Genomic DNA, 110,871 nt, shown 5'->3' with positions numbered 1-110,871 from the left:
TCGTCTGTAAAAAAGGCGGCATGGTCGTGATCTGTGCCGGCACGTCTGGCTTTAACTGCACGTTTGACGTCCGCTACATGTGGATGCACCAAAAGCGCCTGCAAGGCTCGCACTTTGCGCATCTGCAGCAGGCATCGGCCGCCAACAAGCTCATGATCGAGCGCCGGATCGACCCGTACATGTCCGAAGTGTTCCCATGGGATCAGATCCCGCAAGCGCACACCAAGATGTGGAAGAACCAACACGCACCCGGAAACATGTCCGTCCTTGTCTGTGCACCGGCCACAGGTTTGCGGACCCTTGAAGACGTGATTGAAGCGGGAAAGCGCTAGATCAACCTTTCTCCCCGAAGGCTTAGAGCCTGATGCAGCCTGCCAGCCCTACATTCGGGCTGGCTTTTTTATTTGGCCGGCACCGTCAGACTTCCCCCATCTGTGGGCAGCAATCTCAGCATTCATCACATGGCTTGTGGAACCAGTCCCAATTCTGCTGCTATTCGCCGACACAGTTCCTGCATCGAATCACGATGCACTCCAGATACAGGCGCTTATTGAACATGCGTGCGACAGCCCGGCGATCCCTTTCCAGATTTTTGTTGATCCCCATTGGGCTCGCCGCCTTGGGACTGTCCGCCTGCATGGGCGATCGCCTGCAAACGCCACCGTTCTATCAGGATCTGGCAAAAACGGACGGTCAGGTCGATCAGGCGACAGCGGCGCAAATGATCTCGCAATACCGGATCAACAATGGCTTGGCGGCCGTCACACCCGACCCGCGATTGACCTCCATCGCACAGACCCAAGCCAACGCCATGGCATCCGCCGGAACAGTTCAGGCATCGCTTGCGTCCAATCTGCAACTGGAAACCCGCATGGCAGCAATCGGCGAGCCCAAAACCGCCGCTTCTGAAAATGTCAGTGCCGGTTATCGCACCTTTGCAGAAGCCTTTTCCGGATGGCGGGAGTCTGCCAAACACAACGAAGTTCTTCTTGCAAAGTCCGCCACCCGGCTTGGCATCGCAACAGCCTATTCTGCCAATGCCAAGCACAAGGTGTTCTGGTCGCTGGTTCTGGCGGCTCCGGCTCCAACTCAGTAGGGCCTTGTCAGGAACGCCTCGGACCACGTGGCGGCTGTACGGGATGCTGCGGCCGCGGCGGTCTGACCTGGGCCCGCGGCGGGCGATCCGGCAGTATAGGCGCAACAGCACGCGGCGGTCTCGGCTGATAATACGGACCACGCGGGCCGCGGGGCGGCGGCGCATAAACACGCGGGCGCACCGGCCGATTGTAAATGGTCACGTTCCGATTGATGATCGGCACGCCGATATAAACGCCCGCGCTTGGGATAGGCTGGCGGTAATAGCTGCCCCGCGTTCCGTAAACCAGATAGCTGCCGGAAACCCATCCGGACACGTTCCCGTAGCTGGCATCACACCAGCCATAGCCGGCGGTACATCCTGAAATCTGGACTGCCGCGCCTTGCGGCAAGGTTGTAATGACCGGATAGCTGGTTCCGGGCCCAGCCCGCATATTCAGCCCACTTGTAGTGTAGGCGACTGATGCATTTGCCTGGGACATTGCAGGCTGTGCAAGAAATCCTGCGGTCATCATCACCAATGCTGCTTGTTTCAACATGATATTTTCTCCAAAAACTACCAATGACACAGCAGTGATGTGGAGATTCAAAATGGCCCAATTGCAACGGAACCATTCATCTACAGTTCATATTGCAAGTCCAGCACAGTTTTCTAAAGAGCACATAAGTACTTAACGAAAGAATTAAATATAATACAGACAGCAACGAAACGATAGCTTCCGATATACGTTGAAACTGCTCAAAAGAACGGCTTGGTTCGAGAGGATGGCGGCCGCTACAAAACGAAAGCGCCCGCCAAAACACGGGCGCACCTCCCATTGCCGTATCGATCTTTGGATTAGTACCGGCGGTAGCCGGGCAGGGGCTGAACCCTTACCGGACCACGCCCATAGACCGGGTAGTTCTGCTGATAACGCGGCACGCCCACGTAAATCCCGGACCGCGGGATCGGCTGGCCGTAATACCGGCCCTGAACGCCATAGCTGAGATATTTCCCCGAGACCCAGCCTTTGACAGTGGTGAAAGCCGCATCGCACCACTGAAAATCGGCCGTACAGCCGAACACGGTGACCCCGGCGCCTTGAGGCAAGGTTGTCAGCACCGGATAGTTGGTTCCGGGCCCAGCGCGCATGTTCAAATTGGCTGTGGTGTAGGCGATTGCCGGGCCGCCGGACTGGGCGAGAGCCGGTGTTATCGTCAGGACCGCAGCGGCCAGAGCCATCGCAAAGCGGTTCAACATCCTCAAAAACTCCTGTTTATCTGCCCAGACATCGGCCATGTGAGCCGATAACGTGGCGAAAGTATAGCACCCTCAAGCGTTTCCGCCTTCATTCGGCATCATGTTCGCCCTTGATTTCGGTCAGAAGTCCAGACTTCATAGAGCCTTATCATTTGGGGGGCTCAAAACGTGATCCATCTTATTCTAAAGGCCTGCACGCGCAGAGCATTTAAAGCTGTATGTGTGGCAACGGTTCTGGCGGCCAGCACGCTGCCATCCAGCGCTTTTGATTCGCATGCGGACTATTACTATCCAGCTCCTCAGACAAGTGAGCCCTACATTTCAAACGTCGAACCGGCCCTTGATGCAAACAAGCGTTCAAGAGCGGCATTTGTCATCGGTCTTGCCGCGCAGCAATCGAAGCAAGCTTATGCCCCTGGTTACCACCTGTTCGCCAAGGGCGCGGAGCTGGAAAAACTGATCATCGTCGCCACGGGCGACGGTCAGTACGACACGCTCTACCGGATGCGCGCCCTTTTGGCGTCGCTGACCTCCATGGCCCGGGGCACCGAGCTCTTCGCCCGCACCGACCAGCCACAAGAGTTGAACTTCCTCGATTTCTGCAAACTGATCGGCTTCAAGCAAGTCACAGTCAGTAACGGCAAGGATGTCACCCACCAGATCAAGGTAAACTGATCCAGCCGCCGCGGGCCGGACCAGAGTCAGGACCTAGCGCTTCAGCTCACCGTTCAGCCAGTCCCGGAACTGCGACTTCGTGCCGAAGAAGGCATTGCGGTCGACATCACCCTTGATGCCCGGGATCCGGCCTTCTGCGGTGTATTGCCAGAACACCCAGTCGTCCCGTTGTTCGTAGATGTTGTTCGGATAGGTCGCCACTGAGCGCAGCCAGAAGTGTTCCTCCGGGAAAGTCCCTACAAGACGGTCCCGGTGAAAGTCTACGGACGAATAGATCACCGGCCGCTTGCCGTAGTGACGCTCCATCTCGTCCAGAAAGCGCTTCATGTCCGGAAGGATCCGTTCCCGTGGCGGACGCGTGGTGCATGTTTTGGAATGCGCGTTCCACTCCATATCCAGCACCAGAGGCAAGGCCTGCGGATCGACCGGAACAATTTCCTTGACCCAGGAGATCTGCTCCTCGACCGGCCGGCAGAAATAGTAGAAGTGATAAGCTCCGCGCCGCACGCCGGCTTTCCGGGCACCAATCCAGTTGTCGACAAACCGGGGATCGACGTGATCCCCGCCTTCGGTGGCCTTGATCCAGGCAAAGGCGACGCCGGACTGCCGGACTCGATCCCAGTCGATATCGCCCTGCCATCTTGAGATATCAATCCCGTGAACCGCGAAGTCCTCTGGTGTCGGATCTGGAAAATCATAGGCAGAACACGCGCTCAAAAACGCGAAACCGACCAAAGAACAAAACGTTTTGATCATTGCGAGCACAGCAACCTCGGTAGGGTTAAGAAAAGGTTTTTTCCGACCGCTAAAATGCAATGGAGTTCCTAACGGAACGTGGACGAAACTCGAAAATCCAAGCAAAATTACGTAGCAATGATCACGATCACCTGACTGCGGCCGAAATGCGACAGATCAAAGACGAGGAGAGGTAATACGCGCAACGCTTAACGCATGGAAACAGCGGTCACCTTCATCGCGCTTGGCGCGCTTCTTCTCATTGGCATGCTGGCCGATGAAGTCGGCCACCGAACGCGTTTGCCTAGGGTTACATTGTTGATCCTCTGCGGTCTGGCCGTTGGACCGGCCACCCTTGATCTTCTGCCGCATGTGCTAACGCAGCTGTACGAGCCGTTGTCGATACTTGCACTGTCCATGGTGGCGTTCCTGCTCGGCGGCAAATTGTCGAAACTTCATTTTGAGAACAGCGGCGGTACCGTCGCGACGGTCTCAATCACGGCTGTTGCGGCAACGGCTGTGCTGGTCGGAGGTGGGCTGGTGTTGTTTGGCTTTCCCCCAGCCCTGGCATTGATCCTCGCCGCCCTTGCCACTGCGACTGATCCGGCTGCAACCAACGACGTCGTCCGCCAGTACAATGCAAAAGGCCCATTTTCAGATACGCTGGCAGGCATCGTTGCCCTGGATGACGTATGGGGGATCGTTGCCTTTGCCCTTTGTTTGATGGCGGCGCAGGCATTGGTCGGCACTGGCAATCTGGATGCACTTTATCACGCGGCGTGGGATATCGGCGGCGCGATTGCTCTGGGAATTACGATCGGAATACCGGCGGGCTACTTGTCAGGGCGGCTGCGCTCCGGAGACCCGACACTTTCAGAAGCACTCGGAATTGTTTTTCTAACGGCAGGTTCCGCACTGTGGCTCGATGTGTCTTTCTTGCTGGCAGGCGTTGCCTGCGGAGCGACTGTGATCAATTCCGGACGTCACCATTCAAAGCCATTTCATGAAATCGAGCACATCGAATGGCCCTTCATGATATTCTTCTTCGTCCTTGCAGGTGCGTCGCTGGAACCCGCAAATCTGTTGAAGCTAGGCGGACTGGGCCTCGCCTATGTTGCCCTTCGAACACTGGGACGGCTGGCGGGCGGATGGCTCGGCGGAAAATTGCATCCGGATCCGGCTTTCCCCAAGAGCTACCTGTTTGGCCTTGCGCTTCTGCCCCAGGCCGGGATCGCGGTCGGCATGGCATTGGTCGCCGCGGAAGCCTTGCCCCATCTGCGCTTGGAGATTCTGACGATTGCAATTGGCTCCACCATTGTATTTGAGCTGATCGGTCCAATGCTGACGGCCCACGCTCTGCGAAAGGCGAACGAGATCGGGCACTGATCACCAAACAAGCCTGCCTCGCCTTTCGGATTGCACCAAATCCAAAAACACTTAAGAAGGAGGTCCCGCCACACCGTATCAGACAAGGCTCTCATGACAAACCGGCTTAAACTCGTCACCTGGAACATCAATTCCGTGCGTCTGCGCATGCCGATTGTCGAGCAATTGATCGAGGAAGTGGCGCCGGATGTCATTTGCCTGCAGGAAACCAAATGCCCGGACGCAAATTTTCCGGAAAAAGCTTTCCGGACAGCCGGCTATGAGCACATGGCGATCAATGGCCAGAAGGGCTATCACGGGGTCGCGACAGTCTCCAAGCTGCCGTTGACCAACGTTGAAAAGCGGGATTTCTGCAATGTTGGCGACAGCCGGCATGTGGCCGTCGATGTGCCGTTCAACGGGTCAGCCTTGAGGGTCCACAACTTCTATGTGCCGGCGGGCGGCGATGAACCCGACCGGGACAAGAACGACAAATTCGGCCATAAGCTCGATTTCCTCGGCGAGATGCAAGAGTGGCTGCAAGGCGCTGAAACCGCCAAACCCGCCGTTCTGGTCGGTGACTTGAACGTCGCCCCTTATGAACACGATGTCTGGTCTCACAAGAAACTGTTGAAGGTCGTCTCACACACACCGATCGAGACCGAGCTTTTCGAAACCGTCCGGGAAACCGGCGGCTGGCTGGACGCCATGCGCCAGTTCACACCGATGGAAGAGAAGCTCTACACATGGTGGAGCTACCGGGCAAAAGACTGGTCGGCAGCCGACAAGGGCCGCCGTCTGGACCATGTCTGGGTGTCTGAACCGGCATCAAACCACATCAAAAGCACGGAAGTGCTGCGTGATGCCCGCGGCTGGGAAAAACCATCCGACCACGCGCCTGTTGTTGCGGTGTTTGAGGCCTAATCCCGATAAGAAATCTCCGTCCGGTTATCCGGACGGGCGGCCCATTCAAAATAGGCCTTGTGAAGTGCTGTCGTAATCGGACCCGGCGCATCATTTGAAAAGATCCGGTCATCCACCCGGGTGACCGGTGCAACGCCGCCACCGGACGTGGTGATGAAAACTTCGTCGCTCTCAAAGAACTCACTAAGCGCCAAGGCCCGTATCTCGATCTCAAGCCCCTGTTCTGCCGCGATATCCAGCACCGTCTGACGGCTGATGCCTTCCAAAACACCGCTTTCAGCCGTCACCAGCGTTCGGCCCTTTACAGCAAACACATTGAAGCCCGGCCCTTCGGTCACGTTGCCATCATCATCGAGCAAGATGACAGTCTCCGCGCCGTGGTCCTTGGCCTCAAACAGACCCTTGGTGAAATCACCCCAGTGGTAGTTTTTGACCTTCGGATTGACACTGCCGGGCGAAATCCGGTGCACGGTCTTGGCGATATGAACATGGGCGCCTCTTTCCGCGATCTCCGGCCGGATGACGTGAACATAGGGCACGCACCATGCAAAGAATTGGTTCTTGCAGTCCCGGGGATCGCGCGAACCCGGCACCTGGTTCACACCCCGGGAAGTGACCATTGCCACGTAGGCCTTTCGCAGCCCCGTCGCCGCCACGAGCGATTGAAGGGCGTCTTCCATCTCCTCATCGCTCAACCCAGGGTCCAACCGCAGTTCGTCCATCGAGCGGCGGAAACGGGCCAGATAATGGGGCAAACGAAAGAATGCACCATCCAAGACCGGGACCACATCATAGGTAATGTCCGAATGGATCAGCCCCCAATCTGTAACAGGCAATGCGGCCTCGGAAATCGGCATGAGCCTGCCGCCCATCCACGCGGCACCGTTGGACAAATCTGAGATGGTAACGCGAACATCGACGGTGGAGGACATGGAGGGCAGCTTTCGGTGTGATGGATGGCAATTCCGCCAGACTACGGCACGAGAATGACCTTGCCAAACACCTTCCGCGCTGCAATTTCATCCAGAGCCGTCCCAATCTTCTCAAACGGATAAACGGCGTGAATATGAGGCTTGAGCTTGCCCTCACTCACCCAGGTCAGAAGCTGGCTCATATTGGCCTTGTGACCGTCCGGGTCTTTCTTGATCGCCGCACCCCAGAACACGCCCCGGATGTCGCAGCCCTTTAGCAGGGTCAGATTCAATGGGATTTTCGGAATATCCCCCGAGGCAAATCCAATCACCAGGAAGCGTCCCTCCCAGGCGGTCGCCCGAAGCGCTTGTTCGGCGAGGTCTCCACCGACTGGATCATAGACAACATCGACACCGGCGCCGCCAGTGAGCTCCTTCAATGTATCCTTGAGTGAGACCTTGGAGTAATCGACCAGCTCGTCAGCGCCGAGTGATTTTGCAAAGGCGAGTTTTTCTTCCGAGGATGCGCAGGCGATCACCTTCGCGCCAATGATCGATGCGATCTCGACGGCCGCCTGACCAACGCCACCGGATGCCCCAAGGACCGCGACAATTTCCCCAGCCTTGAGGTCGGCCCGGTCGCGGAACGCGTGAAGCGTCGTGCCATAAGTAACCGTAAGACCGGCAGCGGTCTCGAACGAAATGTCGTCAGGCATTTTGACCAGCGCATCCGGCGTGATGACCACTTTTTCCCGCGCTGCCCCAAAGACCATGTAGCCCATCACCCGGTCCCCGACGGCAAATTCGGTGACCCCGTCGCCGACCTGATCGACAATTCCAGCGAATTCCGCGCTCGGAGAAAACGGCGGCTCGGCCTTGAACTGGTATTTACCCTGAATGATCAGGGTATCGAAGAAGTTGAGCGCACAGGCCTTTACGGCGACGACGACTTCACCAGCTGCGGCAACCGGATCTGCGAGTTCCTCGATGACGAGATTTGAAGGCGGGCCGTAGGACGGGCAAATACAGGCTTTCACGGGGCACTCTCTCAATCTGGAACTCTGAAAAGTTGTCTATGCTTAGCAAGCCGAGGGAGACAGGGAAACTGGCTCAAAAGTCGTAACGACTGACAAGGTTGGCATTTGATGCAGCCGGCAAAGGTTCAAACCACGCCAACTTTCGGGTATGAGACCGGAAACCCATCACAAAAAACAACGAACGGAAGCAAAATGCGCGGATATTTCGCGGTCGGTGCCGAAGGCCTGTCGAAACGGATGAACCTTGGAACGCTGATGCGGTCCGCCCACGCCTTTGGAGCGAGCTTCTTCTTCACCGTAGACGCCGAACAAAAGATCCGCAGGGCTCCAAAATCGGATACCTCCAAAAGCCCGGGGCATTTGCCGACGTTTGACTGGGACAGCGTGGACACCATGGATCTTCCGCGCGGCTGCCAGCTGGTCGGGATCGAACTGACGGACGAGTCCATCGACCTGCCAAGCTTTGGCCATCCCTTGCAGGCCGCCTATGTGCTCGGCCCGGAACGCGGGTCATTGTCGCCGCAAATGCTTGAACGCTGCGATCACGTGGTGAAAATTCCAACGAAGTTCTGCATCAATGTCGCCATGGCAGGCGCTATCGTGATGTATGACCGGCACAGGGCAATGGGCCGTTATGCAGACAGGGCCGTATCGTCTGGTGCACCAACCGTTGAACGCTCAAAGCATGTCAGCGGCGGCCCGATCAGCCGGACCGGGCGGATTGTTCCTGGGAACTGATCAGTTCACGTCGACAGCTTCGTCAGTCTCAATCAGCTGACGGAGCCGGCCAAAGGCGAGACGAATACGGGATTTGACCGTTCCAAGCGGCAGGCCTGTCTGGTCGGAAATCTCGCTGTGCGACAGCCCGATGAAAAACGCCAGGCGCACGACTTCTTTTTGCTCTTCAGGAAGTGAGGCCATGGCGGCTCTGACGCGCTCTTCGCGGAGCCGTGCATCCATCTCGTCGGCAACATCTGGCAGCGGCGTCGGCTGCAACGCGGGCTCTTCCGGATCCAGCTCTGCGGTTTTTTGCCGCCGCAACCGGTCAATCCGGCGGTTCCGGGCAATACGAAACAACCAGGTGCTTGCAGACGACTTGCGTGGGTCAAACAGGTCAGCCTTGCGCCACAGGGTCACCATGACGTCTTGCGCGACTTCTTCGGCCACGGCGTCATCGGCGCCCTGTTTCATCAGGTAGCCTTTCAGACGCGGTGCGAAATGATCGAACAGCTCGACAAAAGCCGCTTTATCCCGGCTTGTCGCGACCTTAACAATCAGATCGGAAAAATATTGCGTTTGTGCCAAAGGCCAATCAACTCCACTTCAGTCCCCTCTGTTTAGCAGGTTCGGCGCAATTCGGAAGAGGGAACAGCAACATCGCCACACTGTCGCCCTGTTTTCTCGCGAGAGGCAATACGGAACAATCGCGAGGGCGCGCCTTTGCATTTTAAAGAAAGGAATTGTCGGCTTTGGGGCTTCAACCCTTTCGTAACCCGCTTTAAGTTATCATTAAAGCAACGTTTATATGTGTGTCGGCAATTGAATTAAATTTGACCGGAACCCCAAACCAAACGGTGTGGAGATCATGAAAGCAAAAACGCTGGTACTGGCCCTGGCAGGTTTCGCCGCCTCAACTGCGGTAGCGTTCGCGCAGACCCCGACGCTTTTGAAACAGCACAGAGATTGGGCGGCCTACGCGCTGACAAGTGGCAGCGGTAAAGTCTGCTACGCTTTGACCAAACCAACGACGATGCTTCCCGGCGACAGAAACCACGGCGATGTCTTCTTCTTTGTGACGTCCCGTCCCGCCGAAGGTGTCAGTTCTGAACCAAGCCTGCTGGTTGGCTATCCTTTCAAGGACAAGTCTTCTGTGAGTGTGGATGTGGACGGCAAGGCGTTCACCTTGTTCACGAACAACGACGGAGCCTGGGTCGAAAACGCGGCCACGGAGGCTCAGTTGGTTGCAGCGATGAAGGCCGGCCGTGAGATGTCCGTAAATGGTGAATCCAGCCGGGGGACACGGACAACCTACAAGTTTTCGCTGTCCGGTGTGACGGCTGCGATCGACACTGCCGCACAAGCCTGCCGCTAACGGCTGCCGTCACCTTCAAAGGCGGCTCCACGCATAGCTCCGTTGCGCTCGGAAAACTTGATTTTCCGGGCGCTTTGTGGTTTTGAGACGGTCAATATCTCCCTGAGAAAAACAGGTGAACCGGCATCGACGCTGCTTCGGCAAGCGGACTGACTTCGTGGCCGGACAAAAAACGGATCACAAAATGGCGGTTACGCTCGACATCGCGCGGGAGAATCCCAACGCGCAGACAGTTACAGGCATCGCACCGAATTCCGGGCCGGACGAAGACAAACCGACGCTGATCGGCCTGTCACGCGAGGAACTTGGCGAAGCTCTGGGAACGATCGGCGTGCCGCAAAAGCAATGGCGCATGCGGTCGTCGCAGCTGTGGCATTGGCTCTATGTGCGCGGCGTTTCCGACTTCGCGGAAATGTCGAACATCGCCAAGGATCTGCGCTCCAAGCTGGATGAGGCGTTTACCATCGCCCGCCCGAAGATTGTGTCGGAACAGATCTCCGTCGATGGCACCCGCAAGTGGCTGTTCCAGTTTCCGCCGCGCGGGGCCGGGAACCCTGTCGAAGTCGAAACCGTCTACATCCCGGAAGAAGGCCGTGGCACACTTTGCGTGTCGTCACAGGTCGGCTGCACCCTCACCTGCACTTTCTGCCATACAGGCACGCAGAAGCTGGTCCGCAATCTGACATCTGAAGAGATCCTGTCCCAGATCCTGATTGCCCGTGACCGGCTTGGCGATTTTCCGGATGCGCACACGCCGCAAGGTGCGATCGTTCCGTCCGAAGGCCGTCTGGTCACCAACATCGTCATGATGGGCATGGGTGAGCCGCTCTACAATTTCGAGAACGTGAAAAAGGCCCTGCTCATCGCCTCGGACGGCGACGGACTGTCGCTCTCCAAACGGCGCATCACCCTGTCGACATCCGGCGTGGTTCCGGAAATCTTCCGGACAGGTGACGAGATCGGCTGCATGCTGGCAATCTCCCTCCATGCTGTTCGCGACGAGGATCGCGACATCCTGGTGCCGATCAACAAGAAGTGGAACATCAAGGAACTGCTTGACGCTTGCCGCAACTATCCAGGCCTGTCGAACGCCAAGCGCATCACCTTTGAATACGTCATGCTGAAAGACATCAACGACAGCAACGAAGACGCGCTGGAGCTTGTCCGGCTGCTCAAGGGTATTCCGGCGAAAATCAATCTCATCCCGTTCAACCCCTGGCCGGGCTCTCAATATGCCTGTTCGGATTGGGAACGGATCGAGGAATTTGCCGACATCGTCAACCGGGCCGGTTACGCCTCTCCGATCCGCACCCCGCGCGGACGCGATATTTTCGCCGCCTGCGGACAGCTGAAGTCAACCTCTGAACGCATGCGCAAAAAAGACCGGGATGCATTGGCGGCAAAAAAGGCTGCGGTTTATTGATTTGAAGCGTTGACCTCAACGCCCAGCAACTTCGGTCAGCGCCAAGCGGATCAGATTTGAGAACATAGCAACTCCAGGCTCGATCAAGTCATCCGGGAAATTATAGTCCGGGTTGTGAAGGTCCGGCTGGTTTTCGCCTGCACCGAGCCCGAACATGCCGCCCTCGTACCGCTGAGTGATTTCGCCGAAATCCTCTCCCCAACGGAAGGGACGGTCGATCAAGACAAACTCTGCATTCGCGCCCGTAGCCGCCCGCTTGATCATATCGAACGCCAGCTGACTGTTGGAATTGGCTGCAAATTCTTCCCTGGTTTCAAACTCGAGTGTGAGACCATAGGTCTCAGCAAGTGCCTCCGCAGCCGCTGACAGTTCTTGCCACATACGTTCGACCACATCGCCCCCCGCGGCCCTCAAAGTATAGTGCACCTCGCCACTCCCAGGGCAAACTCCCGAGGATTGCACACCCATTTCAGTGTAGATCGGCACAATCAGCGCATAGGTATCAGCGTTGTCGTAGCGTGCTTCAATCTCGCGGGCCTTGAGAGTCAGTTCCGCCATTGCAAAAGACGGACTTGCTCCTGTTTCTGGCTGCGCGCTATGCGCCTCCTTGCCGGCGTATTTTATGGCAACATACTTGACTGCAGAGGCAAACGTCCCTGACTTGCAGACAACCGCCCCTTTCGCGAACCCCGGAAGATTGTGCAAGGCAAACGCAAAGTCTGGCCGGATGGATTCAAAATTCGGATGCACACAACAGGTCCGGGCACCGGTTCCAGTCTCTTCGTCTGGCTGAAACAGCAGAACAACACGGCCACTGTCCGGCCGCTTCGCCAGCGTTTGGGCAACACCGGCCATGATCGTCATATGTCCATCATGTCCACACTTGTGCCCCACACCGTCGTAAACAGATCTGTAGGGCAGATCCTGATTCACTTCATGAATTGGCAAAGCATCCAGCTCGGTCCGGAGCATCACCGTTTTGCCGGGTTTTGCGCCATCATAGATCGCTGCAAATCCGGCCCCTGAAAGCGGAACAAAAGCGTCAGGCGCTGCATAGTCGGTAAGAAACCGGCGCATGTACTTGGCTGTCTCGGCCTCCTGCCGGGAGACTTCCGGGTGCGCATGCAGCCAATGCCGCAATTCGATTAACTGATTGAGATGAAATTTCAATTCCGGACCTATTTGCAATTCCTGAAGTGTTTGAATCATTCAAACATACTGAAAAGTGGACCAGGACCAAGCCCCGCGGAACAAACAACTGCCAGACCGAATGAGATTGACCCAAAAAAAGCGGGGCCACATCGGGCCCCGCTTTTTTTCAGCTTTCGATGAAAGCCAACAGATCGGCATTCACCTCATCCGGATGGGTTGCAAAGAACCCGTGGGAGAGACCGGCATAGGTTTTCTGAGTACCATTTTTCAGAAGCTTGATCGCCTTGTCCGCTGAATTGGCGATCGGGACAACTTGGTCGTCATCGCCGTGCAGCACCAAGACCGGGACATCAATCGCTTTCAGATCCTCGGTTTGATCGGTTTCCGAGAACACGGCAATGCACTGATAATGCGCAGACGCGCTGCCCATCATGCCCTGGCGCCACCAGTTCTGGATGAGGCCCTCGCTCACCTGCGCACCGTCCCGGTTGAAGCCATAGAATGGGCCGGAAGGCACATCCAGAAAGAACTGTGCACGGTTGCTCGCCAATGCAGCCCGCAGCCCATCGAACACCTCCAATGGAATGCCGTCCGGATTAGTTTCGGTTTTCAACATCAATGGCGTAATGGCGCCGAGGAGAGCAGCCTTGGCAACCCGGCCCGGTTCAGCCCGCGCAACATAACGTGCGGCTTCCCCGCCGCCGGTGGAATGACCGATATGAACTGCGTTTTTCAGATCCAAGTGGCGGACAAGCTCTGCAACATCCGCGGCGTAGGTGTCCATGTTATGGCCCCGGTCCGTCTGTTCTGAACGGCCATGGCCACGCCTGTCATGCGCAATGACACGATAGCCCTTGGACAGGAAAAAGAGCATCTGATTGTCCCAATCATCGCCACTCAACGGCCATCCATGGTGAAAGACGATGGGCTGAGCATCGGTCGAACCCCAGTCTTTATAAAAGATTTCAGTTCCGTCCGTAGTTTTGAAAGTCGCCATTCTCAAGTCTCCTTCGTTTCTGGATGTTGCTGCGGCAAAGCCAGGTACAGCGACAACCGCGAGCAGCGCTCCGCTGCCTTGCAACACTTGCCGCCGGTTAGGGATGAGCGTTTTAAGATCAGTCATTGGTCTTGGGTCTCTGTCGTTGTTTCGACATGGACACAGATAGATGTTTGGACGTACGCTCGGAATTGGCGTAAATGACTTTCATCGAGGCATAAGTGACAAATCGTCTAAGTAACTGTATCGCAGAAATTGCCCTGCTGAATTATCCGGAATGCCAACTTGCTGCCGTGCACGGGCTTACGGACCTTTTTCGCATCGCCAGCGAGTGGTCCGATGCGGGTTCAGACCGGTGGATCAGGGTCACACACTGGGCACCCCATGCAGGCAACAACAGCCCTGAGATTACCTGCACCTTCGATACACATCCCGGTGCCAATCATCGGGCAGACTACGTGATCGTTCCGCCGAGCATCGCCATGCCGGAAAAGATGCAATCTGTTCCAGAGGCGGCCAAATGGCTCACTCACCAGCACGGGCGGGGCAGCCGGATCTGTTCGGTATGTGCAGGTGCATTCGTTTTGGCAGAGAGTGGGCTGATCGATGGCCGGCAAGTGACGACCCATTGGGCCTTCGCTCAAGAACTCGCCTCAAAGTACCCAGAGGTGAGCGTTGCAGATCAACATATGGTTTTAGACGATGGCGACATCATTACTGCTGGTGGAATTCTCGCATGGACCGATCTTGGATTAACACTGGTGGACCGTCTCATGGGACCCAGCACGATGCTCGCAACTGCCCGCTTTCTGCTAATTGATCCCCCGCGCCAACTACAGCGACCTTTCAGCCAATTCATTCCAAGGTTTGACCACGGCGACGATTCAATCCTATCCGTCCAGCATCACATTCACGCACACGTTGCCGACCCACATAGTCTTGAAGAACTATCAAGTGTTGCCAACCTCGGTAGCCGCACATTCCTGCGGCGTTTTGCAAAGGCAACCGGCCTGAAGCCAACGGAATATGTCCAAAATGTCAGGATCAGCAAAGCACGCGAGCACTTGGAACTAACTGTAAAGACGGTTGATCAGATCACTTGGGACGTTGGTTATTCCGATCCGGCAGCTTTCAGGAAAGTCTTCCATCGCCTGACCGGCCTCACCCCGAACAGCTACCGGCAGCGGTTTGGATTGGTCTTTGTGCATAAACATCAAGAAAAAGAAGTCAAACCGATCAGTTCCTAACTCAGCTGTGAATTGAACGTGACGCTTTCAATCCCCATTTCTCGGGTTGCCGGGGGTGATCCCGGCTTTTCTGCCGAACAGAAACTCCCGGAGATCGTCATGACAAGTATTGATTACAGCGGCTCCCGCCGCCGCGAGCCAAGTACGCCGCACCTCCTGCCTCCGCTTACCCCAGCCACAGCCATCACTCTGCTCCTCGCCGGTTTGGTTGCGACCGGTGTCTGGGAAATTTGGGCGCGGGGTGTAACACCTCTTCTGATCGGAGGCCCCTTGGAGCCTGCCGGTCTTATAAAATCCAGCTTCGGAATATCTTCCAGTTTTCTGGCGGAGACGATCCACATAGCAACCGGGCTCATCATCTATCCGCTCGTATACCTTTTTGTCGCGCAACCCATCGCCCGGCTTCTGCCGGTCGAGTTTCCCTGGCCTCTCACCGGGGCCGGTTTCGGCATCGGTCTCTGGATCTTTGCCATGTATGTGATGGCACATCTGGTGGCCGGTTTCCCAGCGTTCCTGGGTTTTGGGGATCTGGCACTTGCCTCGTTCTTTGGGCACCTGCTTTACGGTCTCACCGTTGCCGGGATCGTTGCCCTGCGCAAAGCTTGACGGTGCTTTGAGCCCATAACAGCAAAAAGGCCGCCTCAAGGGCGGCCTTTCGCGTTCTATATTGGATCCGGCTCTAAACCAGACCGGCTTTCGTGAACGGCAGGCTTGTAATCCACTCGTCCTTCGCAGCCGCAATTGCATTGGCCACAGCCGGACCGATTGGCGGTGTTCCCGGCTCACCGATCCCGGTCGGAGAATCGGTCGAAGGAACGATGTGCACCGCAATTTCCGGCATGTCGGAAATGCGAAGTGACTCGTAGGTGTCGAAGTTTGTCTCTTCGACATACCCATCCGAGAGTGTCACCTGGTTACGCAGGATGGCGCCGAGACCATAGCCAATGCCGCCTTCAACCTGGGCACGGATGTTGTCCGGGTTGACCGGAACACCGCAGTCGACTGCTGCCGTGACCTTTTCCACCTTGACCGTTCCATCCTCGCGGAAGGAAATCTCAACGACTTCCGCCACATAAGACCCGAAGGACTTGTGAACGGCGACACCGCGATGGCGGCCCTCCGGCAGCGGCGTGTCCCAACCAGCCTTCTCGGCAGCCAGCTTCAACACATTCGTCTTGCGCGGATCGTCCTTGAGAAGCTCAAGCCGCAGAGCCACCGGGTCTTTGCCGGTTTCCTTGGCGATCCGGTCGATCATCGTTTCCATGACATAGGCCGTGTGGGTGTGCCCCACGGACCGCCACCACAGAACCGGCACCGGCGTTTCCTGGAAAGCCTGGTCCATGTTCATCATCGGGAACGAATAAGTGGTGTCGGACGCCCCCTCGGTCATGTTGTGGTCCACACCGTTGGGCATCAGCATCGGCTCAAAGGCCGTGCCCTTGATGATGGACTTCGCCGCGATGTTGTATTTCACCGCCGTGACGTTGCCGTCGCCGTCGAGACCAACCTTGATCTTGTGCGCAGACATCGGACGGTAGTACCCACCGGCCATATCGTCTTCGCGGGTCCACACGATCTTCACCGGGCGCGGCTCCATGCCGGCTTCCCGCATCGCCTTCAACAGGAAGGAAATTTCCGAGACGGGATGCGCATCCCCTTGCGCCCGGCGTCCAAAGGATCCACCGGCCCACAATGTGTTGATGCTGACCTTCTCGAACGGAATGCCGAGGATGGTGGAGGCAACGTTATGGTCGATGGTCGGGATTTGCGAGCCAAACCAGAACTGTGCCGTTTCGCCGTCAAATTCACCGACAATATCCAGCGGCTCCATGGCACCATGGGCAAGGAACGGGAAATCGTAGTCGATCTCCATGACCTTTGCGGATGCTTCCAAAGCTGCATCGACATCGCCGTCTTCGCGCACCTTGAGGCCCGGCTTGGTGGTCATGTCCTTCAGTTCGGTCATCATTGCATCAGTGGAGCGGGTTTCAGCCGCACTGTCGTCCCACTCGATCTCCAGAAGATCGCGTGCCTTGATGGCCGGCCAGGTGCTTTCAGCGACCACGGCAACACCATTCGGGATCTGGAAGATGTCGACGACACCTGCGACCGTCTTGGCTTCAGCCGCATCGAAGGACTTGACCGTACCGCCAAACCGCGGTGAACGTGCAACCGTTGCGGTCAGCATACCCTCGCGATTGAAGTCGATGGTGTAGGTGTTTGGCGCACCAACCGTCTTGTTCTTGACGTCCTTCCGCGGGAACGACTTACCGATATAGACCCACTGGTCCGGTGTTTTCAGGGCCGGTTCCGCCGGAACATCTTCGTTCGCTGCCAAACCTGCCAGCTCACCGAGCGTTGCCGATTTACCGGAAGAGTGGGAAACAACACCGCCGGAAACGGTGATTTCACCTGCCGGGACGTCCCATTCCTTGGCAGCCGCGGAGACAACCATCGCTTTTGCAGCAGCACCCGCCTGGCGGTACTGCATGAAAGCATTAGGCATGGCTGTAGACCCGCCCGTGCCCTGAACGCCGAACAGACTGTTGGCATAAAGCTGCGGATTGGACGGTGCCAACTCAAGCACGATTTGCTCGTGAGATGCGTCGAGTTCATCTGCAACCAATGTTGCCAGACCGTTTGCCGTGCCCTGACCCTTATCGAGGTGCTTGGACAAAACGACGACCGTGTTGTCCGGCCGGATATGCACAAACGGCTGTACAAATTCACCCGCATCGGCAGCCGCTTTCGCCGCGTTTGGCATCTTGGCTGCGATAATCAGGCCACCAACAGCACCGGCTGACATTTTCAGGAATGTGCGGCGGCTCGGCTTTGGAGCTTCAAGAGGTTTTTGAAGGAGATGCAACATGACTTAGGCCTCCATCTTGTCGGCTGCGGCATGGATCGCCTTGCGGATCCGGGCGTAGGTCGCGCAGCGGCAGACGTTTCCGTCCATGGCGGCGTCGATGTCTTCGTCGGTCGGTTTTGGAGTGTCGGTCAGAAGCGCCGTGGCCGCCATGATCTGACCAGACTGGCAGTACCCGCATTGCGGCACGTCCAGCTCGTTCCAAGCTTCCTGAACGGCTTTGGCGGCTTTTCCGTTCACGCCTTCGATTGTGGTGATTTCGGCGCCCTCAAGGTCACCGACCATGGTTTGGCAAGAGCGAATCGGCATTCCGTCCCAGTGAACCGTGCATGCTCCGCAAGATGCGATGCCGCACCCGAATTTGGTGCCGGTCATTCCGAGCTCGTCGCGCAGTGCCCAAAGCAGCGGGCTTTCGGGATCCGCATCAAGCGTGCGCGTTTCCCCGTTAATTTTCAAAGTTACAGACATGAGGAGGCGTCTCCCTTGGCTGGCCTAGACTGGCTGAAGGATGTAAACTACACTGTGCAGTGTAAACAGTAGATCTGCATCTGTAAACGCACTAGTTTACATAGGGCTCAAATTTTGGGATTAAAGAGCGATAAGAAGCGCTGGGTTTACAATGTCGGTATCCGACCAGAAAAAGAAACAAATCGTCGAAGCGGCCATCGCCGAGTTCCAGGAAAAAGGTTTTGCCGGTGCAAGCATGGACCGGATTTCGGAACGGGCGCAGGTTTCCAAACGGACCGTCTACAATCACTTTGAAAGCAAGGAAACGCTTTTCAAAGCGATCAACCAGTGCCTGGCGGACCAGGTCAACTCGGCGCTTGAAGTTCCTTATGACCGGGACAAACCGATCCGTGATGCCTTGATCGAACTCGGCTGGGCCGAGGGCGAGCTGATGGTTTCGCCGTGCTTCATGAACCTTGCCCGCATGGTCATGAGTGAAACGATCCGGGACCCGGAACTTGCAGCGGACATGAACGCCCGCATGACAAAGCTCAGCATTTTCGCAGATTTCATGGAGCGGGCAACATCCGATGGGCGCCTTTCGGTTCAAGATCCGGCTGTCGCGGCAGAACAGTTCCTCGGCCTCATCAAGTCGCGCAGCTTTTTTCCGAACATCTATGCCAATCGGGTCGCCGAACGGGATGAGATGGACAAGATCATCAAAGAGAGCGTGGATCTGTTCCTGGCGCAATATGCTGCGCCTGAAACTGAAGCGGCAAAAAAGTCTGCTTGATCAGCCTCTAGGGTCCTCACCCTAGCTTTTCCCCGAGGGTCCCACAGGGTTATCCAGAAGCTGCCCCCAGCGTGTGCGGTCCGCCATTTGGGCCCGGGTTTCATCGGATATGAGACCGCGGACGTTCTCCGGCGCCCAGCCGCCGCCGAGCCCTTTATAAACCGCAACGAGGTTGGTGAGCACGTTCGCTTCAGCAGCAATCAGCCGTTCCTCGGCCACAAGCAGGCTCTTTTGCGCATCGACCACGCGATTGTAGGACGCCGTGCCGTCTTCATATTGAGCTTCAACTTCGCCCACAGAACTGCGGGCCGCCCTCAGACTCCGCCGAAGATAAAGCGCCTGCTGCTTGGATCGTAAAAACCCGGTCAGCGCGTTTTCCACTTCCGCATAAGCGGACAGCACGGTGTTTTCGTAGGTCAGCAAGGCTTCCTGAAACTTGGCGTCTTGCACCCGGACATTGTTCCGGATCCGGCCATAGTTCAGGAAATTCCAGGAAAAACCGGGATTGAAAAGAGCCGTTGTTGCCCCACCAGTAAAGAGATTTGAAAAATCATCTGCCCGCACACCGATCGCCCCGGAAATGGTGAATGCCGGGAAGAGATCTGCCTTGGCCACGCCAATTTGTGCAGATTGGGCACCGGCAATGTATTCGGCCTGACGAATGTCGGGCCTGCGGCGCAGCATGTCCGCCGGAACGCCAATCGCGACTTCCGCCGGCACCCGAGGGAAGCCTGAACGGCCGGAAAAACGGGCTTTCATTTTGCCCGGCGGCTCGCTCAACAGCACGCTCATGGCGTTGTAGGCCTGCGCAAGTTCGGCCTCATAGCCCGGAATGGCCGCCAGGGTGTTGTTGTAAAGGACGGTCGCTTCATGAACATCCAATTGGGATGCAACGCCATTCTCCAGCCGGAGCTGGGTGAGGTTCAGAGACTTTTTCTGAAGCGCGGCATTTTTCCGGCTCGAGGCAGCAAGTTGTTGCAGCTCCCGGATGGTAACGTATGTCGCCGCAATATCGCCAGTGAGCGTCACCAACGCGTCGTCATAGGACGCCAGGTTGGCGTTCAAGTTGGCCTTGGCGGATTGAACGTCCCGGCGGATCTTGCCCCAGATGTCAATTTCCCATGCCGCGTCAAACCCTGCAGAAACACGCGAGATGTGACTGTCCACCAGACCGGCCCGCTCAAGATCACGGATTATCGGATCCTGCGTGCTGAACCGGATGTTCTCCGAGTTCCCTTTCAACTGCTGGACCTGTGGAAACAGCTCGCCGCGCGCGATGCCGAGCTGAGCACGCGCCTGGTACACCCGGACACCCGCCGCCTGCAGCTCAACGTTCTGGCGGTACGCCTCAGCGATCAGGCCATTCAGCGCTTCATCCTTGAAAACATGCCACCACGGCACGGAGGCAGCGCTGCGGGTCGTAAAGCCGGTGCGGTGATCAACGGAGAGGTTTGCGCCCTTGCCCCAACTGTCGAGCACCGGCGCCTCGGGACGCTCAAAATCCGGACCGACCATACATCCGGAAAGGAGAGCGGCGCCTGCAAGGCTTACAACCAATCCCAAATGTCGAAACACGCTCACCGGCATCACCTACACATCAAACGGGATGATGAAGTTCACCCAGGCGTACAACCGCATATTGACCCGGCGCAGCACGGACACCCATTCTCCGCCACCGCCCGTATAGATCGCTGCAGCACCATGAGCGCCACCCGGGAACCTCTTGAGTGCCGGATCTTCATCCAAGACGATCTCAACTGCAAACCGCCCCTGCGGATGCATGAACAGGAAGTTGGGCACATTTCCGCTCGGTTTGATCTGACCTTGGCCGGTTCCTTCCCAAATCGCCTTCACTTTTCCGGTAAACACCTGACCGGGATAGATGTCCAGCGCAACTTCAACCGGCTGGCCGGGCTCTACAAATTTCAGGTGCTCCTGATAGAAGGTTGCAAGAAAATAGGGATTTGCATCCGCAACAAAGGCTGCGATTGACGCGATCCGGAAGCCGCCAACAACAAGTCCAGGCCGCGCTTGCTGGCTGATGATCCGGCCGTCCTCCGGCGCAAAGATCGTCGTCTGATCGACATAATATTGCGCCTGTTCCACCTGGGCTTGAGCTGCGGCCACCTGGGCATTCACACCATCGATTTGCGCCGCGACCGCGAGCTGCGCTTTCGTCACATTCGCTTCGGCCTCGGCGACTTGCGCTTTCGCCCCGGCCAATTGCGCCGTCCATTGATCTAGCGTTTCCTGGCGGGCGCCGCCTTTCGGAACAAGATCCGTGTAGCGCTTCACCTGCTCAGCGGCAAAGGTTTCATTGGCTTCAGCCTGGGCCAGCTGATCCTGCGCAAGAACGACATCTTCTTGGAGGATCAGTGCATTCTGCTGCGCCTCGACCAGGTTGGCCTGCGCCTCTGCAAGCTGGGCGTCATACAGCGTTGATTCAAACTGATAGAGCTTGTCGCCCTTCTTCACCGGTTGATTCTGGGTGACAAAAACGTCTTGCAACAAGGTCGGATGCGGCAGTCTGGGCGCGATCTGGATTGTCTGGCGGATCACATGTCCGTCAATTGTGTAAGGCGCGAAGAAGCGCAGTAAAACAACCAACAGGAACAGGACGTGAAAGCCAACCCAGAAGGTCACCATCCCCCATGCAACATTGAACTTCAGAAGCTTGAACTTGTAAAAAACCAGCCATGCAAAGATGCCATAGGCCCCAAGGATCAGAAGGGCGATCGTCATGCCGCGCCTCCGGGCTTGGGCTGCTCTTCAGGTTGCTTGCCGACCTGAGCCTCGGTTTCATCGGAGGCACCGGACAGCGCCGGCGTCGCTGACAGTATATCGCCTCCTCCATCCTCGGCGTCCGCGTTTGTTTTGATTTGACCGCCCTTCGGCAGCTTGCGAATGTCGATCGTCAAGGAGTCGTGGTAGGACCACATCAATGCGTGGATCCAGGGAAAGACCGTAAACAGGCCGATCCAACCACCCAATTTCACAGATTCAGCATGCGGGTGCTTGCGCTTTTCCGCGAGTTTGCCCGGAAGACCGCCCAGCGTGATCATGACATAGAAGAAAGCAATAACCGCCAGAACACCGATCAAGAAGGTCAGGTAATCATAGCCGTCGAGCTTGAAATCAATCAGGTTCATGGGTCCTCCGCGCCAGCCCCCACATGGTTAAGCTTCGCCCTTCCGACACCCTCAAACGCTCGGCTGGCAATTGCAACCCTCTTTGCAGCCCGCTCCAAGCGTGTTTGAAGCACAGGATGATTGAAACGGCGGTCCTTTGCACACTTCTGGGGCTTGCGCGGCGAATAGAACCGGCTAAATTGCCGCAAAATTTCAACGAAGCGGACCTTTCCGCACAACTCACGAACTGGATCCTCCCTCAATGGCGTATGGTGACATCAAGAAAGTCGTGCTGGCCTACTCCGGCGGCCTCGACACGTCTATCATTCTGAAATGGCTGCAAACCGAACTCGGCTGCGAAGTAGTGACCTTCACGGCAGATCTCGGTCAGGGAGAAGAGCTGGAGCCGGCGCGCAAAAAAGCCGAGATGATGGGCATCAAGGAAATCTATGTTGATGACCTGCGCGAAGAATTCATTCGTGACTTCGTCTTTCCGATGTTCCGGGCCAATGCCGTTTATGAAGGCGTCTACCTGCTCGGCACCTCGATTGCCCGTCCGCTGATTTCCAAGCGCTTGATCGAGATCGCCGAAGAAACCGGCGCCGATGCGGTTGCCCATGGCGCGACCGGCAAGGGCAATGACCAGGTTCGCTTCGAGCTCTCCGCCTATGCGCTCAATCCGGACATCAAGGTAATCGCACCGTGGCGGGACTGGACCTTCAAATCTCGGACAGATCTTCTCGATTTCGCCGAGAAGAACCAGATCCCGGTGCCGAAAGATAAGCGCGGCGAAGCCCCGTTCTCAGTGGACGCCAACATGCTGCACTCGTCTTCCGAAGGAAAGGTTCTGGAAGACCCGAACGAGGAAGCGCCGAACTATGTATTCCAGCGCACCGTTGACCCGACTGAAGCCCCGGACGTTGTCACAGAAATCGAGATCGGCTTCGAAAAAGGTGACGCGGTTTCTTTGAACGGCGAAAAAATGTCCCCGGCCACATTGTTCGCAAAGCTCAACGACTATGGCCGCGACAACGGCATTGGCCGCCTGGACATGGTTGAAAACCGGTTTGTCGGTATGAAGAGCCGTGGCATCTATGAGACCCCGGGCGGTACGATCCTGTTGCAGGCGCACCGGGCCATGGAATCGATTACGCTCGATCGCGGCGCAGGCCACCTCAAAGACGAGTTGATGCCGCGCTACGCCGAATTGATTTACAACGGCTTCTGGTTCTCTCCGGAGCGCGAAATGCTGCAGGCCCTGATCGACAAAAGCCAGGAGCATGTCACCGGCACCGTTCGCCTGAAACTCTACAAGGGCAACGTCATCGTCGTCGGCCGTGCATCACCCTATTCGCTCTATGCAGAAGAGCTGGTGACCTTTGAAGACGACCACGGTGCTTACGATCAAAAAGACGCTGCAGGCTTCATCAAGCTGAACGCTCTGCGCCTGCGCACGCTTGCCAAGCGCAACCAGCTCGGCTGAGCCATGAACACACCCGCCGCAACCCGCTTTTCCGAAAAGCTTGTTGCGGCCGGTTTTCTTTTGTTCGGGGGTTTTAAACCGGAGCACACAGACCTGGTGCCGGAGACCGGCACCGGTTCTACGTCCAAAACCCTACTGATCATTGGCAGCACCGGCCCCGGCCTCTGGCCAGCCTTCAAGTCGGCACCGGAAGCAGAAGACGGCCAACCGGATCCAATGGACCGGTATACACGGCGGGTCTTGAGTAAAATTGCGGACGGCTTTGGGTTCCAGCCACTCTTTCCTTTTGACGGCACGCCCTATCATCCGTTTCAGAAATGGGCTTTGAAGTGTGGAGGGTTCTCCCAGAGCCCGTTTGGACTTCTGACGCAAACAAGATATGGGCCTTGGGCCGGGCTCCGCGCCGCCTTTCTGTCCGCCGACGATCTGGACATCCCCACCCCCAGAGAAACACTTGGTCCATGCGTCACATGCCAGGAAAAGCCCTGTCTGACGGCATGCCCGGTCGGCGCCATTCAATTAGACACCGGCTACGATGTCCCGCTTTGCCTTGAGTATCTCGGCAGAACACCAGATACCGGATGCTGGAGCGGGTGCCAGGCCCGCAAAGCCTGTCCGGTTGGCCAGCACCACTTGCCTGACGAGGCTAATGGCCGGTTTCACATGAAAAGTTTTGTGGGACTAGCCTGAGATCAGCAACGCACAGTGACTGCGTTTTGGTCAACAGCTGGCGCCAGAACGAAAGACCAATGCGCGCGCCTGCATCGGTCGGCCTGACACTAATGTGCTCGGTTCTAAGCGACTCTGTCGCAATGGCAACGAGCATACACGCTCTGAGCTATTCGGCCTTTAAACGTGAGCGGCGAACCAATTGCCCGCCAAGGTTCATTGGGTGAAGAAAGTTGCATTAATTGTCGCAAGGTCAAAGTTATTTTCGCTCGGATTCCTCGGCCTAAGGTGCAACCAAGCGACGCGTTCATCTTGAAATTGGCGCCTGCCATGACGCGTAAACAACGGCGGCTGGTGATCTCCAACCAGCAGAATTTCTGTGTCACGCAATAAAGGGTTCATCGCAATATCAGAAACGAGATGGGATATGTTCAACCAGTGCTCCGCCATCCGGCACAGCTCTTGATCGTCAAATACACCGCCATTCCAGCAATTCAGGCGATCTGGCACTTCATGATGGCCAACAGGTTTATGAGAATTCAAAGTCAACCAATAGGCGAACTTGGCATCGGAACTGTCAGATAACAGAAAAGCTTCTACCGAACGTGCGACATCGGCATCACACATGCCACGAAATGTGGTGCCGCAATGGGAGATCGGCACGTGCGGATTCAAACCAGCACGGTTTTCCAAAAAGAAGATGTTTTCAAAACCAATTTTTGGATACCAATGGACACGCTCGAAGAATTCGCCCGTAAACGCATGAAATGCGGCTGTTTTGTAGCCTACTTCTTTGGCCCGGTTAGGTAAACAATCAAGATGCTCGATATCACGCAGATCCCGATAGTCTGCAAACAAGTTGCAAAGCTCTCGTATTTCGGCCGTTGACGTTGATCCGGAATACAGAACATTGCCGGTATTTACATCATACCTATCCGAGACCTTTTTTCCCAACAAGGGACCCCAGACCAATTCCTGGCTCTCACTGTTAGAAAAGGCCCCCAAACCTTCCACTATGACAACTAACAGATTGGGTTGTTCCGAAGACGTTACGACAACTTGCAGATCAGCATAAGTTGTTGCGGTGTCGTCGACAGCGGAAAACGGCTCGACAGCAACACTTATGACTTCCTGCATCTTCTGGGGCGTAGTGTTCGCTAGTGCATCAGCGAAGACCATGAGCATTACACAAAAGGCAAAAGGATAAAGGCTCATTTCACTACGGCGTCGCTTTGCTCTCTGAACAACGATATTTGTCGCAAAGAAGCACATGATGACTGCGCCAAATACTATGACGTACATCGCTGAGTGCTGCACTTGCAGCATCGACACAAATTTGGTTGCGTCGAAAAACATGGCTACGGGCATCTGAAAGTAAGATGATGCGACTAATAACGCATCCAATGACATCGCAAAAACCATGACAAGATAGAATGACCATCTGCCTAGAATAGTTCCGAGAAGAACCGACATTGCAAGCAGGCCGATTTGAAAATCCCTTATCGGGCAAAAGTAAATCATCATTACAAGATAAAGGGCGTTTGGAATAAGGACCGAAAGAATCGCGAACTCCCAGGAAGCGGCACTCCAATGGCGATTTTCTGGAAAAAAGGCACGAACTCTAAATCTCATAAAACAACCTATAGATGCAAACGCAATACCACCGGCATAAGGAGTGGATCTTAAAAACTCCTTACCAATGGTTGTGTATTTTCAATCTACAGTATGGTTTTAATTACAGTGTGAAATTTATCACTACGTCCTAGCGCCACTTCGAGACAGGAAATCTGTGGACCAAAATTCTGTGTTCTCCGTGTAAGATTCGGACGCTGGCGACAAACGCGCATCGGCACAGGAACACCCGGTCTCACGGCAGCGGCGTATGACCAATTAACCTAAAACAAAAAATAAGGCAGACCGGGGCGGCGCCACTCACGCCGCGGGCACTGGTTTACTCGCTAAGCTTCACCACGCCGTCCTGATCGGGGCAGGTTTTCAAGGCTTCTGCGGCTGTCTGACCGTCCGCCAGCGGCGCATCCGGCCAGATTTCGGCGAGCGGGATCAGAACAAAAGCACGGTCTCCCATGCGCGGGTGTGGCAATTCCAGATCGGACTCGTTCACGCTTCTGGTCCCGTAAATCAGGACATCAATATCAATGATCCGTGGCCCCCAGCGAATGTCCCGGACGCGGCCCAGCTCGGTTTCAATTGCCAGACACCGCGCCAACAGGTCCTGAGGCGACAAGATAGTGTCGACGACAGCACAAATGTTCCGATAGTCGTCCTGTGGAACCGGGCCCCAAGGCGGTGTGCTGTAGTCAGATGACCTGGCGACAACCGTAATCCCCTCACTGGCGTCCAGTTGGTCCAGCGCTTTTTTCAAATGCGCGGCCGTGTCGCCTATGTTCGACCCGAGCCCAAGGGCACATCGTGTCGGTGCAGCCGATTCCGCTGCGGCAAGGTTCGTTTGATGGAGGGTCATTTATACAGGGTTCCGTTCCAATCGCGTTGCCTGCGATATACGCACACAATCTGCATGTGGACGTACGTCATGAACTCTTAATATAGCAGCCCCCTTGATAACGGCTGTCATATGCACCGCGATGGAGCCAAAAAGCCGCTCATCGGTCTCAACGCCCAAAACCGCACCGATCATACGTTTCCGCGATGCGCCAGCCAGAATGGGCAGACCGTGCTTCTGCAAGGTTTCAAGCCGGTTCAGGATGAGAAAATTCTGATCAATGGTTTTTCCAAAGCCAAATCCCGGGTCGAGGATCTGCTTTTCTTTCGCGATGCCGGCCCGCTCGGCCAACGCCATGGATGTTTCAAAAAACCGGTCCATGTCTGCGAGGATGTCAATGTCGGCATCGGCGTGATCGCGGTTGTGCATCATTACAACCGGCACACCGAGTTCGGCAACCGTATCAGCCATCGCCGGATCTTTTTGCAGGCCCCAGACATCGTTGACGATCGCGGCACCAGCAGCACCAGCCCGGCGCACGATCTCCGCCTTGTAGGTGTCGATCGAGACCGGACAGCCAAGCTCACAAACAGGTTCGAGAACAGGCGCCAGACGTGACCACTCATCCTCCAGCCCAACGGGTTCAGATCCGGGCCGCGTGCTTTCCGCACCAATGTCCAGAATGTCGGCCCCATCGGCTATCATCGACCGGGCATGATCCAAGGCTGCGTCCGCCGCATCGAACCGGCCGCCATCGGAAAAGGAATCCGGGGTCACGTTCAAAATGCCCATCACATGGGCGCGTCTCTCCGGCAAGGTGTAGGCAGCAGCTTTGGCCATCAGTCGTCCTTCATCGTCCAACAATTGGACCAGAAGCCTCGTCTGATGCCCCGCTCTTGACGGCAGGTCAAGCAAATGAACCCCACGGACACGGGATAATCATGACGTGGTTATTCGGCTGCGGCGTGCTGGGTATCCTGGCCGCGCAGCAGCAGGTAACAGACAACACCCGCCACTGGCATTGCCGGAAGCACAAAAGCAAGCCCGAGAACAGGATCACCGACCATGGCAACGATCAGGCTGGCAGCCACACCGCCGCCAAACTGCAGGAAGCCAAGCATGGACGACGCCGCCCCTGCAATGTGCGGGAACGGGGCCATGGAGTCAGTAAAGCTCGCCGGAAGAACAAACGCCAGGGCGAAAACAAACAAGCCAACGGGCGCCATGACGGACGCTACGGAGGGCTCTTGTGTCAGGGTCATGGCGCACATCAAAACAGAGGCAACAACCAGCATGGCCAATCCGAAAGGCACGAGCTTGTGCGCGTCGGTTACCTTCAAGAGCTGCCCAGTTATCACAGTGCCAAGAATAAACGACCCGGACTGCAGGATCATGGTAAGGCCGAAGACAGAGGGCGACAGGCCGACTTCGTAGATCAGCACGAACGGCAGCACAGTTGCGAGGGCATAGATGTTGCCGAGGCCACAGCCGATTAGGATTGCCGGCGCAAGAAACCGTGGATCTTTCAAAAGCGTGGTGTAATTGATGGCGAGCTGACGCGGGTTCAGGTGATGTTTGCCCGGAGACGGGTTCGTTTCCACCTGAAAAACGGTCACGGCCACCATCAGCGCAACGCCGTAAATGACCATGCACCAGAAGACTTCCCGCCAGCCGAAGAGCTCAAGCACAAACCCGCCGATCGTCGGCGAGATTGCCGGTCCGAGAGCAAGCATCATGGCGATGGTGTTCATGATCCGGGCCGACGCCTGACCGGTAAACTGATCCCGCACAATTGCCCGCGACACGGAAATCCCGATCGCCGCTCCAACCCCTTGAAGGGCGCGGGCGGCCACCATGAACTCCACCGTCGGGCTGAATGTCGCAAGCACGCTGGAGATCAGATAGATGCCGAGAAACAGGATTGTGACCGGCTTGCGGCCGAAAGCGTCGGTCAACGGTCCGCACACCAGTTGTGTGGCGGCAAATCCTGCGAAATAAGATGTCAGGGTCAGCTTCACCGCACCGTCGGTTGTGCCGAAAAACTCAACCAGCGCCGGCATGGCAGGCGTATAAAGCGCCATGGAAATGGGCCCAACGGCCACAAGACCGGCGCCGAGCAGTGCCGTTCTGCGGGCACTCATCAAAGTCGCGGGTGCTGCTGTCATTTGCCCTTCCCATTCGGCGAAAGCAGCAAAAGGCTATCCTTCATATTTTGAAGAAGGGTTTCCAGCACCTTGCGGTCGTCCCCCATCACACCTTCAAGCGCCCGCGCCCGAACGCCCTCCAGTGCAACACTTATGCGCTCCAGCAGCGGGTCAGCGTCTTCCGTCAGCTGCACCAGTTTGGCGCGTTTGTCGGACGGATCGGGCTGGCGCCTTATGAGTCCGGACTTTTCCAGCGAGTCCAGATACCCCACCAGGGTCATCGGCTCTACATACATGGCATCAGCCAAGACCGCCTGCCGATTGCCCGGCATCCGCCAGACATAAAACAACGTCCGGGCTTCGCCAACGGTCAGTCCTGTTTCGACATCGGCAAGGGCTGCCTCGAACTGACGGCGAAGCATGCGCGCCAGGTCGACAATCAGCATGGTCACACCGATATTGGGTGGTGGTAGTGTCATAAACCGCTCAAATTAATAAGGTTACCTTACTAATTAGGACGGAGGTTCATTTCTGTCAATGCGCAGAACTACCACTGCATTGCACAATTGCCGGACTGCGCGTATAAAGGCGCCAAATTCGGCCCGGCAGAAACGGACTGCAGCCGATCACGGAAATTCAAATCCAGACATGCTGCGGGCTCCAATTTGGGCCCGCTATGTCTTTTGGAGCCCAACTCATGAAACTGCGTAACATTGCCATCATCGCGCACGTCGACCATGGCAAAACCACTTTGATCGACGTCCTTCTGAAGCAATCCGGCGCGTTCCGCGACAACCAGCGCACCGAAGAACGCATGATGGATAGCAACGACATCGAGCGCGAGCGCGGCATCACCATCCTGGCGAAAGTCACCTCGCTGGTCTGGAAAGACACCCGCATCAACATCGTTGACACACCAGGCCACGCCGACTTCGGCGGCGAGGTGGAGCGCATCTTGCACATGGTCGACGGCGTAATCCTTCTGGTGGACGCTGCAGAAGGCCCGATGCCGCAGACCAAGTTCGTGCTCGGCAAAGCATTGAAACTCGGACTTAAGCCGATCGTTGCCATCAACAAGATCGACAAACCGGAACAGCGCGCCGACGAAGTTCTTGACGAAGTGTTCGACCTGTTTGCCTCCCTTGATGCCAACGAAGACCAGCTCGACTTCCCGGTCCTTTACGGCTCTGCCAAGCAGGAGTGGATGGCGCTGGAGCCGGACGGGCCGCAGGACAACATGGATCCGCTGTTCGACATGGTTCTGGACAAGGTCGCGCCACCGCAGTCGGAAGACGGCTCATTCAAGCTTTTGGCGACCACCATCCAGTCCGATCCGTTCCTCGGCCGCATCCTGACCGGACGCATCGTCTCCGGCACTGCCACGCCCAATATGCCGATCAAGGCCCTCAGCCGCGACGGCAAACAGGTCGAGACCGGACGCGTGTCCAAGGTGCTTGCTTTCCGTGGTCTGGAGCGTCAGCCGATCGAGCAAGGCGAAGCAGGTGACATCGTCTCTATCGCCGGCCTGACCAAGGCGACCGTGGCCGATACCATTTGTGCACCAGACGTCAGCGACGCGTTGCAGGCTCAGCCGATCGATCCGCCAACGCTCTCCATGACCTTCCGCGTCAATGACAGCCCGCTTGCCGGCACCGAAGGTTCCAAGGTTCAGTCCCGCGTTATCCGCGAACGCCTGATGAAGGAAGCTGAGGGCAACGTCGCCCTGAAAGTCGAGGAAACTGACGAGCCGGACGCGTTCACCGTTTCCGGACGCGGTGAACTTCTGCTTGCCATCCTGATCGAAAACATGCGCCGCGAAGGCTTTGAACTTGGCGTTGGCCGGCCGCAGGTTGTGTTCCAGCATGACAGCGAAGGCAAACGCCTTGAGCCAATCGAAGAAGTCATCATCGATGTTGATGAAGAATTCTCCGGGACGGTTGTCCAGAAGCTGCAGGAACGCAAGGCCGACCTCCTGGAAATGAAGCCGTCCGGCGGTGGCCGCACCCGTCTAGTGTTCAACGCCCCGACCCGCGGTCTCATCGGCTACCAGGCCGAACTGATGTCGGATACCCGCGGCTCCGCGATCTTCAACCGCCTGTTCCACGGCTACGAGCCATACAAGGGCCCGATCCAGGGGCGCCATACCGGCGTTCTGCTGTCCAACGGCACTGGTGAAGCTGTTGCCTACGCTCTGTTCAACCTGGAAGACCGCGGCCCGATGATGATCGATCCGGGCACCAAGGTTTATCCGGGCATGATCATCGGCGAACACACCCGCGGCAACGATCTGGAAGTCAACGTCCTGAAAGGCAAGCAGCTGACCAACATCCGCTCTGCCGGCAAGGACGACGCGGTGAAGCTCACCACCCCGATCCGCCTGACGCTGGAAGCCGCGCTCTCCTACATCGCGGACGACGAGCTGGTGGAAGTGACCCCGGATTCAATCCGCCTGCGCAAGGCCGAACTCGACCCGCACGAGCGCAAGCGCGCCGAACGCGCCATGAAAAAAGAAAGCGCCTAAGTTTTCTGATTTACTAAGTGGTATGAGTTTGAAAAGCCCGGGTCGCAAGATCCGGGTTTTTTTTTGTTTTTAGCGTCTCGGTATGGATCCCCGCACGAGGCGGGGATGACGCCAGTGGGTTTTTGCTGAGACTATTCTTTGTCCGCGATGTCCCGGCCTCTGAGCCGGGACAGGCTACTCACGTCCGGGACGGCCAAGCGCACATGCGATGCCGGCGAGTCCAAAAATCTTATCCACGCCCCTCACCCCTGCCCGTATACTTCTCCCGTGCCTGTTCAACAGGCTTTCCGGGGGACCGTCCCTTGGAAGGGAACAGGCCGGGCGGGGCTGGGGGAAAGAGGTAACGGTTCTTTCCTGGCAGGTCCGGTGGTCAATGATCCCGGGGACCGTAGACCCGGGTGGAGCGGTGCGGCTGCGGAGGGCGCGGTGCGGGGGTGGCAACACTCAAGCGTCTGTTCGCAAGTCGGATCCACCATTGCCATGAGAAACAGCCCGGGCGGGGCGTGACAGCTTTTGCCGAAGAAACATTTTGAACAAGTAGCGCAAGGCAAAGCCTGGCGCGCCCCGCCACTCCTGTGCTGGACAGGAGGCGATACAGCAAAAACGCCGGAGGAGGTCCTCGCGGCGCTTTTGGTTCTGGCGCAGTCTGTTTGCGCCGTGTCTGTTTGTGCCGTCCCGGCCTTTGAGCCGGAACCAAGGCCCCGGGAGAAGTAGCCGGTCAGGCGGCCCTTTGCTTGAGTGGAGAAAAACGCACTGCATTGGTCTGCCGGACCACACTCAAGAGGCACAGCCCGCCAATCACCAGCTCAACCACCAGCGCCGTCACCAGCCCGCTGTGCGGCGCGCCGTCCAACCCCATGCTGACAAAGCGGCCAAACGCATAGGCAAGAAACACGGTGGCACCAAGCGCTGCGGAAAACCGGCTCACACCGGACAGGAAGGCTCCGGCCAGAATGAGAGCCCCAAGCGCTGTCAGGCTGGCGCCCGGTGCGCGCAGCTCATTCAAAAGGCTCGGATTGCTGCCGAGCGCAATGTCATAGGCGGCGTAAAAACCTGCCGGCACGACGGTGATCGCAAAGCCGACGCCGAGCGCCGTCACACCGGCAACGCCAAGGATTGCTCTGTCAAACCATTGAGTGGTCATGGTCTATCTCCTTTTGTCTTCAGATTCAGGCAGCTGCTGACCAGGCGCCGGAGCGCGCGGCATCCCGGGCGTAGTCTTTAAAATCGCGCGGCGGGCGGCCAATGGCGCGCTGAACCCCATCGGTAAGGTGGGCGTTGCGGCCATCCAGCGTTTCGCGGGCGATCTCGGTGATGACACCGGCGATCATCTCGCCACTGGAGCGGGCAACTTCTGCATGGAATTCTTCGAAAGAGATCGGCAGATGCTGAACCGGCCGCCCGATTGCTGTGGAGAGCTCTTGCGCCATGTCGGCAAAGCTCATCAGGCGCGGGCCGGTCACTTCATAGAGTTCGCCGTCATGTCCGTCCTCGGTCAGAGCTGCGACAGCGACCGCTGCAATATCGTCGACATCGACGATCGGTTCGCGGACTTCGCCACCCGGCATCGGCAAAACACCGGCCATGACGGGACCAAAAAGCGCGCCTTCCGAGTAATTCTGCGCAAACCAGGCTGCGCGCACGATGGTGAACGCGACACCTGACTTGCGGACAATGTTTTCAGCGCGCTCGGCATGATGTTCGCCGCGCCCGGTCAAAAGCACCAGTTTTTCGACACCGGCGTCTTTCGCCATTTTGGTGAACGCCTCGACATGCTCCACAGCACCAGGGAACGCGATGTCGGGAAAGTAAGAAACATATGCGGCAGAGACGCCGTCGAGCGCCGGACCCCAGGTTTGCGGCTGGTCCCAATCAAACGGCACCGGCGCGCTGCGCGATCCGCGGCGGATGGAAATGCCTTTGTCTTCCAGCGATTTGGCGATGCGGGAGCCGGTCTTGCCGGTCGCGCCGATTACGAGAATGGTCTTGTTTTGCATGGGTCGTCTCCGGATCAACTGTTTCGATAACCCGAAGATATGGATTTCAGGCAGACGAACAATTCTTGAACGTCTAAACTTCTTATCCGATCGTCCAGATAATATGGACGGACAGAAAATTTTATGTCACAGTCTTGCTCATGATGATGACTGCCAACCAGCATGTGCCGGACCCGAACGCGATCGCACAACCGCTCGGTGATCCCCTCGGAGAAATCCTGCACCTTCTCAAACTCACCGGCACGTTTTATTGCCAGTCCCGGCTCACCGCGCCCTGGGGAGTCGCGATCCCGGGCTTTGACAATGTGATGAGTTTCGCCGTGATCATAGGCGGGCGCTGCTGGATGACGGTCGGTGGCGGCGAGCCGTTTCAGGTGGAAAAGGGCAACCTGGTGCTGATGACCAAGGGGCAGGAACTCAACTTCAGAAGCGATCTGAAAGCCCCACTTTTGACACTTGATGAGTTGCCGATCCGGAAGGTCACGGAGCTCTATGAAACGCTGGAATTTGGCGGCGGCGGTGAGGAAACCAGCATCATGTACGGCATCGTCCGCCTAGATCATGCTGCCAGCGGGCTGTTGATGCAGCTCCTGCCTGAAGTCTTAAAGATCGACACCTGGACTGAAGATGCCGGTAGCTGGTTGCAGGGCACACTGCAATTCATCGCGAGGGAAGCGCGGGAACTGCGGCCGGGTGGTGAGACCGTAATCACCCGGCTTGCCGATGTTGTGGTGATCGAGGCGATCCGCCGCTGGATCAATACGGCACCAGAGGCCAACAGGGGTTGGCTGAAAGCCGCCCGCGATCCGCAAATCGGCCGGGCCGTGCTGGCAATCCACAGGGCTCCGGCCGACAGCTGGACGCTGGAAACCCTGGCCGACGTCGCCGGCATGTCGCGCTCGGCCTTCTCAGCCCGTTTCACAGAACTCGTCGGGATGCCGGCAATTGAATACCTGACCTTCTGGCGGATGCATCTTGCCCGTGCACGGCTCCTGGAGACGAGTCAGCCCATCGCCGCCATCTCAGCAAGTCTCGGCTATCAGTCCGAACCGGCCTTTAACCGGGCCTTCAAACGGGTGTTTCACATTCCGCCCGGACAGGTTCGCAAAGCCCGAGCTGCCAACATCTGATGCCGAGTTCCTGACACCCGGCGCCCTTTCGCCTTTTGGGGGCCTTTTCTTGTGCGGCGCAAACAGGTTTAATCCGGCCAACGCAAATTTCACGGGAGGCACGGGTGAGCAAGACGAACGCGGGTAATTTTTTCGAGGACTTTCAAATCGGTCAGGTGATCAAACACGCCACGCCGCGGACAATCACCTCCGGCGACCAGGCGCTGTACACCGCGCTTTACGGCTCCCGTTTCGCGGTCCAGTCCTCCGACGCTTTCGCCCGTGCGCTCGGTTATGCCCACGCTCCGGTGGACGACCTCCTGACGTTTCACATGGTCTTCGGCAAGACCGTGCCGGACATCTCTCTGAATGCCGTTGCCAATCTCGGCTATGCCGGTGGCCGGTTTCTTGCGCCGGTTTATCCAGGCGACACGCTGTCGACCGTCTCGGAAGTGATCGGCAAGAAGGAAAACTCCAACGGCAAAACCGGCGTCGTTTACGTGCGCTCCACCGGCTATTCGGACGACGGCACGGAAGTGCTGGATTATGTGCGTTGGGTCATGGTGAAGAAGCGCGATGTGACCAGCCCGCCGCCCGATGCTGTTGTGCCGGATCTGCCCGCTGCCATCGACCCGCAGGCGCTCGGCAACGCCGTCCCGCTGCTTGATACCGTACACTGGGAAAATGACCTTTCCGGCTCGCCTTTCCGCTGGGCCGACTACGAAACCGGCGAAAAAATCGACCACGTCGACGGAATGACTGTGGAAGAGGCCGAGCACCAGATGGCGACCCGGCTCTACCAGAATACTGCCAAGGTGCATTTTAACCTGCATACGGAATCCGAAAGCCGGTTTGGCAAACGCCTGATCTATGGTGGGCACGTGATTTCGCTCGCAAGAGCCTTGTCCTTCAACGGTCTTGCCAATGCCTTCCATGTCGCCGGGATCAACGGCGGCCGCCATGTGGCCCCGCTCTTTGCCGGCGACACTGTCTATGCCTGGTCGGAAGTTCTGGAAAAGGCAGAGATCGATGGCCGGTCGGACGTTGCGGCCCTGCGGCTGCGGCTCGTCGCCACGAAAAACCGCGCCTGTGCCGATTTCCCACTGAAGGATGCCGACGGCAAGTACGAAGATGGCGTCATTCTCGACTTCGACTACTGGGCATTAATGCCGAAATAACGGGATAGACTTTCCAAGCCAAATCGGCGAGCGTTCCGGTTCAAATACCAACCGGAGGCAAGCTGATGAAAACGGTCTCTTTCACACAGATGAAGGACGGCACCAAGGAGGATTACGATCTTCTGGCAGAGGCCGAAAAGCCGTTTCATGTTGCAACCGCAGACAGGATACTCGCCGAGCTGAAACGGCAGGGCGAGGACACCATGACCGGTTACAAGATCACCCGGATGGAGCACGGCCTTCAGTCGGCAACCCGTGCGCTCCGGGAAGGTGCCGACATCGACTGGGTAGTCGGCGCGCTCTTGCATGATATCGGTGATGGCTTGGCACCGCAGAACCACGACCGGTTTTCCGCCGAAGTCATCCGCCCGTTCGTGCGCGACGAGGTTGCCTGGGTGGTTGAACATCACGGCATCTTCCAGATGCTTTACTACGCAAAGCACTACAACTGGGATGAAAACGCCCGCGACCGGTTCAAGGACCATCCGCACTTTCAAGCGTGCGCGGATTTCTGCGAGCGTTGGGATCAGGCGTCCTTCGATCCGGACTACAAAAGCGAAACGCTGGAAACCTTCGAGCCGATGGTGCGCGAGGTCTTTGACCGCAAGGCCTATGATCCGGCCGTCATCCAGGAGAGTGTTTCTACCGGGCTACCAAAGCTCGCTAAATAGAAGCGGATTTTAAGGTTTTTGAGCCGGCACCACGTCGGTTGCGATTGGACCGACCCCAGCTTCTGCAGCCTTCGGTCCGAACGGCACCCAGCGCTTGAAGAAATTGGCTGTGGAGCTCGACCGGCTTTCATTGTTCGCCGCAAAGGCGGCTTCCACCGGTTGATTTTCTGCCGGAGATTCGGCATTTGAGACGGCCGTTGGCGGTGTCTCTGCCGCTGCAGCTTCTGATGCGGCTGCGACGGGGTCTTCCGTACCCTCGTCGCCGAAGCTCAGGACCTCGGCAATCTGGCTTTGCCGGTCCTCCCACCGCTGCTTGCGCTCTTCGCGGGCATCAAGCCGGGCCACGATGGTTTCAAATTTCTCGCTGTCACGGTTCTGCTTGGCCGCAACCGCCATGGCAATGCGCGGGCTGACTTCATAAGCCGGACATTTCGCACTGGCACGGAACGGCACCCCATCGACCAAGGGCGTCGCGTCAAAGACGTATTTCTTTTCGCAGACTGAAATCGCCGGAGGCGTATTGGTCACCTCGAAATGATCATATCCGGTCTTGAGCATCTTCCAGAATGCCAGGTGCTGACTGTCGTAATGCTTTGCCAGATTTTCGGGCGTCATCCGGAACGGGAAGGCCTGCACCTGGAAAGACCGTGCCCCGCCCTTGAAGCTGTCGCGAGCCAGCGCGTAGATATCCTGCACCTGTTCATCGGTCATGGCATAACAGCCGCGCGAAGAACATGCACCGTGAACCATCAGATGCGAGCCAGTGCGCCCATGGGCCTGGTCATAGCGATTGGGGAACCCGAGATTGAACGCCAGATGGTAACTGGAGTTAGGATTCATCAAGGCCGGCGTCACCTCATAAAAACCTTCCGGAGCCTGACGGTCGCCTTCCTTGAATTTTGGTCCAAGTTTACCAGACCATTTGCAGATCTCGAACTCTTCCAGGAGCTTGAATTTGCCCGTCCGCGTCTGCTTCCAGACCTCCAGTTCGGATTCTTCCTTGAAAATCCGGATCATGATCGGTGATGTGGAAGGCATGTTGAGATCGGCCATCTTGCGCTTGATGGACGCGCTCACAGGAGCTTTGTGCTTGTTGGGACCAGAGGCGAAGTCATCGGCCTGGCATCCGACCAACACGCCGGCCAAAAGAACGGCTGCAACACGGGTGCACGCACGTTTATACATGCGTTGATGGTCCGCCTGCCGGTTTTCCGCTGAAGACGAGAAACGCCCGAAGATCATGTACCTGTCCCAAACTGATCGGATCTTGTTCAGCCGTTTGTGTATCGGCTGGCCAAAACTCCCATCTCGCCCCCAAAGACCAAGCTAGGCAAGGATGGTTGATGATACGTTACTGTATCTGCAGAAAGGCAGCGAACCACAATCCGGTGATAAACACAGCTATCCCGCTGGCTCTTTTCGCAGTTCTGCCTCAGTGACGGCAGAATCTGGCCACACAATGGCGAAAAGCCGCCAAGCAGCGGCCTTTCATCAAAATCTCGTCAGAAAAGACGGATCAGGAGAGCGTCCGGCCAATAGCGATGAACTTCTCGCGCCGCTGCTTGCGCAGCTGATCGGCGCTCAGCCCCGCCAGTTGCTTCAACTCTTCCTCGATCGCCGATCCGGCGGTGTCGATGACAATCTCGCGGGCACGGTGCGCGCCGCCAACCGGTTCATCGACAATGCTGTCGATGACACCCAGCTGTTTCAAATCCTGAGCTGTGATCTTGAGAGCTGTTGCTGCGTCCTGAGCCTTGGCGCTGTCGCGCCACAAGATGGATGCGGCTCCTTCCGGTGAAATCACCGAATAGATGGCATGCTCCATCATCAAGACCTTGTTGGCCGTGGCAACTGCGATCGCGCCACCTGAGCCGCCCTCACCGATCACCACCGCAACAGACGGCGTACCAAGGCCAAGGCCAGCATCCGTCGACCGGGCGATTGCCTCGGATTGACCACGCTCTTCGGCACCGCGGCCTGGATAGGCACCGGATGTGTCCACAAACGAAATCAGCGGCAAGCCGAAACGCTCAGCCATTTCCATGACGCGCACGGCCTTGCGGTATCCTTCCGGGCGCACCATGCCGAAATTGTGTTTCAGCCGGGTTTCGGTGTCGTGGCCCTTTTCCTGGCCAAGCACGGCAACGGACTGACCGCGGAACCGGCCAATGCCAGCCACAAGTGCATGGTCTTCAGCGAAGTTCCGATCACCTGCGAGTGGGATGAAATCCTCGATCAAGCCGGTGATGTATTCAATCGCATGCGGCCGGTCCGGATGACGTGCCACGAGTGTTTTCTGCCACGGTGTCAGCTTCGCGTAGATGTCTTTCAGCGTCTGCGCGGACTTCGTTTTCAGCCGGTCGATTTCGCTTTCAACATGAACAGCTTCACCATCTTCTGCGGCCAAAGCCCGCAATTCCTGGATCTTGCCTTCAATGTCGGCGACGGGCTTTTCGAATTCCAAATAGCTGTGCATGTACTCGCTAACCTGAAACATGTCGGACCCGCAGCTTTCTGCGGAGCCGAAAATCAAGAACCGGGAACACAGATGTCCCATCGGCATGGTGATGAGGGCTGTATCAAGAGACGGGAAGTGGTGCAAGCCTTCCCGGCAACTCAGATCCCGCCAGCCTGATCAACTTCTGCAACAGACTGGCTTGGCATTCAATAGAAGACCATCGGACAGCGGGGTTTGGATCCCGAAAATGTTGCTAACGTGCAGCCTGATCGCTGCCATTGCCACCAATGTTGAGTTTCGAGGCTTCAACGAGTAACCGGCCGTTTTTCGTTGCAATCGAGATCCGGTAGGGCACCAGAACATTGTCCCGGCCCATCGGCGCCAGCCAGATTTCCATCGGCGCCTTCGCCATGTATTTCACCGACGCCTTGGACGGACGGTGGCCTGCAACCGGAACCCATTTGGCTTTACACACCACGACCGGGCCGTCATAACCGCGACCGGAAACCTCCTTGGTGCCCTGGTAGGACAGTTTGATGTCGAACCGGGTCCAACCGTCAAAAATCGGCAATTTGCGCGAACAGGCTTTCGGACCAAGGCTGTCTTTTGCCCGCCGGACCGGCATCAACGCAGCGCTTAGTGGATCCATCGCGTTGCGGCGATGGCGGTTTGTCACCTTGATGCGCTCCGCATTCGGCTTGAATTGCGGCGTCACTTCCATGGACCGGATGTTACCCGAGCCCTGGTTCAGGTTGACGTAGAAATCCAGATTGGCCGCATGTGAGGCCATCCGGTACTTGGACGGCACCACCTTGGAACCGACAAGCCAGCCGGATGCTTCCGCACCGCCCTTTCCGGTCGAAAACAACGTTCCGATCCCGGCCGGTTCCATATTGACCTTGGCCGAATAGGCATTTCCCTGCATCACCAGAGAGAGCGTCCCTCGAGCAACCTTGAACCCGGCAATCGATATGGAATAGACGCCCCCGACGGTGCTCTTCTTAGCGTGCGCCGGAGTAACCAGGAGAGCGGCGGCCAAAAAAGGCAGAACTGCAATCCGTCCAATTGACTTTATACCAATCACTTCAAAACCTCCGCGCCGCACTGCCGGCGGCGTTCGCGCCCCCGCGCCAAGGATGTTCCGCAAGGTCAACAATAACATGAAATCACCCTTGCGAACCGTGTCAATTCTTCTCAATCTTGGTAACTCACTGGTTAACGCATTGCCGAATGCGGAATAAAAGTAAGGAATCGCATCAAAGGCGCGCAGATGTCTTGACGTTCGCGCGCACTCCCTTTATAGCGGGGCAACTTTTTTCCGAGAATTGCCGGAGACGATGTCGCCGGACCTCAGGTCCGCGCCGCTTCCGGTTGGTCTTGCTGGGTTCCTGTAACGGCCCAGCCACAAAAACAAAAGGTGATATGATGGCTCGCCGTTGCGAACTCTCTGGCAAAGACGTGATGACAGGCAACAACGTCTCTCACGCAAACAACAAATCCCGCCGCCGGTTCCTGCCGAACCTGTGCAACGTGTCCCTGATGAGCGACACGCTCGGCGAGACATTTAAGCTGAAAGTCAGCGCCCATGCTCTGCGTTCTGTTGAGCACCGCGGTGGCCTTGATGCGTACCTGATGAAAGCTTCCGACGCTGAGCTTTCCGACAACGCACGCAAGATCAAAGTCAGCATCAAGCGCAAGCAGGAAGAAGCTGCTGCTGCTGCTTAACCCTTAAGGGGTCAAAAATGGAAAAAACCCGGAGTTTCTCCGTGGCCGATCTCGCCATCGCGGTGTTCGCGATGGCGATTGTCGTTGTGGCCTCGAATTTTCTGGTCCAATTCCCGGTCGAGCACACGCTGGCCGGAGTTAACCTGGCGGACCTCCTTACCTGGGGCGCCTTCACCTATCCGATCGCGTTTCTGGTCACGGACCTGACGAACCGGCGCTTTGGCCCGTCCGCGGCCCGGAAAGTCGTTCTAACCGGCTTTGTGATCGCGATTGTTGTCCCGATGGTGTTCTGGACGTTCAACGAAGCCTTCACGACCCCCCGGATCCTCGTCGCCTCAGGAACAGCGTTTCTTGTTGCCCAACTGCTCGACGTGACGATATTCGACCGTCTCCGCCGCTTGACCTGGTGGAAAGCGCCGATCGCCTCATCACTGATCGGCTCCATGATCGACACCCTCCTGTTCTTCGGGATTGCCTTTGCCGCGGCCTTCGCCTTCATTGACGTCATTTTTGGCATGGAAGACGGCTCGCTTGCGTTCCCGGTTCCCTTCCTCGGGATTGCCGATGCCTTCCAGGTCCCGCTGTGGGCTTCGCTGGCCGTTGGCGACTTCATGGTCAAGATGCTGGTTGCTGTTGCTTTGCTCGCTCCCTACCGGTTTGTGCTGAACATGTTCCAGCCGCAACCAAACGGATCAGCCGCCTAAGGTAAGGCTCAATAAATCTTTCAAAAGGCGCCCATTGCGGCGCCTTTTTCATTGTTCATTCAAACGGAAGCGCAGAAGCAGGGTGCGTTGCAACAGCGAACGGTTGTTGTCGGACAAGAGCGTCAGGATAGTGTCACCGGCCGCATTCTGGTGGACGGCCAGGGCTTCCATATTGTCGATTTGGTAATTGAAGTCCGCCTCCAAAAGGATTTCTCCATCCAAAGCCGCTCCAGCCTTGAGATCGCTGCCCGGAAGCCGCCGCAAGCGCAGACCAATGAGATCCTTCATGTTAAAGCGCCGCTCCATGAGGAGCAGGTCGCCATCCGGCAAGAAAGCCGCATCGGTTACATCAAAGCGGTCATGGCGTTTGATAGAGAACTCTTCAGCGCCGTCCGAACCAAGAATAAACCCGAGGAAATCATGTTCATCGCTAGGTGTTGTTTCGCTGATCGCAATCAACTTGCCATCAAGCAGGCCGCCTGCCGGTCCTGCGGCCAGGGCTTCTATGCCCGTGTTGCGCGGTAACCTGTCCAGCGCCTTCGGCAAGGATAGCTGACCAAGCATTCTTTCATCCCCGGTCAGGAGCGGCCACTCATAATGATACACTGCGTGATTGCGCTCTGCAGACACATAGAGACCGGTGGCATTGAGGGTCAGCGCCTCGGTGTCATGTCCCCAGCGGGCTCTGAGTGACTTTCCATCCGCACCTAACAGGACCGCGTAACGCAGATCCGACAGCCCAGTTGGAGCACCTTCGTCCGTTTGCTCGACCGTGGCGGCAACCCAGTGGCCATTGTCGGTCACAGCAAGCAAGCGATTGCCGTCATCAAGACTGATCACCCCAGATAATCCGCCGGTCTTGCGATCAGAAGCCAGGATCTCGAAACCGCCCAGAAACGTCAGCTTCCCGAACTCAGTGTTCGAATGGCCGATATGGAAGGTCTCAATCGGCCGTGTCTTCACCCGGACCTGTTTAGCTTCATCCAGGAGACTTTCGGCAGACACTGGCGCGGAAAACGAGAGAACCGCTGCAGCCAGTCCGGCTGCAGCGGTCCTTATAAACTTAGAGAAGAAAGCGCTCATGCCCTCATAACCTGCTCACCTGCGTCCAGCCCGGCGCTGACGGCCTCTGCCGAATTGCGCGGCCATCTGGACCTCGTCGTCAAAGAGGTCCGCAAGCTGGTCGGTCATCGCGCCTGCAAGCTCTTCGGCGTCGACGATGGTGACGGCCCGGCGATAGTAACGTGTCACGTCGTGGCCAATGCCGATCGCAATGAGCTCCACCGGCGACCGCGTTTCAATGTCCTCGATCACATAGCGCAGGTGACGCTCCAGATAGTTGCCCGGATTGACCGACAAGGTCGTGTCATCAACCGGTGCGCCGTCTGAAATCATCATCAGGATGCGCCGTTGTTCCGGCCGTGCCATCAACCGGTCATGCGCCCAGAGCAGGGCCTCACCGTCAATGTTCTCTTTCAAGAGGCCTTCGCGCATCATCAAACCAAGATTGCGGCGGGCGCGCCGCCAGGGCGCATCTGCTGACTTGTAGATGATATGCCTTAGATCATTCAGCCGGCCCGGTGTAGGCGGTTTGCCAGCACCAATCCAGCTTTCGCGCGACTGACCACCCTTCCAGGCTTTCGTTGTGAAACCAAGGATTTCAACTTTCACGCCGCACCGTTCCAGCGTCCGCGCAAGAATGTCGGCACAGGTGGCTGCCACCGTAATCGGACGGCCGCGCATGGAACCGGAGTTGTCCAGAAGAAGTGTGACGACGGTATCCCGGAAGTTGGTGTCCCGCTCTTGCTTGAAAGCCAGAGGCGCCATCGGATCGGTCACAGCCCGGGTCAGGCGTGCGGTATCGAGAAGACCTTCTTCGAGGTCGAAATCCCAGGCCCGGTTCTGCTGGGCCATCAATTTGCGCTGCAACCGGTTGGCAAGACGGGCAACAGCCCCTTGCAGATGGGTCAACTGCTTGTCGAGGAACCCGCGCAAGCGATCCAGCTCGGCGGTGTCACACAGCTCTTCAGCCGTGATTGTTTCATCGAACTGGGTCGTAAACACCCGATAATCGGATTCCGGCGGCTTGTTGGAGAAGGGATGATCCTGACGGTCACTCTCGCCAGCTTCTTCAGAATCGTCAGCCATGTCCTGGTCGACCATCTGGTCGAAGTCCGCTTCTGAGGCTTCCGTGTCACCGGCGTCCTGCTCCTCCCCGGAAAGTTCCATTTCCTGGGGTGCAGCTTCCTGCTCACCGCTGTCCTCTTCGGTATCGTCCCCGGTTTCGGCTTCGTCGTTGTTGCCGGCGTCGTCGTTTTGCTCCGGATCGAGGTCCTCGTCCTGCTCACCCAGCTCATCCGCCATATCGAGAGATTTCAGAACGTCACGCAGACGCGAGGCAAACCCGTTCTGGTCCTCAACCTCGGCTTCGAGACTGTCAAGCTCCGCGCCCGCCTTGTTCTCCACCCAGTCGCGCCACATGTCGACCAGCTTGGCCGCACTTTCCGGCGGCTTGGCACCGGTCAAGCGTTCGCGCACGATCAGCGACAGGGCATCCTGAAGGGGTGCTTCTTCCCGGCTCGCGATATCCGGCGCACCGGACTTGCGGAACTTGTCGTTGAGCATGACGGCCAGGTTGTCGGCAACACCCTGCATCCGGCGCGCGCCGACCGCTTCACAGCGCGCTTGTTCAACAGATTCGAAGATCGCCCGCGCATCCATGCCTTGCGGCATGTTCTTGGCGTGCACTGCCTTGTCGTGACAGGCAATCTTGAGCGCCATGGAATCCGAGAGCCCGCGCGTGACCGCGACCTCGTGCGCATTCAGCTTACGGGACGGTTCAGGCAAGCGGGCAGACAGGCCCGACAAGCCCGGCCGGTCGCCGGAGAATGTAACTTCCAGCTCCGCCTCGCCCGAAATCGCCCGCATGGTGCCGGCAACGGACTGTTTCAGCGGTTCCGTCGTCGGGGCGGGCTTGTTGCCCGGAAGAGAGTTGCTACCTGGCCGCGGCGCCATAGGGACCTCAGCTCATTACAACGTTGACAGCGGATTCCGGCAGATCTTCACCGAAGCAGCGTTGATAAAACTCTGCCACAAGCGACTGCTCCATGTCGTCGCACTTGTTCAGGAAGGTCAGGCGGAAGGAAAAACCGACATCACCAAAAATTTCCGCGTTCTCCGCCCAGGTGATCACCGTCCGCGGGCTCATAACCGTGGAGAGATCTCCATTGATGAACGCATTCCGGGTCATGTCGGCCAGCCGGACCATCTTGGAAACCGTGTTCCGGCCTTCATCGTTCTGGAAGTGCTTGGCCTTCGACAGAACAATGTCGACTTCATTGTCGTGCGGCAGGTAATTCAGCGTGGTGACAATCGACCAGCGGTCCATCTGCGCCTGGTTGATCTGCTGCGTGCCGTGGTAAAGACCGGACGTATCGCCGAGCCCGACCGTGTTGGCAGTTGCGAACAACCGGAAGGCCGCGTGCGGGCGGATGACCCGGCTCTGGTCGAGAAGCGTCAAACGGCCCGAAGACTCCAGGATCCGTTGGATTACGAACATCACGTCCGGACGGCCTGCATCGTATTCGTCGAACACCAGCGCAACATTGTGCTGATACGCCCACGGCAGAATGCCGTCCTTGAATTCGGTCACTTGCTGACCGTCCTTCAGAACAATTGCGTCTTTACCGACCAGATCGATACGCGAGATATGACTGTCGAGGTTAACCCGGATACACGGCCAGTTCAGACGCGAGGCAACCTGCTCGATATGCGTCGATTTGCCCGTCCCGTGGTAGCCGGTCACCATCACGCGGCGGTTGTGCGCAAAACCCGCCAGGATCGCTAGGGTCGTTGCCCGGTCGAAAAGATAATCGGGATCGGGTTCCGGCACATGCTCTGACGGCGTGGAAAAGGCCGGGACCTTCAGGTCCGACTTGAAGCCAAACACCTCTTCGACAGAAATTTCAGTGTCCGGCATCGCCATGGCCGCAGTCGTCGTCTCAGTCATCAGTCCTCCGCAGTCCCGGAGCGCCGGGATGGGTCGTTTGGGAAAAGCAAGCAGGGCCCTGCAAGCTTAGAGGAAACCGGCCTTTTTCAGAACGTTATACGCCTGAATGATTTCCCGCAGGCGGTCTTCCGAAGAGCGATCCCCGCCATTGGCATCCGGATGGTTTAATTTCACAAGTTCTTTATAGCGCGCTTTGATTTCGCTTCCACGTGCTGTGTACGGCAGATTGAGCACATCAAGCGACCGTTTTTCAAGCGTCAAAAGCTTTCTTTCGCGCGGGCGGCGCACTTGTTCGGCCCGGCGCTGCGCGTTGCCGCGCATCGATGACCTTGCGTCAAACCCGTCAGGTCCGTCAGCCGCTTGCCGGTTGACACCCATCTTCCAGGTCGGCCTATGACCGGTTAGGCTGTCTTTCTGGTAAGTGCGGACATCATCGTCACCCATACCGTTGAAGTAGTTATACGTCTTATTGTATTCGCGAACGTGGTCGACGCAGAAGTGAAAGTACTGGCCTTCGCGGTCCCGCCCTTTTGGCGCCTTGTGTGTACCAGGGCGTTTGCACCCCGGGTGTTCACAAACGGGATGCCGGTCTTCGGTCATCCGCTCCTTGCGATCTTTGTCCGGCTTCACCCGGATGCTGTCGAATATTTTTGAATCGAGTTTCATTGGGTCGATTATGGGATCTTGTATCCACCGGGCAAGCCGGTGACGTTGGTAGTTGGCCGTCTTCCAGAGTCTTTTCGACGATGGAACCGGCGCGGGAAATCAAACAGCCTGAGACAATATCAGGCTGTTCAGCACACGCCTAGACTTGAACTTTTTATCCGTGCTCCCCAAAGTCCGGAAATGAGCATGAAACAGACTATTACCGACAAGCTGACGGCCGCTTTTGCACCGTCCCACCTCAACGTCATCGACGAATCAGAAAACCATCGCGGACATGGTGGCTGGCGCGAGGGCGGCGAAACCCATTTCCGGGTTCAGATTGCCGCTGACGCCTTTCAGTCGATGTCCCGCGTCGGACAGCACCGCGCGATCAATGAAGTTCTGGCCGACGAACTTGCCAGCAGCGTCCACGCCTTGGCCATCGAAGTCAAAAAAGCGTAGAACGAAAAGCACCGAAAACCCGCTCCGAAGCTGACTTTATACCTTTACCGCAAGCGTTCTTTCACCCTTCACTGACAGGATTAGACCATTCTGTCAGCAGCGGTGATGCTCATGCGGATATTTAGTCGACTTGTGGCAGTTCTGGCCGTTGCCGTTTTCGCGCAAACTGCGTCAGCACGCGCGGATTCGTGGCTCATCTCCTCTGAGACCGACTTTCCTCCCTACAATTATTACCAAGGCGCTCAGTTCAAAGGGATCGACACTGAAATCGTGCGGTTGATTGTCACTGAACTCGGCTACAAGCCCGTTTTCGTCCAATTGCCTTGGAAGCGGGTCGTTCAAAGTGTCGAAAGCAATGAAGTCGACCTAGGCTACCAGTTTGTCGGTACCAAAGAGCGTTTTGAGAAATTTCGAATGGTCGGCCCTTTCCGAAACGGCGTGACGACGCTCATGTTTCCTGCGGACAGAAATATTGAATTTCAAAGCGTCGACGATCTGACGGGGCTCGTCATTGGCACAGTTCGCGGCTACGCCTATGCGCCAGAGTTCGACAAAGCCGACCATGTGTCCAAGGAGGAGGCAACCGACAACGAAACGAACGTCCGCAAGCTTGCTGCTGGACGGCTTCACGCCATCGTTGGAGATCGCGATACCTTAGCGTTTCTCGCGGCAAGACTCGGCTACAGCGGCAAGTTCAAATTTGCAGAAGAACCATTAGCGGTTGTTCCCCGGTACGTCGCGTTTCCAAAGGAAAGAGCAGAGGCTGCAAAAGCCTTTCAGGCGATGCTGGACCAAAAAATATCGGTCGGAGCAGTGGATGCTATCATCAACAAGTACACAACCATCCAGGTGAGCCAGCTTCCCCAACAAGCGGACGAAGCTATAGTCCAGACATCGCGCTGACGCAGCTGGCACTGCCGGGCATGGTTCAGTCGGATCAAGCGGAAGCCGCCGCCCGGATTTTGCTGAGCGACATGATCCGAAGCCGTGTGATCCGGTTTTTCTCCCGCCGCAGAACCGTGAAGCGGAACCCGTGGAACGTGAAGATCTGACGCTCTTCCGGGATCATCCGCGCCTCATGAATAACCAGGCCGGCAATGGTCGTTGCCTCGTCATCCGGCAAGTTCCAATCCGCTGCACGATTGAGATCCCGGATCGGCACGGAGCCATCGACAATGACGGAACCGTCCGCTTGCGGACGCAAACCTTCCAGTTCCAGATCATGTTCGTCCGCAATCTCGCCGACGATCTCTTCAAGAATGTCTTCCAAGGTTACGAGACCCATGACCTCGCCATACTCATCCACGACCAATGCAAAATGGGTTTTCTTCCGCAGGAACGCATTCAGCTGATCCTGCAGACTGGTGGTGTCCGGAATGAACCAGGCAGGCCCAGCAATTTCGAGGATGTTGATTTTCGCGGCGTCGCCGTTCGCCTGGTTAAGAGCACGCAGCAGATCCTTGGCGTGGAGAACCCCTACAAAATTGTCGCTTTCTCCGCGCCAGAGCGGCAAACGCGTGTGAGGTGAGGCAAGCGCTGCCTCAACCAGATTGGCTGGATCATCGTCTGCGTTGAGCGCCACCATGTTCGTGCGGTGGACCATCACATCAGAAACTTCCAGCTCAGCCAAATCCAACAAACCGCCGATACGATCCCGCTCGCCTTTTTCCAGGCCGCCTTCCATGTGTTGCAGATCAACTGCACCGCGCAGTTCCTCATGTGCGGAGAGGATCGATGCATCATCTCCGATGTTGACGCCGAGCATCTTCAAAAGCATGCGTACGATCCATTCGACCCCAATAACAACGGGGCCGAACACCGCAACAACAACGCGCACGATAGGCGACACGGTCAATGCGAAACGCTCAGGATTGGAAATCGCCCAGGTTTTCGGAAGAACTTCGGCAAAAACCAGAACAAGCGCGGTCATGACCAGGGTCGCAATCGCCACGCCGGCTTCGCCGAACAGCGCCAGAAAGACAGTCGTCGCCAGGGCCGATGCAAGAATGTTGACCAGATTGTTGCCCAGCAACAGCGCACCGATCAGGCGTTCCCTCGACGCAATCAACCGCCCCGCAACCCGTGCCCGCCAGTCTCCGGTTTTCTCAAGCTGATGCACCCTTGCGCGGGACGCAGCAGTCAACGCTGTTTCGGAGCCGGAAAAGAAGCCGGACAAAAACAGAAGAAAAAAGATGGCGGCAATGGAGAGCCAAAGTGCTGTCTCGGTCATGGGTTCAGTTTTTCCTTCAAGAACTCTGACACCAGATAGGGATCGACACCCTTTTCGACAAAGGCGTCCCCGATTCCCCTCGTCAAAACGAAGGTCAGCGCACCCCGGCTGACCTTTTTGTCTTGTGCAATCAGATCCATGAACACGTCGACACCGGGCAATTGTCCCGGAATATCGGTGATTCGGATTGGCAGTCCGACATCTGTAAGGTGCCTCTCAACCCGACCAACGGTGTCTGCTCCAATCAGGCCGAGTTTTTCTGAGAACTCATGCGCCAGCATCATGCCGATTGAAACGCCTTCACCATGCACCAGACGCTCGGTCTCATAGGACACCGCCCCCTCCAGCGCATGACCGAATGTATGGCCAAGATTCAGAAGCGCCCTACGGCCGGATTCCAGCTCATCGGCAGCAACAACATCGGCCTTTGCCTGGCAGGACCGGGCAACAGCCTCGTCCCGTTCTTGTCCACCTGCAAAGATGCCCTGCCAGTTGGTTTCCAGCCACGCAAAGAAATCGGCATCACCGAGAAGGCCATACTTCGCAACTTCAGCGTAACCGGCACGGAAATCGCGCGGGGTGAGCGTGTCGAGAATCGCGGTGTCGGCCAATACGAGCGCCGGCTGATGAAACGCGCCAATAAGGTTCTTGCCATGGCGCGAATTGATCCCGGTTTTTCCGCCAACGGAACTATCAACTTGCGCCAACAAAGACGTTGGCACCTGGATGAAGGCCATGCCCCGGCGCACGGCAGATGCCACAAACCCGGTCAAATCGCCAACCACGCCGCCGCCCAGCGCCACGATGGCATCGTTGCGTTCAAGCCGTGCGTTCAGAACTTCGTCGCACAAGCGCTCAAACTGTGAAAAGCACTTGGTGCTCTCGCCTGCCGGTACCGTGATCGGCGTGAAGTCAATCCCGGCCTTCTCCAGGCTGGCACCAAAAGCTTCAAGGTGAAGTCTTGCGACATTTTCATCCACAATCACCGCCAGCCGGGCGCCCGGCAGAACCACGGCAATTTCCGCTCCCGCAGTTTCCAGAACATTCCGTCCAATACGAATGTCGTAACTGCGCGCACCGAGGTCCACGCGAACGGTTTGCACTGCTTGCGGCGTGATGGCGTCAGCGGCATCCAAATTAGCCATTTGCTTGGTTTCCAAACTGCAATGGTTGTCAGGAAAGGCTGCGTCAGCCTTGTCCATAAAGGTGGTCTGCGAGGGTCAGGACGATCTGATCAACGACGGCCTCGTGAGGCACGTCTTTCGAGGTCACTGTCAGCTGAGCCTGCGCATAGACCGGTTCGCGTTCGGCCATCAGCTTGCGCATGGTGCCTTCCGGGTCTGGATTGCGCAGAAGCGGACGCGTTGAGCGGCGGCGCACCCGCGCCATGACAGTCTCAAAATCCACCTTCAGCCAGATCGACAGGCCGTTTGTTTCAATTTCCGACCGGGTCGCATCGCTGATGAAAGCACCGCCCCCGGTGGCCAGCACCTGTGGCCCTTCCTGGAGAAGCCGGGCAATCACACGCTCTTCACCGCTGCGAAAATAAGGTTCACCGTGTTCTGAAAAGATTTCCGAAACGGTCATGTTCGCAGCGCGTTCGATCTCGCTGTCAGCGTCCACAAATTCCAGGCCGAGCCTTTGAGCAAGGCGCTTGCCCACCGTTGATTTGCCGCATCCCATGATACCGACCAATACAATTGACCGTTTGCCAAGTGCAGCAACAAGGTGCTTCAGATCAACCGTGTCTGCCCCCCTGCCATCGGCAGGGTTCGGCGACATCTGGGTGTTTTCGTGTTTCTTCATGGCGGCGTTTTACCATATTCGCGGCAAAACGCACGAGGGCACAGCGGGAAACATCAGCGCTTGCGCTGCGCAGCGAACTTGCAACAGACAACAGCTTGGGGAACCATTCAAACAAATCTGATTCGACACCAACGGAGACCACCGTGCCAACGCTCACACGCCTCTTGATCGTGCTTCTCATCTTGGGCGCACTCGGCTACGGCGCGGTCTATTCTCTCGCGACATTCGTGGAACCACGCGAACGCGAGATTACCGTGCGGGTCAAGAAGGATGGGTTTGGCCGCTGATGGCAACCGGGTTCGATCTGGAAAACTTCCTGGAAATGCTCGCTGCAGAACGGGGCGCGGCGGAAAACACGCTGGCAGGCTATCGGCGGGACCTGGAGGACTTTTCCGATTTTTTAGGCCGGACAAAACTGGCTGAGGCAAACTCGGACCACATCTCGGGCTATATGAGCGACCTAACCCGCCGCGGGTTCGCAGAAACGTCTCAAGCACGGCGGCTCTCGGCCCTCAAGCAGTTCTACAAGTTTCTTTATTCGGAGGGCAGCCGCCAGGACGACCCCACCAGGACGCTGTCGGCACCTAAGAAACGCGGCAGCCTGCCAAAAGTCCTTTCAATGGACGAAGTTGATCGCTTGATCGAGACGGCACGTCAGCAAACAAAAGTATCTCACAAATCAGCCGCAGCCGCCTTGCGCGCGCAGCGCATGTACACCCTGATCGAGGTGCTTTATGCGACCGGGCTCCGGGTCTCCGAGCTGGTGGCTTTGCCGGTCACCGCCGCCTTGAGGGACGCACGGCTGATTGAGATCAAGGGCAAGGGCGGCAAGGAGCGCCTCGTTCCTTTATCTCATGCTGCTCAATCTGCCATGAAGATGTATGTCGGGCTGCGTTCGGCGGAAGGCGCTTACGAAAACAGTCCGTGGCTGTTCCCCTCCCATGGCGGAAGCGGGCATTTGACCCGTCAACACTTCGGCCGGGACCTCAAAGACCTCGCGATTGCAGCAGGCCTGGATGCGTCGAAAGTCTCCCCGCACGTCTTGAGACATGCCTTTGCATCGCATCTCTTGCAAAACGGCGCGGACCTGCGCGTCGTTCAGCAACTGCTTGGCCACGCGGACATTTCCACCACGCAAATCTATACTCACGTTCTGGATGAGCGGTTGCGCGAACTCGTGGAAACGGCTCATCCACTGGCCCGGAAATAGACCGCAAATCCTCTGTTGCGCCGCAGCAAAGCAACACCTACACTCCGCTGCCTAAAAATTTAGCACCGGACTTGGAAACATGCTGCAGCCCGCCAGCACCTACGACAAACTCACTAGAAATTTCATGTGGCCTCAGCCGGCGGCGTTCAACATGGCGTCCGTTGTCAGCGATCAATGGGCAGCTGCAACACCGGATCGGCTGGCGATCCGGCGTGTTTTTGATGACGGGCGGACCGAGGACTGGAGCCACCTGGAACTGAACCGGGCGGCGAACCGGTTTGCGAACGCCCTACAGGCACTCGGAGTAAAGCCCGGTGACCGGGTTGCGCTGCTCCTGCCGCAAATCCCGCAAACCGCTATCGCGCATCTTGCGACTTATAAGATCGGTGCGATCGCGGTTCCATTGGCCGCCCTGTTCGGCTTGGAAGCTCTCAGCTACCGGCTGTCTGATTCCGGCGCAAATGCTTTGGTGACGGATACCGCAGGCCTCGCCAAGCTGAGCGAAGTTCGGGACCAACTCCCCGGTTTGGACTTGGTTATCTCCGTTGATGGACCAGAGCAAGGTGTTGCCGCTTTTTCTGATTTGCAGGAGCTTTCTTCAGACACATTTCAAACAGTTCGGACCCGGCCGAATGACCCCGCCTTGATGATCTATACCTCCGGCACCACGGGCCAGCCCAAGGGCGTACTTCATGGTCACCGTGTGCTTATGGGGCACATGCCGGGGATCGAACTCTCACAGAACTTCCTTGGGCAACCGGACGACCTCTTCTGGACGCCGGCCGATTGGGCTTGGGCGGGCGGTCTGCTGAACGCCCTTTTTCCAGCACTGTCGCTCGGGGTTCCCGTTGTCTGCCACGCTTCACGGAAGTTCGATCCGGAATTCGCATTCCGGCTCTTGGAGCAACAGAAGATTCGCAACGCTTTCATTCCACCAACCGCATTGCGCATGCTGCGGGCCGTCGAGAACCCGGCCAGCCGTTTTGCGTTAAACTGGCGCAGCGTGGGTTCAGCCGGAGAATCCCTCGGCAAGGAGACCTACGACTGGTTCGCCGATGAATTTGGCTTCAAGGTCAACGAGTTCTATGGCCAAACCGAGTGCAATGCCGTTCTCGGCTCCAGCGCGGCCTTGGGTGTCACCCGCTCTGGTGCAATCGGCAGGGCAACGCCCGGCCATGACGTGGCGATCATTGACGAAGCTGGAAACCCTGTACCATCGGAAACGCTCGGCCAGATCGCTGTGAAGCGTCCGGATCCCGTGATGTTCCTTGAATACTGGAACAAGCCGGAGGCGACGAAAGAAAAGTTTATCGGCAACTGGATGATCACCGGGGATCAAGGAGTGATGGATGAGGATGGATATGTTCATTTTGTCGGCCGCGACGATGACCTCATCACCTCTGCCAGTTACCGCATCGGTCCGGGGGAAATCGAAGACTGCCTGATCAAACACCCGGCCGTTGCGCTTGCTGCAGCAGTTGGAAAACCGGACCCGCTGCGCACCGAAATCGTCAAAGCCTATGTGGTTCTGAAGACCGGGGAGCAACCGACACCCGCCCTGGAAGACAGTATTCGCTCGTTCGTTCGAGACCGCTTATCCGCGCATGAATATCCGCGTGAAATTGGCTTTGTCGACAACCTGCCCATGACCACTACGGGAAAGGTTATTCGCAGAATACTGCGCAATCAGGCCCGCGAAGAAGTCGCGTAAAACAAGCACCGCCTCAATTGGGGAAATCAGGCTGCCAACAGGGCGGAGAGATCCGCATGGCTGTCCACCACCTTGTGCGCGCCCGCACTTTTGAGCTGCTCCGCGTGACCATCATGACTGTGCCCGCCGCCGACAAATCCCCAAACGGTCATCCCGGCAGCAAGGCCAGCCAAAACACCATTTGAACTGTCTTCGATCACCAGGCAGTTTGCAGGTTCAATACCCAGTTTCTCGGCCGCGAACACAAACAGATCCGGCGCCGGTTTGCCGTTGGTCACTTGTTCGCCGGAGTAGATATGCGGTGCGAAATAGTCGTGAAGGCCCGTGTGCTGAAGCTTATGGATCAGGCGGTGGAGGCGCGACGATGAGGCAACCGCACGCGGACCGTCATGCGCTTCGAGCAAGGCTTTGATCCCGGCGATTTCTGCAAGTTCGGAACTAATCCGCTCCAAGGTGGCGGCATCAAGTTCCGGGCCAAACGTTTCGGGCAAAGGCCCCTTGCCTAATGCTCGGTGGTCGTCATCCAACTTGGCCCAGAAATCGGCGCTTCCAAGCCCCTGAAAGCGGCTCATGTAGTCGTCCAGGCTATAATTCAGTCCGATCCGGGCGAGATGCTCACGCTCCACCTCAACATAGATTTTCTCAGAATCGACCAAAACGCCATCGCAGTCGAAGAGGATTGCCTCAAAAGTCATATCATTCCGTATTTGTTAGTGTGAGCCGTCGAAGAGACCTTTAACCACTTGTCTTTGAAACAAGATGACAAGGATAGCGGGAGGCAAAACGGCGACAACCGCGAGCATGACGCCAGAGAGGCTGTTCTGTCCGAAAAACTGCATCCCTCTGACAACCGTGTAGGACGCTTCATCAGATGTGATCATGACCGGCCAGAGGTACTGGTTCCAGCCTGTGACGAAAAGCACCAGAAACAGGGCAGATGCGGTGGGCAGGCACAAGGGCGCCAGGATATCGGTCAGGAACCGAAGGGGCCCCGCTCCATCCAGCCGCGCTGATTCTTGGAGCGTGTCGGGAACCGTCATCAGGAATTGCCGAAAAAACAAAGTTCCAAGTCCGGACGCTGCGAGTGGCAAAATCAGTCCGGCATGCGTGTTGACGAGACCAAGATCTGCGGCAACAGCGTAAGTGGCCAAAAATCGGGATTCCAACGGAAGCATCAAGGTCAGAAGCAGCAGCCAGAAGATAAACGTCGCGAACCGTACCCTGAAATAGAGAAGCGCAAAGGCCGCCAGAAGCGAGAGCACGGTTTTCAATGCAGCAAATCCAGCGCCGAAAATGAAGGAATTCCAAAGCATCAGGACAGCCGTCACATCGCCGGAAAAACCTGCATTTGTCGTGAGAAACGCGGTGTAGTTCTCAAGACCATGTCCGCCCAGGTCCAAGCGCGGTGCGATCCGTGTGCCAGGCGCATGCGTGGTCGCTGCAAACAATGCGTAAACCGGCAAACTCATGAACAAAGCCCCGGTTATCAGGATTACATGGTCAACAAATTGAGCGCGAAAACGCTGCCATGATGGCATCAAGAGTGTTCCGGAAAAGAAGAAAGAGCGCGGAGAGTAGACACATTCGCGGCGAATTGAAAAGGCTTAGGGGCAGGACCTATCTATTTGATAGAATTGGCGCAGTAAACGGCGATGAGCTGCAAGGAAAAGCGCGACAAGCGGGCTTCCTGCCCGGTTGAGCGGTTTGACGTAGCGGATCGAAGCCGTTTTTACATTCCCGAGGAATAGAGTGAATTAGCCCGGCTACGTCGTTGCAATCCTTTGAAAACCGGGTGGTTTCCTGCAGCATTGCGCCTCGTATCCGAACAAATTCATCCCTACCAATTCATCCAAATTAATGGGTCCTGACCCTAGAGCACAACAATTCCCGAATGCTTCGCCTTGTGTTCCGGCTCCACATGGATGGTAATCCGGGCACCCGGAACACCCTCACTAATGGCTGCCTCGATCCGGTCGCAAATCTCGTGGGCAGATTCAACGGTCATGGACCCGGAAACCACGAGATGAAAATCAATGAAGGTCGTCTTGCCAGCAATACGCGTTCGTAAATCGTGCGCTTCGAGCGCGCCCTCGCCTTGCTCGGAAATCTGCAGCCGGATTTTTTCAAGAACATCGGCCGAGGCTGCCTCATCCATAAGGCCACCGACAGATTCTTTCACCAGTCCCCAACCGGACCACAAGACGGTGAGGCCAACCAAAATCGCCAACACCGAGTCCAGAATCGTCCAACCGGTCAAAAGAACGAGAACCACGCCAATGAGAACACCGAGGGAACTGACAACATCGGTGAAAAGATGTTTGCCGTCGGCGACAAGCGCCGGTGACCGGACTTTACGGCCGACCCGCGTCAGATAGGCGGCCCAAAGGCCATTGATCAATGCGGCCAGAACATTCAGACCAATGCCGAGCGGCGAAAAGTCCGGACTGTCCCCATGAACAAGCCCTATCCAGGCGGCCCTGAAGATCGACAAGGCGGCCAGCACAATCATCACGCCAACAAGTACGGCGGCGAAATACTCTGCCTTGTCATGACCATAAGGATGATTGCTGTCGGCAGGTTTTGAGGCGAACCAGACCGCTATCAGAGCTGCGAAGGACGAGGCGACATTGACGATTGTTTCCAGCGCGTCGGAGTAGAGCGCCACAGACCCGGTAAGCCAGTAGGCACCGAATTTCAGGCCAAGGACTACAAGACCGATTGCAATGCTGAAAAAGGCAATACGGAGCTGCAAGCCAACCGCCATTAAGACCCCCCTAAGGCCTCGGCGGCCCGCTGGTTTTCTGAGCGCTGCAAGGGGTAACAGGTTTTGACCTCAAGACAACCGGCAATCGGGACTATCAAGTGAAAACCGGGGACCTATAAGCGATCAATGCTCAAACAGCACTTAGACTGAAAGCCTTCAAAAAATCCCCGGCTGTTGGCCGGGGTACTTTTGGGGGGCTGACGATCTCTCCGCATTTGTGCGGGTCGGCTCGAAGCAGGGACTAAAATCCCTTTTTCCAATCCATGGCCGCAGCGCCAATGATCTGGCCGGGCCCCTCATTGTCCTCAACCTGGATCAGGATGATACACCGGGCATCGCTAATCAGGTTCAGTTTCGTCTTTGCCATGCGAAATGTCTCTTCACCGCCCGACCACATACCCATTGGCATAAGATCGCGAACAACGTTCACATAGGTGATTTCGCGACCGGCATTTTCGCCCCGGCCAATGTCCACTGTCGCTTCATCCTGCACGCGGAGGAAATAAACGGTCGCCATTTTTGCGCCCGCAGGCAACTCACCGCTGACCTTAGCTTCAACGGCCATATCCGAGATTTTCAGCGTCACGTCGGTTGCTAGCGGCTCGGCGCGCTTCAAGGCAGCCCGGACATCAGCCTCGCGGCTACCGACAACATGTTCCTCACCGTTGATCACCATCTGCGGCGTGTAAACCGACCGGTCGCCGCGTTTTTGCGCATAAGCGCGCTGGCGCTGCGAGTGGACAGGGCTTGCCATCGTGTCTTTCCATCCAAGGTAATCCCAATAATCGACCGGCAAAACCAGCGTCAGGATGTCCGCCTCTTCCTGTACAAACTGCTCGGCAAGCCGGTCAGCCGGCGGGCAGGAAGAGCAGCCTTGGCTGGTGAAGAGTTCAACAACTTTTTGCGGTCCCGCGTTCGCTGCATTCAAGGAAATGCCCGCCGCAAGTAATCCGCAAATAAAAATGAAACACGCTCGGACAGCGTGTCGTGCTGTCCGGGTATGGATGCCCACCATTGGCTCTCTTCCCGTAACTGTTTTCAGTAAGATAGGTAGGCGCCTTGTAAAGAGCGAGTCACGTGGCGGTGATAGCGCACGCACCAATGGTTTCTCGCACGTTTGTGAAAACTGGATCACAGGCCGTGATCAGCGTTAGGGTCTCACCCCTCGGCCATAATCTTCCGCAGCTCCGGAAGGAAACCGGTCTCATAGCTTTGTGGATCGAGCGGACCGATGAACTTGTAGCGGATGGTGCCGGTCTTATCGACAATGAAGGTTTCCGGAACGCCGTAAACACCCCAGTTGATGGCTGTCCGTCCGCTGTCATCGACGCCGATGCGGTCATAAGGATTGCCGAGACTTCCAAGGAAACGGCGCGCATTCGCCGCTTTGTCCTTGTAGTTGATCCCCAGGAGCTGGAAGCCATCCAGCTTCGCCAATTCTTCCAAGAGCGGATGCTCCTGCCGGCACGGGCCGCACCAGGACGCAAAAATGTTCACGACGGAAACCTGACCGATCAGGTCTTCACGCGAAAATCCGGGCATCGGAACGCCGTTTTCAGACAAGCCTTCCAGCGGCTCCAAGGAAAACTCCGGCGCAGGTTTATTGATCAGCGCGGACGGGATCTTGCTCGGATCGTCACCAAGCGTCAGCTGAAACAGGAACAGCCCGGCAAGCGCCGCAAAAACAATCAGAGGCAGCAGGACGAGGACCGGAAAGCCACGTTTTTTGGGCTCAGATCCGGTACCATTTTCAAGTGTGCTCATAAGGCCTGAGTGCTCCTGTCTTCCGGCCGCGCGCGTTTGATGCCTTGGTCAGCGAGGTCGTTCAGAGCTTTTTCCTGCGCAGCCTTATCCAATCGCACCCATGCGATCAGGACCAGAATCGTCAATAGGCACAGTCCATAAGAGGCGAGGATAAATCCGGCGTGCGGTCCAAGATCCATGGTGTCACTCCGCAGGTTGGGCGGCCCCGGCAGGACCTGGCTGTGCGGCACTGGCTGCACGCATCCGCAGAGCGCGGACACGCCGCCGCAGGATTTCATTGCGCATGGCCATCAAGTGAAGAACAAAGAACATCAGCGTGAAGGCAACGGCCATCACCAACAGCGGCCACAAGATATCCGGGTGAATGGTCGGGCCATCAAACCTCATCACACTTGCCGGCTGATGAAGTGTGTTCCACCAATCGACGGAGAACTTGATAATCGGCAGGTTCAAGGCTCCAACGAGGGTCAGAACCGCCGCAGCTTTCCCGGCCTTGATAGGGTCTTCCATCGTGCGCCATAGGGTCATCAGTCCCAGATACATGATGAAGAGAACGAGGACGGACGTCAGGCGTGCATCCCAGACCCAGTAGGTGCCCCACATTGGCTTGCCCCACAAGGATCCGGTCACCAGCGCCATAAAGGTAAAGGCGGCACCGATCGGAGCGGCACTTTTGGCCGAAACGTCCGCCAGCGGATGTTTCCAGACCAGAGTGCCGATCGACGACAGGGTCATGACCGAATAGCACATCATGCACAGCCAGGCGGCGGGCACATGTATGTACATGATCCGCACCGTGTCCCCTTGCTGATAGTCCTCCGGCGCGACGAAGAAGCTCATGTAAAGCCCGACCGCGAACAACAGGAGACACAGCCCTGTCAGCCAGGGGAGGACCACCTGCACGAACCTCAAAAACCGCGTCGGATTTGCGTAATCCCAGAATGCCATGGAACCGTTCTAATCTAGAGCGTTGCCTGCTTCAATGGACAAGTCTGCCGCAGGAGGCATTGAGGGCGATAAATATGGCGTTAGTCTGACGCAAATCGCAGTGCTGTTGCAGATGCAATCGGGCCAACAACGGCCGCAATGAGAGACAACGCGCACAGGATCAGGAACGGCGTCAGGAAAGGCACAGGATCACGGATCGCAGCATCAGCCGAACTGACGCCGAAAATCAGAACAGGGATCGCAAGCGGGACGACCAGCACTGCCAGCAGGAGGCCACCACGGCGCAGGGAGACCGTCAGCGACGCGCCGATTGCGCCGATTAAGGTAAGCGCCGGGGTTCCGACCAGTAACGTTGCGGTGACCGCCGCCATAGAGACCGGATCGAGATTGAGGAAGATACCGAGCACGGGCGCGGCGACCACCAGGGGCAAACCCGTCGCGGTCCAATGCGCCAAACACTTGATCAGGACAACCAGCTCCAGGGGACGGCCCGCCATTAGCATGAGATCGAGTGTTCCATCATCACGATCCGCTTGAAACAGGCGATCCAGTCCAAGCAGCGTTGCGAGCAAGGCCCCGATCCAGAGGATTGCAGGACCGATCCGTGCCAGCAGATTGAGATCCGGGCCGACACCGAAGGGAATGACCGTCACAACGGCCAGGAAAAACAAAACGCCGACCAAGGCGCTTCCGCCCACCCGAACCGACAGTCTCAAGTCCCGTTGAAACAAGGCCATCGCCCAGCCCGTCATAGGAAGTCCTCCTCAAGGACCTGCTCAGCCGGTTGCGCAGCTTCCAGATGCAGTGTTTGAATTTTGGCCAACACCAACTCTGTATGGGTCGCTGTAATTATCAAACCGCCAGTTTCCAGGTGGCCATTCATCAAACTCAGCAGCAGGGCTTCGGAGTTCTTGTCCAGCGCAGAGGTCGGCTCGTCCATCAACCAGATCGGCCGCGACGTCACCAACAGCCGGGATAGCGACAACCGCCGTTTTTGACCTGCAGACAGGTAGGCAGCGGGCAAGTGTGCCGTGTGACCAATCCCGAGCAGTTCCAAAGCTTCCATCGGCTTACGAAGCTCGCCGGTAAAACCGGTTGCAGCTGTCGGCGCCGTAAAGCTCTGCCAGAATTCCAGATTTTCGAGAACCGACAATGCCGGTTTCACCGAATCTTGGTGGCCAAAATAATGGGCGTGTTCATGCGCAGGACTGTCGTCTTCACCACCATCGAAACGGATCGTGCCACCCGCCAGAGCAACCAGGCCCGCCAGGGTGCGCAACAGTGAAGACTTACCGATACCATTCGCGCCGGTCACCACAAGGGCTGTGCCTTGGCTCAGAGTGAAGGAGAGGTTTTGAAACACCCGGCGCCCGCCGCGATCAATTGTCAGGTTCTCAGCAATAAGGGTCAGGACACCGCTCCGGAAAGTCGTACAGCTCGTCTGCCTTGTTAGTGCGATCTTGAGGGAAATGGCAAGCGCACTCTCTGCAGCAAACTGCTCTGCATTCTGATCTGTACGTTGTCGTCTCGGCGATGCCGCAGCTGCAAGCCACGGAATGTTAATGTCCCCATGTCATAAATACGGAAGAATACGCAAAAGGAATTTTTCGTGCAGTCTCCGGACAACTCGACGCCTAAAACCGGTCAGGACGCGAGCCTTGCTGCGCAGGTGAAACAACTGGCCACGCGGGCGTTTGGCCTTTTGGGGGCAGGCGGAACGGATAATCAAGCCGCACAGCGGATGGCCATCGCAACTTTTGGAATTCGTGTTGGCGGAGCAGCACTCGCATATCTGTCTCAAGTAGTCCTCGCACGAATGCTTGGTGCCTATGACTACGGTATCTTCGCCGTCGCCTGGACATTTGTGATTATCCTTGGCGTCATGGCCTGTGGCGGGTTTTCCTCCTCTGCCAGCAAGTTCATTCCAAAGTACCGCGAGGCCGGAGATCCGGACAGCCTTCGGGGTTTCATCAGCACCAGCCGCCGGTCGGTGTTCTTGATCGGATCGACGATAGCCGGTGCCGGGATTGGGGTCATCGCACTGCTGCACTCGGTGATCGATCCAAGTTACGTCGTTCCGTTGTCCGTCGCCTTGCTCGCCTTGCCGTTTTTCTCCTACGCCATGGCACAGGACGGCATCGCGCGCAGTTATGATTGGCCGTTCCTGGCAATGCTGCCAACCTATATCTGGCGCCCCGCAGCACTCCTGATAATCATTCTAATTTTTCTTTTGCTCGCCGGTGAAGCAACCGCAACCACTGCGGCAATGGCAGCGGTCTTGTCGGCGTTTCTAGTCGCCGCCTACCAGCACATTCACCTCAACCGGCGTTTAAGACCAGTTTTGCCGAAAGGGCCCAAGGCGACCGATATCCGGCTCTGGATTTTAATTTCCCTACCGATGCTGGTTGTCGATGGCTTCTTGCAGCTGATCACCAGCGCTGACGTCATCATGGTGAGTTTCTTTGAAGAACCGGATCAGGTCGCAATCTACTTCGCAGCCTCCAAGACACTGGCTCTGGTGCATTTTGTTTATTTTGCCGTGCGTGCCGCCTCTGCGCACCGGTTTTCCCGCTATCTGCACAGCGATGACATGACCGGCCTTGCCGCTTATGTACGTCAGGCGGTGCACTGGACCTTCTGGCCGTCGGTTGGAGCCGGCATCGGCTTGCTGATCATTGCCCCGTGGCTCCTCGAACTGTTTGGATCCGGTTTTGCAGACGGCTACCTGCTGATTGCTGTTCTGATGGTTGGCGTGCTTGCACGTGCTTCTATCGGTCCAGCCGACGCACTTTTGACCATGACCGGACTGCAGAAAACCTGTGCGGTCATTTATGGAACAACGTTTGTCTTAAACGTCGTTCTAAATCTCATTTTCATCCCATGGCTTGGCTTAATGGGCGCGGCAGTTGCCACGAGTTGCGCAATTTTATTTGAAACAACCGCTCTTGCTTTTGCAGCCAAACGAAAGCTCAATATCACAACGTTCATTTTGCCATTGATGTTTCAAGCCAGGAACGCCGCCGCTTGACCGATCCATCGGATAGGAAGGATCAGCTGGAAGTCCTCTGGCTTGACCCACTCGCGCCCGAAACGCCGCTGGGCCATTGGCAGGATCTGGCAGACAACTCCGTTGATCCAAATCCTTTCTTTACACCGGGGTATCTTCAGCCTTTTCTGCGGGCCTTTCCGTCAGCAACGGTCCGCCTCTTGGTCATACGAGAAAAAGGATCCAAAAACTGGCGGATGACAGCACCTATCGGGCGTCGCCGGGCAGGACTTGCTGTTCCGGTTAAGACGACATGGACATCTTACTACGCGCCGCTCGGAACTCCGCTTTTGCGAGACACAGGCGGACTTGACGATGTCGCCGCTTTCGTCGAGGTCGGGGCTGGATCTGCACGTCTCATGGCCATGCCCTTTCTGCCGTGCAACAGCCGGGTTGCATCTCTGGCTAAAAAGATAACCGGCTGGGAAAACCGCTGGCCCGAGAAGCTTTCCCGCGCAGGCCACGGCTCCGGAGACCTTGGAGAAACCCAATACAAAGCCGCGATGTCCGGAAAGCGCCGCAAGGAAATGCGCCGGCAATTGCGCCGGCTGGAGGATCACGGCCCAATTCGGATCGCCCATCTAATTGGTGAGGAGGCAATCAAAGGCTTCGAAAAGTTTTTGAAGCTCGAAGCCGAAGGCTGGAAAGGGCGCGCGGGCACCGCGCTCTCAAGCAACCCGGAGACGGCGCTCTTCTCCAGAAACGTGATCAAGAACCGCTCTTTGAACAATGGCGTTCGCATTGATCAGCTTTGGGCCGGAGAATCCCTGATCGCCTCGCTCGTCCTTTTCATTGAGGGGTCTCACGTCTTCTCCTGGAAGATCGCTTTCAACGAGACGTTTGGGCGGATGTCACCGGGTGCCCAGATTGCAGCCATTTCCATGAAACAAAATCTGAAAAGCCCGGACATCCTAGAAGCGGACTCTCTGGCTGTCCCCGGTCATTCCATGATCGAACCGCTCTGGCGCGGCCGGGTCGATATTGGAACGTTGATCCTCTCAAAAGGTTATTTGGGATCTTCGCTCGCAAGACTCACTGCTGCAGACCTCAAATTAGAGCGCTCGTTGCGTAATAAAGCGAAGACCTTGAAGGCCTTTTTCAGCTGACGGCCCCGGCAATCAGATCTGCAATATGTAGCCAAGTGCTTCTCTCACCTTCGCCCGACGGCATTACTCCCCGATCTCCATAAAAAAACCCCGGGGAAAAACCCCGGGGGTCCAAGTTTGCGGTCCGAGCCAATAGACCGCCTGGGAGATTTCGGTTGGCCGGCTGGGGAAAGATGTTGAGCCAAACCCCGCCAGGCCGGAAAGCCGCCATTTCTGGCGACCGTCCATAAGTTCGATTTACATGCGCTGAGAGCCGGTTCCGAATTCCGGATAAGCTTCGACACCGACCTCGACTTTGTCGAGACCCAGAGCCTCTTCCTCTTCGGAGACCCGGATACCCATGGCAGCTTTCAGGATGAACCAGACGATGCCGGATGCAACCAGTGTGAACACACCGTAGGAAACGATACCGACGATTTGGGTGCCGTAGGATGCACCGTCGTTGGACAGCGGTACAATCAGCGTGCCCCAGATACCTGCAATCAGGTGGACCGGGATTGCGCCGACAACGTCGTCGATTTTCAGCTTGTCGAGCAGCGGTACAGTGAAGACAACGATCACACCACCGATGGCACCAATGAAGACGGCTTGCCACACGCTCGGAGCCAGCGGTTCAGCTGTGATGGATACAAGACCTGCCAAAGCACCGTTAAGAGCCATTGTGACGTCGACTTTTTTGTACATGACCTGGGTCAGGATGACCGCAGCGACAACACCGGCAGCAGCAGCCATGTTGGTGTTAGCAAAGATACGGGAGATGTCGCTTACGTCACCGATGGACCCCATTGCGAGCTGGGATGCACCGTTGAAGCCGAACCAGCCGAGCCACAGGATGAAGGTACCCAGTGTTGCAAGCGGCATGGAAGAACCCGGCATCGGGTGAACGGCACCGTCCGTACCATATTTGCCTTTACGGGCACCGAGGATGATGGCGCCAGCAAGAGCTGCCCAGCCACCGACGGAGTGAACTAGTGTGGAACCGGCAAAGTCGGAGAAGCCCATTTCAGAGAGCCAACCTGCACCCCACTGCCAAGAACCTGCGATCGGGTAGATGAAGCCGGTAAGGACAACGGTGAAGATCAGGAATGGCCACAGCTTGATGCGCTCAGCCAGTGTGCCGGAAACGATAGACGCTGCGGTTGCTACAAACACCATCTGGAAGAACCAGTCAGACGCGGTGGAGTAACCGGTGTCCAGCGCGTCGCCGCCAACCGGATCGAAGGAATATGGCCCGAAGGAGCCCATGAACCCGCCGTCAACGCCGGTGTACATCAGATTGTAGCCGGTGATCCAGAACATCAGACCTGCGATGGAGTACAGGGAGATGTTCTTCAAGCACTGCATGGAGACGTTCTTGGAGCGAACGAGGCCGGCTTCTAGCATGGCGAAACCAGCGGCCATCCACATGACCAAGAAACCACCGATCAAGAACAACAGCGTGTTGAAGATATAGGCGACTTCCGGCGTGACGGCCGGAGCGGCTTCAGTATCCTGAGCCAGTACCGGCAAGGCGGAGAGGCTCAGGAGAGCCAGCGATGCCGCGCCCTTAGCGACAAGTTTTTTCATGAGTACGTTTCCTTACCTGAATGTCAAAGAGCTTCGGCGTCGGTTTCGCCGGTGCGGATGCGAACAACTTGATCGATGGAGTAGACAAAGATCTTGCCGTCCCCGATCTGACCGGTTTTGGCAGCTCCGGAGATCACCTCAACGACTTTGTCGACGGATCCGCCGTCCACGGCGACTTCGATCTTCAGCTTCGGAAGGAAGCTGACAGCATATTCGGTTCCGCGGTAGATTTCGGTATGACCCTTTTGGCGGCCGTAGCCCTTCACTTCTGTAACCGTGAGCCCCTGGATGCCGATGCCGGTCAAGGCATCACGCACTTCGTCGAGCTTGAACGGCTTGATGATGGCCATCACTATTTTCATTGCTCGTTCCATTCCCCTCTTTAGTGCCCCTTCCCGGCGAAGAAGCTCCGCAACCGATCCGCCTGTTTGTCCGTTGTTCCCCTCTGGATGGGCCCTGGATCTTGGTGGCGCCGACAATCGGCACACGAACCGGTGTTGCGATCTTCTTTACAAAGACCGTGCCAACTTGAAGATTTGATTCAATAAACGGCTGTTTTCCGGCGTTTACCGGTTAAGAATTTTAACGGCGAGCAGATTTTCGAGCGGGGTAGTGATGGTTTTTCAGGCAACAATTTTGCACAATATTTAAACAGACAAGCTCAACTTGTTTAAATAATAGGCAAGGTTTTGTGCAGCGCACACACGCATAAAAAAACGGCAGATCCGAAGATCTGCCGCAAACGCAATATGGAAGGCCGTAAGGTTAGGCGGAGAAACCGCCAGCTCTTAGGAAGGCGATCTCGGCTTCGGTAGACGCCCGGCCCAAAACGTCATTTCTGTGCGGGAAACGGCCGAAGCGGCGGATGACATCCATGTGGATCAGAGCGTAGTGATAAAACTCCATGTTTCCGAGCGGCTGGCACAAATCCACCGCACGCTCCTGAAGCTGCATATCTTCAGCGTGCTCAAAGGGCAGATAAAAGAATACCCGAACCGCCTTCGGGAAGGCCTTGTCATATCCACGTGAGACAGCCGCCTCTGCTATCGCAACCGCTTTTGGATCGGCGGCAAATGCTTCTGCTGATCCTCGGAAGACGTTCCGGGTGAACTGGTCCAGCAGAAGAATCAAAGCTAGGGCACCACTCGGCGTTTCAGCCCATTCATCCAGGTCGCCCTGCTGTGCCGCCTTGATCGTAGCAAGGAACGTGTCCCGGCAGCGCGCATCAAAACCATCATCGCGCGCAAACCATTTCTCTGCGCCCGCTTCCCACCAAAAGTCCAGGACGTCTATCGGACTTACCAGACCATCGCTCATCAAAGGATCCTCTTTTCACGGCACCACCAGGGTATTCTCGGCGCCCGTTTCCAGGATATATATGCAAGTTAAGCAAGGTGCTGTGAATGGAGTTCTGCGCGTGACCGAAAACACCCTGGATTTGATTGGCCTGAAATGCCCCCTTCCGGTTCTGAAAACAAAAAAAGCACTTTCAAGACTGAATGCCGGAGCAGAACTCACTGTCCAAACGACGGATCCGATGGCGGAAATTGACATCCCGCACTTCTGTCAGGAACAGGGCCATACATTGGTCGACAAAGAGAAGACCGAAACAGGGCACAGCTTCGTGATCCGGAAGGGCTAAACCGTTTTACTGGATAAACGGAAACGAACCGCAGAGTTCGGAGCCGGCTCTTTGGATGCCCCCAAACGCCGGAACATTCGTCACGGCGCGATTATTTACCCGCGATCTGATCGATCTTTTTCGCAAGCTTCAAATCCAAGGCACTCAGTCCACCGACGTCGTGTGTTGCCAAAGTGATCTCGACAGTGTTGTAAACGTTAAACCACTCAGGGTGATGGTTCATCTTCTCCGCGGCCAGGGCAACTTGTGTCATGAACCCAAATGCTTCCAAAAAATCACCAAATTTGAAAGTCGCGGTGATTGCATCCCGGCCATTGACGAGTTGCCAGTTCTCTAGGCTCTCCAAACCAGCAGCGCGCTCCTCCGGCGTCAGCTTTTCAACCATGCTTCACTCCCTTTAAGAAGGCTGTCTGCATCTTGCCGACACCCTTGATTTCAACAGCATCTCGCTCTTGAAAGTCGAAATTTGACCCGGCCATACTACGAAATGCGTCTGTCACCTGGATCTCACCAGCCACGGAATGCGATTCCATACGGCTCGCAACGTTTACGGCATCTCCCCAGACATCGTAGGAAAACCGCCGCTTTCCGATCACACCGGCAATGGCTGGTCCAGTATGAATACCAATCCGCAGGTTCAGATGCACACCGCTGAGCGGTTCACTGGACTGGATCACACCCATCATCTTGAGCGCCAGATGACCGACCGCGACCGCTGCATCATGAGCAGGACCATGAAGGCCACCAACCACCATGTACGCATCTCCAATCGTCTTGATTTTTTCAACGCCAAACTCTTCAACCAAATGATCGAAATCCCGAAACAGGCCATCAAGAAACCCAACCACCTCCTCCGGTTGAAGGTTCCGCGCAGCCGGAGTGAACCCCACAAGATCTGCAAAGAGGACGGTCACAGCCTCATGCCGATCAGCAATGCGAGTTTCCGGCGCTTTTTTTAGCCGGTCCGCGATTGCCCGAGGCATGATGGTCTCGATCAAGGTTTCGGCCCGCTCGTGTTCGGCTGCCAATGCAGCTTCAGCGCGATGCAACGCCGTCAAGGCATATACAATCAACACACTGGAGATGATCAGAACATTGACCATGACTTGCGCTGCCAATTGCTTTCGAAAGGCAAGGTCATGAGGCATCACAGGTCCAACGTCAGGCGCAAAAACATACGTGGAGACCAGCAGAACCAGAGCAAGACAGAAACAGCCTGCGAAAAGGCGCCAATGTCCCACCCCAAAGAAGATGAAGGCCGCACCTCCAAGTGCAAAATAGGCCTGCGTCCCGCTTTCCAGACCCAGCGACCAAACCACGAAAGTGTTTCCGGCCGCGATCACCAATACAAAATAGATCGCCGCAACGTTGTCGCCAAAGCGATGCAATCGCGAGGTCACAGCAAACAGGCAGATCATGATGATCCCATAAATGCTGAGCGGCATCAGTTCATAAAATGCATAGGTCAGGTTTTGGATCGTATGAAACAGGTTGTCGGCAATGCCAACCAGCGCCGAAACGTTGACGACCATTTGCCGGCGCCGGACATATGGATCCGTTGAGCTTATTCCGGCAGATGCCAGCCCCTTAAGCCAAACGGGCCATTTGACCTTGCGTAGTCTTTCGATCACCGCCAAACCCGACGCCTTCATTCGTTGCTTCTCACAGATGTTTGTTCTGATCGCTCAAAACACGGCACCTTGCACTCTGAGGGATGTACTTCAAAACGTGTTCCCGACAGCAAATGTCAGGATCGCAGCCGATCCGCTTGACAGCGGCGACTATGCCCGGTTGATAGGCTTATGACTTCAGTACTTTTCGTCTGCCTTGGCAACATCTGCCGCTCTCCGCTCGCCGAAGGGGTTTTTCGGACCACAGTGGAAAAAGCCGGATTGAGCGATCGGTTCCTAATCGATTCAGCCGGAACAGGCGGTTGGCATGCGGGAGATCCTCCGGATCCGCGATCGATTGAGGTCGCCGCACGGCACGGAATCGACTTGACCGCACAACGGGCCCGTCAGGTGACAGATCGCGACTTTGAGAAGTTCAGTATCATTCTGGCGATGGATTCAGACAACCTAAGCACACTTAAATCACGCACCAGGAAAGGCCATCCGGGCCTGCGTTTGTTCCTGAACTCTCCGCCAACCAATGTGCCGGATCCCTATTATGGCGGCGAGGATGGATTTGAACAGGTCTACGAAATGATTGTTGGCGGCAGCCAGACACTGCTTAACTCTTTAGACAAAGATAGTGACACGTGAACCATAGGGTTCATAAATCCGTCTCAGTCGCCGCGCTAATCAGGGTTTGATCGTTTCAATTTCTGGCGCTGAAATGAAAATCCTGTGGTGGTCGTTGGCTGCTATTCTCATCGTGCTCGGCTTGGCGACCGTATGGTTGCCGATCCCGACTGGCGTACCGCTTTTGGCGCTCGGCAGTGTCGTCATCATCGGCACAAGCCGGAGCGCAGCCCGCCACTTGCGCAAACGCCGCAAGTCAGCACCGCACCTGAATTGCATGATCACCTGGGTGGAAGACCGGTCGCCATTGCGATTTGCCCGGATCCTCAAACGCACTCGGCCGAGAAAAAAGTGACCCGTTGGGCTCTTTAGCTCTCCGACTGTGCGCTCCCGGAACCGCGAAGGGCTTGACGTAACCGGACAAGAAGCCGTTTTGCCAAACGACGCAGCCGACGGCCGTTTCGGGTGAACCACTCGTCCAGCCCCTGATCCGTCATCAGTGGCGGTTTCTTCAAATATAGCAGCCAATAAACGCTCAGGATCACAAGGAACGTCAGCCCCCAGGACAACATGGTGTCGGAGAAGAAATGCCCGCCGAAGGCGACCCGGTTGATTGACAGGATCAGACACAGCGGCAGCACAAACGCGAGAACCGCCTTCCGCCAAGAAGCTGGAACCAGAAACGCCATCGTCACAAGCCAGATACCTGCAGCCCCTTCGCCGGACGTAAACGAGCAATTCCGTTCGCAGTAATCGGTCATTTTCCAGACCGGTTGAAACGGCAACTCCCCGCCGAACTCTTCGATCGAGCGTGGCCGTGGGCGGCCCCAGTTGTCCTTCAGGATCGAGTTGACCAGGATGCCCGGTCCCAGGATCAATGTGGAGATGAGAAACACCGGCTTTCGCAGCGGCACGATTGGAGGCCGGCCCGGCAGCAACAACTTGATCACCAAAATGGCCACCGAACAGATGGCGATCGTTTGAACCAGATACGGTCCAAGATGCCGGACTTTTTGCAGGAACGGATTGTGTTGCGCCCAAAAGCCATCCGTTTGACTGTAGAAAAGACCGCTTACCCACAAATCGGTTTGGGGAAAGGCCAGAAAAAACGCAGACACCAGCGCGACATAGGCGATGGTGGCCAAGAACGGATGTGCGATGCACCAGGCAACAGCTTTGCTTGAGGCAATGTTCTGGATATGCTTTGTCAAACGCGTGTCGATCATGGCCGCTGTTTAGCGCATCCCTGTTGCCCATCCAATCTTTTCCTACCGGTTTTGTCCGGTCTTCTTCGTAAAATCATCGATTGTTCCATGACCACTGACCCGAAACTCCAGTCAAACATTGTTCAACTGCATGCAGCAAAGCAGCCAACGATCGAGTTCTGGTACGAATTCGGGTCTACTTACAGTTACTTGTCTGCAATGCGGATCGAAACACAGGCCCGGGATGCCGGGGTAAGTTTGTCCTGGAGGCCATTCCTGCTCGGCCCGATTTTCAAAAAAAGCGGTTGGGACACCTCGCCGTTCAACCTCTATCCGGCCAAAGGCCGTTACATGTGGCGGGATATGGAACGCCAATGCGCCCGCTATGGCCTGCCGCTCACCATCCCGGATCCATTCCCTCAATCCGGATTGCTGGCTGCGCGAATTGCTCAGGTGGGGCGGACACAGCCCTGGATCGGCGACTTCACGCGCGCCGTTTTTGTTGCCGAGTTCGGCAGCGGCGAGGATATTTCCGATGAAGCCTTTTTGGCGCATCTCCTCCTGGAAGCTGGCGCTCCAGCCAAGGAAGTCCTGGAAGCTTCAAAATCACCTGACATCAAAGACGCCTTGCGCGCGTCTGTCGGCGAAGCGGAAGAAAAAGGCATCTTCGGCGCACCCAGTTTCGTGCTTCAAACTGGCGAACTGTTCTGGGGCGATGATCGCCTCGCAGATGCACTCGAAATGGCAGCTGAGATCGCAAAAGCCTAGAGCAGGCCCGTAAGGTGGGTCAGCCCCCCTGCGGCTGGCTAGATCCAGTGAACACTCTTGAGTTGCTTCGCTCTTACGAGCACATCGTAAAGAGCAGACGGCGCCAGCGGTTTGCCCAAACCCTCCAGAAACCCAGCCTTGCGCAGCAAATTGTCGCCAAAAGCTTCCAGAGCTGCAGTCACCGCAATGAGCGGCAGCTCCTCGGCCGGCCGGTTCTTGCGCAACTCTTGAGCAACTTCAAGACCGCCCATGCCGGGCATGTGCAGATCCAGAAGAACGGCCCCATATTCTCTCTCCAGAGCCAGTTTGATCGCGTCCTCGCCCGAATGGGAAATGTCGGAGGTAACTCCAAAGGACTCCAACAAGGCTGCGAGCAGACGGCAATTGGTTTCATTGTCGTCAACGATCAGGACATGGTCAGGAAGTTCATTGTCTTCAGCGCCCGTTTTCGAAGCGTTTTTGGTGCCTTTGAGACCGGGTGCGGCTGGCTTAACTGGGATTTGCACCTCAAACCGGCTGCCGCCGGTCTCCGGGGAGGAGTGGTTCAAAACACCGCCCATTTGCCGGACCGTCTGAGCAATCCCCCAAAGACCGAGGCCGCTACCTGAAGTGTTTTCCTGAGCTTTCCTTCCCCTGACAAAAGGGCGAAACAGATCCTCCCTTTCCGTAGGGTCAATACCCGGCCCTGTATCAGTGATTGAGAGACTGACCCAGTAGGCGTCTGCAGTGCTCGCATTCGATTGCTCGGTGGATCCAAGCTGCTTTTCCGGAAACGGACAGGAGATGACCTCAACACTGATACCGCCTCTCTTCGTGTACTTGATAGCATTGTCGAGCAAGGCGGAGGCCGCGCGCCTGAGCTGGCCGGCAGCACCCGTCTGGCACGCGCCAGCCGTGTCCTGAAGCCGGACCGTGAGTTTCAGACCTTTTTTCTCAGCAGCGACGCGGAACAGATCCGCACAATCGTGAACAAGGGATGATATTGAAACGGCTGCATCTTCACCCGCATCCCCAGGAGCTGCATCCGTGATCAGTTCCGTTGTCATCTGTTCCAAGGAGTCGATGGCCCGCATCAGCACAGACAGTTGCTCCGCTTGCGCATCGTTCAAAGGCCCTGTTTCGATCAGCTCAGCAGTTAACCGCATGGCGCCTAAGGGCGTGCGCAAATCATGCGCCAAAAGCGCAAGATTGACACTGTCCTCATCGTATTCAGCCATGCGGCGCAACCCCAATTCAAAACGGATAGCATCAGGGGCTTGCGTCCCGATCTCCAGCGAACCAGTATGACAGACTTGCTTACCTTCCCCGTTGGCCGGTGTCCACCAGCCATACTCTAGCCCCTTCAAAGGCATGTTTGTTCAAACACTCACAATCGTTGCCCCTGTCTTTCTGCTGATCGGCTTTGGATACGGCCTGGCCCGAACCAAAATCCTCAGCATGAAGGTAAGCGAAGCGCTCGGCGAATTTGTCTATGTGGTCGCCATTCCGATCCTGATTTTCCGGACGCTTGTGACAGCGGATCTGTCGGCAGGACTGCCATGGGCGCTTTGGGCGAGTTATTTTCTTGGGATCGCGTGCGCCTGGGCTCTTGGAACCCTCGTCATTCGCAAAGGCTTCGGACGCGATGCCCGTGCAGGTGCGATCGGGGCCATTTCAGCGGCCTTTGCAAATACAATTCTGGTGGGCCTGCCGCTGATCGCAGCGGTTTACGGGGATGACGGCCTGGTCCCCTTGCTGCTTATTGTCTCCATCCACCTGGCTTTCATGACCGTTTTGATGGCAATCGTGATGGAGCGGGCCGCTGCCCATGACAGCGGCGGGAAAAGCCCACCGGTGCTGACCTTGATTAAAAGCGCCGCGAAAAGCTTGATCCGAAATCCACTAGTGATCACCATCATCGCCGCGTTCTGCTGGCGCTTGACCGGGTTTGAAATGTCGTCTTTGGCAAGTGACCTGCTGAACCGGATCGGCGCAACCGCATTGCCTCTCGCCCTGATTTCGCTGGGTATGAGCCTTGTTCAATATGGAATGCGCGGTAACATATTGCCCGGGCTGCTTCTGTCGGCCATCAAGATTGTCATCATGCCGGCAACCGTTTTCTCGTTGGGATATTTTGTCTTCAACTTGCCCCCACTCTGGGTGGCGGTCTCCACCCTGACTGCCGCCTGCCCGACCGGGATCAACGCCTACGTTTTCGCGAACAAATACGGCACTGGTCACGCCATGTCAGCGAACGCGATCACCGTAACCACGGCACTTGCCGTTTTGACGACAAGTCTTTGGATCTGGTTCCTGGAGTACGTCCTCAGTTTGTGAGTCTCATGCCGTGTGGACGAAGCTAAAGTCCGATGCGTCTGCGAAGCTCCACATGCGTCACGCCGGATACCTTTAAAGAACGCAGGCTCGTGTCCTGGTTTGACTTGGACAATTTGCGGCCATCATCACCAAGGATCAGCCGGTGATGGCGGTATCGGGGCTCCGGCAAATTCAGCAAATGCTGAAGCACGCGATGGACGCTGGTTGCAGCATAGAGATCCTGACCTCGCAGCACATCCGTGATTCCCTGGCGCGCATCATCGATGACAACGGAGAGATGATAGCTCGTCGGCGTGTCTTTCCGGGCCAAAACCACATCTCCCCAGGATGCAGCATCCGCAGCGATGGTTTTTGCCGGTTCGAACAATGCTGGACCTTCCGCCCCGAACTCCTGCCAGGTGAGCGGTTCGTCAATGCGGCCCAGAGCAGCCGTCATATCAAGCCGGAGCGCAAAGGGCGCATCGCTCTGAGCCCGTTCCTGTATTTCCGCTTCGCTCAAGACCACATCGTCTCCGGGATAGAGCGGTGCGCCATCCGGATCCCGTGGCCAAGGGATGCCCTTTTCTTCAAAGGCCGCGACGAAGCGTTTGATCTCGGCCCGCGTCAGGTAGGCTGGATAGACCAGCCCGAGGTCCTGAAGCTTTTCCAGCGCCGACCGGTAATGCGGAAAGGCTTCCGACTGACGCAGCACAGGCTCATTTAGCGGCACCCCAAGCCATGCCAGATCCTCAAACATGTCTCGCTCCAGGTCAGGCGTGCACCGGGTCTGATCAATGTCTTCAATACGCACCAGGAACCGGCCATGCAACGCCACAGCCGCCCGGGCATTCAGCAAGGCCGATAAGGCATGGCCAAGGTGCAAATGACCATTCGGAGAAGGCGCGAAACGAAAGACAGGCTCAGTCATGAAGCTTGAGAACGGTTGATTGGAAGCTGCGGGTCTTTTACGGCTAACCGTTCCTATCATTCCAAAGCCCCTGCGCAAGCATGGAGATCGTCGAAGTCCCGTGATGAGGCCAATTCACACAGAAGATGACTTGAACCGGTTGCTTTCGGAGCTTCTCGCCGCGAATCCACGCTTGCGGAGCATTTCCGAGAGGGCGGGGTCGCTGCCCCTGCGCCGTCGGCCAGCCGACTTTGAAGGCCTGGCGCATATCATTACCGGCCAGCAAGTCTCCGTCGCCAGCGCGAGCGCAATCTTTGCCCGCTTGCAGACCTTGGTCACGCCATTGACCGCTGAGAGCCTGGCCTGCTTTAGCGATGAAGATCTGGCCGCGGTTGGCTTGTCCAAACCCAAAATCCGAACCCTGCGCGCCGTAACAACAGCCTGCGAGAATGGGCTCGATTTAGCCGGTCTGGCAACGGCCCCGGCCGAAGACGCGCACAACCAATTGTGTGAGATCAAAGGGATCGGGCGATGGACCGCCGACATATTTCTCCTGTTTTGCGCAGGCCACCCGGACATTTTTCCAAGCGGAGACCTCGCCCTTCAAATCGCCGTTTGCGATGCGTTCGAATTGAGGGAGAAGCCGGATGTCAAAACACTGGACCGGATTGCCTCAGATTGGGCACCGAACAGAGGCGTGGCAGCTCGGTTGTTATGGGCCTGGTACCGTGTTCAGAAACAGGGCAAGGAAACCCTGCCGGTCTAATCGGAAACCATCGAACTGAGATACATCGCCCGTAAAAACTTCTACGCTAAGGCTTCATGACAATGGCCCTAGAAAGAACCTGATGATGCAATGAGAACTGTTGTCTGTATTTTCGCAATGCTGTTTGTGTTTTTCCACACACCCGCATTTGCCAGCGAACCGCTTTCAGCTTCTGAAAACAGATGGGCACGGATGTCGAACGCCTGCCAGGCTGAACTTGGCCTCTCGGCAGATCAATGCGGCTGCATTTTCACCAAGTCACTGGACACAAATCTTTCCAACGTTGATCTCTCATTTTACTACGCCAACGAACCGGACCGGCTCTCTGCGCAAGCACTCGCCAAGTTGGATGAACTTCGTCAAATTTGCACGACAGACGGGACGGCCGGTGGCTCGAGTCAGCCAAGTGAACACACCGCCTTGTGTGAGAGCAAAAGCAATATGGATGCGCCCCGTTGCACCTGTTTCTTGCGAAAAACCACTGCGGCCAACTACGCATCCAATGATGTTGAAATGTTCCTGCGCGGGCGTGCATCGAAGGTGAGCGACTTCAGCCTCTACACTGAGATGACCATTCATCTTCTGGATTGCGAGAAGGAAGTCATTCAAGGCCGTTAGGCGCTGCCATTCTGAACACGCGGGACGCTTGCCGAATGCCTCTAAGAGGACACGGCCTCAATCATGGAGCCGGCAGAACGGATCAACAGCTCGATATCTTCTGGCCGCGACAAACGGTGATCACCGTCCGGCACGACCGTAAATGTAACGTCATCCTGCGGCAGGGCTTGCACGAGCCGTTCCGCGTGTCCCAGCGGAACATCCGGGTCCAACGCGCCTTGCAGAATGGTTATCGGCACTCCGACATGAAGAGAGCTGCCGAACAGCAAATGAGACCGCCCGTCTTCGATCAACTTGCGGGTGATGACATAAGGATCATCACTGTATTCGGACGGCTGCTCCCAGCGTCCATGCTGTAAGATCGCTGCGCGAATATCGTCCGAGAACCGCTCTTTCCACATCAGCTCCTCTGTGAAATCAGTCGCCGGCGCAATCAAAATCAAACCCTTTATCCGGCTTGTTTCCTTGCGTGAGAGAGCCAAGAGAAGCGCAATCCATCCACCCATGGACGAGCCGACAAGGATGGTTTCGCCGCCCGTGCAGGTGTCGAACACCGCCTCGGCTTCCTCAAGCCAATTGGACACGCACGCCTCTTCGAAATCCCCTTCTGAAGTCCCATGCCCGGAATAGTCAAAGCGAACCGCTTCCTGCCCTCGCTCCCGAGCAAATTCAGACAGGGCCTCGGCCTTGGTTCCGCTCATGTCAGACTTGAAACCCGGCAGCCACATGAGACCAGGCGATCTTCCTGCATCTTTCCGGACAGCGATTTTCCGCCTCTGACCGTTTTTTCCGACCTCAATGAATTGCGGTTCCGCCGCGCCCATACTATGGCTCTCTTTCAGTTTCTTCTGCTGGTGTCCTTTGGCACAGCCATCCGTCATTTAAAAGAGCGCCCGGAGCCCTGCTGGTGTCCCTGCCCACCGCCCCAACCGTTTTGCAAGTGATCCCCGATCTGAATTCGGGGGGAGCGGAACGCACGACTGTCGACATTGCCCGCGCTCTTATCGCTGCAGGTGGAACCGCACTCGTAGCAAGTCAGGGCGGGCAGATGGTGCGCGAGTTGGAAGATATCGGCGCCCAGCATTTCACACTGCCGGTCAAATCGAAAAACCCGATCACGCTTTGGAAAAATGCGGGCCTGTTGAGCGATCTGATCCGCGCGCAGAACGTTGACATCATTCACGCCCGAAGCCGGGCTCCGGCCTGGTCTGCGCTCTTCGCTGCCCGGCGGACACATATTCCGTTCGTCACAACCTATCATGGCAGCTACAGCCAATCGAATGCAGTCAAAGGCCTTTACAATTCAATCATGGCCCGCGGCGACACCGTCATTGCGAACTCCAAATACATTGCCGGTCTCATCACCGACCGGCATCCCTTTGCGAAAGACCGCATCACCGTGATCCATCGCGGCTCCGATTTGAAAGGTCTCGCACCGGAGAATGTCAGTGCCTTGCGCCGGCAGGCCCTGAAAGACAGTTGGGGCGTTCCCACAGGCCGCCCGATCGTAATGAACATGGCCCGCCTCACGAGCTGGAAAGGCCAGAAGGTTTTGATCCAGGCTATGAGCACGCTGAAGGCCTCGGGGCCAACGGCACCGATTGCCATTCTTGCCGGCGACGCTCAAGGCCGGGACGGATATGTGGCTGAGTTGAAGCAGTTGATTGCCGATTGGAACCTGCAGGATCAGGTCAGGCTGGTCGGCCATTGCGCAGACGTGCCGGCGGCCATGGCACTATCGGATCTGGCCGTTGTTGCCTCGATCGAACCAGAGGCCTTCGGCCGGGCCGCTGTTGAAGCACAAGCTGCCCGTGTTCCAGTCATCGTTTCTGACCTTGGCGCCGTGCCCGAAACCGTGCTGGCACCGCCCGATGTTTCTGAAGGAGATCGTACTGGTTGGCGCGTCCCGCCTGGTGACAGCGATGCACTGGCCTCGGCGATCAAGACTGCGCTTGCACTATCAGCAGAAGACCGGCTCGCACTGACAGGCCGAGGCCTGACCCATGCGAGCCGGAATTTTACCGTTGAAACAATGTGCGCCAAGACGCTCGACGTTTATGCCAAGCTGCTGGATTCTTGATCGTACCGTTTAAGCCGCCCGGATCTGGCCGAGGAAGCGATTCACTTCATCGCGCAGCAGATTGGACTGTTCGGTCAGGTCATTGATGCTGGACTGCACCGCATGCGTGGCGTCGCTCGATTCCACCGATGCGTCCTTCACAACCTTGATGCTGTCCGAAACATCCCGGGTACCATTCGCGGCCTGGGCTACGTTTTCAGCTACGCTTTGGGTCGTTGCGCCCTGCTCTTCCATGGCGGAAGCGATCGCGGTCGAAGACTGGTCGAGATCGCGCATGACGTCCCCGATCTTGGCGATCGACCCTACTGCGGTTTTCGTTTCCAGCTGGATTTCAGTCACAAGCTGCGAGATGTTTTCCGTAGCCTTGGCCGTTTCGTTGGCAAGCGCCTTCACTTCACTTGCAACAACCGCGAAACCCTTCCCGGCTTCACCGGCACGGGCCGACTCGATCGTTGCGTTGAGTGCAAGGAGGTTGGTCTGTTCGGCAATATCTGAAATCATCGAAACGACTTCACCGATGCGGTCGGCCATATTGGCCAGAGATTCCATCTGAGCGGCAGTCCCCGACACGTCCTGCGCAGCGCTCTTCGACGCCGCAGACGCTCGGATTATCTGCTGATTAATCTCGCTGATTGACGCGGTCATTTCCTCGGCAGCGGATGCAACGACAGAGACATTTTCCGTGGTCTGGGCAGATGCAGATGCAGCGACTTCGGCACGTTCGCTGGTGTTTTCCGAAACACGCGCCATGGTCTGAGCGCTCTGATCCAGATTGGCCGCCGTGCTGGAAACACGCTCCACGATGGCACCGACTGAAGCTTCGAACTGGCTTGCCAGGTTCTCCATGAACGCGCGTTTTTCTTCCTCAGACCGGGCTGTGCGATCCTGTTGCTCTTGTTCAAGCTCTTGGGTCCGGATAGCGTTTGCGCGGAAGACTTCCACGGCACGGGCGATGCTGCCGATTTCGTTGCTGCGATCCGCATACGCGACGGTCACGTCATTGTTGCCGCCCGCCAGTTCTTCCATGACTTCAGTCAGATCGTTGATCGGGCGCGTGATGCTACGACCGATCAGCCAACCAAGACCAATCGCCAGGATCAAACTGATCGACCCGATCACAAGGAAGAGATTGTTCGAAAAACTGCGGGCAGATTCGAGACCGGCACTTGCGGCCTGTTTGCCAAGATAGGCCGCTTCGGACAGCTTTGCCCAATCCGGCATAATCTTCGCGAATGTCTCGTCCGCGGCTGCGACTTGTGCGTCGATGAATTGTGCTTTTTCTGCGAATTTTTTGAAAGCCGCCTGGTATGTGTCAAGAAGCGCACTGATTTCTTTTTGCTCTGCATCCGGCAAACCGCTGTTGGGAAGCATATCTGCAAATTCACTGCGCCGGTCATCGATCCGGCCAATGTATTTGTCGGCGCCACGCAGCATGAAGTCCTTTTCGTGGCGGCGCATCATCAACATCTTGACGGTCAGTGCATCGAGGTTCGCTGCTTTTAGACGCTCTTCAACTTTTTGCACGGCAGACCGCAGTTCGCCTTTTAAACCGAGCGTTTCGTCCAAGCCCATTTCTGTCGAATGGGCAACGATCCCGTCGAATTCCGCCTTATGCAGTGCCAATGTGTTTTTCAGGCCTTCAATCAATGGTATCTGATCGGCAGCTTCCGGTTTCTCTGCGGTGAGCTTCAGGAATTCAACAGCTTCGCCATACCGCTCCTCATAGGTGGCTGTAAGCGTTTCATCCTTCGTCAGCAGAAAGTCCTTTTCCAACCGCCGCATGTCTTGCGCCTTCGCCAGCACCTGGGACACGTAATAGTCCATCTGGGAGTATTCAGCGAGGCGATCATTTTCAGTGCTGACAAGCTCCTGGCTATGCCGGGCGACAAAAAACAGCAGAACGATTGCAACAACGGTGATGGCCGATAGACTGCCCACTCGCGCGGCGATCGAGAGATTGGTGATTGACTTCATGATTGCACAGGCTCTTTTTTATTACCGTAAGATGCATTACACAACTCACGAAAGGTAAGTACAGAAGAAGCAAAACGAATTAATTTTCCTTTACGACTGATCTCTGAAAACTGGAAATTTGAATGTATTCCGATTGAATTTTTTTTCAAACTACAACCAAAAGATGATGAATACGGTTAAATACTAAGCCAGCAAACCAATTTCCGAATTATCAATCAAAAACTCAGCGGAAAATGTCTGACGGTCACAATTCGCGTCCACGGAAGCTTCGTCACTGACGCGATCTCACAGGGTCGAGGCAAAATCTTGCGCTTCCGCTGGACATCCGATCCGCAAACCCGCAGATCGTAACTTCGCGAAACACTCAAGCTGCCAGTGGGTAAGCTTCTTCCACCAAGTATGGCCCACCACCAACACTTGATTTTGCAGAGAACAAGACGAACCGGCCTGCAATAAATGGCGGTGCCTGAAAGTTACCGCGTTCACACAACCACTTGGCAACATCTTCATTATTGGATGTTTTACAGCGGGCCAGAGTAACATGGGGCACATACTTGCGCCGCTCTGCCGGCAAGTGAAGCCGTTGCAGAATGCGCTCTTGTTCGCTTTGAAGCTCAGACAGAGCCGATGTCAGCTGTACTCCGGCCCAGACCGCGTGAGGCTTGCCGTTGCCAAAAGACCCGAGACCGTCAAGCCTGATCTCAAGGGGATCGCGGCGGATCCGGTCAAGTGCATCAACCACTTCGTCAGCCGTGCGGTCATCGATATCCCCGATGAAACGCAATGTGATGTGATAGTTTTCCGGATCGATCCAGCGGGCACCCCGAAGGCCTCCCCGGAGCATGGACAACATGAGGGCCGTCTCAGACGGAATCTCAAGGCCTGTAAAAAGCCGCGGCATGGGTGTTCCCTCCGCCAAACGCTGATGTCCCCATCAGGAATCAACTTGATGAAATTGGCAAGACAAAAAACCAACACTTTGAAGACAATGCAGTTTTTGTGTGGAGAGAGATTTCGAGCCGGGCAATTCCTTGCCCGGCTCGAAGGGGAGACCGTGGTTTGATTCTTTTGAAACCGCGACGGTCAGTTACGGCGCGGTGTTGCCGAAATCCTGATGAATCGTGTCGATCTTCTCAAGAACATCGCTGCTTAACGTCACATCGGCCGCAGCAATGTCATTCTCCAGCTGATCCATGCGCGTTGCCCCAAGAATGACGGACGTCATAAAGTCACGGGACTTGGCAAAGGCAATGGCCATTTGCGCCGGATCGAGTCCGGCTTCATCAGCAAGACTGAAATAGGCGTCATAGGCTTCGATCGACCGCGGATGCTCATAGCGTTGGAGGCGGTCAAACAGCACTTTGCGGGAGCCGGCCGGCAATGCGCCGTTCCTGTACTTGCCTGACAGATAGCCCTGCGCGAGCGCGGAGTATCCCAGCAAGCCGACATTCTCGCGTTGGGCAATCTCTGCCAATCCGGTTTCGAAAGTACGGTTGACCAGATTGTAGGTGTTCTGGATCGAGGCAACCCGAGGCAAACCAAGATGCTCGGACGCCGTCACATAACGCATGGTGCCCCAGGAGCTTTCGTTGGAGATCCCGATGTGGCGAACCTTGCCGCTTTTCACCAGGTCCGCCATCACTTCCAGCGTACTTTCGATGCTGTTCTCGTCTTCATGAAGCTCCGGCGGAGCCCAGCGCGTCGGATTGGCGCCGAAGTTGCTCATGTTCCGATCCGGCCAATGGATCTGGTAAAGGTCGATATAGTCGGTCTGGAGGTTTTTCAGGCTTCGGTCGACCGCAAATTCGATTTCCGCACGTGTCAGGCTGGCACCGTTCCCGTGCTCGCGGAACCAATCCATGCCGGTTCGGCCGACAACCTTGGTCGCCAACACAACCTTGTCCCGGTTGCCGGTTTTTTGAAACCATGTGCCGATGATGCGTTCCGTCCGCCCTTGAGTTTCCTTTTTCGGCGGAATTGCATAGAGCTCGGCTGTATCAAAAAAATTGACCCCCTTCTCCAGGGCATAGTCCATTTGAGCATGACCTTCGGCTTCCGTGTTTTGTTCGCCATAGGTCATTGTGCCAAGGCACAATGCGCTGACCTTTATATCCGTGCGGCCAAGCGTGCGCAGTTCCATGAGGGATGTCCTTGCTTATTGGTAATTTGTGTTCGGCGGGATCGGAGATGCCCGAATGCTACTTCTTGGAGGCTTGTGACAGCAACTCTTCGACCGTCGGCAGAATGTTTTCAACAATAACGCCAACGCCTTCCGCATTCGGGTGAATGCCATCGGCGAGATTGAGATCCGGGTTCAGCGCAACACCTTCCAGAAAGAAGGGATAGAGCAACGCGCCATGCGCCTCGGCGATGTCTTTGTAGATCGGATCGAAGGATGCAGCATAGTCCTCACCGAGGTTGCGCGGGGCGAGCATGCCTGCAACCAGCACCGCAATGTCCCTCTCGGCCAAGCGTTTCACGATTTGTGTGAGGTTGTTCCGTGTCAGGTCCGGCTGAATGCCGCGCAAGGCATCATTGGCTCCAAGCTCAACGATGATAGCGTCAGCGTCTGTTCCTACAGACCAGTCGAGCCTGGACAGTCCACTAGAGGAAGTGTCACCGGAAACACCAGCGTTGACCACTTCTACCGAATGCCCCCGTGCATCTAGCGCTTTTTGCAGCTGTTCCGGAAAGCCTTCCCCAGCCTGCAGTTGATATCCGGCCGACAAACTGTCTCCCAGCACAACGAGCTTTAAATCAGCGGCATTTGCAGTGCTGGTTCCTAACCACAACAGAGGCAGCATCAAAAACAGAAAGAAACGATACACTCTAATACACTTTCCTGACTGGAAGACATGGCACAACAGGCCCATATGGTCGCAAAGTGACCACTTGTCGAGGGCATGTGATGGCCATAACGGCCAACATATGACCGTTATAAAGGCCCAAAGATGACGACGATACCAGCCATTGCCCTGAAAAATGTCCACTTGACCCTGGGAGAAGGGGCCGGACAGGTTCACATCTTGAAGGGCATTGATCTGGTGATCGGAAAAAGCACATCCGTTGGCCTGGTCGGACCATCCGGCTCGGGTAAATCGACCCTCCTCATGGTGATGGCCGGACTGGAACGCGCCGATGAGGGATCCGTTGTCGTTGCCGGATCAGAACTCGGCGGACTATCGGAAGACCAGCTGGCCCTCTTCAGGGGCCGGAATGTGGGCATTATCTTTCAGTCGTTTCACCTTGTCCCGAACATGACGGCGCTGGAAAACGTCGCAGTGCCGCTCGAACTTGCCGGCGATGCGGACGCCTTCAAGAAAGCCCAGGCAGAGCTAGAGGCCGTTGGTCTTGGAAAACGCCTGCACCACTATCCGGCGCAGATGTCCGGCGGAGAGCAACAGCGGGTCGCCGTTGCGCGCGCGCTCGTCGTGGAGCCGGAAATCCTGATCGCAGACGAACCGACAGGGAACCTGGACGACAGCACCGGCGCGCAGATCGTCGATCTGATGTTCTCGGCTCAACGCGACCGCAAAACCACACTGGTTCTTGTGACCCACGATCCGGCCCTTGCCGAAAAATGTGACCGGGTCATCCGGGTGCGCTCGGGAGAAATCGAAGAAACCACTCAAAACCTGGCCGCCGCGCAAGAGCAGGTGACCGCATGAGCGGATTTGTGTCCGGCGAGCACGGCCGCAACAACCAGACCTTCCGCCTTGCCCTCCGGTTTGCCTTGCGCGAACTGCGCGGCGGCTTGAAGGGCTTTTACATTTTCATCGCCTGTATCGCGCTTGGCGTTGCTGCGATCTCCGGAGTGACCTCGGTTTCCAGAGCCTTGACCGAAGGAATCTCCCAGGAAGGCCAAGCCATTTTGGGCGGCGATCTGTCCTTCCGCCTGGTTCATCGTCAAGTGAATGAGGACGAGCGCAACTATATCGGCAGTCTCGGCGCGGTCTCAGAAGTTGCAACGTTGCGTGCAATGGCCCGGCGCGCAGACACGGCCGATCAGGCGCTTGTAGAGCTTAAGGCGGTGGATGATGTCTATCCGCTCTATGGCGCGCTCGAACTTCAATCGGGGCAAAACCTTGTCGATGCTCTTGCGCAGCGCAACGGGCGCTGGGGAGCTGTGGCCGAACTGGCCCTGCTGGCCCGTCTTGATGTTGAGGTTGGCGATACGCTGGAACTTGGCCGCACGAGTGTTGAAATCACCGACGTCATTGAAACTGAGCCCGATAAACTCGCGGGCGGCATGGAGTTCGGCCCCCGCCTGATGATCTCCACCGAGGCCATCGGCGCAACTGGTCTTGTTCAGCCCGGCAGTTTGGTCCGCTGGCATTACCGGGTTCGCATGGACCCAGCGCCGAGTATCGGCGAGCTCAAACAAATCGAGGAAGACGCAGAGCAAACCGAAGCCGATGCCGGCTGGCGCGTGCGCTCCAGAGCCAACGCATCTCCCGGCCTGCAGCGCAGCATCGACCGGTTTGCGCAGTTTCTGACGCTTGTTGGTCTTACAGCTCTTGTCGTCGGCGGCGTTGGCGTTGCCAATGCTGTCCGGGCGTTCCTGGAAACAAAACGGGAAGTCATTGCAAGCTTCAAGTGCCTGGGCGCAACAGGCGGGTTCGTCTTCCAGATCTATCTGGTTCAGATGCTGGCGCTTGCCCTGATCGGGATTGGAATCGGGTTGGTCATTGGAGCAATGATCCCGTTTGCCGCTGGTGCTGCACTTTCAAACGTACTTCCGGTCAAACTTGCGGTCGGCATCTATCCAAGCGAACTGGGCCTGGGCCTCGTATACGGCCTCTTGACCGCGCTGGCTTTTGCGCTTTGGCCGCTTGGCCGGGCTCATGATGTTCCACCGACCGCCCTGTTCCGCGATATTGTTGCCGCGGGCTCAAAATGGCCCCGCAAACGCTATCTGTTCGCCACGACTCTCACAGTTGTCATCCTTGCGTCCATCGCCATCTTGCTGGCCTATGACAAGCGGATCGCCACGATCTATATCGCAGCGTCTGCCGGAGCTTTTGTGCTTTTGGTGGTGGTGGCACGGATCATCATGTGGCTCGCCAAACGCCTGCCTCCGGTCCGCTCCACCGAGCTGCGGCTGGCAATCGCGAACATTCACCGTCCTGGTGCCCTGACACCATCCGTCGTTCTATCTCTCGGATTGGGCCTCTCCTTGCTGGTCGCGCTGACGCTGATTGATGGAAACCTCCGCCGGGAGCTCACCGCGACCATCGCCGGAGAGGCGCCGAGTTTCTTCTTTGTCGACATTCAAAGCCACGAGCGCGACGCGTTTGAAACCCTCTTGCGCGAAGAAGCGCCAAACGCGGATCTTCAAAGTGTGCCGATGTTGCGCGGTCGGATTGTCAGCCTCAACGGCATCAGCAGCGATGATTTCGTGCCGGCACAAGAAGGGTCCGACTGGGTTTTGCGCGGCGACCGCGGCATCACTTACGAGGCTGCGCTTCCGCCGAAGTCGGAACTGGCGACCGGCGACTGGTGGCCGCAGGATTATTCCGGCCCCCCGCTGGTGTCCTTTGATGCGGAAGCTGCAACGGACCTCGGCCTCAAAATCGGCGACACCGTTTCGGTGAACGTTCTTGGCCGCGAAATCTCCGCAGAGATCGCAAATACGCGGGACGTGGAATGGCAGTCGCTTGGAATCAACTTTGTCATGGTGTTCTCGCCCAACACATTTGCCGGTGCACCGCATGCGCATCTGATGACCCTTGGCTGGGATGACACCGTCCCCGTGGACACCGAGCTGGCCTTGTTGAAGACCGTCTCCGGCAGCTTCCCGACCGTCACCAGCGTCCGCGTGAAAGATGCGATCTCTCAGGTGAACAATATCGTGGCTCAGCTCGCATGGGCGATCCGCGGCGCCTCCTCCATCACTCTGATTGCCAGCATACTTGTGCTGGCAGGCGCGCTGGCCGCCGGGCATCGCAGCCGTATCTATGACGCCGTCATCCTGAAGACCATTGGCGCCACACGAACACGGCTGATCCTGGCCTATGGCCTTGAATATGCGATCCTTGGCCTGGTTACGGCAGTGTTTGCCGTTTTGGCGGGCGGTATCGCAGCCTGGTATGTCATCACTGCGATCATGGGCGGAACCTTTACGCTGCTGCCAGTCACAGCGTTCAGTGCAGCCCTGATTGCGCTTGTGCTAACCGTCGGGTTCGGTCTGATCGGAACATGGCGCGTTCTCGGGGAAAAACCTGCACCGGTTCTTAGAAACCTCTGATATAGCCAAAGACGGCGTTAACCGTCAGAAAAATTTCATCAAACTCACCGCGAATGTGCGCCGGATTGCAACCGGCGCACCTTGCGTCATGCGGTTATCTTGGATATCGGAAGAGAGATTTATCTCTTGAAGGGGCACTCCGAAATGCCGGGCTATCGTTTGAAATCCATGTTTAAGACCACTTTTGCGGCATCGGTTACAGCATTGACCATGCTGACAGCCGTGCCGTCAGCTCAGGCTGAAAGCCCGTTTCACACCGGTGTTTGGCAGCTGAATGATCCGGCCGGGAAGCGCGGCCTCGTTGTCAGTGACTGGCTGGTTTGGGAAAACGGCCTGCCGAAGCGCTGGCTTTACCGGCGTGCGGGAACGAACGACGCCAACCAATTCGACTTCTTCACCCGTTCCATCGGAGATAGTGGCTTCACGCCGGTTGGCATCCGCGTTTACCGCACCGGTGAGCATGAGATGAAATACACCATCTCTGAGAAGGGCAAGGATCCAATCGAGGTTTCCGCCAATCGCTTGTCGATCCCGAACTACAAGAATTCCTGTCTTTCGGTTGAAAACAAGGGCAACCGGCTGACCGGCGGCACCTGGGCCGGCACACCGCAATCTGCCGGCAAAAAGCTTCGCCTGACCAAATCCAAGCTGACCATTGATGGAAACGCGCGCAATGTGACCGTCGAAGATGTTCGCGTGGGCCGTGTCGGGATCATGGAAGACGGCAAACCCTTGGCGTTTTTCACGGATGCTGGCGGCGATTATGGTGTTCTTCAATGGTTCAAGCCGGGCGTAACGCCGGAAGTCATGCGCGACACCACAAAAGAAGTTATGGATTTCAAGGCAGAAGAAATTTTCCGCTGGCCACAAGGCACTTGCGACCGGCAGATCGAAAGCCGTCTTAAAGCCATGAAATAAGAACTCTTCTTAATCATAAGGGCCAGAAATACGGGCCGTAGCAGAAAGATTGCGATTTTTTCAGGAAAGTCATCTTGTGCTAGGGTCCGTATTCTCCCATATGTTGAGGGAGCTGTGCTGCAGGACTCCCTGCGTGCACAAGTTTTGAACGAAGGGGAATTTTAAGACCATGTCGACCTTTGACCGCCAATCTCAAGGCGCTTACTCGGTTGCCGGCGCTCGTGCCGAGGCCGGCATCGATCAGGGCCTGCGCGCCTACATGCTGGGCGTTTACAACTACATGACCTTCGGCCTCGCGCTGACCGGTTTCTTTGCCATCGGCACCTACATGATGTCCGTCGTGACCAACGACGCCGGCTCGATCGTAGGTTTGACACCGCTCGGCAACGCCATTTTCGCCTCACCGCTCAAGTGGGTGGTCATGCTGGCGCCGCTCGGCATGGTGCTTTGGCTCTCATTCCGGATCCAGTCCATGAGCGCGTCTACCGCTCGGACGATGTTCCTCATCTACTCCGCACTGATGGGTGTATCGCTGTCCTCGATCTTCATGGTCTATACAGGTGGATCGATCGCACGCGTGTTCTTCATCACCGCAGCTTCCTTCGGCGCGCTGAGCATCTTCGGCTACACCACGAAAAAAGACCTGTCCGCCTGGGGTTCGTTCCTGTTCATGGGCCTGATTGGCATCGTGATCGCGTCTCTGGTGAACATCTTCCTCGGATCTTCCGCGCTTCAGTTCGCGATTTCAGTGGTCGGTGTTCTCGTATTCGCTGGCTTGACCGCCTACGACACGCAGCAGATCAAGGAAATGTACTACGAGGGCGACTCTGGTGAAGTTGCCACCAAGAAGTCCGTGATGGGCGCTCTGCGTCTGTACCTCGACTTCATCAACATGTTCCTGATGCTGCTGCAGCTGTTCGGCAACCGCGAATAATTTGCGCTCCATCATAAACGTAGAAAGCCCGGCCATTGAGCCGGGCTTTTTTGTCTTACGACAAGAAATGTCGCTTACAATTCTCAGATGGTTAGGTCTCGAAAATCTGTCCGTAGCGACTTCAACTTCGAAGGGGACAGCTCCGCTTTGGTTCTGAGCGTCAAGCTGTCAGGCGTCGACGACCCGGAGATGCTTTTTCTTTTCCAGAACCCTTAGGACCTGCGCCAGTTCGTGGCCACGTTTCAGGATCATGCCACCGGTCGCAACGACCGAATATGCGCCCTGCCGCCGAGCAAGTTTAGGGTCCTTTTCGATGCGATAGAGAGGCATTTCAGAGGCGCGGCGGAAAATCGAGAAAACAGCCCTGTCATTCAGAATGTCAATTGCGTAGTCCCGCCACTCACCATCAGCGACCATGCGGCCATAGAGCCTCAAGATGATATCAAGTTCCCGGCGGTTGAACGACACCACTGGTAAGGAGGGTGGAGCTTTTTGCCCAGATCCGTTGAGGCTCAAGCTCCGGCTGTGCTGAGATGCGCTGTCATCGGCTTCGCTCATTCCGCCTCCCTCTTGAACCGCCTTGCACGATGCACTGCTGTCAGCGTTTGCCCGGCGAAGTCATCCAGATGTCATGATGGTCGCGGTTCGCCGCGAATTGCAAGTGCAGGCCGGTAGAAAGCTGAGAAACTGTTGCTTTCATTCACCTATCGTGACCGAAAAACATCAAAAACTGACGTTAGGTCAACTTTTCAAGAAAGAATACCAAAATTTTCATGTTTTCGCCGCATTCCAGCCCTTGGCCAGCCAAAAAGCACACCCATATTATTCTCATACCTTGATGGGAACGGTCTACGGGCACCGCGGTATGCAATAGCCCCCCAGCCCCCCGTGGTGAATGTAGAGCGACCAGATTTTTTGAGTCAAACATCAAGGCAACTGAAGGGCCGGCAACACGCCGGCCCTTTTCATTACCGGACACCTCTGGCGGCAAGTCCAAGAATTCCGGCAGTTTTCCCAAACCGAAAACGTTTCAAGCTTCCCCTACGGACGGCTTGTAGTATTCTTCTGCCCAAGATGACCCTTGATCTGATCGATCTTCGTGCGGCGAGACCAGCAGACTGCGAAGCGCTCGCCAGCATCCATAGCGAAGCCTGGCTCGGCGCTTATCGCGGCGTACTACATGGCCTTGACCTTCAGCGAATGGTCTCAAGGCGGGGCGAAAACTGGTGGCGCGGAGCTTTGGCGCGCGGCGTCAACATCAAGATCCTATCCGTCGCTGATGTGCCAGCAGGATATGCCACCTTTGGCCCGTGCCGACTTACGAATACCAGCATGGATGGCGAGATATACGAACTATATCTCAAACCCGAGTATCAGGGCCTTGGTTTCGGCCGCAGGCTGTTTGAAGACATCCGGGCATCATTTCTGGAGCGACATGGCTCAGGGCTTGCCGTTCAGGTGCTCAGCGACAACACGCCTGCCAGGGAGTTCTATCGTGCGTTGGGCGGTCAGGTCGCCGGGAAATCATGGCACCGGATTGGCGGGAGGCGGCTCGAATTACTCATATACATCTGGCCGCGGCGAACGCTCTGACAGCTTCACCGTAGTGATTTCCAAGTACAGGATCTGGTGCGCCCGCGCCACTTCCGGGTCATTAATCAATTAGGTGCAATGCAAAACTAAAGACTTGAACTTCTGCCTTTGGATTGCGATAGACGGCGCAACGATCCAACAGGAGTTCACAGATGCGTATCGACGCCGTGCCGATTGGCAAAAACCCGCCGGAAGAAATTAACGTGATTGTTGAGGTTCCCGTTGGCGGTGAACCGATCAAGTATGAGATGGATAAAGAAGCAGGCGCGATGTATGTCGACCGCTTCCTCTACACGCCCATGCGCTATCCGGGGAACTACGGCTTCGTCCCGCACACACTTTGCGGCGATGGCGATCCGATCGACGTGGTTGTCGTCAACCAGCGGCCTGTCGTGCCCGGCGCCATCATGACCTGCCGTCCAATTGGCGTTCTCCTGATGGAAGACGAGTCTGGCCAGGACGAAAAGATCATTGCGGTTCCAAGCCACAAGATTACCAAGCGCTATGACGGTGTTTCCGACATTACCGATATGCCGCAAATCACCATCGATCAGGTGAAGCACTTCTTTGAGCACTACAAAGATCTGGAGCCCGGAAAATGGGTGAAAGTGACGGGTATTGAAGGTGCAGAAGCTGCAAAACGCATGATTGTGGAATCAATCGAGCGCGCCAAGACGGAAGCTGCCGAATAAGCGCAGACCCACACTATCCTTGAGGCTGCTGCCGCTGCATCACCTGTCGGCAGCGGCCTCAAGACGCTCCATGTCCTGATCGCTCAAACCGAAATGGTGACCGATCTCATGGATAAGCACATGGGCGACCACATCTCCGAGCGTTTCGTCCATTGCGGCCCAATAATCCAGAATGGGCCGGCGGAAGAGCCAGATACGATTTGGCATCTGCCCCGTATGGGACAGCTCTTCGCCCTCGTCCAAGCCGACACCTTCAAATAATCCAAGCAGATCGTGCGGATCCTCGATCGACAACGCATCGAGGACATCATCAGGTGCATATTCGGCAAGTGTGATCTGCAAATTGCCGCAGCGAAGCAACAGATCGTCGGGCATGGTTGCCAGTGTTTCACTGGCCATTGCCTCAAAGTCTTTCAGGTCCGGCGCTTGGAGGTCGGTCCAGTGGCTTCGGCTGATTGGATGAATTGACGCCATATTTTGTTCCAGGCTCCAGTGAGCACTGTATTTCCTTTTTCGCGAGCCTCCCAACTCAGTTGGAAGATTACCTAAAGGTAGGTAACGGCAAGGTAAATCACCAGACCAATTGCAAATATCAACCCAAGCGACCGGCCGATGCGCGTGCCCCAGACTTCGATGTGGTCATCGGCATCCTTATCGGCCGCGCTCATGTGACTGCGTGCCCGATCGGCCATGCGGACAAAGGTCGAGCCAACGACCGTTTCACTTTCAACCTGCGCGCGATCAATCGCTCTCAGCGCCTCGTCGCGCCTTTCCTGATCGGCCTTGTGTTTTGATGTGCTCATGCTGGTGACTTTGCCATGCTACGCCGGAATTTCAAAATCCCGGCGGCAAGAACTCCAAGGCCGGCCAACCCGGCAGATGCGACAGCATTCCACCCTGCAAAGGACAGGCCCAACATCCTCCAGCTTGCTTCCGTGCAGCTGACAACCCGGGTCGATTGCAAGGCTTGCAGCATGTTGGCAGCAGATGCCGGAGCCGCAGTGCCGCCGCCGCAATCATTTGGCCCATCCCAGAACTGCCATTCCGCCCCGGCCTGATAAATCCCGAGACCAGCCCCATAGGCGAACACTGCCGCGACTACCAGCAACAGGATCGCGGCAATCCCTTTGCGACCTGACACCAGGGCACCCAATGCAACAAGAGCCATAGGCAACCCGATATAATAAGGAATTCGCTGCTCCAAACACAGCTTGCAGGGGACATACCCGCCGAGCACCTGATATCCCCAAGCCGTTCCAATCACCACAACGCCACCGGCCAATAAAAGGAGTGTCAACGACTGAGCCAATTTTTCAGCGGACATCGGATCCCCTTTGCTTAGATAAACTTCAGCGCGGCAAAACCGCCGACCAGAAGCACCACGAACAGGGTGAACATAAGACTGAGGCGTTTCTCGATAAAGTCCTTGATGGGCGGGCCGAAGAAATACAAGAGCCCGGCCACAATGAAGAACCGGATCCCCCGGGAAACAATGCTCGCAAGAATAAAGATCGGCAGACTTAACCCGGCCGCTCCTGAAGCGATCGTAATCACCTTGTAGGGAAACGGGGTCACACCGGCGATGAACACGAACCACCAGCCCCACTCGGCAAAGATATGGCGAAATTCCTCAACGTAGTGGAGTTTGCCATAGAACGCGAGCACCGGCTGTGCGACCTGTTCAAACAGGAACATTCCGATGAAATAGCCGAACACGCCGCCGGCCACAGAGGTCAGCGTGCACAGCAACGCATACCACCAGGCCTTCTCGCGCCGGGCGATGACCATCGGGATCAACAAGATGTCCGGCGGGATCGGAAAGAACGAGCTTTCGACAAACGAAACCGACCCGAGCGCTGTAGGTGCGCGAGGTCCGGCAGCAAGGGACAAGGTCCAGTCATAGAGGCGTCTGATCATATCGCCTCCATACCTGCTGCAACGCAAAAAGTCACCTAACGAAATTCGGCCCGCGAAGGGTTCGAAACCAAGGGTAAACAAACCAGTACCGAAATGGTGCAAGCTGCGTTTCGGATCTCAACGAATACCAATCGCGGCACCAGTCTGGTGATTACAGCTCTATGAACATTTTCGCTGCATTGATCTCCTGTCCCTGAAGCGGAACCAACTCGGGGTTTGCCTCCAGGAACGCCGCGCTGTCAAAGGTGATTTCCCGGTTTTCAGCGCGGCCGAACTCAATGTAATGCCGGGCGCCCGCTTCAGCATCTGCCCCGAAGACCTCGATCAAATCCTCATGCGAGGCAATGTAATCAAGCGCGGAGAAATCGATCGTCCGGCCTTCGGTTAAACCGAACTCGACAAAGTGGTCAAAGAGTGCCTCTTCATCCGTGCCGAATGCCTCTTCGACATCCTCATAACTCGCGGCATACTCTAGGATAGACACCTGCGTTTGCGCGATAACATCGAGCTCAGCATCGGCATAAAAAATGATTTCGACATTGGTCAGCCGGTCCGTACCGTGATCGCTGAACACAATTGTCTCACCATTGTCAAAGACGTAGGTGTCTGCTGACGAACTACTTTGGTTAAGGACGAACACGTCACTTCCAGCGCCGGCGTCGACCAGATTGTCCCACTGGTTACCGATGACGACATCATCTCCCGCGCCACCGATTGCGTTTTCAATGACAGCGCCATAGGCGATCGAGATATTGTTGGTAAGGCCGGCAGCGCTTGAGAAGCCACCTTCATTCAGATTGATGACCGTATCGACGAAATAGCCAGAGAAATCGATCGTATCTATTCCACCTGCGTCCCAGATCGAAAAGACCGGCGCTGTGTTCTGACTGAAATCATAGATCGGTGACTCTGTGTTGGAGTTAAACCCGTAAACTGTGTCATCAGTCCGCGTCGACATGTTCACGCCGTACTTTGCCTGGATAGCCAAGATATCGTGAAGCATCGGGGTCTGGGCAAAAGCATCTCCGAAATCAGCACCGGTATGGCTCTCATCCCAATATGACATGATCGAATATTGAGCACTGTCTTCGGCATAGGCGGCGTTGTTTTGATAGCTCAGCTTTCCGCCGCTGGCGTTGTAGTCACCCGGGTGTGGCTGGCCGATCGCGTGGCCGATCTCGTGAACCAGGACTTTGTACCCATAGTTCCCGATTTCCGGAGACGTATTGTATGCGTAGTCGCTGTTCACCCACACATCACCGGCCCAAGAGGAAAAGCCCGGCAGGTACGCATGGGCCGCCGAATAGTCCGCCAACGTATCAGAGTTGGCAAACCGGATCGGCGCGAAATACGAATTGCTTTCCTGAAAGGTAATGTCGGCGACATCTGACCATGTCTCAAGAGCCAGTCGCGCCATATCCATCTGCTGGCTATTGAAACTGTTGAACCCGTCGTACTCGTCCAGGCCCTTCGCATAGCTTGGAAGAACCTTGGCGAAAGAATAAGTCACAACAGCAATGCCACCCCAGCTGTAATCACCGCGGTTCAACTGCCCGATTATATAATTGAGGGAAGTGGTGCCACCGGGTCCGGATGCTGCAGCGGCGGCAAATGTACCGTCTTGGGCATGCTCAAGCCCGTCACAAAGAGCACTGTGACAAAGTCCGCACATAGGTTTTCATTCGGTGAAATGAATACACCGCCCCTGTTTATTTGAATGTTTGACGCATTAGCTTGTTATTTGCTTGTGAGGGCAGTATGCGCGGCAGGTGGTAAAAATTATTAAATCGAACACTCAGTATTTTTGGTTTGTTTGATCGTCATTAATATTTTTTGAACATGCAATTAACTTGAAATTAATACTAAATTTTCGTTATTTACATTAACAATTGCTTAGGCATATGAACCGGACGGCAGCGGCGGCCAGCGCGAGAATGCTTGGATGTTAACTGGTAGGCGAGGTGGTTGGGTTCGACAGAACCCGGCTGCAACATCAGACGAAAGCCAAAGCTTCATTCATCAACGGGACATTCGCATCGCAAGGTCCAAGGATTTCAGCGCTCGGCACATTGCCCAATCTGTCGAAATCAATCAGCTGATTGCAGGCAGCCAACTCAGACAGCCAGGGATAGCCGCTTGTTCACCGGCTCACAAATTACAGAAGAAACCTTAGTATTTTGATGAACACTTCAATCAGCGCACGACTATTGGCACTAGTGACATAATAGGACCTATTTTTTTCCATTTTGCGCGTCAAAGTTGCTCGCCGTTAACCTTTACAGTAAATTAATTTACGCGAAGAAGAGCAATTTTATCAATAGTTTCAATAGCTTAATTTCCATCAACAAAATACCAGTAATTACCGTGTTAATTAATATATTGATAATTTTAATAAAAAATTTAATAATTCAAGCCTGCAACCATCCCGTTTGAACCCGAGTTTTTTAGTCAAGCGAAAGCTAGTAGGGGGTATTCATGGCTTTTTCTATTACATCATCATTCGACTCTGACTTTTATCTATCCCAAAATCCTGATGTTGCTGCTGCGATTGAAGCAGGTTTGTTTGAGAGCGCTGAGCAACACTTCAATCAGTTTGGTTTTTCAGAAGGCCGAGATCCAAACCCATATTTCGACACATCGTTCTATCTGGAACAAAACCCCGACGTTGCCGCCGCCGGCATCAATCCGCTCAACCACTTCAACCAATTTGGTGAAACGGAAGGTCGCAGTCCGAACGCAATCTTCAATCCCACCTATTACCTGGAACAGAACCCGGACGTTGCAGCGTCCGGCATTAGTCCATTCCTGCACTTCATCAATCACGGCGCCAGCGAAGGCCGGTCGCCAAATGCGTCCGTCGCCTCGCAAACGAGCGAAGGCTTCGACGAAGCAGCATACCTAGCCGCAAATCCAGACATCGCAGACGCAATCGCCAACGGAACATTCTCCAGCGGCTATGAGCACTGGCTCCTGTTCGGGTTTGATGAAAGCCGGTCCGGTGCACAAAATACATCCGGGGACCCCATCGACCAACCCAGCAATGACGGAACGCCAAACGACAGCCCAGACGACTCCCCTGCAGATCCGGATGCACCAGGTGCTGGAGGCGGCGGTGGCGGCGTAACGCCAGATACCACTCCGCCCACGATCACGTCTTCACCAACTTTCGAGATCAATGAAAACGAAACCGACGTAGGCACGATAACAGCTAACGAGGCATCGACATTTTCAATCGTTGGAGGCGATGACCAGGCACTGTTTCAGATTAATTCCAATACCGGCGCCCTATCATTCGCGTCTGCTGCTGATTTCGAAAACCCGCAAGATGCAGGCTCCAACAACGTCTATGAGGTCGAGGTTCAGGCTCAGGACGCCAGCGGAAACACTTCAACGGCAGTAATCGCAGTCACCGTTGAGGACGCATCAGAAGTGAATGGTGGAACGATCCAGGCTGCGATTGATGCTGCCAACGCAGGTGACACTATCTATGTGGCAGCGGGAACATACGCTGAAAATCTTGTCATCGACAAAGCAATCACGATCAAGGCGTTAAACGGCGGGGATGTCAACATCGCCCCGGCATCCGGCGTGGCGGTTACCTTTGCGACCGGTGTGGACGGTGACGTGACCCTCGACGGGTTGGATCTTGTCGGCAACGGCACCAGCACGAGAGGCATCGATGTCACTCCGGGCGCGAACATCGGGACGTTGACCTTTACCAATGGTGAAATCAATGGGTTCACTGACCGCGGCATCTTCTCGACCGATAATGCGGACCCGACAAATCTTCTGGCCATGGGCGCATTAGTTGTCAGTAATTCGACGCTTTCAGACAATGGAGATGGCGGCGGGAATACTGCTCATATCAAGTTGTTCGGCTTCAACGGAAATGCCACATTTGAAAACATTGGTCTCGTAGGGCAATCCGGTGGTTCAGCGATCGGATCTCGACCAGACAATGCGATCGAACTGATCGGCGGGTTGAATGCTCCCAACTCAGCAAATCCAGCTCCGGCAAACTCTCCGGACATCGGAACTGTGACCTTCAACGGTGTGACCGTCAGCGGCGAATATCACAAGAACCCGATCGGCATTTTCAATTTTGGCGAACTCGACGGCTTGTCGATCACCGGCCTAGATCTCTCCGGCGCGGTTTCCTCATGGAAACTGTTCAACATCGACGGCGTCACAGAAACGAACATCGACGGCTCTTCGTATGGCATCACGTTCCCGAATACGACAGACGTTGTCGCCGAATTCCAAGGCGAGAAGTCTGCCAACCAAGGCACAGTGGATACGATCATCACTGGGACATCTTCCAGCGATCAGCTGAATGGTAAGGAAGGAAACGATACTCTCAATGGTGGCGACGGGAACGATATTCTGATTGGCCTGGCCGGAGATGATCGAATTGATGGCGGAGACGGCATCGATTCAGCCATCTTCAGCGGAGGTTCCGAAAACTTTACGCTGACCCGGCAAGCGGATGGCTCTATTGTCGTCGTAGACAATGTCGGTACAGATGGCACGGATACAGTTGTAAACGTTGAAAACTTCGTCTTTGTCGGTGGCACAACAGAAACCTAGCAAACCAGGGACACAAGCAGCTTTGTCAGCCGCTTTTCACAAGGTTTCGAATCTGACACAGCTGGAATTTTGGATACAGATGATGTGGCAGGTTACGGCAATATCGTAACCGCACCATCGGGCCAAGGCGGTATTGTATCCGCATCAGGGTCTGCACACGCCATTGTCACTCAGGCAGGAACACCGGGCAGCGAAACAGGCCCCTTCACTAGATTTGATGGTTATCGAGATACCTTCGAAGACGGCTTCAAAACAACAGTCGACATCTACTTAGATACCAATTGGGCGTCGGGTGAAGGATTCGACTATTCGGTCGCAGCCAATGGGTCCGATGGAAATCACCAACGGGATTTCATCTTCCATTTCACCAAGGATACCAGCACAGGAGAGTTGTTGGTAGGTGCGAGCAACAATACGAATTTCGACCCACGCGAAGACTTGGAGACCATTAATCACGCCGTGATTGATACTTCCGGTTGGTACACGCTAGAACATCTCTTCTTCGAAGGTGAGGATGGGACCTTGAACGTAGCCATGAGCATCTTCGATGCCGACGGTAACTGGCTGTTCAATGAAGTTCGCAACAGCGCAACGGACACAATTCCAGCCGAAGTCGGTGGCAACCGGTATGGCTGGTTTACAAATGTCGACATTGTCGGTGGCATCGCCGTGGACAATGTAGAGTTGGTTGGATTTACAGCGTAGTTGAAACCAACCCACTAAACGGACGAGAAAGGCTCTGACATGTTCAGGGCCTTTTTCTTTGCAGCTGGTATGGAAATTCGAATTCGGTTTCGATACCGCTCAAACGTTTCCATCTGCCTGAAGGCAGCGGCCGAATAAAGGAAAGAAAACGAGAAAAAAGTGGTGCCCCCCGCCGGAATCGAACCGGCACTCCCGAAGGAACGGGATTTTGAATCCCGCGCGTCTACCAGTTCCGCCAGAGGGGCAACTGACACCGAGGAGGGTGAATATCACCGCCCCCGTGCCGATGCAAGCAGAGATGCACCTCAAATCCGCAAACTATCCACGATCAATTAGAAGGGCTGTCTGAGGTCAGCATTGACCTGACCAGCCGCTGCATCATTGCACCGTTTGAACTTTAGATCTGAAGCGAAAAAGCACTGGACCCGCTTGATCAGAGATCCGAAACGGAGGCAGACACAAGCACAGGCTCTGGCTCTGGCGCCCACACCGCAATCTTGGGCCGCAAGGTGATCCATCATTGCGCAGGTCAACGCGCTGATTGCAGGCGCTTGACCAAATTCAAGAAATTTTGCCGGCGAAGAAAGGTGCAAATTGTGCGCTTTTTCTAGACAAGCTTTTTGCCTTTCGATACATCTTCACCATGACCAAATCAGCACGTGAAATCGAACTCAAACTCGAACTGGACCCGGCAGCGCAGGACGAAATCAAACGGTCTGGCGCGCTCAAGGATTTTGCCGCCTCCCGACCGGTCACCAAGACCCTGCAGTCCATTTATTTCGACACGCCGGATCAGGCCCTTCGCCAGGCCAAGATCTCCTTGCGAGTGCGCAAATCCGGCCGCAGCTGGGTGCAAACCGCAAAGCTTGGAACCGGCGTGATGGGCGGCCTGTCTTCCCCGATCGAAGCCGAACATCCTGTTTCCGGACGCGCACTTGATTTGTCCGTCATTGAAGATGCTGACGTGCGCGCAAAACTTGTCGAGACGATCGGCGACGCCAGCGTATCTGAGTGCTTTGAGACGGTCATGAAGCGCACAACGCGCCAGTTGACCCGGGAGACCGATGGCGCCCATATCGAACTTGCCTTCGACACTGGCAACATTCTGGCCGGGCCGGAAAGCCATCCGCTGGTGGAGCTGGAGATGGAATTGAAGGCCGGGCCAAGCGCCGCACTCTTCGAGGTTGCCAAACAGCTTCTAAATGATGTGCCGTTCCGTTTTTCACCCTACAGCAAGGCCGAACGCGGCTACCGGTTCGCCGAGGGCCAACCGGACGGAAAAGCCGTTCCCTTCTTCGCTGAAAACGTGGTGTTTGAGCAAGGCATCACCGTGGAACATGCCTTCCGAGATGTGCTGCGCTCCTGTCTCACTCAGATTGCAGAAAACCGCCTAGCAGTTCTCGCCAGTGAAAACCCGGAAGGGCCGCATCAGCTGAGGGTTGGCCTGCGCCGGCTCCGCAGTGCATTCCGGCTGTTCAAGCCAGCTCTCAATCCGGCGACCATGACCCCGCTGGACCAGCTGGCCAGAACCGTCGCGGCTGAGGCCGGTGCCTTGCGCGATTTCGATGTTCTGATTGACGAGATCGTCGAGCCGGTCGTGGACAAAGCACCGGAAAGCATTTCTTTTGAGGCCCTGCTCGCCGATCTTCATGCATCCCGCGGCAAGGACACCCGCACCGCACTGGTGACGCATCTAAAATCCGCAGAGGTGAACGCGTTCCTGCTCGATCAGGCGGCATACACGGAAGGCCGGGGGTGGCTCGACCCGGAGAACTTTGACCAGAGCAGCCTTCTGGCGCAGCCGATCGAGGATTTTGCGGCTCAAGCCCTCGCCAAACAGTGGAAGAAAGTCAACAAATATGGAAAGCGCCTGGACGAGTTGACCATTCCGGAGCGTCACGAGATGCGCAAGGCCATGAAGAAACTGCGGTATGGCATTGAGTTTTTCGGGAGCCTTTACCCGAAAGATGCCGTCAAACCGCTGCTCAAGCGGATGAAACGCCTGCAGGATATCTTCGGCTATTTGAATGATGTCGCGATGGCAGAACGTCTCCCCGAGATGAGCAATGTGACAGGCAAGAATGCGTTGACCGCCGGACAAGCCATTGGGTTCACGATCGGCTGGCATGAAGCACAGAGCCAAGCCATGTGGCAGCACGCCCGGGGCTATTGGGATGCGACCAAGGATGTGCCGAAGTTCTGGTCGTGAGGCATCAACGTCATACCGGCGAGCATGTCCCATGAACGTGTTGTCTATCACAATTGTTTTGCATCCGGCCTGATATGCAAACACCAGACTTGATAGGCACTTTCAAAACTCGGGATTTATGAGACATGGCAGCCATCGGCACCCAAAACCGCTATGCGGCTCCCTCCAGGTTGCTGCATTGGGCAATCGGGCTGCTTGTGCTGTTGACCTGGCCGTTGGGGCTGATGATTGGGTTTGCCAAGAAAGATGTCGTGCTCGATTTTTATCTTCTGCACGAAAGCATCGGATTTCTCGTCTTGTGGCTCATGCTGATCCGGGTTGGAAACCGCTGGATGAACAGACCGCCGCGCCACGAGGCTCCCCCGCTTGAGAGGTATGCCGCCGAAGCGGTTCACGGTCTCTTGTATCTGTTTTTGATCATTATGCCGGTCTCAGGATTTCTGGCCACCAATGCGCATGGTTTTCCGCTGAAGTGGTTCGGCATTTTAGAGGTGTGGAGCCCGATTGGGAAAAGCCCTGATATTGCCCCAGTGTTTTCGGCGGTTCACGAATGGAGCGCCTGGATACTGCTTGGATTGTTCACAGTCCATATCGGCGCGGTCCTGATGCATCATGTAATCCGCAAGGACGACACGCTTTACCGGATCATCTGACGCTTCCGGTCCGTGTGTTGGGATTGGCAATCGCGCGCCCCGACCAGATCCTGAGATCCCGGATTGCCTTGAGGGTGACGACAACCGCGGCAACACACAGGACTGCCTTGGTGACGGGCTCCATGGTCCCCTCAATCAGGAACGCGTGGGCCGCACCGCCTATCACAACACCCAATGCAAGTGTTGAATGGATCTTCTGCCAGGTTTTCGGACGCCAGCGAAGGCGCCGCCGCAGCACCGCAACGAGTCCGGCAGCGAAGATACACCACATGGCGATGACACCCCATGCGGAAAAGGGAGTTGGGGATCTGAACAAAAGCGCATCGACGACATCCGGCGGGCTGGTAACCCACAATCCACCAACGTGAAGGACCACCATCAAGACCAGCAACGTCCCGGCCCAGCGATGGACTGCCCTGCTCTTTGCAAGTGACACTCCCGGCAACAATCCGCCCGCCAAGAGCGGCTGCAAAACCAGCAACGCCATCGCCAGGATCCCGGCAAAACCGGAGGCAATGTAAACGGGATCACGCCATGCCAGCAAAGGGCTCGAAGCGGCCGCAAGCAGCGGAGCAATCACAACTGCGCTGATGAGGCCCCAAAGAACGGCCTTTTGAAAAGGTTTCATTCCAAACGCGGCCTGCTTATGCCGGGTTCAAAACAAAATGTGCTTCAAGGCTCTTGTCTTGAGAACTGGGCATGACAGGGCGCAAAAACACTGTTTCAAAGTCGCCGCTGTCATGGGCTAGGTGCCCGTGCGGCTGGCCAAAGGCGGGCACAATCTGGGGCATTTCGAGCCGGAACACGCCATTCTCGTCGGTTAGAGTAGCGCCGTGGCTCTCCGGATCACGTTCATGTCCTTCTGTCGTATGAGCCCAAATCTGGATCCGTTGTCCAGCCAATGGCGCGCCGTCCCCTGCCCTGCGCACAGTCCCCGTCATCCAGAAACCGCCGCTGCCAATCCGGTCCACGATCGGCGCGCCAGGCCGGTAGTTGTTGGCGCCGCCACGCATAGACGGTGTCGGAGCAACACCTTTTGCTTGCGCAGGAACAATCAGTCCGGAAGCACCGGTCACCAGTGCTGCACCGCCTGCTGCAAGAACGGTCCGGCGGGAGAAATTGGCTGCCATGAATATCCTCCTATCGGTCAGAAAGAGTCGGACGCTGCACTTTGTTGCAGCGCATTACCCGAGGATATAATGCAGATCGGGACATTTCCGAGGCCAAGGCCAAGACTTGAGCCATTCTTGAGCCTCACGGTTTCGTGAGCGATAAGCCGAACAGTACCTATATATTCAAGAGACGAAAGAGCGTGAGCAGACTGACCTCATACAAATTTGCCCTAAGTTTGCGACCAAGGTAGTCAAACAAGGATGCAATCGAGGAAATATCCACAGAGGCCGGCCGACGCAATTGTCCTGCTCGGAGCTGCGGTCTGGACAGGCGGGCGCCCCAGCCCGACACTGCTCAGAAGGATCGAACATGCCGCTGCACTCTATCATGCAGGTGCTGCACCAATCATCGTTGGATGTGGCGGCCTCGGAAACCACCCTCCTGCGGAAGCTGAGGTCATGAAACGCGAGCTGATCGCTTTGGGTGTTCCGCAAAGCGCGATCCGCACCGAGACCCGGTCACGCAACACCTTGGAGAATGCTGTCTTTTCCGCGCGGATCTTAAGACGGGAGAAACTCGAAAACACTCTGATCGTCTCTGACCGGTATCATCTGCCCCGGGCAGTTTTGTGTTTCCAAACGCTCGGATTTTCAGCGACAGGTTCTGGCCCTGGGCGCTCCGTTTCAAACACACCACTCAACAAATGGCTCTACGCCTGTCTTCGCGAGACAGTCGCTTATCCGCTCTATTCGGTCAAACTGCGCGCGATACGGAAGCGGTCTGGAATTTGATCCAGTCAGCCGCCTACATCATTCCCCATTCACGACCAGTTGGATCCTGTCAGCGGCAGCACGCGTGCGGGTGTACTGCAGCGGACGGCCATCGGGATCGACATTGACACTTTCAATGACCACAACCGGGTGGCCCAAAGCGATGCCAAGCTGCTGCGCATCTTCGGTATCGACCAATTCCGCAGAAATCCGGCTTTCCCGCCGGCTGTAGTCCTTGATGCCGCCCCGGCGCAAAGCTTCGGTAATGGTGCCGCATTCCGCGTAATCGGCTACCAGATTCGGAACCCGGGCCTGCTCAAGCCAACTGGTTCCCACCATCATTGGCACACTGTCGGCGACACGTAAGGTCTTGAGACGGATCAATGGTGTTCCCAACGGAACCTCCAGGTGCTGTGCCAGCAGCGCATCCGCATCTTCGATTTCTGATCCAATCAAGCGGCCACTTGGCGATCGGTCCTGGCCGGAGACAATCTCCGAAAACCGTGTCCGGGCATTGATGGGGTAGCTGAGCGGAGCACTCGCCACAAACGTTCCACGGCCTTGATCGGCGCGCAGAAGCCCCTCTGCCGTTAACGCAGCAATGGCCCGGCGGACCGTATGCCGGTTCACTCCGAACCGGGACGCTATCTCGGATTCCGGCGGAAGTCGGCTGCCTTTTTCGTAGCCGCCGGCGGCGATTTCGCCCTTCAGCATTTCCATGATCTGGCGCCATACGGCAATGCCTGCAGCCCGGTCCAGTTTGCTTTGTCCTGTCATGCGCCCGTCATCAAATTTCGATACCCAAGAGTCAATAAGTTTATTTGTCTATACAAATAGACAAATTGAGTCTACAACCCGCTCACGCACAGGCCTCGAACTCCCAAATAGCGGGCCACCAACACAAAGGCGTGCTCATGACCGAGACCACACCGTCTTCCACAATTGCTGGCGACCAAGCCGCTCGGCAAAAGAACCTTACCATTCTCGCTCAGGCCCCAGCTGATGCATTGGATGAAAAATTCAACTCCCTGGCGCCGCCGGCTTACGAATTGGTCCGCCAGCCGGAAACGGGCCTGGTGATGGTCCGCGGCCGCATGGGCGGAACCGGCAGCCCGTTCAACCTTGGAGAAGTGACCGTGACCCGCTGCGTTATCCGCCTCGACAGCGGAGAAACCGGCAGCGCCTACGCACTTGGCCGCGACAAAACCAAGGCTCTGCAATCGGCCGTCATTGATGCCCTATGGCAGCGCGGTGCGACGCGGGCACAAATCGAGACGGACATCCTCGGCCCACTGTCGAACAGCCAGACAGAGCGCAAAACCACCGTCCGCAAGGAAACCGAAGCAACGCGGGTCAATTTCTTCACGATGGTGCGGGGAGACAACTGATGACCGCAACTACTGCACTTGCTGCCGGATTTGCTGATCCTGTTCACGACGCACAAGGGTGTTTCCGGACCATTATGAACGCTATGGCGAGACCGGGAACGCTTCAGGTCCTTGGTCAAACCCATCTCACACCACCAACACCGCTGACACCAGAAGCCGCGGCCATCGCCCTCACCCTGTTCGACTATGACACACCTGTCTGGCTCGACAAACAGCTTGCACAATCCGAGAGCGTAAAGGCCTTCCTTCGCTTTCACACGGGCGCACCAATTGTCAACGAACCTGTCGAGGCAGCCTTTGCCCTGATCGCAGATCCGGCCAACATGCTGCCGCTTGCAAGCTTCAATCAGGGCTCGGCCGAGTATCCGGACACGTCCACGACACTCATCCTGACATGCCAAAACCTGAACAACACAGACGGTGTTGTGCTCGAAGGACCCGGCATAAAAGACACGCAGACTTTTGAAACAGATCCAGTGCCGCAAGTGTTCTGGGATCAGGTCATTTCCAACAACGCCCAGTTCCCACGCGGGGTTGATCTGATCTTCGCAGGCAAAGACACCATTGCAGCCCTTCCCCGCTCCACCTCAGTCACTCTAAAGGAGGCCTGAGCCCATGTATGTTGCTGTAAAGGGTGGCGAAAAGGCCATCCGCAATGCCCACAAGCTAACCGCCAAGCGGCGCCGCGGTGACACCTCCGTTCCCGCGCTGACACTGGAGCAAATCGCCGAACAGCTGTCACACGCGGTGGCGCGGGTAATGGGAGAGGGTTCGCTCTACGATGAAACGCTCGCTGCTCTTGCAATCAAGCAATCGCGCGGCGACCTGATCGAGGCCGCTTTCCTGATGCGTGCCTACAGGACGACGCTGCCACGGTTCGGCTACAGCCAGCCTGTCGACACGGCCAAGATGCTTGTCGAACGCCGGATCTCGGCAACCTACAAGGACTTGCCAGGCGGCCAGATGCTCGGCCCGACCTTTGACTACAGCCACCGGCTTCTGGATTTTGCTCTTGCCGCCGAAGACGAAGGCGGGAACTTTGAGGCGGAAACGGCTCCAGTCGAAGACGAACCGATGCCGCGCGTCACCGATCTCCTTGGAGATGAAGGCCTGATCGAGCCGGATCCGGCGGCTGACGAAAACGCGCCGGTGGGCGATCTCACCCGCGACCCGCTATCTTTTCCGGCAGACCGGGATTTGCGTCTGCAAAACCTTGCACGGGGTGACGAGGGTTTCTTGCTCGCGCTCGCCTACTCCACGCAGCGCGGTTACGGCCGCACGCACCCTTTTGCCGGTGAAATTCGGTACGGTGAGGTCGAAGTGGAGTTTTTCGCGGAAGAACTCGGCTTTGCTGTCACGCTTGGCACGATCAAGGTGACTGAGTGCCAGATGATCAACCAGTTTGCTGGATCGGCAAAGGCTCCGCCCGCCTTTACGCGCGGTTACGGCCTCGTTTTCGGACAAGTCGAACGCAAAGCCATGTCCATGGCCATGGTCGATCGATCTCTGCGCTGGGAAGAACTCGGCGAAGAACAGGTTGCCCCGGCCCAGGACGGTGAATTTGTTCTCTCCCATTCCGACAACATTCAGGCGACCGGTTTCGTCGAACACCTCAAGCTGCCGCACTATGTCGACTTCCAGGCAGAACTCGATCTGGTGCGCCGCATGCGCGGGGAGTGGTTCGAAAAACGGGCGCGCGAAGAAGCCGAAACCACTGCCAAAGAGGCTGCGGAATGAGCAGTGGCCTCAGCCATATGACTTTCATCGTCAGTGATCTGGAAAAGATGACCCGGATCCTGACGGATGTCTTGAAAGCAGAAGAAGTCTACGACAGCGGCCAGGACACCTTCTCCTTGTCGGAGGAAAGGTTCTTCCTGGTCGGTGCTGTCTGGATCGCGATCATGAAAGGCGCGCCGCTTTCCGAGCGCACCTACAATCACGTTGCCTTCAAGATCGAAGAACAGGACTTTGAGGCCCGACTCGCTGCGATCCAATCGCTCGGCCTTGAATTCAAGCCGCCGCGCGACCGCGTCGAAGGCGAAGGCCGGTCCATCTATTTCTACGACACCGACAATCATTTGTTCGAACTGCACACCGGCACACTGGAAATGCGGCTCGAAAGCTATCGCAAAATTCTCGATGAACGGAGGGCCTCACAATGAACGCCACGGCTCAGATTTTCGATCAGGGTGAATACAATTTCGCCTATCTCGATGAACAAACCAAACGTATGATCCGCCGCGCGATCCTGAAGGGCATCGCGATCCCAGGATACCAGGTGCCGTTTGCCTCGCGCGAAATGCCTATGCCCTACGGCTGGGGCACTGGCGGGGTTCAGGTCACGGCCTCGATCCTTGGCAAGGATGATTGCCTGAAGATGATCGACCAAGGCTCTGACGATACAACCAACGCGGTTTCATTGCGCGGGTTCTTCGAAAAGACGGCAAACGTACGGACGACTTACGAAACGTCCGAGGCAACCGTCATCCAGACCCGCCACAGGATCCCGGAAAAGGAACTGCGCGAGGACCAGGTCCTTGTGTTCCAGGTCCCGATCCCTGAACCGCTCCGGTTTCTGGAGCCGCGGGAAACGGAAACCCGCAAGATGCATGCCCTCGAAGACTACGGCCTCATGCACGTGAAGCTCTACGAGGATATTGCGAAAAACGGTCATATCGCCACCACATACGCCTATCCGGTGATGGTCAATGACAGGTATGTGATGGACCCCTCTCCGACGCCGAAATTCGACAATCCGAAGATCGACGAAATGGCCGCATTACAGCTCTATGGCGCGGGCCGGGAAAAACGCATCTACGCGATCCCGCCCTACACAAAGGTGAAAAGCCTCGACTTTGAGGACTATCCGTTCGAGGTCCAGAAGTTCGACAAGCCGTGCGGACTGTGCGGCGCAGAGCATGTCTATCTGGACGAGGTCATTCTCGATGACAAAGGCGGACGCATGTTTGTCTGCTCCGACAGCGATTATTGCGAAGAACGGCGCACCGCAGGACATGTCGGACCGATGGCTGCAAACCCAGCGTCCCAGCACATCGGTGGACACGGCACTAACGCAGAGGAGGCGTCCCGATGAACGTGTTTCGAGCTGACGACCCGCTTCTGCAGGTCCATAACGTGACCCGCTATTACGGCGACCGCATCGGATGTACCGACGTCTCCTTCGATCTTTGGCCCGGCGAAGTGCTCGCCATTGTCGGGGAAAGCGGTTCAGGCAAAACCACCCTTCTGAATTGCCTGTCGACACGCCTCGCACCGACTGCGGGTGCAATCGAATACCGCATGCGCGATGGGTCAATGCGCAATCTCTATCAGCTGTCAGAAGCCGAGCGCCGCTTGCTGATGCGCACTGACTGGGGATTTGTTCATCAGAATGCTGCGGACGGCCTGCGCATGAACGTCTCGGCCGGCGCTAATGTCGGTGAACGGCTAATGGCAGTCGGAGACCGGCACTACGGGAAGATCCGCGAAACCGCGGATGATTGGCTGGGCCGGGTTGAGATCGCCAGTGACCGGATCGACGATGATCCGCGTTCGTTCTCAGGCGGCATGCGCCAGCGGTTGCAGATTGCCAGAAATCTTGTAACTCATCCGCGGCTGGTCTTCATGGACGAACCGACCGGCGGTCTGGACGTTTCGGTTCAGGCGCGTCTGCTCGATCTTCTGCGCCGTCTAGTCGCTGATCTCGGTCTGTCGGTTGTGATCGTCACCCACGATCTGGCGGTTGCCCGCCTGCTGTCACACCGGATCATGGTGATGCGCCACGGCCGGGTGATTGAAGCCGGTTTGACCGATCAGGTTTTGGACGATCCGCGCGAGCCTTACACCCAGTTGCTTGTCTCCTCCATTTTGCAGGTCTGATCATGCCAGTGCGTCTTTATCTGAACAGTGTCGGCAAGTCCTTCACCATGCACCTTCAGGGCGGCACGGTGATCCCGGTTGTCGAAAACGTCGAGTTTTCTGTCGAGGCCGGCGAATGCGTGGTCCTTGGAGGGCCATCCGGGGCTGGCAAGAGCTCAATCTTGAAAATGATCTACGGCAACTACCGCTGTGATCAGGGTCAGATCCTGGTGAATGTTGGCGATGAGATCATCAACATTGCAGATGCGGAGCCGCGCCAAGTTCTACGGCTGCGGGAAAACACAATCGGTTATGTCAGCCAGTTCCTGCGCACGATCCCACGCGTGTCTGCCGAGGAAGTGGTTGCCGAACCGCTGGTTGCCCAAGGCACAACTGAAGCAGAAGGGCTCGAGACGGCACGCAGTCTTCTCTCCCGGTTGAATGTCCCTGAGCGGCTCTGGAAGCTCCCACCGGCAACCTTTTCCGGCGGCGAACAACAACGGGTGAACATTGCCCGCGGTTTCATCGCGCACTACCCGATCCTTCTCCTGGATGAACCCACCGCCTCGCTGGATGCCGCGAACCGCGCGGTTGTCGTCCGCCTGGTGGAAGAGAAGAAAGCCAAAGGCGTTGCCATGGTGGGAATCTTGCACGATGAGGATGTCCGGCAGGAAATCGCCGACCGGATCATCGACGTCACCGGTTTTAGCGCCGACGTGGCTGCTTAAACGAAATAACTTGCCGGGAGCGGTGGTATGTCACAGAACAGTCACCGCTCCCCGGTATGGACTTTGCCTCGGCCAAGTCCGATCTCCTAAATCGCGATAATTTCCATGCGCTACGCCATCTATTTCGCAGCCGACGCTGACGCACCGCTCATACAGCTGGGCAACACCTGGTTGGGCCGTGATCCCTTCACGGGATCACTCCTGCAGCAACCGTCCATTCCGGGCCTGGACGCCGCTCGCTTCGAAGATCTGACAACCAGCCCCCGGCGTTATGGATTTCATGGCACGTTGAAGGCCCCGTTCTCGCTTGCGAAAGATGCAACCGAAGAGGCCTTGATCGCGGCCAGTGCCAGATTTGCAGAGACCGTTGCCCCTTTTGAACTGCAGGAACTTAGTGTCAATCAACTGGGCAAGTTTCTGGCGCTGACACCGGCTCAGCCGGAGCCAGATCTGGAAGCCTTTGCGTCTCTTTGTGTTCGCCAGTTTGAACCGTTCCGCGCGCCTTTGAGCGCCGAGGATCTGGACCGGCGGCGGCAAGCAAATCTGACACCCAAACAGGACGGATATGTCGAGACCTGGGGCTATCCATATGTCTTCGACGAGTTCCGCTTCCACATGACGCTGTCCAACAAGCTGGAGAGCAAGGAGGAAGCTGCGCTCTTGGCACGGAGCGCGGAAACGCATTTTGAAGCCGTCACTAATTCGGCATTCACCTGTCGCCACTTCGGTCTTTATGTCGAACCGGAGCGCGGCGCCCCGTTTGACGTCCACCGCATATTTGAACTAACGGGCCCGCAGAACCCTATCACTGCGCTTGAAAACACGCTGGCAAACTCCAACGAGGAAGTCTCATGAGCACGCATCCGAAACTCTTCAAAAATACCAAGCTGGTACTGGCAGAAGACGTGATCAACGGCTCTCTGACCGTCGATCAGGACGGCCTGATTTCCGATATCGGGTCAGCAACAGAGGTTGAGGGGCACGATTGTGAAGGCGACTTCCTTCTGCCGGGTTTGATCGAACTGCACACCGATCACCTGGAAGTTCATTACGCTCCGCGGCCAAAGGTCCGCTGGAACCCGGTTGCGGCCGTTCAAGCCCACGATGCCCAGATCGCTTGTGCCGGCATCACGACCGTGTTTGACGCGCTTCGCGTCGGCATGGATGAGGATGACGACAGCAACGACACCATGAAGGTCGCAGACATGCGGGCCCTCGCGGATGCGATTGAAACAGGCCAAAAGGAAAACCGGCTGCGCGCGGATCACTACATCCACCTGCGCTGCGAAGTCTCCGCGCCGGATGTCATCCGGGCCTACAACTACTTTGATGGTGACGACCGCGTCCGGCTGGTCTCCCTGATGGACCACACACCAGGTCAGCGCCAATTCGTGTCGCTCGATTCCTACATCAGTTACTACCAGGGCAAGCGCGGCTTCACAGACGAGCAGATGGCCGAATTCATTGAAATGCGTAAAGCCAGGGCCGACAAGAACACCCCTGGAAACCGTAAGGCGATTGCCACACATGCGGACAAAAACACAATCGCAATTGCCAGCCATGATGACGCGACCATTGCCCATGTTGATGAAGCGATTTCGCTGAACACCAAAATTGCCGAATTCCCGACTACAGTGGAAGCCGCCAAAGCCTCCCACGAAGCGGGAATGGCGGTTTTGATGGGCGCACCGAATGTGGTCCGTGGCGGCTCCCACTCAGGCAACGTTTCGGCCCGTGAACTCGCCGAAGCCGGATACCTCGATATCCTGTCGTCGGACTATATTCCGGCATCGCTGCTGCAGGCGGCGTTCCAGCTTGCGGACGAGATCGATGGCATCACCCTGCCGAAAGCAGTTTCAACGGTAACGTCGACACCGGCGAAAGCCATAGGCCTTTCCGACCGCGGTGTGCTGGAACCCGGCAAACGGGCGGATCTCATTCAGGTCAAGCTGGTTGGCAATGTGCCGATTGTGCGCGGTGTCTGGCGCGAAGGCCGCCGTGTTGCCTGACGCCCGAATGCACGCCCAGGACAAAGTCGGCCCAGGCCGGATGATCTTGGTTGTCGGCCCGAGCGGGGCCGGCAAGGACACGCTCATGGCCGCCTTGAAGGACCGAGTGAAGGACAATGACAGCGTTGTTTTTGCCCGACGCGCGGTCACTCGGGATGCCGATGCCAGTTCTGAAGATCACGAAACACTGAGCCGGTCTGACTTCGAGACCCTTGTCTCAGCCGGCAATGTAGCCTTGTCATGGGAAGCCCATGGATTGGGGTATGTTGTGCCCCAGTCTTATGACCGTGCAATTCGAGACGGCAAAACGGTCATCGCCAACGGCTCCCGCAAGGTGCTGCAAGAAGCCTCAGACAAATATGAAACGGCGATCGTCCTTCTGATCACCGCGCCGGTCGAGATCTTGGCAGAACGCCTGGCCGCCCGGGGCCGGGAAAGCCGCGAGGATATTGAAGCACGTTTGAAACGGGCTGACCTGGAACCGGACAATGTGGACAATCTGGTGCGTATAGAAAACACTGGCACTCCGGAGGAAGGCGTCGCCGACATGCTCTGCGCCCTCGGCCTGTAACGTTCCGGCACAATTTTTCTTGTTTAAACTTGTTTCAAATGCACACTTAACCCGGCGCGGGTTTTTTCAGCACGGATGGAGTGCAAAATGATTGAAGCTGTTCAAACTGTTCTTCGCAAATATGCGGTCTTTTCCGGCCGCGCTTCCAGAAGCGAATACTGGTGGTGGATCCTGTTTGTGGTGATCGTATCCATAGTATCCCAGATCATCGATGGCGCCGTTGTTGCTCCGGCTCTCGGATTTCAAGCCTTCGAGGAAGGTGCAGGCCAGCCATTGTCGATGTTGGTCTCGCTCGCGTTGCTTCTACCGGGTCTCGGCGTCGCTGTCCGGCGGCTACATGACATCGACCGTTCAGGCTGGTGGTTTCTCTTAATTCTCGTCCCGATCGTTGGATTTTTGATTCTGCTTTACTGGTTTGTTCAACCAGGAACCAAAGGCGATAACCAGTACGGAGAAGCTCCGCTTCAGTACGCCTCTTAGCCACCATTTCGGGCAAGGTTTCACTCGTGAAACCGCCCAATGGTTCAGTTTTGTCCCTGACCCTGCTGCGGCTCTTGCGATTTCTGGCGCCCGAAAACGTTGCCCAACAAGCCGGGTGGCAGCCCAAAGCCTTCTTCGACTGCCTTCAGCACTTCTTCGTCGTCAACGTCGCCTTCGATCACTTTCTCGATGTCGATCTGCGTTTGGCCGCCTGTGGCCCGCTGAATCACTTGATTGGCGGTATCGGTCAGACTCTCCGGAACATCCGCTTCGCCCTTCAGGATCGAGATCAGTTCACCACCAACTTGTTCCAACTGCTCGTAGGCCGCCTGCGGATTTTCCAAAATGCCCGCAATGTCAGGATAGATGCGCGGATCACTCCAAGACCCATCCACCACGATCGGTACGCCCAGCCCAGCCATCTTCTTGTCGGTGCCTTTCGGGCGCGGCATGGGAGCCTGGCCTTCCAATGTTGCGACAATTCTTG

General features: G+C 56.5%; 119 protein-coding genes and 1 tRNA gene (2 of these 120 only partly in view). 57 read left to right on the top strand and 63 right to left on the bottom strand.

All coding sequences use genetic code 11. The features are described from left to right. Together ccrA and SADFL11_RS19770 are read left to right on the top strand one after the other, a co-directional pair. A protein-coding gene (gene ccrA, locus SADFL11_RS19775; protein WP_040451069.1) for a crotonyl-CoA carboxylase/reductase crosses the window boundary here: on the top strand, nt 1-332 show its 3' portion. Its footprint begins 964 nt before the window's first position; the window shows 332 of its 1,296 coding nt (coding positions 965-1,296); its start codon lies beyond the left edge, outside the window; its stop codon occupies nt 330-332. A 224-nt stretch (nt 333-556) separates the two neighbouring features. Then, nucleotides 557-1,096: a CAP domain-containing protein gene (locus tag SADFL11_RS19770; protein WP_040451070.1), complete on the top strand. Its 540-nt coding sequence runs from the start codon at nt 557-559 to the stop codon at nt 1,094-1,096. A gap of 7 nt (nt 1,097-1,103) precedes the next feature. Here SADFL11_RS19770 and SADFL11_RS19765 read toward each other — a convergent pair whose 3' ends face one another. Next, the gene (locus SADFL11_RS19765; RefSeq protein WP_008193000.1) at nt 1,104-1,634 is read right to left on the bottom strand and encodes an SH3 domain-containing protein; all 531 of its coding nucleotides are present in this window, start codon (nt 1,632-1,634) and stop codon (nt 1,104-1,106) included. A gap of 299 nt (nt 1,635-1,933) precedes the next feature. Further along, nucleotides 1,934-2,335, bottom strand: coding sequence for an SH3 domain-containing protein (locus tag SADFL11_RS19760; protein ID WP_167579010.1), 402 nt, complete (start codon nt 2,333-2,335; stop codon nt 1,934-1,936). 168 nt (nt 2,336-2,503) lie between these two features. Here SADFL11_RS19760 and SADFL11_RS19755 point away from each other — a divergent pair, with 168 nt between their 5' ends. After that, the gene (locus tag SADFL11_RS19755; protein WP_209002657.1) at nt 2,504-3,010 is read left to right on the top strand and encodes a hypothetical protein; all 507 of its coding nucleotides are present in this window, start codon (nt 2,504-2,506) and stop codon (nt 3,008-3,010) included. A gap of 33 nt (nt 3,011-3,043) precedes the next feature. Here SADFL11_RS19755 and SADFL11_RS19750 read toward each other — a convergent pair whose 3' ends face one another. Continuing rightward, nucleotides 3,044-3,766 carry a glycoside hydrolase family 25 protein gene (locus SADFL11_RS19750; protein ID WP_008191300.1) on the bottom strand — a complete coding sequence of 241 codons (723 nt, stop codon included), beginning with the start codon at nt 3,764-3,766 and terminating at the stop codon, nt 3,044-3,046. A gap of 195 nt (nt 3,767-3,961) precedes the next feature. Here SADFL11_RS19750 and SADFL11_RS19745 point away from each other — a divergent pair, with 195 nt between their 5' ends. Together SADFL11_RS19745 and xth are read left to right on the top strand one after the other, a co-directional pair. Next, entirely contained in the window at nt 3,962-5,131 is a 1,170-nt protein-coding gene (locus SADFL11_RS19745; RefSeq protein ID WP_008196364.1) for a cation:proton antiporter, read from the top strand. 93 nt (nt 5,132-5,224) lie between these two features. Then, the gene (gene xth, locus SADFL11_RS19740; protein ID WP_008188969.1) at nt 5,225-6,034 is read left to right on the top strand and encodes an exodeoxyribonuclease III; all 810 of its coding nucleotides are present in this window, start codon (nt 5,225-5,227) and stop codon (nt 6,032-6,034) included. Here xth and SADFL11_RS19735 read toward each other — a convergent pair. Continuing rightward, nucleotides 6,031-6,966: a branched-chain amino acid--2-keto-4-methylthiobutyrate aminotransferase gene (locus SADFL11_RS19735; protein WP_008188909.1), complete on the bottom strand. Its 936-nt coding sequence runs from the start codon at nt 6,964-6,966 to the stop codon at nt 6,031-6,033. The genes xth and SADFL11_RS19735 overlap by 4 nt on opposite strands. Nucleotides 6,967-7,007: 41 nt before the next feature. Continuing rightward, nucleotides 7,008-7,982, bottom strand: coding sequence for an NADPH:quinone oxidoreductase family protein (locus SADFL11_RS19730; RefSeq protein WP_040451071.1), 975 nt, complete (start codon nt 7,980-7,982; stop codon nt 7,008-7,010). A 192-nt stretch (nt 7,983-8,174) separates the two neighbouring features. Between SADFL11_RS19730 and SADFL11_RS19725 the strand changes: the two genes are divergently transcribed. Next, nucleotides 8,175-8,720 carry an RNA methyltransferase gene (locus SADFL11_RS19725; protein WP_040452598.1) on the top strand — a complete coding sequence of 182 codons (546 nt, stop codon included), beginning with the start codon at nt 8,175-8,177 and terminating at the stop codon, nt 8,718-8,720. On the opposite strand, the gene SADFL11_RS19720 is transcribed toward SADFL11_RS19725, so the two are convergent. Then, a complete protein-coding gene (locus SADFL11_RS19720) occupies nt 8,721-9,287 on the bottom strand; it encodes a sigma-70 family RNA polymerase sigma factor (protein ID WP_040451072.1) in 567 nt (188 codons plus the stop codon). Nucleotides 9,288-9,567: 280 nt separating this feature from the next. Here SADFL11_RS19720 and SADFL11_RS19715 point away from each other — a divergent pair, with 280 nt between their 5' ends. Together SADFL11_RS19715 and rlmN are read left to right on the top strand one after the other, a co-directional pair. Then, a complete protein-coding gene (locus tag SADFL11_RS19715; RefSeq protein ID WP_050776157.1) occupies nt 9,568-10,074 on the top strand; it encodes an invasion associated locus B family protein in 507 nt (168 codons plus the stop codon). A gap of 184 nt (nt 10,075-10,258) precedes the next feature. Then, nucleotides 10,259-11,497: a dual-specificity RNA methyltransferase RlmN gene (gene rlmN / locus SADFL11_RS19710; protein ID WP_040452600.1), complete on the top strand. Its 1,239-nt coding sequence runs from the start codon at nt 10,259-10,261 to the stop codon at nt 11,495-11,497. A 15-nt stretch (nt 11,498-11,512) separates the two neighbouring features. On the opposite strand, the gene SADFL11_RS19705 is transcribed toward rlmN, so the two are convergent. After that, nucleotides 11,513-12,706, bottom strand: a complete 1,194-nt coding sequence (locus tag SADFL11_RS19705) for an amidohydrolase (protein WP_008191303.1) — start codon at nt 12,704-12,706, stop codon at nt 11,513-11,515. Between the two features lie 109 nt (nt 12,707-12,815). Beyond that, a complete protein-coding gene (locus SADFL11_RS19700) occupies nt 12,816-13,646 on the bottom strand; it encodes an alpha/beta fold hydrolase (protein ID WP_040452602.1) in 831 nt (276 codons plus the stop codon). 221 nt (nt 13,647-13,867) lie between these two features. Here SADFL11_RS19700 and SADFL11_RS19695 point away from each other — a divergent pair, with 221 nt between their 5' ends. Both SADFL11_RS19695 and SADFL11_RS19690 read left to right on the top strand, forming a co-directional pair. Beyond that, nucleotides 13,868-14,893: a GlxA family transcriptional regulator gene (locus SADFL11_RS19695; RefSeq protein ID WP_008196981.1), complete on the top strand. Its 1,026-nt coding sequence runs from the start codon at nt 13,868-13,870 to the stop codon at nt 14,891-14,893. A 99-nt stretch (nt 14,894-14,992) separates the two neighbouring features. After that, nucleotides 14,993-15,499: a hypothetical protein gene (locus SADFL11_RS19690; protein ID WP_050776158.1), complete on the top strand. Its 507-nt coding sequence runs from the start codon at nt 14,993-14,995 to the stop codon at nt 15,497-15,499. A 73-nt stretch (nt 15,500-15,572) separates the two neighbouring features. Here SADFL11_RS19690 and SADFL11_RS19685 read toward each other — a convergent pair whose 3' ends face one another. Both SADFL11_RS19685 and SADFL11_RS19680 read right to left on the bottom strand, forming a co-directional pair. After that, a complete protein-coding gene (locus tag SADFL11_RS19685) occupies nt 15,573-17,762 on the bottom strand; it encodes a xanthine dehydrogenase family protein molybdopterin-binding subunit (RefSeq protein WP_008194259.1) in 2,190 nt (729 codons plus the stop codon). Nucleotides 17,763-17,765: 3 nt separating this feature from the next. Beyond that, nucleotides 17,766-18,227: a (2Fe-2S)-binding protein gene (locus SADFL11_RS19680; RefSeq protein ID WP_040451073.1), complete on the bottom strand. Its 462-nt coding sequence runs from the start codon at nt 18,225-18,227 to the stop codon at nt 17,766-17,768. Nucleotides 18,228-18,378: 151 nt separating this feature from the next. On the opposite strand from SADFL11_RS19680, the gene SADFL11_RS19675 reads away from it, so the two are divergent. Further along, on the top strand, nt 18,379-18,999 hold the full coding sequence (locus tag SADFL11_RS19675) for a TetR/AcrR family transcriptional regulator (protein WP_008197216.1): 621 nt from the start codon (nt 18,379-18,381) through the stop codon (nt 18,997-18,999). A 21-nt stretch (nt 19,000-19,020) separates the two neighbouring features. On the opposite strand, the gene SADFL11_RS19670 is transcribed toward SADFL11_RS19675, so the two are convergent. Genes SADFL11_RS19670 through SADFL11_RS19660 form a run of 3 tightly spaced genes read right to left on the bottom strand, consistent with a single transcriptional unit; the run spans nt 19,021 to nt 22,148 of the window. After that, complete coding sequence (locus SADFL11_RS19670) at nt 19,021-20,580, bottom strand: efflux transporter outer membrane subunit (protein WP_167579008.1); 1,560 nt, start codon at nt 20,578-20,580, stop codon at nt 19,021-19,023. Between the two features lie 9 nt (nt 20,581-20,589). After that, nucleotides 20,590-21,741, bottom strand: coding sequence for an HlyD family secretion protein (locus SADFL11_RS19665; RefSeq protein ID WP_008190715.1), 1,152 nt, complete (start codon nt 21,739-21,741; stop codon nt 20,590-20,592). Beyond that, nucleotides 21,738-22,148, bottom strand: coding sequence for a DUF3302 domain-containing protein (locus SADFL11_RS19660; protein ID WP_050776007.1), 411 nt, complete (start codon nt 22,146-22,148; stop codon nt 21,738-21,740). The genes SADFL11_RS19665 and SADFL11_RS19660 overlap by 4 nt, the downstream gene beginning before the upstream one ends. A 241-nt stretch (nt 22,149-22,389) precedes the next feature. Here SADFL11_RS19660 and SADFL11_RS19655 point away from each other — a divergent pair, with 241 nt between their 5' ends. After that, nucleotides 22,390-23,610 (top strand): argininosuccinate synthase, encoded by a 1,221-nt coding sequence (locus tag SADFL11_RS19655; RefSeq protein WP_008189240.1) that lies wholly within the window; start codon nt 22,390-22,392, stop codon nt 23,608-23,610. A gap of 3 nt (nt 23,611-23,613) precedes the next feature. After that, a complete protein-coding gene (locus tag SADFL11_RS19650) occupies nt 23,614-24,300 on the top strand; it encodes a hypothetical protein (protein ID WP_008196480.1) in 687 nt (228 codons plus the stop codon). 195 nt (nt 24,301-24,495) lie between these two features. Here SADFL11_RS19650 and SADFL11_RS19645 read toward each other — a convergent pair whose 3' ends face one another. From SADFL11_RS19645 to SADFL11_RS19625, 5 genes are all read right to left on the bottom strand, one after another. Beyond that, complete coding sequence (locus SADFL11_RS19645; RefSeq protein WP_008194020.1) at nt 24,496-25,911, bottom strand: sulfatase-like hydrolase/transferase; 1,416 nt, start codon at nt 25,909-25,911, stop codon at nt 24,496-24,498. A gap of 319 nt (nt 25,912-26,230) precedes the next feature. Then, complete coding sequence (folK, locus tag SADFL11_RS19640) at nt 26,231-26,761, bottom strand: 2-amino-4-hydroxy-6-hydroxymethyldihydropteridine diphosphokinase (RefSeq protein ID WP_050776008.1); 531 nt, start codon at nt 26,759-26,761, stop codon at nt 26,231-26,233. After that, nucleotides 26,762-27,580, bottom strand: coding sequence for a dihydropteroate synthase (folP, locus tag SADFL11_RS19635; protein ID WP_040451076.1), 819 nt, complete (start codon nt 27,578-27,580; stop codon nt 26,762-26,764). Nucleotides 27,581-27,690: 110 nt separating this feature from the next. After that, complete coding sequence (locus tag SADFL11_RS19630; RefSeq protein ID WP_008193642.1) at nt 27,691-28,905, bottom strand: multidrug effflux MFS transporter; 1,215 nt, start codon at nt 28,903-28,905, stop codon at nt 27,691-27,693. Continuing rightward, nucleotides 28,902-29,363 (bottom strand): MarR family winged helix-turn-helix transcriptional regulator, encoded by a 462-nt coding sequence (locus SADFL11_RS19625; protein ID WP_008191542.1) that lies wholly within the window; start codon nt 29,361-29,363, stop codon nt 28,902-28,904. Before SADFL11_RS19625 ends, SADFL11_RS19630 begins: the two co-directional genes overlap by 4 nt. A 218-nt stretch (nt 29,364-29,581) precedes the next feature. Between SADFL11_RS19625 and typA the strand changes: the two genes are divergently transcribed. Beyond that, entirely contained in the window at nt 29,582-31,405 is a 1,824-nt protein-coding gene (gene typA, locus SADFL11_RS19620) for a translational GTPase TypA (protein WP_008189624.1), read from the top strand. A gap of 718 nt (nt 31,406-32,123) precedes the next feature. Here the strand turns inward: typA and SADFL11_RS19615 are convergent. Together SADFL11_RS19615 and SADFL11_RS19610 are read right to left on the bottom strand one after the other, a co-directional pair. Continuing rightward, the gene (locus SADFL11_RS19615; protein WP_008196571.1) at nt 32,124-32,549 is read right to left on the bottom strand and encodes a DUF4345 domain-containing protein; all 426 of its coding nucleotides are present in this window, start codon (nt 32,547-32,549) and stop codon (nt 32,124-32,126) included. Between the two features lie 25 nt (nt 32,550-32,574). After that, nucleotides 32,575-33,402, bottom strand: coding sequence for an NAD(P)H-binding protein (locus SADFL11_RS19610; RefSeq protein ID WP_008189170.1), 828 nt, complete (start codon nt 33,400-33,402; stop codon nt 32,575-32,577). A gap of 140 nt (nt 33,403-33,542) precedes the next feature. Here SADFL11_RS19610 and SADFL11_RS19605 point away from each other — a divergent pair, with 140 nt between their 5' ends. The 3 genes from SADFL11_RS19605 to SADFL11_RS19595 all read left to right on the top strand — a co-directional run bounded on the left by SADFL11_RS19605 (nt 33,543) and on the right by SADFL11_RS19595 (nt 36,360). After that, nucleotides 33,543-34,532 (top strand): AraC family transcriptional regulator, encoded by a 990-nt coding sequence (locus SADFL11_RS19605; protein ID WP_228198222.1) that lies wholly within the window; start codon nt 33,543-33,545, stop codon nt 34,530-34,532. Between the two features lie 104 nt (nt 34,533-34,636). Beyond that, nucleotides 34,637-35,689 (top strand): MaoC family dehydratase, encoded by a 1,053-nt coding sequence (locus SADFL11_RS19600; RefSeq protein WP_008193598.1) that lies wholly within the window; start codon nt 34,637-34,639, stop codon nt 35,687-35,689. A 65-nt stretch (nt 35,690-35,754) separates the two neighbouring features. After that, nucleotides 35,755-36,360: an HD domain-containing protein gene (locus tag SADFL11_RS19595; protein ID WP_134853092.1), complete on the top strand. Its 606-nt coding sequence runs from the start codon at nt 35,755-35,757 to the stop codon at nt 36,358-36,360. A 9-nt stretch (nt 36,361-36,369) separates the two neighbouring features. Here SADFL11_RS19595 and SADFL11_RS19590 read toward each other — a convergent pair whose 3' ends face one another. From SADFL11_RS19590 to SADFL11_RS19580, 3 genes are all read right to left on the bottom strand, one after another. Next, nucleotides 36,370-37,602, bottom strand: coding sequence for a L,D-transpeptidase family protein (locus SADFL11_RS19590; RefSeq protein WP_008188991.1), 1,233 nt, complete (start codon nt 37,600-37,602; stop codon nt 36,370-36,372). Between the two features lie 274 nt (nt 37,603-37,876). Next, a complete protein-coding gene (locus SADFL11_RS19585; protein WP_040452608.1) occupies nt 37,877-38,836 on the bottom strand; it encodes an acetyl-CoA carboxylase carboxyltransferase subunit alpha in 960 nt (319 codons plus the stop codon). Nucleotides 38,837-39,071: 235 nt separating this feature from the next. Further along, on the bottom strand, nt 39,072-39,902 hold the full coding sequence (locus tag SADFL11_RS19580; protein WP_040452609.1) for a DUF3108 domain-containing protein: 831 nt from the start codon (nt 39,900-39,902) through the stop codon (nt 39,072-39,074). A 341-nt stretch (nt 39,903-40,243) separates the two neighbouring features. Between SADFL11_RS19580 and rpmB the strand changes: the two genes are divergently transcribed. Both rpmB and SADFL11_RS19570 read left to right on the top strand, forming a co-directional pair. Further along, nucleotides 40,244-40,543, top strand: a complete 300-nt coding sequence (rpmB, locus tag SADFL11_RS19575; protein ID WP_040452610.1) for a 50S ribosomal protein L28 — start codon at nt 40,244-40,246, stop codon at nt 40,541-40,543. 17 nt (nt 40,544-40,560) lie between these two features. Beyond that, on the top strand, nt 40,561-41,247 hold the full coding sequence (locus SADFL11_RS19570) for a queuosine precursor transporter (protein WP_008193337.1): 687 nt from the start codon (nt 40,561-40,563) through the stop codon (nt 41,245-41,247). Between the two features lie 48 nt (nt 41,248-41,295). Here SADFL11_RS19570 and SADFL11_RS19565 read toward each other — a convergent pair whose 3' ends face one another. The 4 genes from SADFL11_RS19565 to SADFL11_RS19550 form a co-directional block, all read right to left on the bottom strand. After that, nucleotides 41,296-42,330: an esterase-like activity of phytase family protein gene (locus SADFL11_RS19565; protein WP_008192767.1), complete on the bottom strand. Its 1,035-nt coding sequence runs from the start codon at nt 42,328-42,330 to the stop codon at nt 41,296-41,298. Nucleotides 42,331-42,345: 15 nt separating this feature from the next. Continuing rightward, complete coding sequence (gene cobT / locus SADFL11_RS19560; RefSeq protein ID WP_008194973.1) at nt 42,346-44,262, bottom strand: cobaltochelatase subunit CobT; 1,917 nt, start codon at nt 44,260-44,262, stop codon at nt 42,346-42,348. 7 nt (nt 44,263-44,269) lie between these two features. Next, the gene (gene cobS / locus SADFL11_RS19555) at nt 44,270-45,256 is read right to left on the bottom strand and encodes a cobaltochelatase subunit CobS (protein ID WP_008192290.1); all 987 of its coding nucleotides are present in this window, start codon (nt 45,254-45,256) and stop codon (nt 44,270-44,272) included. A gap of 66 nt (nt 45,257-45,322) precedes the next feature. Next, complete coding sequence (locus SADFL11_RS19550) at nt 45,323-45,922, bottom strand: DnaJ domain-containing protein (protein ID WP_040451077.1); 600 nt, start codon at nt 45,920-45,922, stop codon at nt 45,323-45,325. 180 nt (nt 45,923-46,102) lie between these two features. Here SADFL11_RS19550 and SADFL11_RS19545 point away from each other — a divergent pair, with 180 nt between their 5' ends. Then, nucleotides 46,103-46,363: a BolA family protein gene (locus tag SADFL11_RS19545; protein ID WP_040451078.1), complete on the top strand. Its 261-nt coding sequence runs from the start codon at nt 46,103-46,105 to the stop codon at nt 46,361-46,363. 111 nt (nt 46,364-46,474) lie between these two features. Continuing rightward, nucleotides 46,475-47,266: a substrate-binding periplasmic protein gene (locus SADFL11_RS19540; RefSeq protein WP_167579007.1), complete on the top strand. Its 792-nt coding sequence runs from the start codon at nt 46,475-46,477 to the stop codon at nt 47,264-47,266. A gap of 34 nt (nt 47,267-47,300) precedes the next feature. Here the strand turns inward: SADFL11_RS19540 and SADFL11_RS19535 are convergent, their stop codons facing one another. From SADFL11_RS19535 to SADFL11_RS19525, 3 genes are read right to left on the bottom strand one after another with little or no spacing between them, the layout of a single operon-like run. Next, nucleotides 47,301-48,593, bottom strand: coding sequence for an HlyC/CorC family transporter (locus tag SADFL11_RS19535; RefSeq protein WP_008189135.1), 1,293 nt, complete (start codon nt 48,591-48,593; stop codon nt 47,301-47,303). Beyond that, the gene (gene aroB / locus SADFL11_RS19530) at nt 48,590-49,738 is read right to left on the bottom strand and encodes a 3-dehydroquinate synthase (RefSeq protein ID WP_040452611.1); all 1,149 of its coding nucleotides are present in this window, start codon (nt 49,736-49,738) and stop codon (nt 48,590-48,592) included. The genes SADFL11_RS19535 and aroB overlap by 4 nt, the downstream gene beginning before the upstream one ends. A 43-nt stretch (nt 49,739-49,781) precedes the next feature. Then, entirely contained in the window at nt 49,782-50,399 is a 618-nt protein-coding gene (locus SADFL11_RS19525) for a shikimate kinase (protein ID WP_008191828.1), read from the bottom strand. 143 nt (nt 50,400-50,542) lie between these two features. Here SADFL11_RS19525 and SADFL11_RS25335 point away from each other — a divergent pair, with 143 nt between their 5' ends. The 3 genes from SADFL11_RS25335 (at nt 50,543) to SADFL11_RS19515 (ending at nt 53,320) form a co-directional block, all read left to right on the top strand. After that, a complete protein-coding gene (locus SADFL11_RS25335) occupies nt 50,543-50,686 on the top strand; it encodes a hypothetical protein (protein ID WP_008192774.1) in 144 nt (47 codons plus the stop codon). Further along, a complete protein-coding gene (gene xerD, locus SADFL11_RS19520) occupies nt 50,686-51,609 on the top strand; it encodes a site-specific tyrosine recombinase XerD (protein ID WP_008190800.1) in 924 nt (307 codons plus the stop codon). The genes SADFL11_RS25335 and xerD overlap by 1 nt, the downstream gene beginning before the upstream one ends. Before the next feature lie 79 nt (nt 51,610-51,688). Next, complete coding sequence (locus SADFL11_RS19515; RefSeq protein ID WP_040451080.1) at nt 51,689-53,320, top strand: AMP-binding protein; 1,632 nt, start codon at nt 51,689-51,691, stop codon at nt 53,318-53,320. A gap of 26 nt (nt 53,321-53,346) precedes the next feature. Here the strand turns inward: SADFL11_RS19515 and SADFL11_RS19510 are convergent, their stop codons facing one another. The 9 genes from SADFL11_RS19510 to ccmA form a co-directional block, all read right to left on the bottom strand. Further along, nucleotides 53,347-54,015, bottom strand: a complete 669-nt coding sequence (locus SADFL11_RS19510) for an HAD family hydrolase (protein WP_008189380.1) — start codon at nt 54,013-54,015, stop codon at nt 53,347-53,349. A 15-nt stretch (nt 54,016-54,030) separates the two neighbouring features. Beyond that, a complete protein-coding gene (locus SADFL11_RS19505; RefSeq protein ID WP_209002656.1) occupies nt 54,031-54,789 on the bottom strand; it encodes an ABC transporter permease subunit in 759 nt (252 codons plus the stop codon). 401 nt (nt 54,790-55,190) lie between these two features. Further along, nucleotides 55,191-56,084, bottom strand: coding sequence for a cation diffusion facilitator family transporter (locus SADFL11_RS19500; RefSeq protein WP_008191231.1), 894 nt, complete (start codon nt 56,082-56,084; stop codon nt 55,191-55,193). Between the two features lie 241 nt (nt 56,085-56,325). Further along, the gene (locus tag SADFL11_RS19495; protein WP_208981297.1) at nt 56,326-57,012 is read right to left on the bottom strand and encodes a DUF1223 domain-containing protein; all 687 of its coding nucleotides are present in this window, start codon (nt 57,010-57,012) and stop codon (nt 56,326-56,328) included. 230 nt (nt 57,013-57,242) lie between these two features. Beyond that, a complete protein-coding gene (locus tag SADFL11_RS19490) occupies nt 57,243-57,848 on the bottom strand; it encodes a DsbE family thiol:disulfide interchange protein (protein ID WP_008192946.1) in 606 nt (201 codons plus the stop codon). After that, nucleotides 57,845-58,027: a heme exporter protein CcmD gene (ccmD, locus tag SADFL11_RS19485; protein WP_008189521.1), complete on the bottom strand. Its 183-nt coding sequence runs from the start codon at nt 58,025-58,027 to the stop codon at nt 57,845-57,847. Before ccmD ends, SADFL11_RS19490 begins: the two co-directional genes overlap by 4 nt. 4 nt (nt 58,028-58,031) lie before the next feature. After that, nucleotides 58,032-58,796 (bottom strand): heme ABC transporter permease, encoded by a 765-nt coding sequence (locus SADFL11_RS19480; protein ID WP_008196280.1) that lies wholly within the window; start codon nt 58,794-58,796, stop codon nt 58,032-58,034. Nucleotides 58,797-58,876: 80 nt separating this feature from the next. Continuing rightward, nucleotides 58,877-59,548, bottom strand: coding sequence for a heme exporter protein CcmB (gene ccmB / locus SADFL11_RS19475; RefSeq protein WP_081450514.1), 672 nt, complete (start codon nt 59,546-59,548; stop codon nt 58,877-58,879). After that, nucleotides 59,545-60,207: a heme ABC exporter ATP-binding protein CcmA gene (gene ccmA, locus SADFL11_RS19470; protein WP_050776009.1), complete on the bottom strand. Its 663-nt coding sequence runs from the start codon at nt 60,205-60,207 to the stop codon at nt 59,545-59,547. The genes ccmB and ccmA overlap by 4 nt, the downstream gene beginning before the upstream one ends. Before the next feature lie 198 nt (nt 60,208-60,405). Here ccmA and SADFL11_RS19465 point away from each other — a divergent pair, with 198 nt between their 5' ends. Then, nucleotides 60,406-61,824 (top strand): lipopolysaccharide biosynthesis protein, encoded by a 1,419-nt coding sequence (locus SADFL11_RS19465; RefSeq protein WP_008194760.1) that lies wholly within the window; start codon nt 60,406-60,408, stop codon nt 61,822-61,824. Further along, nucleotides 61,821-62,948, top strand: a complete 1,128-nt coding sequence (locus SADFL11_RS19460) for a GNAT family N-acetyltransferase (RefSeq protein ID WP_008191369.1) — start codon at nt 61,821-61,823, stop codon at nt 62,946-62,948. Before SADFL11_RS19465 ends, SADFL11_RS19460 begins: the two co-directional genes overlap by 4 nt. 237 nt (nt 62,949-63,185) lie before the next feature. Here SADFL11_RS19460 and SADFL11_RS19455 read toward each other — a convergent pair whose 3' ends face one another. The 3 genes from SADFL11_RS19455 to SADFL11_RS19445 form a co-directional block, all read right to left on the bottom strand. After that, nucleotides 63,186-64,514, bottom strand: coding sequence for an ammonium transporter (locus tag SADFL11_RS19455; protein WP_008190490.1), 1,329 nt, complete (start codon nt 64,512-64,514; stop codon nt 63,186-63,188). A gap of 23 nt (nt 64,515-64,537) precedes the next feature. Beyond that, nucleotides 64,538-64,876, bottom strand: coding sequence for a P-II family nitrogen regulator (locus SADFL11_RS19450; protein ID WP_040452614.1), 339 nt, complete (start codon nt 64,874-64,876; stop codon nt 64,538-64,540). 403 nt (nt 64,877-65,279) lie between these two features. Next, nucleotides 65,280-65,831: a DUF924 family protein gene (locus tag SADFL11_RS19445; RefSeq protein WP_008196623.1), complete on the bottom strand. Its 552-nt coding sequence runs from the start codon at nt 65,829-65,831 to the stop codon at nt 65,280-65,282. A 61-nt stretch (nt 65,832-65,892) separates the two neighbouring features. Here SADFL11_RS19445 and SADFL11_RS19440 point away from each other — a divergent pair, with 61 nt between their 5' ends. Continuing rightward, complete coding sequence (locus SADFL11_RS19440) at nt 65,893-66,156, top strand: sulfurtransferase TusA family protein (RefSeq protein ID WP_008190667.1); 264 nt, start codon at nt 65,893-65,895, stop codon at nt 66,154-66,156. 91 nt (nt 66,157-66,247) lie between these two features. Here SADFL11_RS19440 and SADFL11_RS19435 read toward each other — a convergent pair whose 3' ends face one another. Together SADFL11_RS19435 and SADFL11_RS19430 are read right to left on the bottom strand one after the other, a co-directional pair. Then, nucleotides 66,248-66,541, bottom strand: coding sequence for a 4a-hydroxytetrahydrobiopterin dehydratase (locus tag SADFL11_RS19435; protein ID WP_008193753.1), 294 nt, complete (start codon nt 66,539-66,541; stop codon nt 66,248-66,250). Then, nucleotides 66,534-67,808 (bottom strand): adenylate/guanylate cyclase domain-containing protein, encoded by a 1,275-nt coding sequence (locus SADFL11_RS19430; RefSeq protein WP_008195917.1) that lies wholly within the window; start codon nt 67,806-67,808, stop codon nt 66,534-66,536. The genes SADFL11_RS19435 and SADFL11_RS19430 overlap by 8 nt, the downstream gene beginning before the upstream one ends. Before the next feature lie 150 nt (nt 67,809-67,958). Between SADFL11_RS19430 and SADFL11_RS19425 the strand changes: the two genes are divergently transcribed. Both SADFL11_RS19425 and SADFL11_RS19420 read left to right on the top strand, forming a co-directional pair. Then, nucleotides 67,959-68,420, top strand: a complete 462-nt coding sequence (locus SADFL11_RS19425; RefSeq protein ID WP_040451081.1) for a low molecular weight protein-tyrosine-phosphatase — start codon at nt 67,959-67,961, stop codon at nt 68,418-68,420. Nucleotides 68,421-68,493: 73 nt separating this feature from the next. Further along, a complete protein-coding gene (locus tag SADFL11_RS19420) occupies nt 68,494-68,754 on the top strand; it encodes a hypothetical protein (protein ID WP_008193001.1) in 261 nt (86 codons plus the stop codon). Nucleotides 68,755-68,767: 13 nt separating this feature from the next. On the opposite strand, the gene SADFL11_RS19415 is transcribed toward SADFL11_RS19420, so the two are convergent. Continuing rightward, nucleotides 68,768-69,625, bottom strand: coding sequence for a phosphatase PAP2 family protein (locus SADFL11_RS19415; RefSeq protein ID WP_008190788.1), 858 nt, complete (start codon nt 69,623-69,625; stop codon nt 68,768-68,770). A gap of 87 nt (nt 69,626-69,712) precedes the next feature. Between SADFL11_RS19415 and SADFL11_RS19410 the strand changes: the two genes are divergently transcribed. Then, nucleotides 69,713-70,372, top strand: a complete 660-nt coding sequence (locus SADFL11_RS19410) for a 2-hydroxychromene-2-carboxylate isomerase (protein WP_050776010.1) — start codon at nt 69,713-69,715, stop codon at nt 70,370-70,372. 38 nt (nt 70,373-70,410) lie between these two features. Here SADFL11_RS19410 and SADFL11_RS19405 read toward each other — a convergent pair whose 3' ends face one another. Then, the gene (locus SADFL11_RS19405; RefSeq protein ID WP_134853090.1) at nt 70,411-71,589 is read right to left on the bottom strand and encodes an ATP-binding response regulator; all 1,179 of its coding nucleotides are present in this window, start codon (nt 71,587-71,589) and stop codon (nt 70,411-70,413) included. Between the two features lie 133 nt (nt 71,590-71,722). On the opposite strand from SADFL11_RS19405, the gene SADFL11_RS19400 reads away from it, so the two are divergent. Next, nucleotides 71,723-72,688: an AEC family transporter gene (locus SADFL11_RS19400; protein ID WP_008193684.1), complete on the top strand. Its 966-nt coding sequence runs from the start codon at nt 71,723-71,725 to the stop codon at nt 72,686-72,688. A 22-nt stretch (nt 72,689-72,710) separates the two neighbouring features. Here SADFL11_RS19400 and gluQRS read toward each other — a convergent pair whose 3' ends face one another. Then, nucleotides 72,711-73,595 (bottom strand): tRNA glutamyl-Q(34) synthetase GluQRS, encoded by an 885-nt coding sequence (gene gluQRS / locus SADFL11_RS19395; protein ID WP_040451082.1) that lies wholly within the window; start codon nt 73,593-73,595, stop codon nt 72,711-72,713. Nucleotides 73,596-73,698: 103 nt separating this feature from the next. Between gluQRS and SADFL11_RS19390 the strand changes: the two genes are divergently transcribed. Beyond that, a complete protein-coding gene (locus SADFL11_RS19390; RefSeq protein WP_040451083.1) occupies nt 73,699-74,340 on the top strand; it encodes a DNA-3-methyladenine glycosylase family protein in 642 nt (213 codons plus the stop codon). 90 nt (nt 74,341-74,430) lie between these two features. Beyond that, nucleotides 74,431-74,958, top strand: coding sequence for a hypothetical protein (locus SADFL11_RS19385; RefSeq protein WP_134853089.1), 528 nt, complete (start codon nt 74,431-74,433; stop codon nt 74,956-74,958). 41 nt (nt 74,959-74,999) lie between these two features. On the opposite strand, the gene SADFL11_RS19380 is transcribed toward SADFL11_RS19385, so the two are convergent. Next, nucleotides 75,000-75,839, bottom strand: a complete 840-nt coding sequence (locus tag SADFL11_RS19380; protein ID WP_008191831.1) for an alpha/beta hydrolase — start codon at nt 75,837-75,839, stop codon at nt 75,000-75,002. 26 nt (nt 75,840-75,865) lie between these two features. Between SADFL11_RS19380 and SADFL11_RS19375 the strand changes: the two genes are divergently transcribed. Further along, nucleotides 75,866-77,038, top strand: coding sequence for a glycosyltransferase family 4 protein (locus tag SADFL11_RS19375; RefSeq protein ID WP_040451084.1), 1,173 nt, complete (start codon nt 75,866-75,868; stop codon nt 77,036-77,038). 9 nt (nt 77,039-77,047) lie between these two features. Here the strand turns inward: SADFL11_RS19375 and SADFL11_RS19370 are convergent, their stop codons facing one another. The 4 genes from SADFL11_RS19370 to SADFL11_RS19355 form a co-directional block, all read right to left on the bottom strand. Further along, nucleotides 77,048-79,012, bottom strand: coding sequence for a methyl-accepting chemotaxis protein (locus SADFL11_RS19370; RefSeq protein WP_008188954.1), 1,965 nt, complete (start codon nt 79,010-79,012; stop codon nt 77,048-77,050). A gap of 364 nt (nt 79,013-79,376) precedes the next feature. Next, entirely contained in the window at nt 79,377-79,913 is a 537-nt protein-coding gene (gene thpR, locus SADFL11_RS19365) for an RNA 2',3'-cyclic phosphodiesterase (RefSeq protein WP_040451085.1), read from the bottom strand. A gap of 186 nt (nt 79,914-80,099) precedes the next feature. Continuing rightward, nucleotides 80,100-81,152, bottom strand: a complete 1,053-nt coding sequence (locus SADFL11_RS19360; protein ID WP_008189455.1) for an aldo/keto reductase — start codon at nt 81,150-81,152, stop codon at nt 80,100-80,102. A gap of 58 nt (nt 81,153-81,210) precedes the next feature. Next, entirely contained in the window at nt 81,211-81,816 is a 606-nt protein-coding gene (locus tag SADFL11_RS19355; protein ID WP_040451086.1) for an arylesterase, read from the bottom strand. A gap of 147 nt (nt 81,817-81,963) precedes the next feature. Between SADFL11_RS19355 and SADFL11_RS19350 the strand changes: the two genes are divergently transcribed. From SADFL11_RS19350 to SADFL11_RS19335, 4 genes are all read left to right on the top strand, one after another. Next, nucleotides 81,964-82,680 (top strand): ABC transporter ATP-binding protein, encoded by a 717-nt coding sequence (locus SADFL11_RS19350; protein ID WP_008196461.1) that lies wholly within the window; start codon nt 81,964-81,966, stop codon nt 82,678-82,680. After that, nucleotides 82,677-85,259: an ABC transporter permease gene (locus SADFL11_RS19345; protein WP_008190113.1), complete on the top strand. Its 2,583-nt coding sequence runs from the start codon at nt 82,677-82,679 to the stop codon at nt 85,257-85,259. The genes SADFL11_RS19350 and SADFL11_RS19345 overlap by 4 nt, the downstream gene beginning before the upstream one ends. A gap of 99 nt (nt 85,260-85,358) precedes the next feature. After that, entirely contained in the window at nt 85,359-86,177 is an 819-nt protein-coding gene (locus SADFL11_RS19340; RefSeq protein WP_209002655.1) for a hypothetical protein, read from the top strand. Nucleotides 86,178-86,346: 169 nt separating this feature from the next. Further along, nucleotides 86,347-87,111, top strand: coding sequence for a Bax inhibitor-1/YccA family protein (locus SADFL11_RS19335; protein WP_008193278.1), 765 nt, complete (start codon nt 86,347-86,349; stop codon nt 87,109-87,111). 168 nt (nt 87,112-87,279) lie between these two features. Here the strand turns inward: SADFL11_RS19335 and SADFL11_RS19330 are convergent, their stop codons facing one another. Then, the gene (locus SADFL11_RS19330) at nt 87,280-87,669 is read right to left on the bottom strand and encodes a DUF2794 domain-containing protein (RefSeq protein WP_008194714.1); all 390 of its coding nucleotides are present in this window, start codon (nt 87,667-87,669) and stop codon (nt 87,280-87,282) included. Between the two features lie 22 nt (nt 87,670-87,691). Between SADFL11_RS19330 and SADFL11_RS19325 the strand changes: the two genes are divergently transcribed. The 3 genes from SADFL11_RS19325 (at nt 87,692) to ppa (ending at nt 89,396) form a co-directional block, all read left to right on the top strand. Next, the gene (locus tag SADFL11_RS19325) at nt 87,692-87,985 is read left to right on the top strand and encodes a hypothetical protein (RefSeq protein WP_134853088.1); all 294 of its coding nucleotides are present in this window, start codon (nt 87,692-87,694) and stop codon (nt 87,983-87,985) included. Nucleotides 87,986-88,185: 200 nt separating this feature from the next. Beyond that, nucleotides 88,186-88,704: a GNAT family N-acetyltransferase gene (locus SADFL11_RS19320; protein ID WP_040451087.1), complete on the top strand. Its 519-nt coding sequence runs from the start codon at nt 88,186-88,188 to the stop codon at nt 88,702-88,704. 152 nt (nt 88,705-88,856) lie between these two features. Beyond that, nucleotides 88,857-89,396, top strand: a complete 540-nt coding sequence (gene ppa / locus SADFL11_RS19315) for an inorganic diphosphatase (RefSeq protein WP_008193008.1) — start codon at nt 88,857-88,859, stop codon at nt 89,394-89,396. Between the two features lie 39 nt (nt 89,397-89,435). On the opposite strand, the gene SADFL11_RS19310 is transcribed toward ppa, so the two are convergent. The 5 genes from SADFL11_RS19310 to SADFL11_RS19290 all read right to left on the bottom strand — a co-directional run bounded on the left by SADFL11_RS19310 (nt 89,436) and on the right by SADFL11_RS19290 (nt 92,985). Beyond that, a complete protein-coding gene (locus SADFL11_RS19310; protein WP_008191163.1) occupies nt 89,436-89,870 on the bottom strand; it encodes a metallopeptidase family protein in 435 nt (144 codons plus the stop codon). A 71-nt stretch (nt 89,871-89,941) separates the two neighbouring features. Continuing rightward, nucleotides 89,942-90,199 (bottom strand): hypothetical protein, encoded by a 258-nt coding sequence (locus tag SADFL11_RS19305; protein ID WP_008193340.1) that lies wholly within the window; start codon nt 90,197-90,199, stop codon nt 89,942-89,944. Then, complete coding sequence (locus SADFL11_RS19300; RefSeq protein WP_040451088.1) at nt 90,196-90,720, bottom strand: disulfide bond formation protein B; 525 nt, start codon at nt 90,718-90,720, stop codon at nt 90,196-90,198. The genes SADFL11_RS19305 and SADFL11_RS19300 overlap by 4 nt, the downstream gene beginning before the upstream one ends. Before the next feature lie 14 nt (nt 90,721-90,734). Continuing rightward, nucleotides 90,735-91,313: a YqaA family protein gene (locus tag SADFL11_RS19295; protein WP_008196442.1), complete on the bottom strand. Its 579-nt coding sequence runs from the start codon at nt 91,311-91,313 to the stop codon at nt 90,735-90,737. A 151-nt stretch (nt 91,314-91,464) separates the two neighbouring features. Beyond that, complete coding sequence (locus tag SADFL11_RS19290; RefSeq protein ID WP_008190811.1) at nt 91,465-92,985, bottom strand: M10 family metallopeptidase C-terminal domain-containing protein; 1,521 nt, start codon at nt 92,983-92,985, stop codon at nt 91,465-91,467. Nucleotides 92,986-93,788: 803 nt separating this feature from the next. Between SADFL11_RS19290 and SADFL11_RS19285 the strand changes: the two genes are divergently transcribed. Beyond that, nucleotides 93,789-95,900 carry a cadherin repeat domain-containing protein gene (locus SADFL11_RS19285; protein WP_008194006.1) on the top strand — a complete coding sequence of 704 codons (2,112 nt, stop codon included), beginning with the start codon at nt 93,789-93,791 and terminating at the stop codon, nt 95,898-95,900. 69 nt (nt 95,901-95,969) lie between these two features. Then, nucleotides 95,970-96,605, top strand: coding sequence for a hypothetical protein (locus SADFL11_RS19280; RefSeq protein WP_008196215.1), 636 nt, complete (start codon nt 95,970-95,972; stop codon nt 96,603-96,605). A 160-nt stretch (nt 96,606-96,765) separates the two neighbouring features. Here the strand turns inward: SADFL11_RS19280 and SADFL11_RS19275 are convergent. After that, a tRNA-Leu gene (locus tag SADFL11_RS19275) sits at nt 96,766-96,850 on the bottom strand. A 398-nt stretch (nt 96,851-97,248) separates the two neighbouring features. Here SADFL11_RS19275 and SADFL11_RS19270 point away from each other — a divergent pair. Next, nucleotides 97,249-98,814, top strand: coding sequence for a CYTH and CHAD domain-containing protein (locus SADFL11_RS19270; protein ID WP_040452623.1), 1,566 nt, complete (start codon nt 97,249-97,251; stop codon nt 98,812-98,814). A gap of 125 nt (nt 98,815-98,939) precedes the next feature. Beyond that, nucleotides 98,940-99,467 carry a cytochrome b gene (locus SADFL11_RS19265; RefSeq protein ID WP_008196302.1) on the top strand — a complete coding sequence of 176 codons (528 nt, stop codon included), beginning with the start codon at nt 98,940-98,942 and terminating at the stop codon, nt 99,465-99,467. On the opposite strand, the gene SADFL11_RS19260 is transcribed toward SADFL11_RS19265, so the two are convergent. Both SADFL11_RS19260 and SADFL11_RS19255 read right to left on the bottom strand, forming a co-directional pair. Beyond that, on the bottom strand, nt 99,460-100,095 hold the full coding sequence (locus tag SADFL11_RS19260; protein ID WP_008188945.1) for a ferric reductase-like transmembrane domain-containing protein: 636 nt from the start codon (nt 100,093-100,095) through the stop codon (nt 99,460-99,462). The two genes, SADFL11_RS19265 and SADFL11_RS19260, sit on opposite strands and share 8 nt — an antisense overlap. 16 nt (nt 100,096-100,111) lie before the next feature. Further along, nucleotides 100,112-100,597: a peptidase associated/transthyretin-like domain-containing protein gene (locus tag SADFL11_RS19255; RefSeq protein ID WP_008193431.1), complete on the bottom strand. Its 486-nt coding sequence runs from the start codon at nt 100,595-100,597 to the stop codon at nt 100,112-100,114. 243 nt (nt 100,598-100,840) lie between these two features. Here SADFL11_RS19255 and SADFL11_RS19250 point away from each other — a divergent pair, with 243 nt between their 5' ends. Further along, on the top strand, nt 100,841-101,371 hold the full coding sequence (locus SADFL11_RS19250) for a YdcF family protein (protein ID WP_008190838.1): 531 nt from the start codon (nt 100,841-100,843) through the stop codon (nt 101,369-101,371). An 18-nt stretch (nt 101,372-101,389) separates the two neighbouring features. Here SADFL11_RS19250 and phnF read toward each other — a convergent pair whose 3' ends face one another. Then, nucleotides 101,390-102,127 (bottom strand): phosphonate metabolism transcriptional regulator PhnF, encoded by a 738-nt coding sequence (phnF, locus tag SADFL11_RS19245; RefSeq protein WP_008194586.1) that lies wholly within the window; start codon nt 102,125-102,127, stop codon nt 101,390-101,392. Between the two features lie 137 nt (nt 102,128-102,264). Between phnF and phnG the strand changes: the two genes are divergently transcribed. The 11 genes from phnG (at nt 102,265) to SADFL11_RS19190 (ending at nt 110,384) form a co-directional block, all read left to right on the top strand. After that, nucleotides 102,265-102,738 (top strand): phosphonate C-P lyase system protein PhnG, encoded by a 474-nt coding sequence (gene phnG / locus SADFL11_RS19240; RefSeq protein ID WP_040451089.1) that lies wholly within the window; start codon nt 102,265-102,267, stop codon nt 102,736-102,738. After that, nucleotides 102,738-103,349 carry a phosphonate C-P lyase system protein PhnH gene (gene phnH, locus SADFL11_RS19235; protein ID WP_040451090.1) on the top strand — a complete coding sequence of 204 codons (612 nt, stop codon included), beginning with the start codon at nt 102,738-102,740 and terminating at the stop codon, nt 103,347-103,349. The genes phnG and phnH overlap by 1 nt, the downstream gene beginning before the upstream one ends. Before the next feature lie 4 nt (nt 103,350-103,353). Beyond that, entirely contained in the window at nt 103,354-104,475 is a 1,122-nt protein-coding gene (locus SADFL11_RS19230; RefSeq protein ID WP_008192042.1) for a carbon-phosphorus lyase complex subunit, read from the top strand. After that, a complete protein-coding gene (gene fosX, locus SADFL11_RS19225; RefSeq protein WP_008191860.1) occupies nt 104,472-104,900 on the top strand; it encodes a FosX/FosE/FosI family fosfomycin resistance hydrolase in 429 nt (142 codons plus the stop codon). Before SADFL11_RS19230 ends, fosX begins: the two co-directional genes overlap by 4 nt. Further along, nucleotides 104,897-105,832 (top strand): alpha-D-ribose 1-methylphosphonate 5-phosphate C-P-lyase PhnJ, encoded by a 936-nt coding sequence (locus tag SADFL11_RS19220; protein ID WP_008196206.1) that lies wholly within the window; start codon nt 104,897-104,899, stop codon nt 105,830-105,832. Before fosX ends, SADFL11_RS19220 begins: the two co-directional genes overlap by 4 nt. Continuing rightward, entirely contained in the window at nt 105,829-106,617 is a 789-nt protein-coding gene (gene phnK, locus SADFL11_RS19215; RefSeq protein WP_040451091.1) for a phosphonate C-P lyase system protein PhnK, read from the top strand. The genes SADFL11_RS19220 and phnK overlap by 4 nt, the downstream gene beginning before the upstream one ends. A 2-nt stretch (nt 106,618-106,619) precedes the next feature. Further along, on the top strand, nt 106,620-107,324 hold the full coding sequence (gene phnL, locus SADFL11_RS19210) for a phosphonate C-P lyase system protein PhnL (protein ID WP_008192099.1): 705 nt from the start codon (nt 106,620-106,622) through the stop codon (nt 107,322-107,324). Nucleotides 107,325-107,429: 105 nt separating this feature from the next. After that, on the top strand, nt 107,430-108,179 hold the full coding sequence (locus tag SADFL11_RS19205; protein WP_008191418.1) for a DUF1045 domain-containing protein: 750 nt from the start codon (nt 107,430-107,432) through the stop codon (nt 108,177-108,179). Next, a complete protein-coding gene (locus tag SADFL11_RS19200) occupies nt 108,176-109,333 on the top strand; it encodes an alpha-D-ribose 1-methylphosphonate 5-triphosphate diphosphatase (RefSeq protein ID WP_008195698.1) in 1,158 nt (385 codons plus the stop codon). Before SADFL11_RS19205 ends, SADFL11_RS19200 begins: the two co-directional genes overlap by 4 nt. A 7-nt stretch (nt 109,334-109,340) precedes the next feature. After that, nucleotides 109,341-109,904: a phosphonate metabolism protein/1,5-bisphosphokinase (PRPP-forming) PhnN gene (phnN, locus tag SADFL11_RS19195; protein WP_008190736.1), complete on the top strand. Its 564-nt coding sequence runs from the start codon at nt 109,341-109,343 to the stop codon at nt 109,902-109,904. Nucleotides 109,905-109,991: 87 nt separating this feature from the next. Further along, entirely contained in the window at nt 109,992-110,384 is a 393-nt protein-coding gene (locus SADFL11_RS19190; RefSeq protein WP_134853087.1) for a DUF805 domain-containing protein, read from the top strand. 44 nt (nt 110,385-110,428) lie between these two features. On the opposite strand, the gene SADFL11_RS19185 is transcribed toward SADFL11_RS19190, so the two are convergent. Further along, nucleotides 110,429-110,871: the end of an AsmA family protein gene (locus SADFL11_RS19185; RefSeq protein WP_008195834.1), read on the bottom strand. Its footprint extends 2,470 nt past the window's final position; only the last 443 of its 2,913 coding nucleotides appear in the window; its start codon lies beyond the right edge, outside the window; its stop codon occupies nt 110,429-110,431.

It is taken from the genome of Roseibium alexandrii DFL-11 (assembly GCF_000158095.2).
In the GTDB taxonomy this organism is placed as follows: Bacteria; Pseudomonadota; Alphaproteobacteria; order Rhizobiales; family Stappiaceae; genus Roseibium; species Roseibium alexandrii.
The sequence above is the reverse complement of the archived record's forward strand: the minus strand, read 5'-3'. Positions and strand labels throughout refer to the sequence as shown.

Coding starts and splice junctions, on each gene's coding strand:
- SADFL11_RS19770 (WP_040451070.1), top strand. CDS start 557: ATGCGTGCGACAGCCCGGCGATCCCTTTCCAGATTTTTGTTGATCCCC.
- SADFL11_RS19765 (WP_008193000.1), bottom strand. CDS start 1,634: ATGTTGAAACAAGCAGCATTGGTGATGATGACCGCAGGATTTCTTGCA.
- SADFL11_RS19760 (WP_167579010.1), bottom strand. CDS start 2,335: ATGTTGAACCGCTTTGCGATGGCTCTGGCCGCTGCGGTCCTGACGATA.
- SADFL11_RS19750 (WP_008191300.1), bottom strand. CDS start 3,766: ATGATCAAAACGTTTTGTTCTTTGGTCGGTTTCGCGTTTTTGAGCGCG.
- SADFL11_RS19745 (WP_008196364.1), top strand. CDS start 3,962: ATGGAAACAGCGGTCACCTTCATCGCGCTTGGCGCGCTTCTTCTCATT.
- xth (WP_008188969.1), top strand. CDS start 5,225: ATGACAAACCGGCTTAAACTCGTCACCTGGAACATCAATTCCGTGCGT.
- SADFL11_RS19735 (WP_008188909.1), bottom strand. CDS start 6,966: ATGTCCTCCACCGTCGATGTTCGCGTTACCATCTCAGATTTGTCCAAC.
- SADFL11_RS19725 (WP_040452598.1), top strand. CDS start 8,175: ATGCGCGGATATTTCGCGGTCGGTGCCGAAGGCCTGTCGAAACGGATG.
- SADFL11_RS19715 (WP_050776157.1), top strand. CDS start 9,568: ATGAAAGCAAAAACGCTGGTACTGGCCCTGGCAGGTTTCGCCGCCTCA.
- rlmN (WP_040452600.1), top strand. CDS start 10,259: ATGGCGGTTACGCTCGACATCGCGCGGGAGAATCCCAACGCGCAGACA.
- SADFL11_RS19705 (WP_008191303.1), bottom strand. CDS start 12,706: ATGATTCAAACACTTCAGGAATTGCAAATAGGTCCGGAATTGAAATTT.
- SADFL11_RS19700 (WP_040452602.1), bottom strand. CDS start 13,646: ATGGCGACTTTCAAAACTACGGACGGAACTGAAATCTTTTATAAAGAC.
- SADFL11_RS19690 (WP_050776158.1), top strand. CDS start 14,993: ATGACAAGTATTGATTACAGCGGCTCCCGCCGCCGCGAGCCAAGTACG.
- SADFL11_RS19685 (WP_008194259.1), bottom strand. CDS start 17,762: ATGTTGCATCTCCTTCAAAAACCTCTTGAAGCTCCAAAGCCGAGCCGC.
- SADFL11_RS19680 (WP_040451073.1), bottom strand. CDS start 18,227: ATGTCTGTAACTTTGAAAATTAACGGGGAAACGCGCACGCTTGATGCG.
- SADFL11_RS19675 (WP_008197216.1), top strand. CDS start 18,379: ATGTCGGTATCCGACCAGAAAAAGAAACAAATCGTCGAAGCGGCCATC.
- SADFL11_RS19665 (WP_008190715.1), bottom strand. CDS start 21,741: ATGACGATCGCCCTTCTGATCCTTGGGGCCTATGGCATCTTTGCATGG.
- SADFL11_RS19660 (WP_050776007.1), bottom strand. CDS start 22,148: ATGAACCTGATTGATTTCAAGCTCGACGGCTATGATTACCTGACCTTC.
- SADFL11_RS19655 (WP_008189240.1), top strand. CDS start 22,390: ATGGCGTATGGTGACATCAAGAAAGTCGTGCTGGCCTACTCCGGCGGC.
- SADFL11_RS19650 (WP_008196480.1), top strand. CDS start 23,614: ATGAACACACCCGCCGCAACCCGCTTTTCCGAAAAGCTTGTTGCGGCC.
- SADFL11_RS19645 (WP_008194020.1), bottom strand. CDS start 25,911: ATGAGATTTAGAGTTCGTGCCTTTTTTCCAGAAAATCGCCATTGGAGT.
- folK (WP_050776008.1), bottom strand. CDS start 26,761: ATGACCCTCCATCAAACGAACCTTGCCGCAGCGGAATCGGCTGCACCG.
- folP (WP_040451076.1), bottom strand. CDS start 27,580: ATGGCCAAAGCTGCTGCCTACACCTTGCCGGAGAGACGCGCCCATGTG.
- SADFL11_RS19630 (WP_008193642.1), bottom strand. CDS start 28,905: ATGACAGCAGCACCCGCGACTTTGATGAGTGCCCGCAGAACGGCACTG.
- SADFL11_RS19625 (WP_008191542.1), bottom strand. CDS start 29,363: ATGACACTACCACCACCCAATATCGGTGTGACCATGCTGATTGTCGAC.
- typA (WP_008189624.1), top strand. CDS start 29,582: ATGAAACTGCGTAACATTGCCATCATCGCGCACGTCGACCATGGCAAA.
- SADFL11_RS19615 (WP_008196571.1), bottom strand. CDS start 32,549: ATGACCACTCAATGGTTTGACAGAGCAATCCTTGGCGTTGCCGGTGTG.
- SADFL11_RS19610 (WP_008189170.1), bottom strand. CDS start 33,402: ATGCAAAACAAGACCATTCTCGTAATCGGCGCGACCGGCAAGACCGGC.
- SADFL11_RS19605 (WP_228198222.1), top strand. CDS start 33,543: ATGATGATGACTGCCAACCAGCATGTGCCGGACCCGAACGCGATCGCA.
- SADFL11_RS19595 (WP_134853092.1), top strand. CDS start 35,755: ATGAAAACGGTCTCTTTCACACAGATGAAGGACGGCACCAAGGAGGAT.
- SADFL11_RS19590 (WP_008188991.1), bottom strand. CDS start 37,602: ATGATCTTCGGGCGTTTCTCGTCTTCAGCGGAAAACCGGCAGGCGGAC.
- SADFL11_RS19585 (WP_040452608.1), bottom strand. CDS start 38,836: ATGCACAGCTATTTGGAATTCGAAAAGCCCGTCGCCGACATTGAAGGC.
- rpmB (WP_040452610.1), top strand. CDS start 40,244: ATGGCTCGCCGTTGCGAACTCTCTGGCAAAGACGTGATGACAGGCAAC.
- SADFL11_RS19570 (WP_008193337.1), top strand. CDS start 40,561: ATGGAAAAAACCCGGAGTTTCTCCGTGGCCGATCTCGCCATCGCGGTG.
- SADFL11_RS19565 (WP_008192767.1), bottom strand. CDS start 42,330: ATGAGCGCTTTCTTCTCTAAGTTTATAAGGACCGCTGCAGCCGGACTG.
- cobT (WP_008194973.1), bottom strand. CDS start 44,262: ATGGCGCCGCGGCCAGGTAGCAACTCTCTTCCGGGCAACAAGCCCGCC.
- cobS (WP_008192290.1), bottom strand. CDS start 45,256: ATGACTGAGACGACGACTGCGGCCATGGCGATGCCGGACACTGAAATT.
- SADFL11_RS19550 (WP_040451077.1), bottom strand. CDS start 45,922: ATGAAACTCGATTCAAAAATATTCGACAGCATCCGGGTGAAGCCGGAC.
- SADFL11_RS19545 (WP_040451078.1), top strand. CDS start 46,103: ATGAGCATGAAACAGACTATTACCGACAAGCTGACGGCCGCTTTTGCA.
- SADFL11_RS19540 (WP_167579007.1), top strand. CDS start 46,475: ATGCGGATATTTAGTCGACTTGTGGCAGTTCTGGCCGTTGCCGTTTTC.
- SADFL11_RS19535 (WP_008189135.1), bottom strand. CDS start 48,593: ATGACCGAGACAGCACTTTGGCTCTCCATTGCCGCCATCTTTTTTCTT.
- aroB (WP_040452611.1), bottom strand. CDS start 49,738: ATGGCTAATTTGGATGCCGCTGACGCCATCACGCCGCAAGCAGTGCAA.
- SADFL11_RS19525 (WP_008191828.1), bottom strand. CDS start 50,399: ATGAAGAAACACGAAAACACCCAGATGTCGCCGAACCCTGCCGATGGC.
- xerD (WP_008190800.1), top strand. CDS start 50,686: ATGGCAACCGGGTTCGATCTGGAAAACTTCCTGGAAATGCTCGCTGCA.
- SADFL11_RS19515 (WP_040451080.1), top strand. CDS start 51,689: ATGCTGCAGCCCGCCAGCACCTACGACAAACTCACTAGAAATTTCATG.
- SADFL11_RS19510 (WP_008189380.1), bottom strand. CDS start 54,015: ATGACTTTTGAGGCAATCCTCTTCGACTGCGATGGCGTTTTGGTCGAT.
- SADFL11_RS19505 (WP_209002656.1), bottom strand. CDS start 54,789: ATGAGTTTGCCGGTTTACGCATTGTTTGCAGCGACCACGCATGCGCCT.
- SADFL11_RS19500 (WP_008191231.1), bottom strand. CDS start 56,084: ATGGCGGTTGGCTTGCAGCTCCGTATTGCCTTTTTCAGCATTGCAATC.
- SADFL11_RS19490 (WP_008192946.1), bottom strand. CDS start 57,848: ATGAGCACACTTGAAAATGGTACCGGATCTGAGCCCAAAAAACGTGGC.
- ccmD (WP_008189521.1), bottom strand. CDS start 58,027: ATGGATCTTGGACCGCACGCCGGATTTATCCTCGCCTCTTATGGACTG.
- SADFL11_RS19480 (WP_008196280.1), bottom strand. CDS start 58,796: ATGGCATTCTGGGATTACGCAAATCCGACGCGGTTTTTGAGGTTCGTG.
- ccmB (WP_081450514.1), bottom strand. CDS start 59,548: ATGACGGGCTGGGCGATGGCCTTGTTTCAACGGGACTTGAGACTGTCG.
- SADFL11_RS19455 (WP_008190490.1), bottom strand. CDS start 64,514: ATGAAAAAACTTGTCGCTAAGGGCGCGGCATCGCTGGCTCTCCTGAGC.
- SADFL11_RS19450 (WP_040452614.1), bottom strand. CDS start 64,876: ATGAAAATAGTGATGGCCATCATCAAGCCGTTCAAGCTCGACGAAGTG.
- SADFL11_RS19445 (WP_008196623.1), bottom strand. CDS start 65,831: ATGAGCGATGGTCTGGTAAGTCCGATAGACGTCCTGGACTTTTGGTGG.
- SADFL11_RS19440 (WP_008190667.1), top strand. CDS start 65,893: ATGCAAGTTAAGCAAGGTGCTGTGAATGGAGTTCTGCGCGTGACCGAA.
- SADFL11_RS19435 (WP_008193753.1), bottom strand. CDS start 66,541: ATGGTTGAAAAGCTGACGCCGGAGGAGCGCGCTGCTGGTTTGGAGAGC.
- SADFL11_RS19430 (WP_008195917.1), bottom strand. CDS start 67,808: ATGAAGGCGTCGGGTTTGGCGGTGATCGAAAGACTACGCAAGGTCAAA.
- SADFL11_RS19425 (WP_040451081.1), top strand. CDS start 67,959: ATGACTTCAGTACTTTTCGTCTGCCTTGGCAACATCTGCCGCTCTCCG.
- SADFL11_RS19420 (WP_008193001.1), top strand. CDS start 68,494: ATGAAAATCCTGTGGTGGTCGTTGGCTGCTATTCTCATCGTGCTCGGC.
- SADFL11_RS19415 (WP_008190788.1), bottom strand. CDS start 69,625: ATGATCGACACGCGTTTGACAAAGCATATCCAGAACATTGCCTCAAGC.
- SADFL11_RS19410 (WP_050776010.1), top strand. CDS start 69,713: ATGACCACTGACCCGAAACTCCAGTCAAACATTGTTCAACTGCATGCA.
- SADFL11_RS19405 (WP_134853090.1), bottom strand. CDS start 71,589: ATGGCTGAATACGATGAGGACAGTGTCAATCTTGCGCTTTTGGCGCAT.
- SADFL11_RS19400 (WP_008193684.1), top strand. CDS start 71,723: ATGTTTGTTCAAACACTCACAATCGTTGCCCCTGTCTTTCTGCTGATC.
- gluQRS (WP_040451082.1), bottom strand. CDS start 73,595: ATGACTGAGCCTGTCTTTCGTTTCGCGCCTTCTCCGAATGGTCATTTG.
- SADFL11_RS19390 (WP_040451083.1), top strand. CDS start 73,699: ATGAGGCCAATTCACACAGAAGATGACTTGAACCGGTTGCTTTCGGAG.
- SADFL11_RS19385 (WP_134853089.1), top strand. CDS start 74,431: ATGAGAACTGTTGTCTGTATTTTCGCAATGCTGTTTGTGTTTTTCCAC.
- SADFL11_RS19380 (WP_008191831.1), bottom strand. CDS start 75,839: ATGACGGATGGCTGTGCCAAAGGACACCAGCAGAAGAAACTGAAAGAG.
- SADFL11_RS19370 (WP_008188954.1), bottom strand. CDS start 79,012: ATGAAGTCAATCACCAATCTCTCGATCGCCGCGCGAGTGGGCAGTCTA.
- thpR (WP_040451085.1), bottom strand. CDS start 79,913: ATGCCGCGGCTTTTTACAGGCCTTGAGATTCCGTCTGAGACGGCCCTC.
- SADFL11_RS19360 (WP_008189455.1), bottom strand. CDS start 81,152: ATGGAACTGCGCACGCTTGGCCGCACGGATATAAAGGTCAGCGCATTG.
- SADFL11_RS19355 (WP_040451086.1), bottom strand. CDS start 81,816: ATGCTGCCTCTGTTGTGGTTAGGAACCAGCACTGCAAATGCCGCTGAT.
- SADFL11_RS19350 (WP_008196461.1), top strand. CDS start 81,964: ATGACGACGATACCAGCCATTGCCCTGAAAAATGTCCACTTGACCCTG.
- SADFL11_RS19345 (WP_008190113.1), top strand. CDS start 82,677: ATGAGCGGATTTGTGTCCGGCGAGCACGGCCGCAACAACCAGACCTTC.
- SADFL11_RS19335 (WP_008193278.1), top strand. CDS start 86,347: ATGTCGACCTTTGACCGCCAATCTCAAGGCGCTTACTCGGTTGCCGGC.
- SADFL11_RS19330 (WP_008194714.1), bottom strand. CDS start 87,669: ATGAGCGAAGCCGATGACAGCGCATCTCAGCACAGCCGGAGCTTGAGC.
- SADFL11_RS19320 (WP_040451087.1), top strand. CDS start 88,186: ATGACCCTTGATCTGATCGATCTTCGTGCGGCGAGACCAGCAGACTGC.
- ppa (WP_008193008.1), top strand. CDS start 88,857: ATGCGTATCGACGCCGTGCCGATTGGCAAAAACCCGCCGGAAGAAATT.
- SADFL11_RS19310 (WP_008191163.1), bottom strand. CDS start 89,870: ATGGCGTCAATTCATCCAATCAGCCGAAGCCACTGGACCGACCTCCAA.
- SADFL11_RS19305 (WP_008193340.1), bottom strand. CDS start 90,199: ATGAGCACATCAAAACACAAGGCCGATCAGGAAAGGCGCGACGAGGCG.
- SADFL11_RS19300 (WP_040451088.1), bottom strand. CDS start 90,720: ATGTCCGCTGAAAAATTGGCTCAGTCGTTGACACTCCTTTTATTGGCC.
- SADFL11_RS19295 (WP_008196442.1), bottom strand. CDS start 91,313: ATGATCAGACGCCTCTATGACTGGACCTTGTCCCTTGCTGCCGGACCT.
- SADFL11_RS19290 (WP_008190811.1), bottom strand. CDS start 92,985: ATGTGCGGACTTTGTCACAGTGCTCTTTGTGACGGGCTTGAGCATGCC.
- SADFL11_RS19285 (WP_008194006.1), top strand. CDS start 93,789: ATGGCTTTTTCTATTACATCATCATTCGACTCTGACTTTTATCTATCC.
- SADFL11_RS19270 (WP_040452623.1), top strand. CDS start 97,249: ATGACCAAATCAGCACGTGAAATCGAACTCAAACTCGAACTGGACCCG.
- SADFL11_RS19265 (WP_008196302.1), top strand. CDS start 98,940: ATGGCAGCCATCGGCACCCAAAACCGCTATGCGGCTCCCTCCAGGTTG.
- SADFL11_RS19260 (WP_008188945.1), bottom strand. CDS start 100,095: ATGAAACCTTTTCAAAAGGCCGTTCTTTGGGGCCTCATCAGCGCAGTT.
- SADFL11_RS19255 (WP_008193431.1), bottom strand. CDS start 100,597: ATGGCAGCCAATTTCTCCCGCCGGACCGTTCTTGCAGCAGGCGGTGCA.
- SADFL11_RS19250 (WP_008190838.1), top strand. CDS start 100,841: ATGCAATCGAGGAAATATCCACAGAGGCCGGCCGACGCAATTGTCCTG.
- phnF (WP_008194586.1), bottom strand. CDS start 102,127: ATGACAGGACAAAGCAAACTGGACCGGGCTGCAGGCATTGCCGTATGG.
- phnG (WP_040451089.1), top strand. CDS start 102,265: ATGACCGAGACCACACCGTCTTCCACAATTGCTGGCGACCAAGCCGCT.
- phnH (WP_040451090.1), top strand. CDS start 102,738: ATGACCGCAACTACTGCACTTGCTGCCGGATTTGCTGATCCTGTTCAC.
- SADFL11_RS19230 (WP_008192042.1), top strand. CDS start 103,354: ATGTATGTTGCTGTAAAGGGTGGCGAAAAGGCCATCCGCAATGCCCAC.
- fosX (WP_008191860.1), top strand. CDS start 104,472: ATGAGCAGTGGCCTCAGCCATATGACTTTCATCGTCAGTGATCTGGAA.
- SADFL11_RS19220 (WP_008196206.1), top strand. CDS start 104,897: ATGAACGCCACGGCTCAGATTTTCGATCAGGGTGAATACAATTTCGCC.
- phnK (WP_040451091.1), top strand. CDS start 105,829: ATGAACGTGTTTCGAGCTGACGACCCGCTTCTGCAGGTCCATAACGTG.
- phnL (WP_008192099.1), top strand. CDS start 106,620: ATGCCAGTGCGTCTTTATCTGAACAGTGTCGGCAAGTCCTTCACCATG.
- SADFL11_RS19205 (WP_008191418.1), top strand. CDS start 107,430: ATGCGCTACGCCATCTATTTCGCAGCCGACGCTGACGCACCGCTCATA.
- SADFL11_RS19200 (WP_008195698.1), top strand. CDS start 108,176: ATGAGCACGCATCCGAAACTCTTCAAAAATACCAAGCTGGTACTGGCA.
- phnN (WP_008190736.1), top strand. CDS start 109,341: ATGCACGCCCAGGACAAAGTCGGCCCAGGCCGGATGATCTTGGTTGTC.
- SADFL11_RS19190 (WP_134853087.1), top strand. CDS start 109,992: ATGATTGAAGCTGTTCAAACTGTTCTTCGCAAATATGCGGTCTTTTCC.